The 90,625-nt window shown below is 65.7% G+C and carries 74 protein-coding genes, 1 tRNA gene, 1 other RNA gene and 2 pseudogenes (1 of these 78 only partly in view); 38 read left to right on the forward strand and 40 right to left on the reverse strand.

Annotated features, from left to right (window positions below):
- Positions 1–627, forward strand: partial view of an aldehyde dehydrogenase family protein gene (locus OQ789_RS11920; RefSeq protein WP_324685949.1) — the 3' portion only. Its footprint begins 855 nt before the window's first position; the window shows 627 of its 1,482 coding nt (coding positions 856–1,482); its start codon lies off the left edge, out of view; it ends in the stop codon at positions 625–627.
- A gap of 57 nt (positions 628–684) precedes the next feature.
- Here the strand turns inward: OQ789_RS11920 and OQ789_RS11925 are convergent, their stop codons facing one another.
- The 3 genes from OQ789_RS11925 to OQ789_RS11935 all read right to left on the reverse strand — a co-directional run bounded on the left by OQ789_RS11925 (position 685) and on the right by OQ789_RS11935 (position 3,733).
- Positions 685–1,440 carry a class II aldolase/adducin family protein gene (locus tag OQ789_RS11925; RefSeq protein ID WP_324685950.1) on the reverse strand — a complete coding sequence of 252 codons (756 nt, stop codon included), beginning with the start codon at positions 1,438–1,440 and terminating at the stop codon, positions 685–687.
- Positions 1,441–1,459: 19 nt separating this feature from the next.
- Complete coding sequence (locus OQ789_RS11930) at positions 1,460–2,650, reverse strand: amidohydrolase family protein (protein ID WP_324685952.1); 1,191 nt, start codon at positions 2,648–2,650, stop codon at positions 1,460–1,462.
- A gap of 204 nt (positions 2,651–2,854) precedes the next feature.
- A complete protein-coding gene (locus OQ789_RS11935) occupies positions 2,855–3,733 on the reverse strand; it encodes a mycofactocin-coupled SDR family oxidoreductase (RefSeq protein ID WP_324685954.1) in 879 nt (292 codons plus the stop codon).
- Positions 3,734–4,197: 464 nt separating this feature from the next.
- Between OQ789_RS11935 and OQ789_RS11940 the strand changes: the two genes are divergently transcribed.
- The gene (locus OQ789_RS11940; RefSeq protein WP_324685955.1) at positions 4,198–5,049 is read left to right on the forward strand and encodes a thiolase C-terminal domain-containing protein; all 852 of its coding nucleotides are present in this window, start codon (positions 4,198–4,200) and stop codon (positions 5,047–5,049) included.
- A complete protein-coding gene (locus OQ789_RS11945) occupies positions 5,046–5,468 on the forward strand; it encodes a Zn-ribbon domain-containing OB-fold protein (RefSeq protein WP_324685956.1) in 423 nt (140 codons plus the stop codon). Before OQ789_RS11940 ends, OQ789_RS11945 begins: the two co-directional genes overlap by 4 nt.
- Here the strand turns inward: OQ789_RS11945 and OQ789_RS11950 are convergent.
- On the reverse strand, positions 5,459–6,199 hold the full coding sequence (locus OQ789_RS11950) for an enoyl-CoA hydratase/isomerase family protein (RefSeq protein ID WP_324685957.1): 741 nt from the start codon (positions 6,197–6,199) through the stop codon (positions 5,459–5,461). The genes OQ789_RS11945 and OQ789_RS11950 overlap by 10 nt on opposite strands.
- A 107-nt stretch (positions 6,200–6,306) precedes the next feature.
- Between OQ789_RS11950 and OQ789_RS11955 the strand changes: the two genes are divergently transcribed.
- Positions 6,307–7,101 (forward strand): enoyl-CoA hydratase/isomerase family protein, encoded by a 795-nt coding sequence (locus OQ789_RS11955; protein ID WP_324685959.1) that lies wholly within the window; start codon positions 6,307–6,309, stop codon positions 7,099–7,101.
- A 216-nt stretch (positions 7,102–7,317) separates the two neighbouring features.
- Here the strand turns inward: OQ789_RS11955 and OQ789_RS11960 are convergent, their stop codons facing one another.
- The 4 genes from OQ789_RS11960 to OQ789_RS11975 all read right to left on the reverse strand — a co-directional run bounded on the left by OQ789_RS11960 (position 7,318) and on the right by OQ789_RS11975 (position 11,283).
- Positions 7,318–8,091: a FadR/GntR family transcriptional regulator gene (locus OQ789_RS11960; protein ID WP_324685961.1), complete on the reverse strand. Its 774-nt coding sequence runs from the start codon at positions 8,089–8,091 to the stop codon at positions 7,318–7,320.
- A gap of 214 nt (positions 8,092–8,305) precedes the next feature.
- Positions 8,306–8,521, reverse strand: coding sequence for a ferredoxin (locus OQ789_RS11965; protein ID WP_324685963.1), 216 nt, complete (start codon positions 8,519–8,521; stop codon positions 8,306–8,308).
- Complete coding sequence (locus OQ789_RS11970; protein ID WP_324685965.1) at positions 8,518–9,786, reverse strand: cytochrome P450; 1,269 nt, start codon at positions 9,784–9,786, stop codon at positions 8,518–8,520. The genes OQ789_RS11965 and OQ789_RS11970 overlap by 4 nt, the downstream gene beginning before the upstream one ends.
- Positions 9,787–9,843: 57 nt before the next feature.
- On the reverse strand, positions 9,844–11,283 hold the full coding sequence (locus tag OQ789_RS11975) for an aldehyde dehydrogenase family protein (RefSeq protein WP_324685967.1): 1,440 nt from the start codon (positions 11,281–11,283) through the stop codon (positions 9,844–9,846).
- Positions 11,284–11,401: 118 nt separating this feature from the next.
- Here OQ789_RS11975 and OQ789_RS11980 point away from each other — a divergent pair, with 118 nt between their 5' ends.
- A complete protein-coding gene (locus OQ789_RS11980; protein WP_324685969.1) occupies positions 11,402–12,268 on the forward strand; it encodes an SDR family NAD(P)-dependent oxidoreductase in 867 nt (288 codons plus the stop codon).
- A 24-nt stretch (positions 12,269–12,292) separates the two neighbouring features.
- Here the strand turns inward: OQ789_RS11980 and OQ789_RS11985 are convergent, their stop codons facing one another.
- The 5 genes from OQ789_RS11985 to OQ789_RS12005 are packed head-to-tail and all read right to left on the reverse strand — an operon-like array spanning position 12,293 to position 18,454.
- Positions 12,293–14,749 (reverse strand): CoA transferase, encoded by a 2,457-nt coding sequence (locus OQ789_RS11985; protein WP_324685971.1) that lies wholly within the window; start codon positions 14,747–14,749, stop codon positions 12,293–12,295.
- Positions 14,713–15,762: a hypothetical protein gene (locus OQ789_RS11990; RefSeq protein WP_324685973.1), complete on the reverse strand. Its 1,050-nt coding sequence runs from the start codon at positions 15,760–15,762 to the stop codon at positions 14,713–14,715. Before OQ789_RS11990 ends, OQ789_RS11985 begins: the two co-directional genes overlap by 37 nt.
- Positions 15,750–16,853, reverse strand: coding sequence for an amidohydrolase family protein (locus OQ789_RS11995; protein ID WP_324685975.1), 1,104 nt, complete (start codon positions 16,851–16,853; stop codon positions 15,750–15,752). Before OQ789_RS11995 ends, OQ789_RS11990 begins: the two co-directional genes overlap by 13 nt.
- A gap of 43 nt (positions 16,854–16,896) precedes the next feature.
- On the reverse strand, positions 16,897–18,039 hold the full coding sequence (locus OQ789_RS12000; protein ID WP_324685977.1) for a thiolase C-terminal domain-containing protein: 1,143 nt from the start codon (positions 18,037–18,039) through the stop codon (positions 16,897–16,899).
- Positions 18,032–18,454 carry a Zn-ribbon domain-containing OB-fold protein gene (locus OQ789_RS12005; protein WP_324685978.1) on the reverse strand — a complete coding sequence of 141 codons (423 nt, stop codon included), beginning with the start codon at positions 18,452–18,454 and terminating at the stop codon, positions 18,032–18,034. The genes OQ789_RS12000 and OQ789_RS12005 overlap by 8 nt, the downstream gene beginning before the upstream one ends.
- A gap of 136 nt (positions 18,455–18,590) precedes the next feature.
- Here OQ789_RS12005 and OQ789_RS12010 point away from each other — a divergent pair, with 136 nt between their 5' ends.
- From OQ789_RS12010 to OQ789_RS12025, 4 genes are all read left to right on the forward strand, one after another.
- Positions 18,591–19,256 carry a TetR/AcrR family transcriptional regulator gene (locus tag OQ789_RS12010; RefSeq protein WP_324685979.1) on the forward strand — a complete coding sequence of 222 codons (666 nt, stop codon included), beginning with the start codon at positions 18,591–18,593 and terminating at the stop codon, positions 19,254–19,256.
- Between the two features lie 482 nt (positions 19,257–19,738).
- Positions 19,739–21,349 carry an NAD(P)/FAD-dependent oxidoreductase gene (locus OQ789_RS12015; protein WP_324685980.1) on the forward strand — a complete coding sequence of 537 codons (1,611 nt, stop codon included), beginning with the start codon at positions 19,739–19,741 and terminating at the stop codon, positions 21,347–21,349.
- 310 nt (positions 21,350–21,659) lie between these two features.
- Positions 21,660–23,006 (forward strand): adenylate/guanylate cyclase domain-containing protein, encoded by a 1,347-nt coding sequence (locus tag OQ789_RS12020; RefSeq protein WP_420716103.1) that lies wholly within the window; start codon positions 21,660–21,662, stop codon positions 23,004–23,006.
- Positions 23,007–23,041: 35 nt separating this feature from the next.
- The gene (locus OQ789_RS12025; RefSeq protein ID WP_324686069.1) at positions 23,042–23,803 is read left to right on the forward strand and encodes an SDR family NAD(P)-dependent oxidoreductase; all 762 of its coding nucleotides are present in this window, start codon (positions 23,042–23,044) and stop codon (positions 23,801–23,803) included.
- Between the two features lie 3 nt (positions 23,804–23,806).
- On the opposite strand, the gene OQ789_RS12030 is transcribed toward OQ789_RS12025, so the two are convergent.
- Together OQ789_RS12030 and fadD8 are read right to left on the reverse strand one after the other, a co-directional pair.
- Positions 23,807–23,998, reverse strand: coding sequence for an alpha/beta fold hydrolase (locus tag OQ789_RS12030; protein ID WP_324685981.1), 192 nt, complete (start codon positions 23,996–23,998; stop codon positions 23,807–23,809).
- Between the two features lie 92 nt (positions 23,999–24,090).
- Complete coding sequence (gene fadD8, locus OQ789_RS12035; protein ID WP_324685983.1) at positions 24,091–25,701, reverse strand: fatty-acid--CoA ligase FadD8; 1,611 nt, start codon at positions 25,699–25,701, stop codon at positions 24,091–24,093.
- 236 nt (positions 25,702–25,937) lie between these two features.
- Between fadD8 and OQ789_RS12040 the strand changes: the two genes are divergently transcribed.
- From OQ789_RS12040 to OQ789_RS12055, 4 genes are all read left to right on the forward strand, one after another.
- Complete coding sequence (locus tag OQ789_RS12040) at positions 25,938–26,696, forward strand: glucose 1-dehydrogenase (RefSeq protein WP_324685984.1); 759 nt, start codon at positions 25,938–25,940, stop codon at positions 26,694–26,696.
- Positions 26,697–27,066: 370 nt separating this feature from the next.
- Positions 27,067–28,140, forward strand: coding sequence for a hypothetical protein (locus OQ789_RS12045; protein ID WP_324685985.1), 1,074 nt, complete (start codon positions 27,067–27,069; stop codon positions 28,138–28,140).
- Between the two features lie 154 nt (positions 28,141–28,294).
- A complete protein-coding gene (locus OQ789_RS12050; protein WP_324685986.1) occupies positions 28,295–30,271 on the forward strand; it encodes an NAD(P)/FAD-dependent oxidoreductase in 1,977 nt (658 codons plus the stop codon).
- A gap of 16 nt (positions 30,272–30,287) precedes the next feature.
- Positions 30,288–31,070 (forward strand): glucose 1-dehydrogenase, encoded by a 783-nt coding sequence (locus tag OQ789_RS12055; RefSeq protein WP_324685988.1) that lies wholly within the window; start codon positions 30,288–30,290, stop codon positions 31,068–31,070.
- A 694-nt stretch (positions 31,071–31,764) separates the two neighbouring features.
- On the opposite strand, the gene OQ789_RS12060 is transcribed toward OQ789_RS12055, so the two are convergent.
- Genes OQ789_RS12060 through OQ789_RS12070 form a run of 3 tightly spaced genes read right to left on the reverse strand, consistent with a single transcriptional unit; the run spans position 31,765 to position 34,575 of the window.
- Positions 31,765–32,967: a CoA transferase gene (locus OQ789_RS12060; protein ID WP_324685990.1), complete on the reverse strand. Its 1,203-nt coding sequence runs from the start codon at positions 32,965–32,967 to the stop codon at positions 31,765–31,767.
- 23 nt (positions 32,968–32,990) lie between these two features.
- Positions 32,991–33,740 carry a hypothetical protein gene (locus OQ789_RS12065; protein WP_324685992.1) on the reverse strand — a complete coding sequence of 250 codons (750 nt, stop codon included), beginning with the start codon at positions 33,738–33,740 and terminating at the stop codon, positions 32,991–32,993.
- A gap of 13 nt (positions 33,741–33,753) precedes the next feature.
- Entirely contained in the window at positions 33,754–34,575 is an 822-nt protein-coding gene (locus tag OQ789_RS12070) for an enoyl-CoA hydratase/isomerase family protein (RefSeq protein ID WP_324685995.1), read from the reverse strand.
- Between the two features lie 166 nt (positions 34,576–34,741).
- On the opposite strand from OQ789_RS12070, the pseudogene OQ789_RS12075 reads away from it, so the two are divergent.
- Positions 34,742–34,868 (forward strand): annotated as a pseudogene (locus tag OQ789_RS12075) (ATP-binding protein); the annotation flags it as partial.
- Positions 34,869–34,994 (forward strand): annotated as a pseudogene (locus tag OQ789_RS12080) (response regulator transcription factor); the annotation flags it as partial.
- On the opposite strand, the gene OQ789_RS12085 reads toward OQ789_RS12080, so the two are convergent.
- A complete protein-coding gene (locus tag OQ789_RS12085; protein ID WP_324685996.1) occupies positions 34,948–35,637 on the reverse strand; it encodes a GntR family transcriptional regulator in 690 nt (229 codons plus the stop codon). The pseudogene OQ789_RS12080 and the gene OQ789_RS12085 overlap by 47 nt on opposite strands.
- Before the next feature lie 67 nt (positions 35,638–35,704).
- Between OQ789_RS12085 and OQ789_RS12090 the strand changes: the two genes are divergently transcribed.
- Genes OQ789_RS12090 through OQ789_RS12100 form a run of 3 tightly spaced genes read left to right on the forward strand, consistent with a single transcriptional unit; the run spans position 35,705 to position 39,181 of the window.
- Positions 35,705–37,069 (forward strand): LLM class flavin-dependent oxidoreductase, encoded by a 1,365-nt coding sequence (locus OQ789_RS12090; RefSeq protein WP_324685997.1) that lies wholly within the window; start codon positions 35,705–35,707, stop codon positions 37,067–37,069.
- Positions 37,062–38,246, forward strand: coding sequence for a CoA transferase (locus tag OQ789_RS12095; RefSeq protein WP_324685999.1), 1,185 nt, complete (start codon positions 37,062–37,064; stop codon positions 38,244–38,246). Before OQ789_RS12090 ends, OQ789_RS12095 begins: the two co-directional genes overlap by 8 nt.
- 20 nt (positions 38,247–38,266) lie before the next feature.
- Positions 38,267–39,181: a CoA ester lyase gene (locus tag OQ789_RS12100; protein WP_324686000.1), complete on the forward strand. Its 915-nt coding sequence runs from the start codon at positions 38,267–38,269 to the stop codon at positions 39,179–39,181.
- A 52-nt stretch (positions 39,182–39,233) separates the two neighbouring features.
- On the opposite strand, the gene OQ789_RS12105 is transcribed toward OQ789_RS12100, so the two are convergent.
- Genes OQ789_RS12105 through prpD form a run of 4 tightly spaced genes read right to left on the reverse strand, consistent with a single transcriptional unit; the run spans position 39,234 to position 46,180 of the window.
- Positions 39,234–42,617: a pyruvate carboxylase gene (locus OQ789_RS12105; protein WP_324686001.1), complete on the reverse strand. Its 3,384-nt coding sequence runs from the start codon at positions 42,615–42,617 to the stop codon at positions 39,234–39,236.
- A 4-nt stretch (positions 42,618–42,621) separates the two neighbouring features.
- Positions 42,622–43,761, reverse strand: a complete 1,140-nt coding sequence (locus OQ789_RS12110) for a bifunctional 2-methylcitrate synthase/citrate synthase (protein ID WP_324686003.1) — start codon at positions 43,759–43,761, stop codon at positions 42,622–42,624.
- The gene (gene prpB, locus OQ789_RS12115) at positions 43,758–44,675 is read right to left on the reverse strand and encodes a methylisocitrate lyase (protein ID WP_324686005.1); all 918 of its coding nucleotides are present in this window, start codon (positions 44,673–44,675) and stop codon (positions 43,758–43,760) included. Before prpB ends, OQ789_RS12110 begins: the two co-directional genes overlap by 4 nt.
- Entirely contained in the window at positions 44,675–46,180 is a 1,506-nt protein-coding gene (gene prpD / locus OQ789_RS12120; RefSeq protein WP_324686006.1) for a 2-methylcitrate dehydratase PrpD, read from the reverse strand. Before prpD ends, prpB begins: the two co-directional genes overlap by 1 nt.
- A gap of 118 nt (positions 46,181–46,298) precedes the next feature.
- Between prpD and OQ789_RS12125 the strand changes: the two genes are divergently transcribed.
- Complete coding sequence (locus OQ789_RS12125) at positions 46,299–47,714, forward strand: short-chain fatty acyl-CoA regulator family protein (protein WP_324686007.1); 1,416 nt, start codon at positions 46,299–46,301, stop codon at positions 47,712–47,714.
- A gap of 72 nt (positions 47,715–47,786) precedes the next feature.
- Complete coding sequence (locus OQ789_RS12130) at positions 47,787–48,743, forward strand: D-2-hydroxyacid dehydrogenase family protein (RefSeq protein WP_324686009.1); 957 nt, start codon at positions 47,787–47,789, stop codon at positions 48,741–48,743.
- Here the strand turns inward: OQ789_RS12130 and OQ789_RS12135 are convergent.
- From OQ789_RS12135 to OQ789_RS12145, 3 genes are read right to left on the reverse strand one after another with little or no spacing between them, the layout of a single operon-like run.
- On the reverse strand, positions 48,738–49,355 hold the full coding sequence (locus tag OQ789_RS12135; RefSeq protein ID WP_324686010.1) for a helix-turn-helix domain-containing protein: 618 nt from the start codon (positions 49,353–49,355) through the stop codon (positions 48,738–48,740). The genes OQ789_RS12130 and OQ789_RS12135 overlap by 6 nt on opposite strands.
- A complete protein-coding gene (locus tag OQ789_RS12140) occupies positions 49,352–50,125 on the reverse strand; it encodes an SDR family NAD(P)-dependent oxidoreductase (protein WP_324686012.1) in 774 nt (257 codons plus the stop codon). Before OQ789_RS12140 ends, OQ789_RS12135 begins: the two co-directional genes overlap by 4 nt.
- A gap of 8 nt (positions 50,126–50,133) precedes the next feature.
- Positions 50,134–51,219 carry a dihydrodipicolinate reductase gene (locus OQ789_RS12145; RefSeq protein WP_324686014.1) on the reverse strand — a complete coding sequence of 362 codons (1,086 nt, stop codon included), beginning with the start codon at positions 51,217–51,219 and terminating at the stop codon, positions 50,134–50,136.
- Positions 51,220–51,333: 114 nt separating this feature from the next.
- Here OQ789_RS12145 and OQ789_RS12150 point away from each other — a divergent pair, with 114 nt between their 5' ends.
- From OQ789_RS12150 to OQ789_RS12170, 5 genes are all read left to right on the forward strand, one after another.
- On the forward strand, positions 51,334–52,191 hold the full coding sequence (locus tag OQ789_RS12150; protein WP_324686016.1) for an SDR family NAD(P)-dependent oxidoreductase: 858 nt from the start codon (positions 51,334–51,336) through the stop codon (positions 52,189–52,191).
- 129 nt (positions 52,192–52,320) lie between these two features.
- On the forward strand, positions 52,321–53,676 hold the full coding sequence (locus tag OQ789_RS12155) for a wax ester/triacylglycerol synthase family O-acyltransferase (protein ID WP_324686017.1): 1,356 nt from the start codon (positions 52,321–52,323) through the stop codon (positions 53,674–53,676).
- Between the two features lie 6 nt (positions 53,677–53,682).
- Positions 53,683–54,165 (forward strand): NUDIX domain-containing protein, encoded by a 483-nt coding sequence (locus OQ789_RS12160; RefSeq protein WP_324686019.1) that lies wholly within the window; start codon positions 53,683–53,685, stop codon positions 54,163–54,165.
- 35 nt (positions 54,166–54,200) lie between these two features.
- A complete protein-coding gene (locus OQ789_RS12165) occupies positions 54,201–55,460 on the forward strand; it encodes a cytochrome P450 (RefSeq protein WP_324686020.1) in 1,260 nt (419 codons plus the stop codon).
- Between the two features lie 93 nt (positions 55,461–55,553).
- Positions 55,554–55,844 carry a CDGP domain-containing protein gene (locus OQ789_RS12170; protein WP_324686071.1) on the forward strand — a complete coding sequence of 97 codons (291 nt, stop codon included), beginning with the start codon at positions 55,554–55,556 and terminating at the stop codon, positions 55,842–55,844.
- 16 nt (positions 55,845–55,860) lie between these two features.
- Here OQ789_RS12170 and OQ789_RS12175 read toward each other — a convergent pair whose 3' ends face one another.
- Positions 55,861–56,931: an ATP-dependent DNA ligase gene (locus OQ789_RS12175; RefSeq protein ID WP_324686022.1), complete on the reverse strand. Its 1,071-nt coding sequence runs from the start codon at positions 56,929–56,931 to the stop codon at positions 55,861–55,863.
- A gap of 26 nt (positions 56,932–56,957) precedes the next feature.
- Between OQ789_RS12175 and ligD the strand changes: the two genes are divergently transcribed.
- Together ligD and OQ789_RS12185 are read left to right on the forward strand one after the other, a co-directional pair.
- Complete coding sequence (gene ligD, locus OQ789_RS12180; RefSeq protein WP_324686024.1) at positions 56,958–57,974, forward strand: non-homologous end-joining DNA ligase; 1,017 nt, start codon at positions 56,958–56,960, stop codon at positions 57,972–57,974.
- A 14-nt stretch (positions 57,975–57,988) separates the two neighbouring features.
- Complete coding sequence (locus OQ789_RS12185) at positions 57,989–60,028, forward strand: glycoside hydrolase family 172 protein (protein ID WP_324686026.1); 2,040 nt, start codon at positions 57,989–57,991, stop codon at positions 60,026–60,028.
- On the opposite strand, the gene OQ789_RS12190 is transcribed toward OQ789_RS12185, so the two are convergent.
- Positions 59,969–60,799, reverse strand: a complete 831-nt coding sequence (locus OQ789_RS12190; RefSeq protein ID WP_324686028.1) for a rhomboid-like protein — start codon at positions 60,797–60,799, stop codon at positions 59,969–59,971. The genes OQ789_RS12185 and OQ789_RS12190 overlap by 60 nt on opposite strands.
- A gap of 347 nt (positions 60,800–61,146) precedes the next feature.
- On the opposite strand from OQ789_RS12190, the gene OQ789_RS12195 reads away from it, so the two are divergent.
- Both OQ789_RS12195 and OQ789_RS12200 read left to right on the forward strand, forming a co-directional pair.
- Positions 61,147–61,374 (forward strand): hypothetical protein, encoded by a 228-nt coding sequence (locus OQ789_RS12195; protein WP_324686030.1) that lies wholly within the window; start codon positions 61,147–61,149, stop codon positions 61,372–61,374.
- Positions 61,375–61,456: 82 nt separating this feature from the next.
- Positions 61,457–62,659 carry a cytochrome P450 gene (locus OQ789_RS12200; RefSeq protein ID WP_324686032.1) on the forward strand — a complete coding sequence of 401 codons (1,203 nt, stop codon included), beginning with the start codon at positions 61,457–61,459 and terminating at the stop codon, positions 62,657–62,659.
- Between the two features lie 6 nt (positions 62,660–62,665).
- Here the strand turns inward: OQ789_RS12200 and OQ789_RS12205 are convergent, their stop codons facing one another.
- Both OQ789_RS12205 and OQ789_RS12210 read right to left on the reverse strand, forming a co-directional pair.
- Entirely contained in the window at positions 62,666–63,403 is a 738-nt protein-coding gene (locus OQ789_RS12205; protein WP_324686033.1) for an alpha/beta fold hydrolase, read from the reverse strand.
- Positions 63,404–63,486: 83 nt separating this feature from the next.
- A complete protein-coding gene (locus OQ789_RS12210; protein ID WP_324686073.1) occupies positions 63,487–64,053 on the reverse strand; it encodes a helix-turn-helix domain-containing protein in 567 nt (188 codons plus the stop codon).
- 699 nt (positions 64,054–64,752) lie between these two features.
- Between OQ789_RS12210 and OQ789_RS12215 the strand changes: the two genes are divergently transcribed.
- Positions 64,753–65,139, forward strand: coding sequence for a PPOX class F420-dependent oxidoreductase (locus tag OQ789_RS12215; RefSeq protein WP_324686035.1), 387 nt, complete (start codon positions 64,753–64,755; stop codon positions 65,137–65,139).
- Between the two features lie 10 nt (positions 65,140–65,149).
- On the opposite strand, the gene OQ789_RS12220 is transcribed toward OQ789_RS12215, so the two are convergent.
- Genes OQ789_RS12220 through OQ789_RS12230 form a run of 3 tightly spaced genes read right to left on the reverse strand, consistent with a single transcriptional unit; the run spans position 65,150 to position 67,042 of the window.
- Complete coding sequence (locus OQ789_RS12220; protein ID WP_324686037.1) at positions 65,150–66,136, reverse strand: NAD-dependent epimerase/dehydratase family protein; 987 nt, start codon at positions 66,134–66,136, stop codon at positions 65,150–65,152.
- A 10-nt stretch (positions 66,137–66,146) separates the two neighbouring features.
- Entirely contained in the window at positions 66,147–66,869 is a 723-nt protein-coding gene (locus OQ789_RS12225) for a cutinase family protein (protein WP_324686039.1), read from the reverse strand.
- Positions 66,869–67,042 carry a CsbD family protein gene (locus OQ789_RS12230; protein ID WP_324686041.1) on the reverse strand — a complete coding sequence of 58 codons (174 nt, stop codon included), beginning with the start codon at positions 67,040–67,042 and terminating at the stop codon, positions 66,869–66,871. The genes OQ789_RS12225 and OQ789_RS12230 overlap by 1 nt, the downstream gene beginning before the upstream one ends.
- A 59-nt stretch (positions 67,043–67,101) precedes the next feature.
- Here OQ789_RS12230 and OQ789_RS12235 point away from each other — a divergent pair, with 59 nt between their 5' ends.
- Together OQ789_RS12235 and OQ789_RS12240 are read left to right on the forward strand one after the other, a co-directional pair.
- Positions 67,102–67,260: a hypothetical protein gene (locus OQ789_RS12235; RefSeq protein WP_324686079.1), complete on the forward strand. Its 159-nt coding sequence runs from the start codon at positions 67,102–67,104 to the stop codon at positions 67,258–67,260.
- Positions 67,261–67,299: 39 nt separating this feature from the next.
- A complete protein-coding gene (locus OQ789_RS12240; protein ID WP_324686044.1) occupies positions 67,300–68,601 on the forward strand; it encodes a serine hydrolase domain-containing protein in 1,302 nt (433 codons plus the stop codon).
- A 5-nt stretch (positions 68,602–68,606) separates the two neighbouring features.
- Here the strand turns inward: OQ789_RS12240 and OQ789_RS12245 are convergent, their stop codons facing one another.
- Positions 68,607–69,656 carry a dihydrodipicolinate reductase gene (locus tag OQ789_RS12245; RefSeq protein WP_324686046.1) on the reverse strand — a complete coding sequence of 350 codons (1,050 nt, stop codon included), beginning with the start codon at positions 69,654–69,656 and terminating at the stop codon, positions 68,607–68,609.
- 149 nt (positions 69,657–69,805) lie between these two features.
- Between OQ789_RS12245 and OQ789_RS12250 the strand changes: the two genes are divergently transcribed.
- Positions 69,806–70,186: a hypothetical protein gene (locus OQ789_RS12250; RefSeq protein WP_324686047.1), complete on the forward strand. Its 381-nt coding sequence runs from the start codon at positions 69,806–69,808 to the stop codon at positions 70,184–70,186.
- Positions 70,187–70,195: 9 nt separating this feature from the next.
- On the opposite strand, the gene OQ789_RS12255 is transcribed toward OQ789_RS12250, so the two are convergent.
- Positions 70,196–71,038, reverse strand: a complete 843-nt coding sequence (locus tag OQ789_RS12255; RefSeq protein WP_324686048.1) for a hypothetical protein — start codon at positions 71,036–71,038, stop codon at positions 70,196–70,198.
- Between the two features lie 89 nt (positions 71,039–71,127).
- Positions 71,128–71,216, reverse strand: a tRNA-Ser gene (locus tag OQ789_RS12260).
- A gap of 76 nt (positions 71,217–71,292) precedes the next feature.
- On the opposite strand from OQ789_RS12260, the gene ffs reads away from it, so the two are divergent.
- The 3 genes from ffs (at position 71,293) to OQ789_RS12275 (ending at position 74,807) form a co-directional block, all read left to right on the forward strand.
- An RNA gene (ffs, locus tag OQ789_RS12265) (signal recognition particle sRNA small type) lies at positions 71,293–71,389 on the forward strand.
- An 87-nt stretch (positions 71,390–71,476) separates the two neighbouring features.
- Positions 71,477–72,763 (forward strand): aminotransferase class I/II-fold pyridoxal phosphate-dependent enzyme, encoded by a 1,287-nt coding sequence (locus tag OQ789_RS12270; protein WP_324686075.1) that lies wholly within the window; start codon positions 71,477–71,479, stop codon positions 72,761–72,763.
- A gap of 127 nt (positions 72,764–72,890) precedes the next feature.
- Complete coding sequence (locus tag OQ789_RS12275; RefSeq protein WP_324686049.1) at positions 72,891–74,807, forward strand: DNA polymerase III subunits gamma/tau; 1,917 nt, start codon at positions 72,891–72,893, stop codon at positions 74,805–74,807.
- Positions 74,808–74,865: 58 nt separating this feature from the next.
- On the opposite strand, the gene OQ789_RS12280 is transcribed toward OQ789_RS12275, so the two are convergent.
- A complete protein-coding gene (locus tag OQ789_RS12280; protein ID WP_324686050.1) occupies positions 74,866–76,176 on the reverse strand; it encodes a class I SAM-dependent methyltransferase in 1,311 nt (436 codons plus the stop codon).
- The gene (locus tag OQ789_RS12285) at positions 76,173–77,564 is read right to left on the reverse strand and encodes an FAD-binding oxidoreductase (RefSeq protein ID WP_324686051.1); all 1,392 of its coding nucleotides are present in this window, start codon (positions 77,562–77,564) and stop codon (positions 76,173–76,175) included. Before OQ789_RS12285 ends, OQ789_RS12280 begins: the two co-directional genes overlap by 4 nt.
- 80 nt (positions 77,565–77,644) lie before the next feature.
- Between OQ789_RS12285 and OQ789_RS12290 the strand changes: the two genes are divergently transcribed.
- Together OQ789_RS12290 and OQ789_RS12295 are read left to right on the forward strand one after the other, a co-directional pair.
- Positions 77,645–78,082 (forward strand): SRPBCC family protein, encoded by a 438-nt coding sequence (locus OQ789_RS12290; protein WP_324686052.1) that lies wholly within the window; start codon positions 77,645–77,647, stop codon positions 78,080–78,082.
- Positions 78,083–78,214: 132 nt separating this feature from the next.
- Complete coding sequence (locus tag OQ789_RS12295; protein ID WP_324686053.1) at positions 78,215–79,948, forward strand: AMP-binding protein; 1,734 nt, start codon at positions 78,215–78,217, stop codon at positions 79,946–79,948.
- Here the strand turns inward: OQ789_RS12295 and OQ789_RS12300 are convergent.
- Together OQ789_RS12300 and OQ789_RS12305 are read right to left on the reverse strand one after the other, a co-directional pair.
- A complete protein-coding gene (locus OQ789_RS12300) occupies positions 79,945–80,727 on the reverse strand; it encodes a class I SAM-dependent methyltransferase (protein ID WP_324686077.1) in 783 nt (260 codons plus the stop codon). The two genes, OQ789_RS12295 and OQ789_RS12300, sit on opposite strands and share 4 nt — an antisense overlap.
- A 406-nt stretch (positions 80,728–81,133) precedes the next feature.
- On the reverse strand, positions 81,134–90,625 hold a 9,492-nt coding region (locus OQ789_RS12305; RefSeq protein WP_324686054.1), incomplete at its 5' end, for a non-ribosomal peptide synthetase.

The raw sequence follows: 90,625 nt of genomic DNA on the forward strand, positions 1-90,625 counted from the left end.
GGCATGGCCAGCTGCACCCACGGTGGTCAGTTCTGCGCCAACCAATCTCGCATCCTGGTGCCGCGCGCCAGACTCGAGGAGGCCACCGCACTTCTGGCCGAAGCGATGAAGAACGTGCCCTACGGCGACCCCACCGACCCGAACATGATGATGGGCCCGCAGATCAGCGCCAAGCAACGTCAGCGAGTGTTGGACTACATCGACATCGGCAAGTCGGAGGGCGCCGAGTTGGTGCTGGGTGGCGGTAAGCCCCCGCACCTGCCTAAGGGGTGGTTTGTCGAACCGACACTGTTCACCAACGTCGACAATGCAATGCGCATCGCCCAAGAGGAGATCTTCGGCCCGGTGTTGTGTGTGATTCCCTACGACGACGAGGATCATGCCGCAAAGATCGCCAACGACAGCCAATACGGTTTGTCCGGCGGTGTGGTGTCGGCGTCGCAGGATCGGGCATTCGAGTTCGCGCGCAAGCTGCGGACAGGCACCGTCGGGATCAATGGCGGTATCTTCTACGCCCCGGATGCGCCCTACGGGGGCTACAAGTCCAGCGGCATCGGCCGCCAGGGCGGCCCAGAGGGGTTCGACACCTACCTGGAGACCAAAACGGTGGCCTGGAACTTGAGCTGATCGGCCTCAACCGTTGCGCCCACACGCAAAACTGCTCGGGTGCAACGGTTTGCCGGATCAGCGGGCGTGCGGCTCGGTGGCATCAAGCAACGTCGGGTCCGCCCGCAGTTCGGCGCGGACCATTGCCTCCCAGAATCCGAGGAACCCGTTGCCGTCGGAGTTGCGGAACATTTCACTGAACCATGCCGGCAGGGGTGAGTCGAGCTCCGCGCCGGCCGCGCGGACGCACCATGCGTGACGACAACGCTGCTCGAGTGCGACCGCACGCTGGTGCACGGCTCGCACCGTGGACCCAAGCACGAAGACCCCGTGGCCGGCCAGCAGAGCCATGTCCGCGCTTCCCATCGACGCCACAGTGCTGCGCGCGGCCACGGCGTTGTCGACAGATCCAGCGTATTCGTCCACCAGAACGAGTTCGCCGCCGCCAAGGCTGGAGCTCTGGTCCAGCGCGGGTGGGATCTCGCGCATATCGCTCCACACTGTTCCCCAATGGGGGTGATTGTGCATCGCCACCCGTACGTCATCGCGGGCACGGTGCAATTCCAGGTGCAGCGGAATGCCCAGTGGTACTGGCCAATCACCCTCCACCACAGCGCCGTTGAGGTCGATCCGGATCACGTCGGATGGGCGCAGCTCATCCCAGGTCAGCAGCCAGGGGCTGCACAGTAGGGTCCCGTCACCGAGGCTGACGGTGATGTGCCCGGCGAGGTGGTCGTTGTAGCCTTCGCGCCACAGTGCGCGCGCCAGTAGAACGAGTTCTTCTCGGGGTGTCAGGTCCGGGATCAGCTTGTCGGCGGTAGGGGCGAAATGCATGGCTTCCTCATCGTCAAAGTCAGCGCGGCAGAACAACGTCGGGCAGCGGGCAACGGTAGAGCTTCGCGGCGTTGCCGCTGCACATCATCCGCAGCTCGTCGGTGGGTAGGTCGCCCCAATAGCGCTCGATGACCGCTTGGGTGTCGGGCCAGGTGCCGTCGCCGTGGGGATAGTCGGTTTCGATCATGATGTTCTCGACGCCGATGACGTGGCGTGCCGCGATCGTGGAGGGATCGTCGATGGTGCAGAACCAGAAGTTCCTGCGTAGCACCTCGGCCGGGCGCAGATCCCAGCCCAGCCCGTAGCCGGAGCGGTCCACGATGTTGTCCAGGCGGTCGATGAGCATTGGCACCCATCCGATGCCGCCCTCGCTCATGGCGATCTTGAGGGTCGGGAATTCCAACGGGTATCCGGACCACAGCCACTCGGCGCACGCGCCCAGCGAGAGTTGACCGAACATCGTGGCGCACAGTTGCAACATCGGTGAGCCAGCCGGGGCCGGATACCCGCCCGAGCTGCCGACGTGAAGCGAAATCACGGTGTCGGTGTCCACACACGCTTTGATGATCGGATCCCAGTGCGACCGGTCCCACAGGTTAGGTAGCCCGATGGCGTGGGGGCGCTCGGGCAATGTCACCGATGTGAATCCTCGCGCGGCATTGCGGTGGATCTCTCTGGCGGCCTCCGTAGGATCAGTGAGGTAGACCAGCGCGCACGGGATGATTCGCTGCGGATACTCCTGGAACCACTCGGTCCACAGCCAGTCGTTCCAGGCTCTGACCGCGGCCTTGCCGACCTCGATGTCCTTGGCGTGAGCGAATACCCGACCACAGAACCCGGTGATCATCGACGGGAAGTTGAGCATCGCCCAAATGCCACCGAGGTCCATGTCCGCGACCCGCGCATGCACGTCGTAACAGCCCGGACGCATCTGGTCGAACCGCAACGGTTCGAGCTTGACCGTTTCGGGTCGCCGCCCGGCAACCGCATTCATCCCGACCTGGGAATAGATCTCGCCCTCGAACTCCCACACTTCGGCCCCGTTGGGACCCGCGATGATGCGTGGAGCCCGGGACCGTAGGTCGGCCGGCATGTACGTGTCGAAGAGGTGCGGCGGTTCGACCACATGATCATCGACGGAAATGATCGTGTACCTGACCTCGCGCGGCGACGGGTCGGGCAGGAACAACTCCGAATCAAGTGCCGTCATCGTGGCAGCTCCTCCTGGTTTCAGCGGATCAAAATGACGCCGAATTCGCTTGCGAGAGAATGGCTCTGGATCGCTGCCAGCCAGCGACACCGGAAAGGCCGCGACGGTACACCCGCCGCGGAGACCGCCGGTCGTTGCGCGCTGGGCTGGGCGTCGATGCATCACGTCGTAGTACTGTTCCTCCGTGCTGAGGTTTTCACCGGCTCAGTGGCCGATGTTGGCTGTCGCCTCGCCGGCAGTCTGCTTGAGGATGGCGCCGCCGTCGACACGAATCTGCTGGCCCGTCACGAAGCGAGATTCGTTGGACGCCAACATCACTACTATGGCGGAGATGTCATGGGGTTCCACCCACGGTATCGGCATCGCCTGGAACGTGACGAAGGCAGGTTCGGCGTCTTCACGTGTCGGATTCTCCAGATCGGGGCGGAATCCAGCGTACATGTCGTCGTTGTGCAGGAGCCGGGTGTTGCAGTTGGTCGGATGCACGCAGTTGACGCGGATCATCCACGGCGCCAACTGCAGGGCCAGCTCCGTGGTGTATTCGATCAGCACCCGTTTGGCCCAGCCGTAACCCGCCGCGCCGGGACCCATCTTGGGGTTATCGGTGGTGTTGGGAATCATGGCCGCGGTCGACCCGGTCATGATGATCGACCCGTACTCCCGCAGGTGGGGGATCGCCAGACCCACTGTGTTGAGCACGCCGACCAGATCGACGTTCACGGCGTCGGTGAAGTCGTTGGGTTGCGGGTCGTCCATCGCCGTCGGGAAGATGCCGGCGTTGGCCACCACCACGTCGAGCTTTCCGAACTCCTGTAGTCCATCTTCCAGAGCGCGGCGCAGCTCGGACAGGTCGCGAACGTCGGCCTGGCGGCTGACGATCCGCTGCCCGGTTTCCTTCACCAACCGTTCCGTCTCGGCGAGGTCCTCCGGGGATGCCAGCTCGTAATTCACCGAGTCGATGTCATGGCAGATGTCGACTGCGATGATGTCGGCGCCCTCTTCGGCGAGGCGAACCGCGTGGCTGCGTCCCTGCCCTCGTCCCGCACCGGTGATGAATGCAACCCGACCATCACACCTGCCCATGAACCTCTCCTCGTTCGCCGTTATGCATCAATGTTATATATCTTTAGTATGGCTGTGAAGTCAGCTGCACGTTCCGGCTGGCCATACTTTTGCGATAATATGTATGATCGCAGGTCACGCAGCTGCGAGGGAGGTCGACGCTGACCGGACAGGGCCCCCCGACGCGAGATGCGTGCGCCATCGTCGGCGTCGGGCAGACGGAATACACCCGCGGAACCACCAAATCCAGCCTGGAGCTTCACCTTCAAGCCTCTCTGGCCGCCCTCGACGACGCCGGACTCTCTCCCGGTGACGTCGATGCCGTCATGCCCCACGATCTGGCAGGCCGCTGCGCCGAAGAGTTCATGATCAACCTGGGGCTATCTGATCTCGCCTACACCGCGGCATTTCGGACTGGCGGCGCAAGCTTTGGCTCAGCGGTCCAAAGCGCGTGTCTTGCAGTAGCCGCCGGGGTGGCGAAATGCGTGTTGCTACCTGCGGGCAGGCGCGGTTACACCGATCAGCGGGTGTCGACGCACGCCGCGGCCATGCCGCCCGCGCTTGCGACGATCGCGGAGTTCGAACGGCCCTACGGCAGCTTGGTCGCCGCGCAGTGGTTCGCTCAGGCCGCGATGCGGCACATGCACGAATTCGGCACGACCAGCGAGCAATTCGGGCGTATCGCCGTCGCGTGCCGTCGGCACGCCAACCTGAACCCGAACGCGATCATGGCCGCGCGCCCGATGACGCTTGCCGATCATGCCGCTTCCCCGCTGATCACCACACCGTTTCGGATGTTCGACTGTGCGCTGGAATCCGACGGCGCCGGCGCCATCGTGATCACCACCGCACAGCGCGCACCCGACCTCGCCAAGCCCCCGGTGTACATCGGCGGTTTCGGCGAGGGCCACGGCAACCCGCCGACCTCCATCACCCAGAAGCACGAGATGACGTTGATCGAGGGCATGGCCTCAGCCGGGCGGCGTGCGTTCGCGATGGCTGGTCTGGAGCCTGCCGATATTGACTGTGCACAGCTCTACGACGGCTTCACCTGGTTCGTGCTGGGCACGCTGGAGGCCCTCGGTTTTTGCGCCCGCGGCGAGGGCGGGCCGTTCGTGGAGGAAGGACACATCGAATTGGGCGGATCGTTGCCGGTGAACACGCACGGCGGGCTGCTGTCCGAAGCCCACGTCTCGGGCGTCAACCATTTCATCGAAGCGATTCGACAATTGCGCCGAGAAGTACCGGCGGAACGTCAGGTGCCCGGGTGTGAGACGGCCCTGGTCAGCAACGAGGGCGACATGCACGAAGGTGCCGTCGTGATTCTGCATCGATGACCGGCAACGGTGGGCGACCGTTTGTTGCCGCGTCGGCACTCAGCGAGGGATTCTGGGCAGCCGCCGCAGAGAACCGCCTGGTCGTGCAGCGCTGCGATGAGTGCGCCACCCTCCGGCACTACCCGCAATTTCTGTGTCCGCGGTGTCGCAGCGCGGCGTGGAACTGGGCCGAGATGTCCGGCAGAGGGGTGGTGTACTCGTTCACCGTCAGCCATCGCGCGTTCGCGCCAGCGTGGGCCGATCGCGTGCCCTATGTCATCGCCACCGTCGAACTCGACGAGGGCGTGCGCATGGTCAGCGATCTTCCGCCCGAGGATCTCGACGCCGTCGCGATCGGGCGGGCCGTCCAGGTGTTCTTCGACCACACCGGAGCGGTGAGTCTGCCGCGATTCCGGCTGGTCCGCGAGGATCAATCGTGAAGGGCCGCCGCCGCGGCGCGCATCGCGGCGGATCTGCCGATCTCCTGGCCGGCCCACATCGCGGCTTTGATCGCGGCCGCCATGCGCGGGTCTTGTGCGGCAATGCATTCGGCGATCCATTGTGCCCGCGCATGCAGCTCGGCGGGATCGACAACCTCACTGACCAAGCCGACCTGTCGCGCCCGGTCGGCGCTCAGATACTCGTGGCGCCCGATGAGCGCCAACCGACTCGCGACGGTGGCGGGTATCCGTCGGGTCAGACCGACTGCTTCCCAGGCGCTGGCCTGTCCGACGCTGACGTGCGGGTCGATGAATCGTGCGTTCGAGCTGGCGATCACGACGTCGGCGTCGACAACGAAGTGCAGCCCGCCACCGGCGCAGGTACCGTTGACCGCCGCCACCACCGGGGTGCGCACACCGAGGTGCCAACCCGTGATTTCCAGCCGTGCCTCCCGTGTTTGGCGGGTTGCGCGACGGAGGCTGTCGGGCTGACGGGCCAGGGCGCCCATGTCCAGCCCGGTGTGGAAGTGCTTGCCGGACCCGGTGACGACAATCGCGCGCACGTCGGGGTCGGCGTCGAGCCGACGCCACACCTGGGGCAGCGCCTGGAACATGGCCGCGTTGATCGCGTTGCCCGACGCCGGCCGATTGAAAATGAGCCATCCGACGCCCGCGCTGACTTCGACGCGCAGGCTGTCGTTGTCCGCGGGGGCCTCGTCGGCGGGGACCATCTGGTTCGCCTGTCCAAGTCTGGGATTCGTCCTACAACATATAAGATCTCTTTGCAACATATAAGATACGTAAAGAAACACCTGAAGTCGATAGGGGCGCCGTACGCGTGTACAGACATTTGATCGTCAAACGGGAGGGACCCGTTGGGTGGCTGATCAACAACCGCCCTGAGCGGCTCAACGCCATGAACAACGGGATGCGCGACGAACTGGCCGACGCCTGGCTCGAACTCGACCATGACCCCGCCGTGCGCGTGATCGTCCACACGGGGGAGGGCCGCGCGTTTCAGACGGGCGTCGACGTAGCAGAGATCGCCACCGACGGCGAGGGGATGCAGCGCTACGAGGGCCAGATGTTGGGCTTCACTACGCATTTCACGTCGTGGCACCAAAACGTCCGCAAGCCCGTGATTGCGGCCGTCAACGGCTTGTGTTGCGGAGGCGGGCTGCACTTCGTCGCCGACGCTGACATCGTCGTGGCCGCCTCGGACGCGCAGTTCTTCGACCCTCATGTGTCAGTCGGGCAAGTCAGCGCAGTCGAGGTGATCGGGTTGGCGCGCAAGATGCCGTTCGAGGCCGTGATGCGCATGGCGCTGCTCGGACGCTACGAGCGGATGAGCGCCCAACGCGCCTACGAGCTCGGGATGCTCAGCCAGGTCGTCGATCCGCCTGAGCGCCTGCGCGAGGAGGTGCAGGTACTCGCCGAGACGATCGCCAAGAACTCACCCACGGCGATGGTGGCCACGAAGAAGGCGCTGTGGGCAGCACTGGAATCGGGCCTGACCGACGCGTGCCGTGTCGGCGCGCAACATTTGATCGGGGTGTGGGGTCACCCCGATCAAGACGAGGGGCCACTCGCGTTCGTGGAGAAGCGCGAGGCGGCCTGGCAGGAATTGAATTAGGCGCTATCGGTCCTTCGAGTACAACGCCGCCGAGAAGGCGCTTCGGGCGTTGACGCGCACCGCGGCCCGGATGGGCACCGACCGGCGTGACGGTCAACGCCGTCTGTCCACAAGGCCGGAGCCGGGCCTACCGGCAGATGATGAACGTATGTCCCGACCTCGAGCGTATGGCTGCGGCGTCGGTGCCGACGGGTGCCCGACCTCGATGCCGCCGCGTCAGGAACCCGTGGGTGACAGCAGTTTGGTCTGCACTTGGGTGTCGCTGCTGGAGGTCAGTGTGCTGTTGCGGGTCGCGCTGAGGTGGGCCGCCGACAGTGCCATCGCGCGCTCGGCATCGCCGTTGTCGACCGCCTCGAGAATCTTCTCGTGATCGCGCAGCGCGCGTAGCCGCGTGCGCATGGCCATCGGAGCGTCAGCGTCGGTACCGTCCGGAGTCTCGGCTTCTCGCCACACCGAGGACTCGTGGGCTGACCAGATCGCTTCAAGGGCTCCGACCATCACGGTCATCGTGTCGCTGCCGCAATGAGCGACGATGGCCTCGTGGAACTTTCGGGCGTTGGTGTTGTACTCCTGCGGATCGTCGAAGTCGGCCTCCTGCACTTCGATCGCCGTCCGCAGCGCCGGCACCACCGTCTCGTGGCGGTCTTCGCGCCGTGCGCACATGCCGGCGCAGATCGGCTCGATCTGGGCGAGGGTGCCCGACACGTCGGCCATCGTCGTGCCACGGGCTTGCAGGATCATGCTGATGGTCTGCGCGACGCGCATCGGGGTCGGGAGATGGACAATCGCGCCGCCGACATTGCCGCGGCGCACCGAGATCAACCCCTCGGTCTCCAGGATGCGCATCGCTTCACGCATCGCGGGCAGGCTTACGCGAAACTCGGTGAAGATCTCTTGACGACCCAGCGCGTCACCCTCTTTGAGACGACCGCTGAGGATATCGTCACGCAGTCGGCCGGCGATCATCTCGGCCAGCCGCGGCTGCCGCATCTGTGGCGGTCTCGCGGCACCGTCCGTCATCGGGGTGGCCGCCCGCGCGCGGCCACTGACGACCCCTTCTGCCTTATCATTGATATGAATGCTAGCAGGTGGCGGCAGCCGACCGCGCAGTCCGGCCGGATCATGCGTCTTTCGTCGACGCAGCATCTACGGTGTTTTGCCGATGCGATCCGCGGTGTGTCGAAGGGTTTCGCGTTGGGAAAGCTCAGGGTCGGTCGCGCTGTACCAAGCTAAGAGCGCCGGTAGGACAGTCGTCGACGGCCGCACGCACCGCCTGCGGGTCCAGATCGACGTCACCGACGACTTCGACGTGACGTTTCTTGCCGAGGCGAAAGACTTCTGGTGCCGCGTAGACACACGCACCGGAAGCCATGCACCGCCCGGTGTCGACCTCCACGTAGGAGTCCGTACCGTCGCTCATGCCGATGTCCGAATCTTCATCGTGGTGATGCGGCGGGAGTTGAAGTGCATACGGTCGCGCTCGACGGCGCCCACCAGTTCGGCGGAATCACCGAAGCGCCGTTCGAATTCTTCGATCACGAGCTTGGTCTGCGCCTTGACGAGATTCAAACCGATGCATAGGTGCGGTCCTACGCCGAAGACCGGCGTACCGGCCTGGTTGCGGGTGATGTCGAATATCTCCGGATTCTGCCAGTGGGACTCGTCGTAGAGTGCGACGGCGACCAGCGGCATCACGAAGTCGCCCTTGGCGATCGGCTGTCCGCCGAACTCGAAGTCCTCGCGCGCGAAGCGCGGAATCCCACCGAACTTTCCCAGCGCCGACCACCGGAGGACTTCTAGCACCGTGTTCTCCATCAGCTCGGGGCGCTGCCGCAGCAGCTCCCGCTGCTCGGGATGGCTGAGCAGGGCATACAGGGCCACCGTGTGCAGGTCCACCGCAGTGTCCGCGCCAGCGGTCACCAACGACATGAGCACCGCGAGGATCTCGGTGTCGAGCAACTTGTCGCCGTCTATTTCTGCGCTGACGAGGTGGCCGATGAAGTCGTCGCCGGGCTGCCGATCTGCCCGCCGCTGCTGGATCAGGTCAAGCAGGTAGTTCAGGCCCGGCAGGGCGTCTGTCATAAAGGTCTCACGATCGGCGGCGTACATCGGGTTGGAGACGCGAACCAAGTTCCACGCCATCACCTCTTCGACCATGCTCTTCGCATCGTTGGGGATCCCGATCAAAGCCGAGATCGCCCGGATGGGGACCACCGTCGATATCGCGTCGGGGACGTTGAACTCGGTCGGATCCTCGATCGCGTCGAAGACGCCGCGGACGGCCTCACCGATGCGGTGTTCGATCTGGTCGGTGACACGGCGGGAGAACGCGGGCGCGGTGAGCCGGCGGATCCGCTGGTGGCGCTGACCGGACAGCGAGATCATCGAGAGCGCTTCGACGCGTTCGAACAGATTCAACTGATCGGCTGGTTTCGCGGGTGGCCCCTGCCACAGCCGCCAGTCGGTCATCGCGGTGGTGTAGCGGTCGTCGCGAAGCGCTTCGGTGACGAGGTCATGCGGCGAGATCATCCACGCGTTGATGTCGGTGTGGTAGGCGACTGGGAACTCGGTGAGCATGCGACGGAAGACTGGGACCGGATCGTCGACGAAGCTTTGGGAGTATGGGTCATAGATGGAAAAGTCGACTTCGGTTCGACTGGCCAACGTTTCGGGCTGCATTGCCATGGTTGCTCCTCACACGCGCGAACGTGCTCGTCGGGCTGGATTATGCGCGCCACGCGGTCACACCGCGGCTCGATCCTTGTAGTAGATGACGGTTTTGAGCTCAGCGAACTCGTCGAGTCCGATCTGTCCCCCGACGCGACCGAGGCCGCTCGATTTGCAGCCCCCGAACGGTACGTCGGGTGCGACGTCGGCGTGGGCGTTGACCAGGACGGTGCCGGCCTGCAGCCGACGTGCCACTTGTTGCGCCGCTTGCACATCGCGGCTCCACACCGAGCCGGCCAGTCCGTAGTCGGTGTCGTTGGCGATGCGAATGGCCTCGTCGATGTCGGTGAACGGGACGATCGGCAGTGCAGGGCCGAACTGCTCTTCATCGAACAGGCGGGTGCCGGGGCCTGCTCCGGTGACGATGGTTGGGGGATAGTAGTAGCCCACCCCGGTCGGCGCCCCGCCGCTGTGCGCTTTTGCCCCGGCCAGCAGGGCTTCGTTGACCAGTTCGCATACACGGTCGAATTGCGGTCGGGTATTCAGGGGCGCGAAGGGTCCTCCCGGGACAACTTCGGTCGCGTTGGCCATCCGGGCCAAGTGCCCGACGATTTCGTCGTAGATCGATTCGTGGACAATCACCCGTTTGATGGCGGCACAACCCTGTCCGCTGAGCACGAAAGCATTTCCGAAGAGCAAGGGAGCGACCTCGGCCGGGTCGGCATCGGCCAACACGATCGCGGCGTCGTTGCCACCGAGTTCGGCGACCACGTGTTTGAGTGCAGCGCCCGCGCAGGCCGCGATCTGCTTGCCTGCGGCCACACTCCCGGTGAATGACACGATGCCGACCTTGGGGTGGGACACCAATGCCTCGCCGATGTCATCGCCGCCCGCGACGATGTTGAGCACGCCCGGCGGCAAAGCGGATTGCCACTTCTCGACCAGCCGCAGCGACGCCAACGGGGTGAACGGTGACGGTTTAGCCACCACAGTGTTGCCCATTTTCAGGGCAGCGCAGACCTCCCCCATCAAGATCAGCACCGGCGCGTTCCACGGCACGATGCACGCCGCCACTCCGATCGGCTCGCGGACCACACTGACGTGTCTGACGTCGTCGTCCTGGATGATATCGATGGGGATGGGTGCGTCGGCCATGTACGACACGTAGTCGCGGCCCATCAGCGGGTGGTATGCCGCGAGCGGGTCGCCCTTTTCCAGGATCGACAGGGCGGCGAGTTCGGGGAGGCACGCCTCGATCATGTCCGCCATCTTGTGCATCGCCGCCCGCCGCGCCTCCGGGTCGGCCGCCCATCCCGGCAGCGCTCGAACTGCGGCCGCAACTGCTCGGTCGACGAGCGCTTGGTCTGCGGCCGGCGCTTGGGCGAACACCTCACCAGTGGCGGGGTTCACCACGTCGAAAGTGGCGCCGCCGCGCACCACCTCGCCGTCGATGACGTGACCGATACTCTCCAGCAACGCCGTCAACTCTTCGCCCTCGAGCGTGTTCTCGACCATCGATCACGACCCTCCTAGGTTGGCTCGCCGCAAGCATAGCGTTTACTATGTCCGCTGTTCTAGGCTGATCTTTTCAGCTCGGTCGAAGTGGGCGACGAGTCAACGAGGAGAACGACGCATGGAGCAATTCGAGGGCAGGGTTGCCGTGATCACCGGCGCCGGCAGCGGCATTGGCCTGGCGGTCAGCCGCGCCTTCGGCAAAGCCGGCGCCAAGGTGGTGATGGCCGACGTGATCGAGGAGCGACTGACCGAGTCCGCGGCGGCACTGACCGACGAAGGCCTTACCGTGCATCCCGTAGTGACCGATGTGGCCGACTTCGACGCGGTGCAGCGCCTTGCCGACGAGGCCTATGACAGGTTCGGCGAGGTGCACGTCGTGCACCTCAATGCCGGGGTCGGTGTGCCTGCGTTCTACTCCGACACCCCTCCGGAGCTGTGGAACCAAATCATCGGCGTCAACCTGTTCGGTGTTGTGTGGGGGATTCTGGCGTTCCTGCCGCGCATGAGCGCCAGTGACATCGATGCCGGCATCATTGTGGCCACGAGTTCGGGTGCCGGCGCCGAGGGGACCAACTGCATGACGCCTGGATACTCCGCCACGAAAATCGCCGTGCTGTCGTTGATGGAGTCATTGTTCGGGACGCTGCGCGACCAGAAGTCCAAGATCCGCGCGGCGGTGTTGATGCCGCCGCTGACCGACACCAAGCTCGCCGGCGACTTCCCCGGGGCGATGCAGTTCGTCGAGGACCTGGTCAAGAATCAGCAAGGCATTCCGACGGCGCTGGTGGGACCGGAGCCCGTTGCCCAGATGCTTCTGGACGGAATTCGCACCAACCGCTTCTTCATTCGCGTTGATACGCAGCGGGACAAGCAATTCTTCGGTGGGTCCCAACCCGTGGAGCAGTTCGCCTGGGCCGAGCAGATGATCCGCGGTCGCGCCGAGGCGATGCTGAGCGACGGCGATCCGTCCAGCTACGCCTATTGACCTACGAGTGCGGGCGATTCACGCTCAGGTCAGCGCGGTGTCACCGACAATCCCGGCCTCGACCAGCTTGTCCACCTCGTCGCTCAGATAGCCGAGCTCCAGCAGGATCGCCCTGCTGTCCTCGCCGGGCCAGATCGGTCCGCGCTTGAGCACACCTGGGGTATCGGATAATTGGAAGATCAGCCCGCTGACTGTCATCTGCCCGACCGTGCGATGTTGGAACGTCGCAGTGGTCTGTCGTCTCTCGGCGGCCCGATCGGCGAAGGTTCTCAACACCCAGTCCGGATCGGATATCTCGACCGGCACGCCGGCGGCGTTGAGCCGTTCGAACCAGTCGTGTGCTGAGCCATCGGCGAAGACGGCGGCGAGCAGCGAGGCGAGTTCTGCGTCGTGTTCACGACGTGCCTGCGTAGTGGCGAACAGCGGATCCGTCGCCAATTCGGTGTGGCCGATCGCGGTGGCGAGTGCGGCGAACTGCGGTTCGGTCACCGCGGCCAGGCACAGCCAACCACCGGCGGTGGGGTAGAGCCGGTATAGGGCAGACCAACCGTAGAGCTCGGCATCGACGCACGGCCGGTCGGCGGCCAGCCCACCGTCGGGACTGATCCAGGAGGTCGAGGCGTTTAGCAGCTGTGCATAGAGGATCGAGGTGCGGACGAGCTGGCCCTCGCCGGTGCGGTCGCGGTCGTACAGCGCCTGGATCATGCCGAGCGCGGAGAGGAATCCGTTGCCGGTATCCCCCATCGAGGTGCACGACCAGTGCGGCCGTCCGCCGTTGTCCATGCCGCCGTCCAGCCATGTGGTGCCCGCCAGTGCCGCGCCGGTCTGGTCATTGCCGGGGTGCTGCTGTCGCGGCCCCTGTTCGTGACCAAGGGTGTGGCAGTAGATCAGTCGCGGGTTGATCTGCCGCAACGACTCGTAGTCCACGCCCAGCCGGATCGCGGCGTCGGAGCGCATGTTGTGCTGCACGATGTCCGCCCGTTCGACCAGTTTGAGCAGGATCTCCTTCGCCTCGGGCGCCTTGAGGTCCAATGCGATTGACTCCTTGTCGCGGTTGCAACTCATCGCGATGTGATTGCTGAACCACCACTCGTCGTACATCGTGTTGACCTTGATCACCCGGGCTCCCAGCTGGGCCAGCAACTGGGTTCCCCACGGACCCGCGACGGCCAGACCGAGATCGATAACGGTGACCCCGTCCAACGGCGCCTGCAGAGGTGCGCCGTCCGATGCGGTTTCGACCGCAGATGTTCCCGCGGCGATCAGTGCATCAGCTTCTGCCCGCACCGCGTCGGTGTCGGCACCGCGCACAGGTGCGCCGGTCGGGGTCGTGAATGGGTGACGTTGCAGTTCAACAACTCGCCCGACCTGTCGTATGACACCCACCTGCGGGTCCTCGACGTCCACCACGCACCCGTCGGCCAACAGCAGTGGGTCAAGAAGTGCCTCCTCTGGGGAGCGCACCGTCTGAACCGGCACTCCGACCTGCGCGGCCAGGTCGGTCCATTGTTGCGCGGTGTGCTTGGCGACGGCCTCAGCCATCAGCGGGTCATACATGTGCAGCAGCACCATGTCCTCAGCCATTGGGCTGATTCGCAGATCAGAGTCCTTGGGCGGCACCAAGTCCGATGTCAACTGCATCCCCGACTCGGCGGCGGCGAGCACGAAGCCCGGCAGCGGTACCCAATGGTGCGTCCAGCGGTTATCGGACGTGCGGAAAAAGCCTTTGGGCGCCCGTGGATCGCCGACCCACGTCGCGAACATCGGCGTATCGGGCCGCTCGACTTTGGCCCATCCCCCTAGGGTTCCGACCAGAACGCCGTGCAGCAGCGACGTGTCGACTCGCTGCCCGCGTCCGGTCAGGCCACGCGCACGGATCGCGACGTTGATGGCCACGATCGCGACATAGGCGGCGCCGATGCTGGGCCAGGGCACACCGGTGAACAGCGGTCCGTCCCGATCGGGGCCCACCCATTGACCGTCGGGCAGTTCGATGCCGGGCAGCATTCCGTCGGTGCCTGCCAGGCGTCCCATTGTGCTGCCGACGGTGCCACGCACCTCCCACTGCAGGCCGGTGCGGGCGGCGACCAAAGCGTCGTACCCGGGACGCTGGGTGTCTGGCCCCTCTTCGCCGTAGGGAGTAATCGAGGAGTAGATCAGCCGTGGGTTGATCACGCGCAGGCTGGCGTAGTCAACGCCCAGCTTTTCTGCGGTGCCGGGTCCGTAGCTCTCGATCAGCACGTCGGCGGTGCGCACCAGCGCGTGCAGCCGTTGGCGGTCGGTGTCGCCGGTGAGGTCGAGGACCGCGCTGCGCTTACCGCGGTTCCAGACGCGGTAGCCCGAGAAGTCGGCGAGTGCGTCGGGATGTGGGGACTCGATCCTGGTCACGGCGGCACCATGATCAGCCAGCAGCATTGCGGCCATCGGCCCGGTTATCCCGGTGCTCAGGTCGAGGACGGTGACGGAGTCGAGTACGCCCATGACACCTTTCCTTCTTCGAAGGGCTTGTTTTGAGTGCCCGAAGTGGTGCGATATTCGGCTCTGTCGTGCCGATGAATACAGCTGGCCCAGTGGAGGATTCGTTCCCACAGCACTGCCCGGCCCGGCGCGGAGTTGTGGTTGTGGCCTGCGCCGTCCAGGACGTAGGTGGTGATGTCTGTGGCGGACGGGAACGCCGCGGGAAGTTGGCGCAGGTCAGTGACGAGGTCACGTGACCCCGCACCGAGGAAGAGCGGGACGTCGATCGCTGCCGCGTACACCGACGTGGTTCCGGGGATCATCGCCGCCGTGGCGACCACGGCGAGCAATGCTGTTCGGGCAGCGCCCAGCGCGTCGTGCACCGACGATGGTCGCCGCGTCGCCGCTGACGCCTGCTCCAGGTAGGGCAGCGGCAGCTCGAACTGCTCGCGCGCCGCAGCGACGAGTTCGGCATCTGCGGCGGCGGAGCCCGTCAGCGCGACCGCTGCCGGGCACAGCACCGCAGGCAAACCGTTAAGACCCCAGCCGAGCAGGCACAAGCCGTGGTAGCTGTGGTGGTTGGCCTGTTGGCGCACCAAGAGGTCGGCGCCCGCCGAATGCCCGACCCCGATTACCACCGCGGGGCGCACCGCGTCGATCGCGCCGAGGTTGCCTGCGCGGAGCAGAGCCAGCACTCGGGTGACTACTCCGCTGTGCACCGCGGCGATGCGGCCAGGGGTGAGCAGCCACGCGTCGTCGGGGACGTCGCTCTCGCCGACGCCGGGATGGTCGACGAGCACCACGACCACGCCGCGGTGCGCCGCGAATTGCGCGAAGCTGTAACCCGTTGCTGCCAGATCGAAGTACGCCCGACTCATGGCACCGCCGGCGAAACAAGCCAGCACGATCGGATCCGTGGGTGGGGTAGCGGGCGCGACGATTTCGGCCGCAACGGTGCGGCAGCCGGGCGGAGCCACGTCGGTGACGTCGACGCGGACCGTTTCCCGGACGACGGTAGCGGTGTTCAGAGATTCCATACGCGGGAGGCGTTACCGCTTAGCAGCAGCTGCTGCTCGGGTTCGGTGCCGTCCTTCACAGTGCGCTCGGCGATCTCACGCGAGTTCGGAAACGACGTCACCGGGTGCGGGTAGTCCGAGGACCACATCAAGTTCTCGACACCGAGGATGTTGCGCGCATGCTCGAGGACATAGGGCTCGTCGATATAGGTCAAGAACACTTGGCGGCGGAAGTATTCGCTCGGCAGCTGCTTGAGGCCGGGGAAGTCGTAGCCCTGGCGCGACATCATGTCGTCCACGCCTGCCAGCCACCACGCGACCCAGCCGACACCGGGTTCGACGAAAACGAATTTGAGTTCCGGAAACCGCTCAAACAGTCCGGTCAGTAAAACCTGACCCAAAGCCTCGGCCGTGGACAGCGCGACCATCGGCACGAAGATGCCCTTCTCCGGGGTGGGGTCCCGTCGGGCGACAGTCTCGAGTTGGGTGTTCAACCCGATGTGGCAGCACACCGGCAGCCCGGCGTCGGATATCGCGTGCCACAGCGGGTAGTAGCGGTCGTCCCAGTAGTCGGGCAGGCCGAGTTCGGCCGGAAAGACTGGAAGCTGCAATGATTTGATGCCCGCACTGGCGGCCCACCGAACTTCGTCGACTGCGACGTCTATATCGTGCAGCGGGATCTGCGCCGAGACGATCAGTCGCCCAGGGTCGGGGGAGGCGAATTCGAGCAACGCGCTGTTGAACGCCCGGGTCGCCTCCCGCCACCCTTCCTTGATGTCATAGAGATACCGAAAGGCACTCACCTCGCAGTAGGTGGCCGAGGCGGCCACGCCGTCGCGGTCCATGTCCTGCAGCCGCGACACCGCATCGGTGTGGCCGGACGGAAGCTCCCGGCTGGCATGGCTTGCGAGGTTGTTGCTGCTAGGGCCGTGCAGCCCGTGCTGTTCTCGCCACTTGACGTTGACGTCGGTGCTCAGCAGCGGACCCATGCTCGCCGCGAAGCGCATCAGCGCGTCGTCGTAGTGCCCGTGAAACTTCGGATCCAGAAACGACTTGACCTTGTCGTGACCGATGTCAACGTGGTCATCAGCGGATACCAGGCTGGTGATCATGGTGTGGATTCCTCTCGTGGGTATCGAACGGGCAGTGGATGTTTCAGCCACCGTTGCCGAGGATCGCCGCGCTTTGACCGGAGCAGACCAGGACACGAGCAGCGCCCGGTACCTGGTTGGCGGCCGTGCCCCGGATCTGGCGGACGGCTTCGAGAATGTTGTTCACGCCGTGGATGTACGCCTCACCGAGCAACCCGCCATGGGTGTTGACCGGTAGCCGTCCGTGCAGGCGGATCTGGCCGTCGGCGATGAAGTCCCGGGCCTCACCGGGGCCCACGAAGCCGAACGCCTCCAGGGTCATGAACACGACTGGACTGAAGTTCTCGTAGATCATCGCTACGTCGATATCGGCCGGCTGGTAGCCGGTGGCCTCCCACAGCTGCCGCGCGGTGTAGGCCGCGTGGTCGAAACCGCCGAGTTCGTCCGTGTAGTAGTTGAAGAGCGTGTCACCGCCGTTGAGGTAGCCGGAGGTCGCGTTATCGATCGTCACCAACGGTTTGCGCAGACGTTTGGCGCGATCGGTCGCCGTGACGACAAGTGCCACGCCGCCGTCGCTCTCCTGGCAGCAGTCCAGCAGCCGCACAATGGGCTCGACGATCCAGCGTGAGGCCTGGTGATCGGCGAGGGTGATCGGCCGCTGGTAAAACCACGCCGCAGGGTTGGTCGCGGCATACTCTCGGGCGATCACCGTGTAGCGGCCGAAGTCCTCGTTGGTCAGCCCATATGTGGTCATGTAGCGCTGGAACCACAGCGCATACCACTTGGCTGGAGTGTCCAGGCCGTATGGGAGGTGCCAGTTCATCATCGGCATGACCGCCGCGGATTGTGGCCGGCCGAAACGCCGCCCCGAGCGCTCATTGAAGGCCCGGTAGACGACTACAACGTCCGCGGCGCCGGAAACGACCGCCGCCGCCGCGTGTTGCAGCGTTGCCGCCGAGCCGCCACCGCCGTGGGGTGTGCGCGACAACCACCGCACGTTGGCGATGCCGAGTCCGCGCATCAGGTCGAACTCGTCGTTGTCGTCTTGGACGAAGGTGGTCAGCCCGTCGACATCGGCGGCTGTCAGACCGGCGTCGTCAAGAGCCGACCGCACCGCCTCGCATGCCAGCTGTAGTTCGCTGCGCCCCGATTTCTTGGAGAACTCGGTTTGCCCGATACCCGCGATCGCCGCGCCCGTTCTAGCCATCGCCATGGGATCCTCCTGCCGGCGTCGGGCGGAACTGCGGAAGTCGTACACCCTGCACGTCGGCGAAGGTGACCTGCACATCCAGCCCGACGGCGACCTCGGCCGCGTCGATCTCGACGAGGTTACTGACGATGCGGACGCCCTCGGGGAGGTCGATCACGGCGACGATGCGCCCGTCGTCGTCGGTTGCGTCGGGCCCCTTTGAGACGATCCAGCTGAGCACCGTGCCGGTACCCGCCGATTCGCGCAACCGCCACTGACCGCACCCGCACTTCGGGCATAAGGGCGTGGGTGGATGTTGGATACGACCGCATTCGCCGCAGCACCGCAGCAGGAGGGTGTCGTTGGCGACCCCGGTCCAAAAATATTGATCGTCGGCAGTGGGCTGGGGCGGGATGACACTGAATTGGGCCATCGCGCCCTCCTGCCGCCGCCGTGGCATAGTAGTTACTATGTCACTGGGTCACGCTAGCGCAGGCGACATAGCAGATGCAACGCTCGCTCACCCGTCGGAGTCGGTGCTCGATTGCGCGCTTCGTACACTGCACGACATGCAATCCGAGCCGGGGGCGCGCGACGGCGACACCCGCCGACGCGTCCTTGACGCGGCCGTCGCCTGCATCCTGGAGAAGGGTCTCTACCGCGCCAGTTCAAACGCCATCGCTGAGCGTGCGGCCCTGACGTGGGGCGCGATACAGCACTACTACGGCACGCGCGAGGCGCTGATGCTAGCCGTCCTCGAAGACGCCAACCGGCGCTTTGACCAGCACCTCAAGGCGACATCAGTGGTCGGGGCGACTCTTGAGGACCGAATCACCGCGTTGTCAGACATTCTCGACCGCCATTACGGCACCCCCGAGTACCTCGCCATGACACAACTGGTGCTTAACCTCACACACGACCCGAACACCGCACAGCGAGCAAACGCGGCGCTCGCCGAGGCGAGTGAAAGCGCAAGTCCGGAGTTGCAGCGTCTTATCGACGAGGTCCTCGCCGGCACCGGGCTCGATCAGGCCGACGTCGGCGACGTGTTGTTTCACGGCTTGCGCGGTCTGGCACTGAGCCAAACCATGGTGGAGGGCACCGCCGTCGGGGTGGACAAGACCGTGCCGGCAACGCGCGCTCGGCACATGGTGCGGGCGCTGACACTGTTGTTGACCGAACGCGCCACCGCAGCGCCAGCCGGCGCGGATCCGGCTCGAACGGCTGCAACCTAGCGATGGCGGGGTCCGCCGCCACTTCGTTGACCCGTCCGAAACCAGATCCGGCATTCCGCACGGACGCCATACGCTCTTGTGCTGATGAGTGATCTGGGCAGCGAGAGATCGCGAGTGGCAGCACTACAACAGAATGCCACTGCGCGACGCTTTGAGATCTACTAGACGTAATCGTCGCAGCGCCTGGTCCCCAAGCAGACTTATCATACATATTATTGAGGTTGTACAGTCAGTAGTTGATGAGGAGTTCGCTCGGTCCGTAGGGGTATTTGATGACGCTCGAGCCACGCATTCTGGAGCTTGTCGGCGGCGTCGACTTCGACGTCGACGAGGTCCGGGATCGCTATCGACGCGAGCGTGAGAAGCGATTACGGCCCGACGGTCTCGGCCAGTTCGCCCAAGGCGCACGGGAACTCGTAGATGACGACCCCTACACACCCCGCATAGCGCGGCCATCGGTGCATAACGACGTCGACGTCGTTGTGCTGGGCGGCGGGTTCGGCGGCCTGTTGGCCGGCGCACGTTTGCGCGAGGAAGGCTTCCGGGGTATCCGCATCGTCGAGCTCGGTGGTGATTTCGGCGGCGTCTGGTACTGGAACCGGTATCCGGGCTGTCAGTGCGACGTGGAGTCCTACATCTACTTGCCCCTGCTCGAGGAAACCGGCTACGTCCCCTCCGAGCGTTACGTCTCGGCAACCGAGATCCAAAGCTATTGCGAGCGCATCGCCTACGCTTACGACCTCTATAGCGACGCCCTGTTGTCGACGCGGTTGACCGGACTGCAATGGGATGACAGTGTCGGGCGCTGGCACGTGAGCACAGATCGCGCCGATCATTTCACGGCCCAATATGTCGTGATGGCCAACGGGCCGATCAATGTGCCGAAGCTGCCTCGGATCGCAGGTATCGAGTTGTTCGCCGGGCATAGTTTTCACACCGGCCGGTGGGACTTCGGGTACACCGGTGGTGACAACGCGGGCGCATTGGCCGGGCTGCGTGACAAGCGAGTGGCAATCATCGGCACCGGCGCCAGTGCTGTACAAGCGATTCCACACCTGGGCGAGTGGGCAGGCCACCTTTACGTGTTCCAGCGCACGCCCACGATGGCGGGGCCGCGCCACAACTTTCCGACCGATAGTCGATGGTTCTTGACGCAGCCAGCAGGTTGGCACGAACGGCGGCGCGACAACTTCACTGCATGGTCGATCGGCGCCGACCCTGGCGACGATCTCGTCGACGACCGACTGACGGCCATCTTCAAGCGCGTCCTGACTCCCGAAGTGGTCAGGGTGTCGCGGGCGCTCGGGCGTCGATTGACTCCCGCGGAAACCTCTGAATTGCTTGAGCTACAGAGCTTTTCCCTCGGGGAGGAGCTTCGCCGCGAGATCGACTCGGTTGTCGAGGATCCCGCGACCGCTGCGGCACTCAAGCCGTGGTACCGCATGCTGTGCAAACGGCCGTGTCCTTTCGACGGATACCTGGAAACTTTCAACCGGCCGAACGTCACGCTGGTCGACACCGACGGGCGTGGCGTCGACCGGATCACCCGACAGGGCGCGGTGTTCAACGACACCGAATACCCGGTGGACTGCCTGATCTTTGCCTCCGGCTTCGAGATCGGGACGTCGATCACTAGTCGCATCGGATGCGATGCCGTGGGGACCGATGGGCTTCTGCTCAGTGAGCGGTGGGCCGACGGCCCTCACACGATGCACGGCTTCCTCACCCGTGGATTCCCCAACCTTCTGTTCATGGGCACGACCCAAACAGCGCACCATGCCAACGTCACCCACATGCTCGACGAGCAAGCCCGCCACATCACCCACCTGCTGAGCGAAGTTCGGCATCGCGGGGCGCACGTTCTTGAGGCCACCGATGCCGGCGAAGCGGCCTGGCGGGCCGAGATGCAGCGCAGCGCATCGTCGACACGCTTTGACGCCGAATGCACGCCGGGGTACTACAACAGCGAGGGTGATCTGGACAATCCGTGGGGGATCGTCGCGAACCGCTACGGCGCTGGGCCCGTGCGGTTCTGGGAGATGCTGAAATCGTGGCGCGCCGAAGGAACGCTGGAAGGTATCGAGCTGCGATGACTGTGCCGCAGAAACTGCAGCTGACACTTCCGCAGCTAAGCATGCCGGTCCTGGCCTGGGCACCCGATGGCGAGCGCCTTGCGTTGTGTGTGAACGGTTTTCCCGGTACCTCCTGTGCCACGTCTATTTCCGATGGCGACCTTCGCGGTCGTGGCAACGTCGGCGATCACCGGGCCTAACCGGGGTGTGCATGGGCGGCTTGGGAGCCCGGTACGCACTGGGCATGACGATCGCCTACCTCAGCGCGGCGATCGAGATCCTCGCCGTGGTGGGAACGTTGGCGACCCAGCCGGTAGATGCAGCACGAACGTTGACCGCGCCGGTCAACCTCGCCACGATCGCGGTGCTCGTCGCCGGCGGTGCGATCGCCGCAGGGCTCGGGGGATATCTCAACATCGCCCCGACACTGCGTTGGTATCTGCCGGCACACCGACCCGATGCGGCGCAGCAGCGGGCGGCCGTGCATATCGTGCGGCGCCAATTCATCATCCTCTCGGCGACGTGGGGGGCAAGCGGATTGGTCCTGGTGGCTCTGAACTACCGGACGGGCGTGGCGGCCAGCGTTCTCATCGTGTTGTCGGTGTTTTTCGCCTCGACTGCGAGTGCGGCGTCGAGCCTGCTGTTCGCCCAGCGCATTCTCCGGCCCGTCGTGGCGGCCATTGCCGATGTCGACGCGCAACAGCGTTTCCCGGGGGTGATGCCGCGGCTGGTGATCTTGTGGACGGTGGTCGGTGCGATGCCGAGCGTCGTGACGGTGGTGCTCATCGTGTGCAGGTTCAACGGGTGGGGCATTGCTCGGCACGCCTCGGTCGAAGCGCCGCTGGCGGTCATCGCTGTTGTCGCCTTGCTGGTGGGGATTCCCGCGCTTATCCTGGTCGCGCGGTCGATTGCCGACCCCATCAGTGAGGTCGTCAATGCGATGGCACGAGTGCAGTTCGGCGAGTTGAATGCACAGGTGGCACTATCGGAGCGATCTGAGATCGGTTGGCTGCAAAGCGGATTCAACGAGATGGTCGGTGGGCTGCGGGAGCGCGAAAGGATTCGCGATCTTTTCGGCCGGCATGTCGGCACCGCGGTCGCGGCGTTGGCCGTTGAGAGCGGGATGCCGTCAAAGGGTGAAGTCGCCGAAGTCGCGGTCCTGTTCATCGACCTGGTGAACTCGACAGCGCTCGCCGCGCGGCACCCGCCCGAACAGGTCGCAGAACTGCTGAACGATTTCTTTCGCATCGTCGTGGCGGTGGTCGAAGACCAAGACGGGCTTGTCAATAAGTTTCAAGGGGATGCCGCGCTCGCCGTATTCGGTGTGCCCGACACGATCGAGCATCCCGCAGTCCGTGCACTGACCGCGGCCCGCAGGCTGGCACAGAAGCTGCGGGATCTGTCGGGAGTGGATTTCGGCATCGGAGTGTCGGCGGGCCCGGTGTTCGCGGGCTACATCGGTGCCGAAAACCGCTATGAATACACGGTGATTGGTGATGCCGTCAATGAAGCAGCCCGGCTTGCCGATGAAGCGAAGCTAACGCCCGCCCGCACACTGTGCTCTCTGGCCACTGTTACGGATTCGGGCGACGAAGAGGGACACCGGTGGGTGTCGGCTGGCTCGACACTTCTGCGAGGGCGATCCGAAATCACCCACATGCTGGCACCGCAGAACTGACGGGCAGCACGAGACGGTCAAGGAAAGGGATCAGTGTGAATAACAGAACTGCTGTCGTGATCGGCGGCGCAACCGGTATCGGCTGGGCTACAGCCAACGCCCTCGCCGCCGACGGGTGCACCGTGCTCATCGCCGGCCGTGATGGCGAGCGCGCGCGCCGCCAAGCCGCCGAACTCGGTGAAGGTCATCGCGGCGCTCAGGTCGATGTCGTCGACGAAGCCTCCGTGCAACGTCTGTTCGACTCAGTCGACCGCCTCGACTATGCGGTCAACTGTGCGGGTTTCGGCCTGATGGGCTCAGTCGTGGACATGCCTGCAGAGCAGTTCCGCGACGTGGTCGACGTCTGTCTCAACGGCGCCTTCATCGTGCTTAAGCACGCCGGGCGCACTGTGGTCGATGGCGGTTCACTGGTGTCGGTCACCTCTATCAATGCGCGTCAGCCCGCCACCGGGATGAGCGCCTATTGTGCGGCCAAGGCCGGGGTGGTGATGCTGACCCAGGTCGCCGCGCTGGAGCTGGGTCCGCGCGGTGTGCGGGTTAACGCCGTCTCACCCGGGCTGGTGCCCACGGCAATGACCGAGGCGGTCACCGCGGTGCCCACGATCGCCAACGATTACCTCGCGAACACGGCGCTGGGCAGACTCGGGACGCCTGAGGACATCGCCAGCGCCATCCGTTTCCTGTGCTCCGATCAATCAGCGTGGATGACCGGCGAAGTGCTCGACCTCAACGGCGGTGCGCACCTGAAGCGTTACCCCGACATGCTCGCATACATGACCGGTGCGGCGAGTCTCTAGAACTCAGTAGCCGTATGCGATCGACACCAGCGACCGAATCGCATCACTTACCTGGGCGGGCCGCTCGAGCAGCGACGGCACACCGCTGGCGCCGTGGCCACGCTGGTAGTAGGCGATCACCCGGAAACGACCGCTGAGGTCTCGGATCTGCTCACGCCACACTCCGATGCAGCCGCCGAAACCGCGCACGAGCATCGCCGGCCGTCGTCGGGACCGAACGTCGCCACGGACGACGGTGTGCCATCGGCCGATGCGATCCGTATCGAGCGGCCACGGCGGATGGTCATTTAGCCCACCTGCCGGTCGGTACCCTCCCAGAACGAAGCGCGGACCGCCTTCTTATCGGGCTTGCCCAGGCCGGTCAGCGGGAGCGCATCGACGATGACCACACGTTTGGGAGATTGCATCGAACCTTTGCGTTCCTTGACTGTGCGTTGTATTTCGGCCGTCAGGGCGGCGATGGCATCGTCGTCATGGGGCCCATCCGGGCGCAGCACCACGACCGCGGTGACCGCCTCGCCCCACTTTTCGTCGGGTGCCCCGACGACGCACACCTGGGCGATCGACGGATGCTCTGCGACAACGTCCTCGACCTCGCGCGGGAACACGTTGAAGCCACCGGTGACGATCATGTCCTTGACACGGTCCACGATGTAATAGAAGCCCTCCTCGTCTTCGCGCGCCATGTCGCCGGTGTGCAACCAACCGTCGCGAAACGTCTCTGCTGTCGCGTCGGGCATATTCAGGTAGCCACCCGCCAGAAGCGGTCCGCTGACGCAGATCTCGCCGATCTCGCCACGGGACACCGCGTTGCCGTCGTGGTCGAGAAGTGCCGTGCGGGCGAACAGCGTGGGACGTCCGCACGAGGTGAGCCGCTTGTCATCATGTTCGCCCCGGGCCAGGTAGGTGATCGCCATCGGCGCTTCGGTCTGGCCGTAGTTCTGGGCAAAGATGGGGCCGAAGCGGTCGATAGCTTCCTTGAGCCGGACCGGATTGATCGCCGACGCCCCGTAATACACCGTTTCCAACGAGGACAGGTCACGGGTGTGTGAGTCTGGGTGATCCATCAACATGTACAGCATCGCAGGCACCAAAAACGTTGCGGTGATTCGCTGTTCCTCGATCGTCTTGAGGATCTCGGCGGGGTCGAAAGTCGCCATCACATGCATCTGGCCGCCCTTGATGACGGTGGGCAGGAAGTATGCGGCGCCCGCGTGGGACAGCGGTGTGATCATCAAGAATTTCGGGTTCTCCGGCCATTCCCACTCGGCGAGCTGAATCTGGGCCATCGTGGTGGCGGCCTCACAGGTCATCATCACGCCCTTGGGCTTACCGGTGGTCCCGCCGGTGTAGGCGAGACCGGTCACGTGCTCGGGCGGCAATTCGGCGGCGGTCAAGGGTCGCGGCTCGTATTTATCGGCCTCGGCGTTGAGATCGACTGCGGCAACGCCCGCGTCGGTCAGCTCCGGCGGCACTGGGCCGATCGTCAGGATCTGTTTGAGGCCGTCAACCCCCTCAACGAGTTTGGCCGCGCGCGGAATGAACATCGGATTGGGATCGATGATCAGCGACGTTGCGCCCGCATCGGCAAGGACGTACGCGTGATCCTCCAACGATCCAAGAGGGTGCAACGCAGTGCGCCGGTATCCCTGAGTCTGGCCGGCACCGATGATCATCAGGACCTCGGGGCGATTCAACGCCAGCAGCCCGGCCGTGGCGCCGGTGCCTGCACCGAGGGCGTCAAACGCTTGGATGTACTGGGTGATGCGGGCGGCCATCTGCCCGCCGGTAAGCGTGGTGTCACCCAGATAGAGCACGGGCCTGTCCCTGTGACGGGCAAGGGCGTTGGCGAGCAGGTGGCCCGAGTGCAGGGGGTGGCGCAGCAGTTCGTCGCTCATGCCGGCCATCCTAGCCGTTGATTTTACACATCAACAAATATGTATGACGACTGTCGTGATCGCACTGTGCGGAAGAAGGCGCGAATGCTTCTCCCGTGGTGCGCATGCGTGGACCCATGGTAAGACATGATTTGACATCATGTCCATTGTGTCTAACCAGCCGACTGCCGCCTTTGGGTCGTAACCGACGGCGGGCGCATCGAGGCGATGGGAGCGTCGTGAAGCAGCCTCATGAATTGTTCGACCTGACCAACCGGGTAGCCCTGGTCACCGGCTCGACGAAGGGGTTGGGCCGGGCGATGGCGCAGGCATTCGCGCTCGCCGGTGCGTCGGTGGTGATCAGCAGCCGCGATCAGGAACGTTGCACGGCCGTGGCGACCGACATTCATGAGCAGACAGGCGCGGCGACGGTCGGCGTCGCATGGCACGCGTCTGACTGGGAAGCCGCGCCCGCCATCGTGGAGCGCATCGTCGATGCGTTCGGCACGGTGGATGTGCTGGTGAACAACGCGGGCATCAACCCCGCCTCGCAAAGCGCTGCGGCGGTGTCGCTGGAGTTGTGGCGCAAAGTTTTCAGCGTCGACTTGGAGGGACCTCTGCGGATGAGCCAATGCGTTGCACCGGTCATGCGGGAACGCGGCGGTGGCAGCATCATCAACATCGGATCGATGGCCGCGTACGCCGCCCACTCGCAGTCGGTTGCCTACGGCGCCGCTAAGGCGGCCTTGCGAAGTCTGACAGTGACGATGGCGCATGAATTCGCGGCGTGGGGCATCAGGGTCAATCTGCTAAGTCCTGGCCCGTTCGCCACGGAAATGGTGGCCGGTGCCGAACGCCACCAGCCAGGATTCCTTGAGATGCTCGCCCGCAGCAATCCGCAGAAGCGGGTTGCCACTCTGGACGAGATCGTCGGTCCTGCCTTGTATCTGGCGAGCGACGCCGCCTCCTTCGTCACCGGAGACGACATCACTGTCAGCGGCGGCATGCGCAAGTAGAACAGCACGGCCTTGCTCAACGCGCGTGCGAAGGAGCTGATCAGATCAGGCCATACACTTTGTCCTCAGTGCACGGCGCTGGTTTGAGAACGTGCTGAAAGCTGGCCGCATTGCGGCCAGGTGTTGACGATCGGAATGAATCTGGTGATCGGAAACGGCGCTAAGTCGCCTCGTGCGCAGCTGATGAAAAGCATCGACCTCGAGCTTCTAACCGCGGAACGGATTCGACGGTCGAGGGCACTACTAGACACACTTGTCACAATGTATGCTCTTGCGCGAGCATGGAGGTCACCCCTTGGAAACGTGCACCGCTGAATTCGCTCGGCTGTCGGCGCCTTTGCACGGAGTCCGGTGCGACGGAAATCCGTTCTTGACGCTGGCCAATCCGCTGTCGTTGGCGAACTGGACTCTGCCGGTGATCGAGTTGCTGATGGTGGCAGGAGCCATCGGTTGCCTCGTCCACGCCGTGCGGTGGTACAGACAGAACGGGGACGCCTCGAACGTCGTAATCTGGATCAGCAGTGTCGTCGGTCTTCTGCTCATTGAACCGATGGCGTACTTTCCGCAGTGGTTCGGCCTTGAGAAAACGATGGGGCTCACCTTCGTACACAACCAGTTCTCGGTGCAGTTCATGTTCGATCGCCTACCCCTGTACATCATCGCCATGTATCCGGTCTTCGCGTACCTTTCCTACGTGCTCGTGCAACGTGCAGGCATATTCGCCAAGTACAACACCGTAATCGGTGCGGCCAGTGTCGCTTTCGCGTTCCACTGCCTGTTCGAAGTCATCGATACCATTGGCGCTCAATGGCGTTGGTGGGCCTGGAACACCGAGTTGCCGACCTCGGTCCCCGCACTCGGAGTCGTCCCCTATTTGAACATCCAGGTTTTCACGATCTGCTTACCATTCGGGCTGGTCGCAGTCACTCGGGTGGTCTCGACGGCTCGATGGCCGGGCGCCGGGCGGATATTGCGCGATGTGGTCATCGTAAGCATCCTGCTGTGGCCGGTGATTTTGCTGGCCTCGGCACCTGCGTCGATTGTTCACGCGCTGGGCGGTTCGATTCTTGTTGCACGGGCTGTCTCGCTGTGGGTCTACATTGTGATCGTCGCTGCAGTGGGCATATACACGTTCGTCGGCGCCTACCGTGCCCGCCGCGAGGACCCAGACATCGTGCCCGCCGGAGTCGCGCATGACTATTTTCCGCTGATCTACGGGCTGATATATCTCGGTTGCGGCGCACTCTTCTGGGCCCTTGGGCTCGGGGACTACCTCGGCGCCCGAAACGGGCTAACGGTCGGGGGAGCACCTATCGGATCCCTGCCGTATGCCGTACTCGCCTTTATTGGAACGGCGCTGGTGTTGGCGCTCGCCTACGCGCGCACTACTGGTTCGGCGAGCAACGAAGCCGGAGCGTCGCGTAACTCGACCGTCAGCGCCTGATCGCCGCCTCGACGGTTGAGGCGGGCCCCGGGCGGCCGGCCCGCTCGATTGTCCGGCCATGGCGTCTGCGCCTGGCTGATTCCCGTATCGGCGAAACGCGCGATGCCTATTTAGATACTGGCCATACATACGACAAAACATGTATGGTGCACTGATGACGCAATCGCACACCGCTCCGACCGTGGCCTCGGAGCAGGGCGAACTGAGGCGGCTGACAGGGCTGCCCTTCAACGACTCCGATGAAGTCATCCGCGCCGCGATCGAAGAGGCCAGTGTGCCAGCGCTTTTGATGTCGATGGTCCACATGACCGGCGATATGGGGCTGCTTGAGGAGCTGCCTGGTCCCTTCATGCTGCTCGCGATGGACAAACAGGGCGCCATGAGCGAAGCCGATAAGGAAACGGTCCGTGCCCGTGCGTTCGACGTGATTCGTCAGTATCGCGACCGCGGGTGTCCGGTGCCGTTTGCGCCTGACGAGACACAGATGCGCTCAATGCTGAATACGATCACGGTCAGCGACGTCGCCGATGAGTACATCGATTACATCGCCGCCGATCTGCGATTCAGCAGCGCTGACCAGGCAGGCCCGGTGCTGACGTCAACTACTGACCAGCGCAATGCCTTCCCCGTCGTCGTGGTGGGCTGTGGCGAAGCGGGCATCCTGGCCGGCATAAAGCTAAAGCAAGCGGGCATACCGTTCACCATCGTCGAGAAGCAGTCCGGGGCCGGCGGTACCTGGTTGACCAACCGCTACCCCGGGTGCCGGGTCGACATCTCAAATCACTACTACACCTACTCGTTCGAACCAACCGATCACTGGTCGCACTCATTCTCCGAACAACCCGAGATCCTGCGGTACCTCAACGAGGTGATGGACCGCTACGACATCAGATCCCATGTCCGATTCGACACTGAGGTGACCGCGGCGACCTGGAACGACGACACAGCCACGTGGCAAATCGAGATCGGTCGGGCCGACCGCGACGGCGACGGCGACACACTCACCGCACGCGCGCTCATCTGTGCGGTAGGGCTTTTCAGCAACTCGGTAATCCCACACATTGATGGCGCAAGCGATTTCGCAGGTCCGGCCTTCCATACCGCAGCCTGGGACGACTCCGTCGACCTGGCAGGAAAGCGAGTTGCCGTCATCGGAGCCGGCGCCAGCGGTTTTCAGCTCGTGCCCGCGATAGCGTCGATCGCCGAGCAGGTCGACGTTTATCAGCGCACCGCTCAGTGGATGGCCCCCAATGTGGGCTACCACGATCCAATTGGTGCAGGGGAGAAATGGGCGCTGCGCCATTTGCCCTACTACGCGCGGTGGCAGAGATTCATATCGTGGTGGCCGATCACCGATGCTGCGCACGACATGGTCATCATCGACCCCGAGTGGGATAACGGCGGGCTGTCGTGCAGCGAACCCAACAATCTCGTGCGCGAACTGTGGATCGCGTGGATGCAGGCTTTCACCAATGATGAAGCGTTGCTGGAGAAGATCACTCCGGACTATCCACCGATGGGCAAACGCACACTGCAGGACAACGGAACCTGGATAGTGACCCTACAACGTGACGACGTCGAACTGATCCGCGATCGCATCACCGGCATCACCCAAACGGGTGTGACAACTGCCGATGGCACACACCGGCCGGCGGATGTGCTGGTGTGGGCCACTGGATTTGACGTCAACCATCAACTGGGACCGATCAATGTGTGCGGATTGGGCGGCCGCGAACTCAACGACGTCTGGGGTGACGCCGCATACGCATACCTCGGCATCACGGTGCCCGAGTTCCCCAACTTCTTCACCATGTACGGTCCAGGCACCAATGCCGCCAACGGCGCCAGCATCATCTACAACTCCGAATGCCAAATGCGTTACATCATGGGATGTATCGATCTGATACTCGCCGGTGATGGTCGCTCCCTCATGCCGAAAGCTGACGTGTGCGACGACTACAACCGGCGGAGCATCGAAAAGTTGCAAACGATGGTGTACACCCATCCGGCGGTCAACAGTTACTACAAGAACTCCGCCGGGACCGTTCCCAGCCTGTACGCCTGGCGCATCGTCGACTATTGGAATTGGACGAATCGTCCGAACCCGCAGGATTTCGAGTTAAGACCGTGATGGACAGGAGGCAAGGATGACCGGACGTTTGGACGGCAAGGTTGCGTTGGTTAGTGGCGGGGCACGCGGAATGGGCGCCTCGCATGCCCGAGCGCTCGTGGCCGAGGGTGCCCGGGTGGTCCTCGGCGATATTCTCGATCACGAGGGCGAACTGGTAGCAAAGGATCTCGGTGATCCCGCGCGATTCGTCCACTTGGATGTCACCGAAACCGAGGACTGGGAGTCTGCGGTAGGGACCGCCATCACGACTTATGGTGGTCTCGATATCCTGGTCAACAACGCTGGCATTCTCAATATCGGCGCTATAGAGGACTACGAAATCTCGGAGTGGCATCGCATCCTCGACGTCAACTTGACGGGGGTTTTCCTGGGGATTCGAGCCGCCGTGAAGCCCATGAAGGAAGCGGGCCGCGGGTCGATCATCAATATCTCGTCGATCGAGGGGATGGCGGGCTCGATAGCCTCACACGGATACACCGCCACCAAGTTCGCGGTTCGCGGCCTGACCAAGTCGATAGCTCTGGAGTTGGGCCCCAGCGGAATTCGCGTCAACTCCATTCATCCGGGCCTCATCAAGACACCGATGACAGAGTGGATACCTGAAGATATCTTCCAAACGGCGCTGGGCCGGGCAGCCGAGCCCAGAGAGGTCTCGAATCTTGTGGTGTACCTGGCCAGTGATGAGTCCAGTTACTCCACGGGCTCGGAGTTCGTCGTCGACGGCGGTTGTACTGCTGGGCTGGGACACAAGGACTTCTCGACCGTCGACGTCGGTGAGCAGCCCGACTGGGTGACATAGCCACTGAGACCATCAGTGGCCGCCCAGCGGCCCGATTAGCGTTGGCGCGGGCGGCTTTTCGACGCGTTGGCCTCATCGATTGGAAATGAGGTGTGCACCGGATTGGTTGTGTGTGCCACCCCATTCGCGGCAGTCGAGCCTCTCAGCGAGAAAGGCAACAACCAGTCGGCTTCTCAGACCTGAAGGTCACGTCGCATGTTGCGCATTGCGGCGTTGGCGTCCGGTGCCAGCACGTCAGCCCCAGAACCGAACGCGCGGCCGGCTAGTGGTCACACCTGATGGCGTCGTACAACCACCAAAGATCGGCGGTCGCGAAATTTTCGTACCAGGAGCGACTTGGCGCTTCGATGTCCAGGTCGATTCTGATTGCGACGGTTCGACGCGAGTCGGCGCACGCCGCAGCGGCGCCGATCACTTCGGGTAGCCGCGACTCGTCGTCGACACAGTAATGCTGGGTACCGAAACCCGCGTCGGGCGTCGATGATTCACGCGACCGGCGCAGTGGATACACCATCAGCGTCTGCTGATGCCACGCCGCGCCCCGCCGGTGATGCAAGGAGTTCGTGGGCCTGCGCGAGCACTGGTGAAAGATACCGCGGAGCTGCTAGTGACACTGGCAGACCACTAACCGCTTCGCCGTACACCCCCCTCACGCCCGCGGCGCGGAGCAAGCGGGTGATTCGGCGCCGGATCGTCAGCAGATCACCCCGTCGGCGCGCATGGCCTGGATTTCGACGTCGGTCAGATGCAGCAGATCGCGGAGCACCTCGTCGGTGTGCTCGCCGAGGCTGGGCGGGCGGCGATCCGGCGGGGGTTCGTCATCTTCGAAGCGCATCGGGTTGCCCGGCACCAAGTAGGTACCGCCGTCTCCGCGGTCGAAGGGGACCAGCATGTCGCGCATCGCGACGTGGGGATCCTCGATGACGTCGTGCGCATCGTTGCACGGGCCGGCGGCGATTCCTGCGGCGGCGAGTTCCTGTGCCACCGCAAGTTTGGGGCGCGTGGCCGACCACGCTTCGACCGCCGGGCGGATGATGTCCTCGCGGTGGGTGACCCATCCCTGTCGGGTGGCCAACCGCGGGTCGTCCAACCACTCCGGGTGCCCGATGATCCGCGCCAGTCGCTCGAATTGATGCTCCCGGCTGATCTGGATCACGACGTCACCGTCTGCGGCGGCGAACGCTGAGATAATGGAGCCCGGTGCGCGCTGCGTTTCACCCAGGGACGCCATCGCGACCGGCACGTCGGCGAGGGCGATCATCGAGTCGTACATCGCGACGTCGACGTGCTCGCCCTGTCCGGTGAGGTCGCGTCGCCGAAGCGCGGCAAGCGTGCCCAGCGCGGCGAACATCGCCGAGCCGATATCGCCCACGCCGCCCATGGGGTTGATGATCGGGGGCTGGCCGGGTTGACGGGCCCACTGATAGACCCCCGACATGGCTTCGGCGATGCCGGCGTATGCCGGCCAGTCCCGATAGGGCGAGTCGGTGGTGTTTCCGAAGCCGCTGACCGACACGTAGATCAGTCGCGGGTTCACTGCGAGGAGGTCGCGATACCCCAGTCCCAGCCGGTCCATGGCGCCGGCTTTCGAGTTCTGCAGGAAGACATCGCATTTCGCTACGAGACTGTGCACCAGGTCGGGTCGGCGCTTGATGTCGATGCCGACGCTCTTCTTGTTCAGATTGTTGCGAATGTAGGTGGCACCGACGGGCCGTCCATCCGGGCCGGTGATCGTCGGCACCGAGGCGCGGCCAGATTCGCCGGTGGTGGGCTCGATCTTGATGACCTCGGCGCCGAGTCGGGCCAGCAGTTGGGTGGCCCAGGGCCCGGCGATCATCTGCTCGGCAGCAACGACCCGGATGCCTTCCAGCGCCCCGGGCCTGGGTGGATTGGTCATGGCTCCCCTATCGAGTCATCGGTTCAGTGTTCCCGGTACCCCGGTTCACGGTCACTGACGTGTGGCTGGCGCCCGGTCCGAAAGGGGCACAGCGGGGCATCGACCATCAGGAAGCGGTGAAACCCTTCGGTTTTCGGGTTGCCTTCTTGGCGCCAGGTGCGCAGCGCGCCCGCGCCGCATTCATCTTTCTCCAGGGCGGCCCACTGCTCCCAAGTCGGGACGGCCCACAACACGAAGGCTTCAGCACGGTTGACCATGGCGGTCTCCCAGGCCCCGACGAGCTGCCAACCGTGCCGTGCGTAGAGCGGTTGGCCGACCTGTGCGACATCGTCGAGGTACGCGGTCGCGCTGCCCTGCGGCAGGGTGATCTGCTCGTGGGCGAACACCTCGGCGTGCACTCCCGCAGCGCACAGTTGCTCGATGGTCGACGTCCAAGGGGCGGGTAGCAGGATGCGGTCTTCACCACTGCTTCGGTAGGAGGCCGCCTCCGACCACCACTTGGCGAGTTTGGGGTCCTGCAATGTCGGATGGCTGAACTCGTGGCGAAACGACGACGCGAGTCCGTCGAAGCCGTCCTCTTCCCACATGTTCACGACCTGCGGCCAGCGGCGGGTCGTGCCCACCACGCCCCATACGCCGTAGCAGAGCTGATTGCGTTCGGCTTGCGCCATCGGGCTCCAGTTGGCGGTCATGTGGTGCATGTACCGCGCCCGGTTATGCCCGATGATGTCGATGAACTCGTGGATGTAGACCTTGGAATTGGTGTCACTCATGTCGTCGGGAGTATCAGTAGTTCTGCCATCTCGGTTTGGCGAGCACCCCGCGGAAGCTTGGCCGGCGCTTCTCTTTGAACGCGGCGACTCCCTCGAGGATGTCGTGGTTGGCCAGGGTGCGGTTGGCCAGCGACGCATATTCCTGGGCCAATACATGTTCCCGGTAGGTCCGGTCCATCCCGTCGATAACCAGTCGCTTGGAGAACCGCAGCCCCGACGGTGGTCCTTGGAGAATGCGGGTTACCAGATCTGCGGCGAAGGTGGCGAGATTGTCGTGCGGTTCGACGTAGCTGACCAACCCAAGATCGAGGGCTTCCGCTGCGTCGATCGGGGTGGCCAGGTAGATGAGCTCAAGTGCTTTGGCAACACCCACGATTCGCGGCAACAGATACCCGACGGCGTCGTTGGCGGTCAGTCCGATCCTGGTGAACGACGTGGCGAACCGCGCTCGCTCCGACGCGATGCGCAGGTCGCAGCACAGCGCCAGACCCAAGCCACCGCCGGCGGCGACACCATTGATCACGCCGATAAGTGGCTTGGACAGCTCGAGCAGGGGGACGAAGAGGTTCTTGTCCGCAGTGAAGGGCGGTAACTGGCCTCCGCCTGCGGACAGATCGGCCTGTGCCAAGTCAGCTCCGGCGCAGAACGCGTCGCCGGTGCCGGTGAGCACCACCCCGCGAACCTCGTCGTCGTGTTCTGCGGCCGCGCAGAGTTGGCCGATGTGATTCATATGGTCGGGGGTGAGGGCATTGCGGCGCTCAGGGCGATCGATTCTGATCGTCAACGCGCCGCCGCTCATGGTCGTGGCGATGCCGTCCATCGGCTCAAGGTTCACGTCGACCCCTCTCACAGCGGTATCGGCTGCTACGTCTGGCGCCGGACGAAGCACGACATGACCATACACCTATAACTATTCGTATGACCAGGCCTTCGATCGTCGGGCATGCACGCGTTCAACCGCCACCCTGCCTGCACTTTGAGTCCGATTGGGCAAGTCCCGCAACGTGGTCCTGCTCGGGCCGCCCGGCACCAGCAGGACCCACCTGGCCATCGGGTCGGCCATCAAAGCCGGCTCAGACCGGGCATCGCATCGCGTTCGCCACCGCCGTGGACGGGGTCGCTCGCCTCAAGGACATCGCTTCGCGATTGTTCGTCTCACCCAAGACGGTGCAAGCCCACCTGACGCACGTCTATACGAAGCTCGGGCTTACGTCGCGCGTTCAGCTGGTTCAGGAGGCGGCTCGTCGGACGTGACCGAGCGCCGCTCGAGCCAGTCGGCCAGCGAACGCCCGGCGTCCAGGACGTGGCGTTCGGCGATGGTGCGCGCCCGCTCAACGTCTTTGTCGCCGAGCGCATCAAGTAGCTCCTGGTGTTCGTCGAGTGAATGCTTCTCGTGCCCGGGGAACAGGGTGAGGAAGTTGCTCGGCACCACCCGGGCGACCTGCCTGATCTGAGTCAGGAGTCGGGGCGAGTGCGCGGCGCGGTGGATCATCTGGTGGAAGTGCCAGTTGGCCTCGCCAATGCTGTCGTCGCCCGACCGCGCGACGACGTCGGCGGCGAGCGCGCGCAGCGTCTCGAGCTCTTGTGGCTCGATCCGCGCGGCGGCCCATGCCGCGGCCTGCCCGGTCAACACGCCGAGGATGGTGAAGCTATCCATGACGTCGTCCGGGCTGATGCCGAGAACCGTCACGCCGCTGCGCGGGGCGACTTGGACCAGCCCTTCGAAGGACAGCTCTAGCAGCGCCTCTCGCACCGGTGTTCGGCTGGTCGCGAATTCCGCGGTGATGGCATCGAGGTCGACCCGCGATCCGGCGGGCAGGGCGCCGGTGAGAATCCGGTCGCGCAACTCGCGGGCGGCGCGCTCGCGGACGGTTCCGGAAATGTCGATCCCTGCCACCTGCGCAGAATACCAAACGGCAAACCTTACGTTTGATATCTGAAATATCAGATGTTACGTTTCAAACATGCGCACCGACAAGATGGCCCTCGTCGCCTTCATGCAGGCCGGCAGCACTTCTGTCTACGCGGGCTCTTGGCGGCATCCCGCGACCGAGCACCGGTATCTGGACGCGTCCTACTACGCCAAGATCGGTCGCCTGCTCGAAGAGGGGTGCTTCGACCTGATGTTTTTCGACGATCGCCTGGCGATGCCGGGGGTGTACGGCGGCTCGGTCGACGAAGCCGTCCACTACGGCGCCCGGCCGGTCAAACTGGACCTCAGCGTGATCCTCGGGGTGCTCGCCCAGGCCACCTCGAAGATTGGGTTGGGCGCCACCTACTCGACCACCTATTACCAGCCGTTCCACGTTGCCCGCACCTTCGCCTCGCTGGATCACCTCTCCGGCGGCCGCGCGGCCTGGAACGTGGTCACGTCGGTCAACGACAGCGAGGCGCAGAACTTCGGCGTCGACGCGCACCTCGGCCACGACGAACGCTACGACCGCGCCGACGAATTCATGGACGTGGTCACCGGTCTGTGGGACACCTGGGAGGACGACGCCATCCTGCACGACCGGGTGTCCGGTCAGTACGCGGATCCGGCCAAGGTGCACGAGCTCGGGCACGTCGGCCAGTTCTTCTCCGCGCGCGGACCTTTGACGGTGCCGCGCACCCCGCAGGGTCGGACGGTCATCATTCAGGCCGGATCGTCGGGGCGTGGACGCGAATTCGCCTCGAAGTGGGCCGAATTGATCTTTACGGGTGATCCGGGCATTGAGGTTGCGCGCAGTCACTACGCCGATCAAAAGGAGCGGATCGCCGACGCAGGCCGCGATCCCGCCGCGGTTCGCATCTGCCCCATGGCCTACGCTGTCGTCGGCGAGTCGGAAGCCCATGCCAAGGAGCGCGAAGCCATGTTCCTCAACGATCTGGTGCACCCCATGGCATCCCTGACGCTGTTGTCGGAATTGATGAATTATGACTTCGCCCAACACGATCTCGACGACCCGGTGACCGACGAGCTACTGGCCTCGGTCTCTGGTATCCGCGGATTGGTGCAGAACCTGCGTACCCACATCGGCGGGGACACGGTGACGCTGCGCGACCTCGCCAACCATCGCGCCACCCTGCTGCAGGGGCCCCGGTTCGTGGGAACGGGTGCACAGGTGGCCGACCAGATGGCGGACTGGTTCGAAGCAGGTTCCTGTGACGGATTCGTCTTGGCCGCAACGCATCTGCCTGGAGCCTTCGAAGACGTGGTGCGGATGGTGGTCCCGGAACTGCAACGCCGGGGCCTGTTCCGCACCGAGTACGAATCATCGACTCTGCGGGGACACCTTGGGCTGCAACGCCCTTCGAACGCGCGGGCGGTCGCCGGTGCACATGCTTGACGGTGTGCGGGTGCTCGACATCGCCACCTTGGCCGCGGCCCCGCTGGTGGCGACCTACCTGGGCGAGTTCGGCGCCGACGTCATCAAAGTCGAGGACCCACGCAATGGTGACCCGATCCGCGGGTGGGGCAACCAGCGTGACGGTGTCGGGCTGATGTGGAAGTCATTGTCGCGCAACAAGCGATCGGTCACGCTGAACCTGCGCTGCGCCGAAGGACAGGAGCTGGTACGCCGCCTGGTGGAACACGCCGACGTCGTCATCTTCAATACCCGTCCCCAGACCTTACGCAAGTGGGGTTTGGACTACGAGAGCCTGCGCGAAGTCAACGACCGGATCGTGATGCTGCACATCACGGGCTACGGGTTGACCGGGCCCAAGAGCGAGCGCCCGGGGTTCGGCACGCTGGGGGAGGCGATGAGCGGATTCGCCCACATCACCGGCCAGGCCGGCGGCCCGCCCACGCTGCCGCCGTTCATGCTTGCCGACGGTGTGGCGTCGCTGAATGCCGCTTACGCGGTGATGATGGCGCTCTATCACCGCGACGTGCACGGTGGGCCGGGACAGCTGATCGATGTCAATCTGATCGACCCGCTGGCGCGCCTGCTCGAGCAGACGCTACTGGGTTATGACCAATTGGGATTGGCGCCCGAGCGGTCCGGCAACCGGTGGGACATCTCGGCGCCGCGCAACACCTATCGCACCGCCGACGACAAGTGGCTGGCCATGTCGGGAAGCTCGCCGGCGCTGGCGCTGCGGGTGTTCCGCGCGATAGGCCGCGACGACCTGGTGACGGACCCCGACTTCTCCGATCCGCAGCGGCGGCTTGCCAGGGCCCGCGAGGTCGACGCCGTCGTCGCCGATTGGGTTGCCACGAAGCCGCTTTCGGAGGCGATGGACGTCTTCGATGCCCACGAGGTGGCCGCGGCCCCGGTCTATGACATTGGCGACCTGGTCGCCGACGAGCAGCTGGCGCATCGCGAGGTGTTCATCTCCGTCGACGATCCACAGCTCGGGGCGATGAAGGTACAGGCACCCGTCCCGCGATTCTCGTCGGCGTCCGGCACGGTCGGCCATCTCGGGCCGTGCCTCGGCGAACACAATGCCGAAGTCTACGGCGAGCTACTCGGTTTGACTACCAACAACATTGACGAACTACACGCCCGCGGCGTGCTGTGACAGAAGGAAATTCTTCAAACGTGGCCGATCTTCTCCGTCGTTCCGAGTTGGCGGTGCCCGCATGCAACGACAACATGTTCGAGAAGGGCGCCCGGTCCGGCGCAGATCTCGTGTTCCTCGACCTCGAGGATGCGACCCCTGCCGGCGTCAAAGTGGAATCGCGCGCCAAGGTGATCTCCGCGCTCAACGACATCGACTGGGGGCACACCGCCCGCGCGATCCGGATCAACGGCCTGGACACCCAGTGGTGCCACGACGACGTCGTCGAAGTGGTGACCAAGGCCGGCGCAAACCTGGACACGATCATCATCCCAAAGGCCCTGCGGGCCCGCGACGTCTGGTGGGTGGACGTCCTGCTCACCCAGCTGGAGGCGAAACTCGGCCTGGAGAAACACATTCGGCTCGAAGTCCTCATCGAGGAGGTGGAAGGCCTGGCCAACGCCGAGGAGATCGCGGCGGCCAGCCCCCGCCTGGACGCCCTGATCTTCGGGGTGGGGGACTTCTCGCTGTCTCAGGGCGCGCGGGTGGACACCAACTTCGCCCCGCTTGGTGAATATCCCGGCGAATTCTGGGCTTACGCGCGCAACAAGGTGATCGTGGCGGCACGTATCGCCGGTATCGACGCGATCGACGCGCCGTATCCCGACTACCGGGACCTCGCGGGGTACGAGCGCGACGCTCGGCGTGCGTCGTTGCTCGGCTACACCGGCAAGTGGGCCATCCACCCCGATCAGGTGCCCGTCGCCAACCAGGTCTATGCCCCGACCGCCGACGAAATCGCCCGGGCCGAAGCCAATGTCGCCGCCTACCGCGACGCCGAGGCCAAGGGCCGCGGCGCGGTGGGCGTGAACGGGGTGCTGGTAGACGCGGCGCATGTCAAACAGGCGCAGCAGACCCTGGCGCGCGCGGCGTTGATCAACGGCGATCGCCGCTAGGTCCGATGGCGGCGACCCGCTTCGCCCGGCTGCGCCGCGCTCGCGATCGCCGCTAGCCGATCACGACCAGCAGGTCGCCACCCTCGACCTGTGCGGTCTGTGTCACCGCCACCCGCTCGACCTTCCCGGCCTTCGGTGTGGTGACGGCGGCCTCCATCTTCATCGCTTCGATCGTCGCAATCGTCTGACCGGCTTCCACCTCGTCGCCGGCCTCCGCGGTCACCGTGACGACGCCGGCGAAGGGGGCGGCGATGTGATCCGGGTTGGCGCGGTCGGCCTTTTCGGCGGCGGGCACGTCGGTGGCGATGCTGCGGTCGCGCACCAGGACGGGACGCAGCTGCCCGTTGAGGATGCACATCACCGTGCGCATCCCGCGTTCGTCGGCGTCCGAAATGGCCTCCAGGCCGATGAGCAGCTCCACACCCCGCTCCAGTTCGACCCGGTGCTCGTCGCCCTGGCGTAATCCGTAGAAGAACTGGTTGGCGCTGAGGCTGGAGGTGTCGCCGTATGCCTCGCGGTGGTCCTCGAGTTCCTTCGTCGGCCCGGGGAACAGCAGCCGATTCAGCGCGGCCTGCCGGACTGCACCCGGCCCGATCAACGCCTTTTCGTCCTCGGGCGACAAGTCTTGCTCCGGCTTCGCCGGGCCCCGGCCGTGTAATGCCTTGGTGCGTAATGGCTCTGGCCAGCCCCCCGGCGGGTCGCCGAGTTCCCCGCGCAGGAAGCCGATCACCGAGTCCGGGATGTCGTAGCGCGACGGGTCGTCGGCGAAGTCCTGCGCGGTGATACCGGCTCCTACCAGCGCCAGCGCCAGATCCCCGACCACCTTGCTGGACGGGGTGACCTTGACCAGGTGCCCGAGGATGGAATCGGCTCCGGCGTAGGCGTCTTCGATCTCCTCGAACCTGTCACCAAACCCCAGCGCGATGGCCTGCTGCCGCAGATTCGACAATTGCCCGCCGGGGATTTCGTGGCGGTACACCCGCCCGGTCGGAGCGAGCAGCCCAGATTCGAACGGCGCGTATACTTTTCGTAGCGACTCCCAATACGGTTCCAAATCGCAGACCGCCTGCAGCGACAACCCGGTCTCGTAAGCGGAGTGGTCGGCGGCGGCCACGATCGACGAGAGTGCGGGCTGGCTAGTGGTTCCCGCCAGCGGGGCCGCGGCGCCGTCGACGGCGTCGGCTCCGGCGTGCCACGCCGCCACATATGTCGCAAGCTGCCCGCCGGGAGTGTCGTGGGTGTGCACGTGTACCGGTAAATCGAACCGTGACTTGAGCGCCGAAACCAGCGTCGTGGCGGCGGGGGCGCGCAGCAGTCCGGCCATGTCCTTGATCGCCAGCACATGCGCGCCCGCGTCGACGATCTGCTCGGCCAGCTTCAGGTAGTAGTCGAGCGTGTATAGCTTTTCGGCCGGGTCACTCAGATCACCGGTGTACGACATCGCCACTTCGGCTATGGCGGTGCCGGTTTCGCGAACCGCGTCGATTGCGGGGCGCATCGAGTCGACGTTGTTGAGAGCATCGAAGATTCGGAAGATGTCGATGCCGGTGGTTGTCGCCTCCTCGACAAAGGCCGTCGTGACCGTCTCCGGATAGGGCGTGTAGCCGACGGTGTTTCGGCCCCGCAGCAACATCTGCAGGCAGATGTTGGGCATCGCCTCCCGCAGCGCGGCCAGTCGCTCCCACGGGTCTTCCTTCAAGAACCGCAGCGCCACATCGTAAGTCGCGCCGCCCCAGCATTCCACCGACAACAGCTGTGGCATCATCCGGGCGATGTAGGGCGCCACCTTGATCAGGCCGCTGGTGCGGACCCTGGTGGCGAGCAGCGACTGGTGCGCATCGCGGAACGTAGTGTCGGTGACGCCGACGGCGCGCGACTCGCGCAGCCAGGCCGCGAATCCTTCCGGCCCGAGTTCGGTCAGACGCTGCTTGGATCCCGCCGGCGGCTCGGCAGACAGGTCGATGTCGGGCAGCTTGTCGTGCGGATACACCGTCGACGGGCGTTCGCCGTGCGGCTTGTTGACGGTGACGTCGGCCAGGTAGTTGAGGATCTTGGTGCCACGGTCGGCCGAGCTGCGCGCGGTCAGCAGGTGTGGCCGGTCCTCGATGAACGATGTGGTGATGCGGCCGGCTTGAAAATCGGGGTCGTCCAAGACGGCTTGCAGGAACGGGATATTCGTCGAGACACCGCGGATCCGGAATTCCGCGACCGCCCGTCGCGCCCGGCGCACAGCCGTCGCAAAATCACGGCCCCGACACGTCAGCTTGATCAGCATCGAGTCGAAATGGGCGCTGATCTCCGCGCCCAGCATCGTGCCGCCGTCCAGCCGGACTCCCGCACCACCCGGACTGCGATAGGCGGTGATCCTGCCGGTGTCCGGGCGGAAACCGTTCGCCGGGTCCTCGGTGGTGATCCGGCACTGCAACGCCGCGCCGCGGGGGATGATCGAATCCTGGCTCAAGCCAATCTCTTCCAGGGTCTGACCTGAGGCGATCCGCAGCTGGGCCGACACCAGGTCGACGTCGGTGATCTCCTCGGTGACCGTGTGTTCCACCTGGATCCGCGGGTTCATCTCGATGAACACATGATTGCCGCGTTCGTCGAGCAAGAACTCCACCGTGCCGGCGCACGTGTACCCGATGCTCCGCGTGAACGCCACCGCGTCCGCGCAGATCCGCTCGCGCAGTTGCGGATCCAGGTTTGGCGCCGGCGCGACTTCGATCACCTTCTGGTGCCGCCGCTGCACACTGCAATCCCGCTCATAAAGGTGGATCACGTTGCCGTGGTTGTCGGCCAGCACCTGGACCTCGATGTGCCGCGGATTGATCACCGCCTGTTCGAGAAACACCGATGCGTCCCCGAACGCGGACTCGGCCTCCCGGCTGGCGGCCTCGATCGCCTCGTGCAGTGAGGCGGCGTCGGCCACCCGGCGCATCCCCCTGCCGCCACCGCCGGCGACCGCCTTGACGAAGAGCGGAAACGTCATCGACTCGGCGGCCGTCAGCAGCTCGTCGACCGATGTCGACGGCGCCGAGGACGCCAGCACCGGAAGACCCGCGTCGCGCGCCGCCGCGATCGCCCGTGACTTGTTGCCCGTGAGTTCGAGCACGTCGGCATTCGGTCCGACGAAGGTGATGCCCGCCGCCGCGCACGCCGCCGCCAGATCCGGGTTCTCCGACAGGAAGCCATAGCCGGGGTAGATCGAGTCCGCTCCGCAGGCCAGCGCCGTCTCGACGAGGTCGTCGACCGACAGGTAGGCGCGGACCGGATGGCCCTCTTCACCGATCTGATAGGACTCGTCGGCCTTCAACCGGTGTACGGAGTTGCGGTCCTCGTAGGGATAGACCGCCACGGTCGCGATTTCCAGTTCGTAGGCTGCGCGGAACGCTCGGACCGCGATCTCTCCACGATTGGCGACCAGTACTTTCGCGAACATCGCTTTACGATAGCGCGCGTTGTGGAGGTCCGACGTACTCGCTGAGCGGGCGGATCAAGGCGTTGGAAGCGGTCTGCTCGATGATGTGTGCCGTCCACCCGGTGATCCGGCTCATCACGAATATCGGTGTGAACATACCGATGTCGAAGCCCATCAGGTGATAGGCGGGCCCGGTCGGGAAGTCCAGGTTCGGCTTGATGCCGTTGGCCTCGGCCATCCTCTTCTCCAGGACCTCGTAGATGTCGAGCCACTTCTGGCCGTCGCGGACGGCGGCGACACGCTTGAGCGCCTCCTTCATGGTGGGCACCCGGGAGTCGCCGTTCTTGTACACCCGGTGGCCGAAGCCCATGATCTTCTCTTTGCGAGTGATCTTGCCCTGCAACCATTCTGTCGCGTGCCGGGCATTGCCGATCTCGATCATGTCGTGCATGACGGCCTCGTTGGCGCCACCGTGCAGCGGGCCCTTCAGCGCACCGATTCCGGCCACGACCGCGCTGTAGATGTCCGACTGGGTGGAGGTGACCACCCTCGCGGCGAACGTCGAGGCGTTGAAGCTGTGCTCGGCGTACAAGACCATGGACTGATCGAAGGCGTCCACGACCACCTGCTCGGGAACATCTCCGAAGCACATGTGCAGGAAGTTCTGCGCGTAGTTCATGTGGCTGTGCGGGGCGATGGGCGCCAGGCCGCGACGCCGGCGCATGTCGGCGGCGACGATCGTGGGCAGCACCGCATACATGCGCAGGGCCTTCGCGTAGTTGGCCGCCTCGCCGTGGTCGTCCTCGTCGGGGTCTTCGGCGCCCATGGAGCTGATCAGGGTGCGCACCACGTCCATCGGGTGGCAGCTGGTCGGCAGCTTGTGCAGTAGATCAAGCGTGGACCGGTTCAGCCGGCGCGCGGCGCGCTCCCGCTGCGTGAACATCGCCAACTGTTGGTCGTTGGGCAGCTCTCCGTGCCACAGCAGGTAGGCAACCTCTTCAAAGCTGCGCTGGGTGGCGAGGTCCTGAACTGCGTAACCGCGGTAGGTCAGGGAGTTGGTCTCCGGGACGACCTTGGAGATGGCGGTGGTGTCGACGACGACGCCGGCCAGCCCCTTAAAAATTTTGGGAGCAGATGCCCGCTTTTCGTCGATGTTGCTGCTCATGGCGTTACTCCTTCGAGTGCGAAATTGTAGATGTCGGTGTCAAATTGGTTGTAGTCGGAATAACGGAGCAGCTCGTAGAGCCGGCTGCGGTGCTGCATCCGCTCCACAAGGCCGGATTGCGTTCCGGTGTCGGCGATTTCACGCAGGCCGAGCTCGACGGCGTGCATGGCCAGCCGCAGCGTGGTGACCGGGTAGATCACCACGTTGTAGCCGATATCCGACAGCTGCCGGGCGCTCAACAGCTCCGACTTGCCGAACTCGGTCATGTTGGCCAGCAACGGCGTATCCACCGCGGCTCGGAACCGCTCGAAATCGGCTGGGGTGTGCAGGGCTTCGGTGAAGATCAGATCGGCACCCGCATCGGCGTAGGCCTTGGCCCGATCGATCGCCGCGGGGATCCCCTCGATGCCCGCGGCGTCGGTGCGGGCGCAGATGATGAAGTTCGGGTCCCGGCGGGCGGATACGGCTGCCCGCAGGCGTTTGACCATCTCGCTCGCGGGTACCACGGCCTTCCCGTCGAGGTGCCCGCAGCGCTTGGGGTTCTCCTGGTCCTCCAGGTGGCAGCCGGCCAGACCGGCGTCCTCCAAGACGGTCACCGTGCGGGCGGCGCTCATCGGTTCACCGAAGCCGGTGTCGGCGTCGATCAGGGTGGGCAGGTCGGTCACACTCGCGATCTGGGCGCCTCGCCCGCTGACTTCGGTGAGGGTCGTCAGGCCGATGTCGGGCAGGCCGAGGTCGGCCGACAGCACCGCCCCCGACACGTACACCCCGTCGAATCCGAGCTCGGCGACCAGCTTGGCCACCAGCGGCGAAAAGGCGCCCGGAAACCGTTGCAGCCGACCGCTTTCCAACGAACCGCGGAAGCCCGCCCGCTTCTGCGCCGCGGGAACGACGCCCCCGATCAGGCCGCTCATCAGAAGATCCCCGGCGGAATCGTCGGCGCCGTCTCGAGCACCGGCGCTGCAGCCGTGACATTGAGTGCGCCCAGGGCGCCCGCCTGCAGGTCCGGAAGGGCTTCGACCGCAGCCAGGAACCGATGCTGTTCGGTCTCGGTGATGACGCCCTCGGCCAGCTCGGTGAACTTACCGACGTACTGTTTGCGCTCAAAGGGCCTGGCGCCCAAGGGGTGTGCATCGGCGACGGCGATCTCGTCGACGATGACTTCACCGTTTTTGAGCGTGACCTCCGCGCGCGCGCCGAACGCCTTCTCCGCGGGATCCAAGGAGTGGTAGCGGCGGGTCCATTCGGGATCTTCGCGCGTGGAGATCTTGTGCCAGAGCTCGATCGTGTCGGGGCGGTGCGCCCGCTGCGGCGCGTAGGACCGCTCGTGATGCCAGGTGCCGTCCTGCAGCGCGACCGCGAAGATATACATCACCGAGTGGTCCAGCGTCTCGCGGGAGGCGTCCGGGTCCATCTTCTGCGGATCGCCCGCTCCGGTACCGATCACGTAATGGGTGTGATGGCTGGTGTGCAGCACGATCGTCGCGATCTGACTCAGGTCGCCGATCTGTTCGCGCATCCGGCGGGCCAGGTCGATCAGGGCCTGGCTCTGGTATTCGGCGGAGTGCTCCTTGGTGTAGGTGTCGAGGATCGCCCGCTTCGGTTCCCCCGGTTCGGGCAGCGGCACCTGATAGGTGTGCTCGGGACCCGACAGCAGCCACGCGATCACCCCGTCCTCGCCCTCCCAGATGGGAGCGGGGGCACCCTCGCCGCGCATGGCGCGGTCGACGGCTTCGATGGCGACCTTGCCGGCCCACGCGGGGGCGTACGCCTTCCAACTGGAGATCAGGCCCTTGCGCGATTGCCGGGTGGACGTCGTCAGGTGCAGCGCCTGGCCGATGGCCTGGTAAATCGTCTCCTTGTCCAGCCGCAACATGGTGCCCAGGCCGGCAGCCACCGAGGGGCCGAGGTGCGCGACGTGGTCGATCTTGTGCTCGTGCAAGCAGATTCCCTTGACCAGGTCGACCTGGATTTCGTAACCGGTCGTGATGCCGCGGATCAGGTCGGCCCCGCTGATCCCGAGGTGCTGGGCCACGGCGACCAGAGGGGGGATGTTGTCGCCCGGATGGGAGTATTCGGCGGCCAGAAACGTGTCGTGGTAGTCCAATTCGCGCACCGCGACACCATTGGCCCAGGCCGCCCATTCCGGCGAGTAGTCGCCGCCGACGCCGAAGACCTTCGCGCCCTTGAACGAATTCGGGTGCGCGAGCGCCTGCGCTCGAGCAGCGGTGACCGGGCGGCGAATCAACGAGGCGGCCGAGACCGAGGCGTTGTCGATGATCCGGTTGATCACCATCGCCTCGGTCTCTGCGGGCACGGCGACGGGGTCGGCCGCGACCTCGGCGATCTTCCACGCCAGGTGCTCGGCACGGGGAAAGTCCTCGGCGCTGCGCCGGGGACGGACGTTATGTATGCGCATATGCCACACAGTACGCATACCCGGAAGAGGGGTAAATCCCCTGTAAAAGCGTAATTTTGTGTCCTGATCCGCAAGATTTTGCGAATCTTGCGAAAAGGGTCGGAGTACCGTGTGACGGGTGGCGAAGACGTTCGCCGGCGCACGGCTGCGGCGGTTGCGTGAGGAGCAGGGGCTGACCCAGGTGGCGCTGGCGCGCGTCCTGGGGCTGTCCACCAGTTACGTCAACCAGCTCGAGAATGATCAGCGTCCGATCACGGTTCCGGTGTTGCTCACCTTGACCGAGCGCTTCGACTTGCCGACGCACTACTTCGCGCCCGAATCCGACGCCCGCTTGATTTCGGATCTGCGGGAGGTTTTGGCCGACACGTCTGCCACGGCGGCCCAAGTCGAGGAGCTGGTCGCCCGGATGCCGGCGGTGGGTCAGACGCTGGTCAACCTGCATCGGCGGGTGCACGACACGACCGCCGACCTCGAGGCGCTGCACAGCCGCGCCAATCTCGATACGTCGGGGATGTCCCAGCAGCCCATGCCGTTCGAAGAGGTCCGTGACTTCTTCTATGACCGCAAGAACTACATCGGTGAGTTGGACGCCGCGGCCGAGGATCTGTTCAACGGGAACAACCTGCGCATCGGCGGTCTCGACGGTCAGCTCGCGGAGTTGCTCGCCGACAAACTCAGCGTCACAGTGGTGATCGACGACGGCCAAACGTTAGGTCCCAATTCCAAGCGCCTGTTTGCGCCCGAATCGAAAACCCTGTACCTGGCCCGGTGGCTGCACCCCGGCCAGCGTGCGTTTCAACTCGCCACCCAGATCGCCCTGCTGACCCAGAGCCGGCTGATCACCGGAATCATCGCCGGCGACGATCAGCTCAGCGACGACGCGCGCGGCGTCGCCCGCATCGGCCTGGCCAACTATTTCGCCGGCGCCCTGCTGTTGCCCTACCTGAGGTTCCTCGAAGCCGCCGAGAGAGTCCGTTACGACATCGACCAGCTGGCAAGGCGATTCGAGGTGGGGTTCGAAACCATCTGTCACCGGTTGTCCACCCTGCAGCGCCCTAATGCCCGAGGCGTCCCCTTCATCTTCGTCCGCACTGACAGCGCGGGGAACATCTCGAAACGCCAGTCCGCCACGGCATTTCACTTCTCGCGCGTCGGGGGGAACTGCCCGTTGTGGGTTGTGCACCACGCGTTTTCGCGGCCCGACCAGTTCTTGACGCAGGTTGCGCAGATGCCCGACGGACGCACCTACTTCTGGATCGCCAGGACCACCACCACGGAGCCGAGCCGTTACCTCGGCCCGGACAAGAGCTTCGCCATCGGACTGGGATGCGACGTCGCCCACGCCGAGAAACTGATCTACTCCGTCGGCATCGATCTGGCCGACGCCGAGCCCATCGTGCCGATCGGCGCCGGCTGCAAGATCTGCGACCGACCCGCTTGCCCGCAACGCGCGTTTCCGTACCTTGGTCACCCGGTTTTTGTCGACCCGCACAGCAGTACCGATCTGCCTTACCCGCCAGCGATCACGACCTGAGCGCCGTCGCGGTCTTGACGACGCCCGCGACGCAATGGTCGAGTGAGTCATGCACTGGAGTGGGGAGACGGCATGCCGAAGGTAGCGATTCTCGACGACTACGCCGGCGTCGCGCTGCAGGTCGCCGACTGGTCGCCGGTGCAAAAGCGGGCCGAGCTAACCGTTTTCGACCGGCACCTTTCCGAGGACGAGGCTGTCGACGTGCTGAGGCCCTTCGATGTGCTCTGCACCCTGCGCGAGCGGATGGCGTTTCCGCGCACGCTGCTCGAGCGGCTGCCGAACCTGAAGCTGATCACCATCGTCGGGCGGAGCCTGCCGAACCTGGACCTGGCCGCCGCCGGTGAGCACGGGATCGTGGTCGCCCATTCGGATTTCGCCCATCCCCGATTTCGGTCACTTCGCGATGCCACACCGGAATTCGCCTGGGGGCTGATGATCGCGACGGTGCGCCATCTCGCCCACGAGCACGCCATCATGCGTGACGGCGGTTGGCAGACCAGCGTGGGGACGACGCTGTCCGGCAAGACACTCGGAGTTCTCGGCCTGGGCAGGATCGGCAGACGCATGGCGGGATACGCCACCGCGTTCGGCATGGATGTCATTGCGTGGAGCCAGAATCTGACCGAGGAGGCCGCCGCGAGCGCGGGCGCACGCCGGGTCGATAAGGCCACGCTGTTTGCCTCGTCGGACGTGGTCTCCATTCATCTGGTGCTGTCGGAGCGCACCCATGGGCTGGTCGGCGAAGCCGAGCTGGCACTGATGAAGCCGCACGCCTACTTGATCAACACCTCGCGGGGCCCGATCGTCGACGAGGCGGCCCTGGTGGCCGCGCTGACAGCCGGGCGCATCGCCGGAGCCGGGCTGGACGTTTTCGACATCGAGCCACTGCCGAAAGACCATCGGCTGCGCGGACTTCCGAACGTCACGCTGTCTCCCCACCTCGGGTACGTCACGCGCGAAATGCTGGGCGCCTTCTATTCCGACACGGTGGAATCCGTCGTGGCCTGGCTGGACGGGCGGGCGTCATGAGGTCCGCGACCGTTTCCAGTGGGGACTCTTGATCGCATCAAGCGCCTCGGTGACGTATCGGTCCAACGGCAACGGGTTCCCGGACTGTCGCACCCATTGCTGGAACGCGAAATCCGCTGCGGCGAACGCGAGGTGGACCAGCAGGCCGGGACGGCTGTCGGCCCCCGGGTCGACCCCCATCCGTTCCGCGATCAGCTTGGTCGCCCGCTCCTTATCGGCCGGCCGGTGCACCGTGACCTTGTCCAGCAGGCCGGGAACCACCAGCAGGGCTTCGCGCCATTCCTCCGTGTCGGCCTGCTCGAATGACCGGGTCCGCGTGATGATGGCGTTTATCAGCGCGGTGTCGGGTGACTCCCCGGCGGGCCGGCCTTCGAGCAGATTGACGATCGCGGCGCCACCGTAGCGCACGGGTGCGAGGAGAAGCTCTTCCTTCGCCGGCACGTGCCGAAAGAACGTGCGTGGCGAAACACCTGCGGCCGTGGCGATTTCCTCGGTGGTCACCGCGTCGTATCCGTGCTCGACGAACAGGCGGAACGCCGCACGCCGGATATCGGCGCGGATCTGGTCGCGCTGCCGGTCGCGCAGCGATGCCGGCCTGGCCGGACGGGTCATCGGAAGCAGCCGATCCCGCCGTCGACGTGAATGGTCTGTCCGGTGATGAAGGTGGCGTCGCTGCCGAGTAAGAACGACACCAGCGCGCCCACGTCGGTGCGCACGTCTCCGATCCGCTTCATCGGAACCCGACCAAGTGCCTTCTCATATTCCTTGGGCGCGAACGACTTCCAGAACTTGACGCCGTCCGATTCGGCGAACGGGCAGATGACGTTGACGCGGATGTTGTCGCGCCCCCATTCCAGCGCGGCCACCTTCGACAGCCCGCGGATGCCTTCCTTGGCGGCGGCATAGCCGCCCCACTTGGGTTCGCCGCCGGTGCCGGTCCCCGAACCGAGGTTGACGATCGACCCGCCCCCGGCCTCGACCATCACTGGGTGTACGGCCTGCATCAGCAGGAACGTCGCGCGGGGGCCCACCTCGTGGCCGAGGGCCAGGTCTTCGGTGGTGATGTCGACGAACGACTTGGGCTCGTTGGTGGCAATGGCGTTGTTGACCAGGCCATGGACCGTGCCGAAGGCGTCGACGGCCGCGGACGCGATCCGCTGCGCGCTGTCCGGGTCGCGCAGGTCGGCGACCAGCATCTCGGCCCGGCCGAGTTCGTTCAGCTCGGTGGTGGCCGCGTTCAGCTTCTCGTCCTGGATGTCGACCAGCAGCACCTCCGCACCGCGTTCGAGCAGCGCCGCGGCGACGCCCCTACCGACGCCTTGGGCGGCGCCCGTGACGATCGCGACGTGCCCGCGCATCGAATCGGGATGCCAATAGCTCATCTGGCGCGTCATGGCCTGCGCGCGGCGAGGCCAGGAGCCGGACGCCCGGCGAATAACGGCAAGTCGAGGTAGGTCTTGATGCCCGGCTCGGCGGCGCAGACGTCGGGAATGGCGTTGACACAGTGGTTGGCGGTGACCACGATGCCCGGATTCCTCACCAGGCCTTCGGCGATCGTATCCGGTTGCAGCCCTTTGAAGGTCAGGCTCACGTCGGGGTCGCCGGTGATCTCCACCTCGAAGCGTTCCCCCTGCTCGCCGAAATTCCAGGCCGGGTCCAGATTCTCCTCGCCCATCAGCCAGTTGACGGCCGCGGTGATGACCGGCTCGCCGTCGACCGTCGCCTGCCAGCGGAACCGGCGTGCGGCCACGGCACCGACGGTGATCGGGAAGGGCTCGTAGTCGATGTCGGCGGTCGCCACCGCGACGTCCTGGATGGTCCTGATGTCGGGATCGATACGAAATCCCATGTGCTCGGCGATCATTCGCACCGACTGCTTGAAGCCCGCCTCGAGCAGGCCGGCCATCGGCCCCTGGGTGGCTTCCTCGGGGGTCCCGCCGAATCCCATGATGTGACGCACCACGTCCGGTGCGTTGTAGGTGCGGATGTCGGAGAACTCCTCGGCGCGCACATGCGTGATGGCCGACGACAGCGAGGACACCATGAGCGGGAACCGCTCCGTGATGCCGCCGGGATGGATGCCCGAACCATGCAGCGTCACACCGCTTTCCGTCGCGGCATCGGCGACGGCCCGGTGGCGCTTGTTGCTCGGATCGGGGTAGACCCATCCCACGGGTGTGACCACGTTCTTGCCGGACCGCAGCAGCGCGATCACCTCGTCGTCGCTGGGTATCAGCGGGCTGTACACCACGCAGTCGGCGTCCAGCGCCAGTATCTCGTCGACGCTGCTGGTTGCGGTGACGCCGAGCTCGTGTGTCCCGATGATCCGGCCGACGTCGACGCCATCCTTGGCCGCGCTGTGCACCCAACACCCCACCAGCTCCAGCTGAGGGTGATTGATGACGCACTCGATCGCCGCTTTGCCCACGCCCCCGGTGGCCCACTGGATGACACGAAGCTTGGACGGGCTACTCATCATTGACCTCCCGGAGGGGACGCTGCGCGGCCTTTACACATCGGCGAACAAGATGGCAGGCTATGACTTACTGACAGTGACTGTCAACAAACGTTGTGGGGAGAGGATCGATCGATGGGCGTCCTCGACGGCAAGATCGCGATCGTCACCGGCACCAGCCGCGGTGTGGGCGTGGGCATCGCGCACGAACTGCTGCGCGCCGGTGCGACCGTGGTCGGCTGCTCGCGGTCACGGCTCGACGCCATCCCCGGCATCGAACCGGAGTGGGCGGATCGCGCTTCCCACCGGGTGTGCGACCAGGGTGACCATCGCTCGATCGACGCCTTCGTCGCCGACGTCGTGGCCGCCCACGGCCGGCTAGACATCCTGGTGAACAATGCCGGCGGCACCGTTCCGGCGCCGCACGCCGAGAGCATTCCCCAACTGGTGCAACGCATTCAGGGCGCACCCGCCGATGATGACGACTACGCGCGCACCGCGCTGTTCCACGCGTTCGCCGTGCAGATGAATCTCATCAGCCCGCTGTGGTTCGCGATCCGCGCCTATCGGCAGATGCAGGCCCAGGACGGGGTCGGCTGCATCATCAACATCTCCAGCGGCGCAGGACATCCGGCGGGATCGCCCACCCTGGTGTCCTACGGGGCGGCCAAGAGCGGCCTCAACCACCTCACCCGGTCGCTGGCCGAGGAGTGGGGGCCCAAGGCGCGAGTCAACTGCATCGCGCTCGGGCCGACGATGACCGCGAACTTCCGCTCGTTCGTGCTGCCCAAGGACGATCCGACCGGCGAGAAGTACTTCGCCGCCGTCCCGTTGCACCGCGCCGGTGAGCCCGCCGAGGTGGGCCGGGTCTGTGTTTTCCTCGCCGGCGGGCAGGCCGACTTCGTCAACGGCACCACCATCGAATGCGACGGCGGCATGCTGCCCGGCGTGCTCTATGACGCGGGCCTGAAGACCATTACCGATCTGTTGTAGCGCACAACCCGCCCGACAACCGCTGGAAGCGCTTCTCGCCAAGCTTCGTGAGCGGTGGTTCGGCTTCGAGCCCAACCTCGTAATTCGGCTCTGACTACTTCGACCGCCCGCATAGCGTCTAATTAGTGGATGGAACTGATAAAGCCCACCGACGCGATCTTTCTCCTGGGAGAATCCCGCGAACATCCCATGCATGTCGGCGGCCTCCAGTTGTTCGAGCCCCCGCCGGGCGCCGGGCGCGGATTCGTTGGCGAGCTCTACAAGAGCCTGGCCGCCCAGCAAGATTTCCAGCCCACGTTCCGCAAGCATCCCGCCAGCTTGGTCGGCGGAATCGCGAACCTGGGCTGGTCCTATGACGACGACATCGACGTCAACTACCACGTCCGGCGCTCCGCGCTGCCGTCGCCGAGGCGGGTTCGCGAATTGCTCGAGCTCACCTCGCGCTGGCACAGCAGCCTGCTGGACCGTCACCGCCCGCTGTGGGAGACGCACATCATCGAGGGGCTCAAAGACGGCCGGTTCGCCGTCTACACCAAAATCCACCACGCGCTGATCGACGGTGTGTCCGCGCAGAAGCTGATGCAGCGTTCGATGTCGACCGATCCCGGGGAGACGGAGATTCGCGCGCCCTGGACCCTGGGTAAGCCCAAGCGCAGATCCAGCCCGTCGTCTCGATTGGGCGCATTGGCGCGCACGGCGGGATCCCTTGCGGCGCTTGCACCCTCGACGATAGGGCTGGCGCGTGCGGCGCTGTTCGAGCAGCAATTGACTCTGCCGTTCGGGGCGCCGAAGACGATGTTGAACGTCAAGATCGGCGGCGCCCGCCGGTGCGCCGCGCAGTCCTGGTCGTTGGACCGCATCAAGAACGTGAAGAAGGCGGCGGGAGTCACCGTGAACGACGTCGTCCTGGCGATGTGCTCGGGCGCCCTGCGCTATTACCTGCTCGAGCACGACGCGCTGCCGGACACACCGCTGATCGCCATGGTGCCGGTGAGCTTGCGCACCGAGGAAGAAGCCGACGCCGGCGGCAATCTGGTCGGCGCCATTCTCTGCAACCTCGCGACCGATACCGACGACCCGGCGAAGCGTCTGCAGACCATCAGCGAATCGATGCGCAGCAACAAGACGGTGTTCTCGCAGCTGCCGCGGATCCAGGCACTGGCGCTGTCGGCCATCAACACCTCGGCGGTGGCTCTGGCGGCGGTCCCGGGCTGGGTGGCATCGACGTCACCGCCGTTCAACATCATCATTTCGAACGTGCCGGGACCGACGCAGCCGATCTACTACGGGGGCGCCCGGCTCGACGGCAACTACCCGCTGTCTATCGCGCTGGACGGTCAGGCGCTGAACATCACCCTGGCCACCAACGCCGGCAATCTGGACTTCGGTCTGGTGGGCTGCCGGCGCAGCGTGCCGCACCTGCAACGCCTGCTCGCGCACCTGGAGTCCTCACTGAAGGATCTGGAACGCGCTGTGGGCGAATAAGGTTCAATGCCAAAACTGAGCGCGGGTGTGCTGCTGTACCGGATCCGCGGCAGCGTCGTCGAGGTCTTGGTCGCGCATCCGGGCGGGCCGTTCTGGGCTCGCAAGGACGACGGCGCATGGTCGATTCCGAAAGGCGAGTACACCGACGGGGAGGATCCCTGGGCGGCCGCGCAGCGCGAGTTCTCCGAGGAACTCGGGCTGCCGGTGCCGTCGGGGCCGCGCATCGACCTCGGCCGGCTGAAGCAATCCGGCGGCAAGGTGGTGACCGCCTTCGCCGTGCGCGGCGACCTCGACGTCACCGCCGCGCGCAGCAACACTTTCGAATTGGAGTGGCCGAAAGGGTCGGGCACGCTGCGCGAGTTCCCCGAAGTCGATCGGGTGGCCTGGTTCACGGTGGCCACCGCGCGGGTCAAATTGCTGAAAGGCCAGCACGGTTTCCTCGATCGCTTGCTGGCGGATCCGGGGTTGGCCGAGCTATCTGGCCATTGAGCAGGGCAGCGCCGGGGGAAAGGCACAATGTCAGGATGACGACCGCGCCCACCGAGTTCACGAAACCCGATGAATTGCTGGCGCGGCTGTTGGACCGGTCGGTTCGCAACGACCCCTACCCGCTGTTCGCGCAGTTTCGCGAGCGGGGCTCATTCTCCTTACCGGCGGGCAACCTCGCGGTGTTCTCGACCTACCGTGATTGCGACGACGCGTTGCGCCATCCGTCGTCGAGCAACGACAGAAACAAGTCGACGGCCGCGCGCGCACAGGTCGAGGCGCAGACCCGGCAGCTCATCGAAGCCGGCGCCGAGGTGCCCACGCAGACCCCGCCCGGCTTCTTGTTTCTGGACCCGCCCGACCACACGCGGCTGCGCAAACTGGTCAGCAAGGCATTCGCGCCGAAGGTGGTCAACGCGCTGCAGCCTGACATCGTCGCGCTGATACACGGGTTGCTCGACCGTATCGCCGAAAAGGGGCGGTTCGAAGTCGTCGAGGACCTCGCCTACCCGGTGCCGGTGGCGGTCATCTGCCGACTGCTCGGCGTACCCCTCGAGGACGAGCCGCAGTTCAGCCGGGTGTCCGCGCTGCTCGCGCAATCACTGGACCCGTTCGTCGCCTTCACCGGCTCGCCGTCGGACAACCTGAAGGAGCGGATGGACGCGGGAATGTGGTTGCGCGCCTACCTGCACGGGCTGATCGACCGGCGCCGCTCGCGGCCCGGCGATGATCTGATGTCCGGGCTGATCGCTGTGGAAGAGTCGGGCGACCAGCTGACCCAGGAGGAGATCGTCTCCACCTGCGTGCTGCTGCTGGTCGCGGGGCACGAGACCACGGTGAACCTGATCGGCAACGCGGTCCTGGCGATGCTGCGCCAGCCGTCGCAGTGGGCCGCCCTCGGCGCCGATCCCAATCGTGCCTCCGCCGTCATCGAGGAGACGCTGCGCTACGACCCGCCGGTGCAGATGATCGCCCGAACTGCCGGTGATGACATGACAATTGGGGACGTCGACGTGCCCCAGGGCGACATCATGATGTTGTTGACCGCCGCCGCCCAGCGCGATCCTGCCGAATACGATCGGCCCGATGTCTTCGACCCGGACCGGAGGGCGTTGCGGCACTTAGGGTTCGGCCGTGGTGCGCACTACTGCCTGGGTGCACCGCTGGCCCGGCTGGAGGCCGGTGTGGCCCTGTCGGCGGTGACGGCGCGTTTTCCGAGCGCCCGGTTGGACGGCGAGCCGCAGTACAAGGCCAATGTCACGCTGCGCGGGCTCTCGCAACTCATGGTCAGGGTCTAGTCCCGATCAAACGCGGGCAAACAGTGCGTTCGCGGTTGCGCACGCGGTAGCGTCGTTCCTAACGTGCCGGCGGTGGTGGGACGGGAGATGACCATGAAGCGGTGCATCGTCACAGGATTCGCTGCCTTGCTGTTGGCCGCACAGCTCATTGCCGCGGCGCCGCCGGCCGGGGCCGGCTGCCAGTACGGAGGACCCGTCCTCAGCAAGTGCGACGGTCCCGTCCAGCCCGACGGCACCTGGCAACGCTGCGTGACGGTCACCCGCCTGATTCTCAACGGCGCCAGTTCCTATCTGGTGCCCGAGAATCACTGCGATCAGATGGGTCCCGACCAACGCTCACCGGATGTCGCCTTCGCCGACCCGCCGACGCACATCGACGGCTGAACTCGGCGCCGCCGACCTAGCCCGAACCGAGTCCCGGCACGATGTCGCCGAGGCTGAAAGTCACCGGCTGCTCGAGCTGTTCATAGGTGCACGAGCGCGGTTCGCGGTCCGGACGCCACCGGTTGAACTGCGCGGTGTGACGAAACCGCCGGCCTTCCATATGGTCGTAGCGGACCTCGACCACCCGCGCGGGCCGCAGCGGCACGAACGACAAGTCCTTGCCCGCGTTCCAGCGCGAGAATTCGTTCTTGCGAGGCGTCCGGTCGCCGGCCTTATGCGCGGCCCAATTCCACGGGTGATCCTCGAAATCGGTGACGAGCGGCTGCAGTTCGTTGAACAGCCGCCGCCGCTCGGTCATGGGGAACGCGCCGATCACACCGACCGAGGCGAGCCGGCCGTCGTCGGAATACAGGCCCAGCAGCAACGAACCGATCGCGCCCGCACCGGATTTGTGCACCCGGTAGCCGGCGACCACGCAGTCGGCGGTCCGCTCGTGCTTGACCTTGAACATGATCCGCTTGTCCGGTTGGTAGGTGATGTCCAGCCCCTTGGCGATCACGCCGTCGAGGCCCGCGCCCTCGAACTCGTCGAACCAGCGCCGCGCGGTGTCCAGGTCGGTGGTCGCCGGTGTGACATGGATCGACGGCCCCGCCGCCGCCAATGCGTCGACCAGGGCGGCCCGCCGTTCGCTGAAGGGGCGTCGCGTGTAGTCGTCGTCGCCGAGGGCGAGCAGGTCGAACCCGATGAACGACGCCGGCGTGGTCTCGGCGAGCATCCGTACCCGCGAGTCGGCCGGGTGGATGCGTTGTTGGAGCGCCTCGAAATCGAGACCCTTGCCGGCGGCGATGACGATCTCGCCGTCGATCACGCAGCGTTGCGGCAGCTCGGCCCTGGCCGCGGCGACCAGCTCGGGAAAATAGCGCGTCATCGGCCGTTCGTTGCGGCTGCCCAGCTCGACCTGGTCGTGGTCGCGGAAACAGATCGACCTGAAGCCGTCCCACTTGGGTTCGTAAGACGCGTCGGGGGGAATCGAGCGAACCGACTTCGCCAGCATCGGCGACACCGGCGGCATGACGGGGAGGTCCATAGCCCGATTGTGCTGGAATCGACGGTATGGCTGCAGAAGAGGTCGATGTCGACGGCATTTCGGTGCGCCTGACCAATCCCGACAAGGTGTATTTCCCCAAACTGGGGTCGAAGGGCACCAAGCGGCACCTGGTGGACTACTACCGTGCCGTCGCGGGCGGTCCGATGCTCGACGCGCTGCGCGACCGGCCGACCCACCTGCAACGCTTCCCGGACGGCATCGACGGCGAGGAGATCTACCAGAAGCGGATCCCGCAGCACCATCCCGACTACCTGCGCACGTGCCGGGTGACGTTTCCGTCGGGGCGGACCGCCGACGCCCTGAAGGTGACCCACCCGGCGGCAATCGTGTGGGCCGCACAGATGGGCACGGTCACCCTGCACCCCTGGCAGGTGCGTTGCCCGGACGCCGACCATCCCGACGAACTGCGCATCGATCTGGACCCGCAGCCCGGCGTCGCCTTCGAGCAGGCACGCACCGTCGCGGTCGACGTGCTGCGGCCGCTGCTCGACGAGCTCGGTCTGGTGGGATACCCGAAGACCTCGGGTGGTCGTGGGATCCACATCTTTCTGCGGATCGCCACCGACTGGGATTTCGTCGAGGTGCGGCGTGCCGGCATCGCCCTGGCCCGCGAAGTCGAGCGCCGCGCGCCCGACGCCGTCACCACGTCGTGGTGGAAGGAAGAACGGGGCGAGCGCATCTTCATCGACTTCAACCAGAACGCCCGCGACCGCACCATGGCGTCGGCGTATTCGGTGCGACGCACCCCGATCGCGACGGTATCAATGCCATTGACGTGGCGAGAGCTGGCCGGCGCCGAGCCCGACGACTACACCATGGCCACCGTGCCCGATCTGGTGCGGGACCGCGAAGAACCTTGGGCGGCAATGGATGACGCGGGGCAATCGATCGCCGCCCTGCTGGAGATGGCCGAGGCCGACGAAGAGCGCGGCCTCGGTGACATGCCGTACCCGCCGAATTACCCGAAAATGCCGGGAGAGCCGAAACGCGTTCAGCCCAGCCGGGATCGAGATCTCAAATAGGGGGCCCGGTTGCTATGTCGGTGGCGGCGCGGATGTGTTCCGCGGCGTTTGCGTTGCTGCTGTTGGTGATTGCCGGTGGCGGGGCCGCGGGTGCGGAGCCGGCCGCACCGGATATCGACAGGTCCGGACGCTTGGTGGGCTGGGACACCTACCGCCGGTTGGACCGATTGCCCTATCTGGACCCGGGTTCGCAGACGCTGCAGGTGTCGAGCTTCGATCGCAGCGGCGGCGATTTCGACATCTCCACCGGCAACCGCAACGGCAGTGGCGGGTGCCTGGCGCCGGGAGGTGCCGGCTGCGTGATCGCGGAGGATCACGGCGCCGGCGAGATCGACTCGATCTGGCTGACCCGCGATGGCGGTAATCTTCGCGCACTCGGCAACATTCGCATCGAGCTGGACGGGCAGGCCGTCGTCGACACTCGAGTGCAGTCGTTGGTCGACGGCGAATTGGGCGCCCCGTTCGTGTGGCCTCTGGTGGCCAACGCCGTCCAATCGCCGGGAGGCGATTACATCAAGGTGCCGATGCCCTACCGGCGCTCGATGCGGGTCAGCGTCACATCCCATTTGGAGTACTACCACGTCGATTACCGCCAGTTCCCCGACGCCGACCGGATAACCACGTTCGCATCGTCCGATCGCGCGCTCGACGTGCTGAACATGCTCGCATCCGCCGGTGCGGGTGACCCCAAACCGGCGGCGGGCGGTGCCGCGCACAGCAATCGGGTCACCGACGTCCCCGCGGGCGCCGCGCAGACCATTGCCGAATCGGCTGGCCCGGCGACCATCTCGGCGCTGCGGCTGCAACTGCCCGAGCCGGCGGCCCGACAGTTGGGCGGATTGCGGCTGCGGATCGAGTTCGACGGCAAAACCACGGTCGACTCCCCGCTCGGGGAATTCTTCGGCGCCGGGCTCGGCGCGAACCCGGTGCGATCGCTGATGTTCGCGACCAGCACGGCACCCGACGGATCGGTGGGGTTAAATGCTTGGTGGCCAATGCCTTTCGTGCAGTCGGCAAGGGTCACGCTCGTCAACACCGGCGCCGGCCCGGTGGCGGGGATAGACAGCGACGTCGCCACCACACCCGACGCCGGGTGGGCGTCCGCGCTGAGCAGCGGCCGCGCCGGCTATTTCACCGCGCGCTCGCACGACGGGCCGACGACACCCGGCCAGGACTGGGTGTTCGCCGACGAACAGGGACGCGGCAAATTCGTCGGCGTCAGCCAGACCATCCACGGTGATCGAACTAGAACGGCGTTCAGCGACGAGGCCCCGTACTTCCTGGAAGGCGCCGAGCGGGTCTACACCGACGGAGCCGCATCCCCGCAGTGGTACGGGACCGGCACCGAGGACCTCTACGAGGGAGGCTGGTACTTCAAGAACGGCACCCACTTCAGCGACCCGCTCAACGGCCAACCCGATCAGCGCACCGCCACGGGCGGGTGTGCCGACTACTGCGTCGCCGTCTACCGGATCATGCTGGCCGACGCGATCGGCTATCACTCCGCGCTGCGATTCGGGATCGAGCACGGCAAGAGGAACATGGTCCAACCCGACTACGGCTCGACGGCATTCCTCTACACGCGGCCGGACCCCGGCATCAGCGGCGCCGACGACGTCAACCCCACTGATCCCGTAGATCGAGTTCTACACGGCTACAACGATTCCGACGCCACCGATCAGCTGCTGGTCAGTGAATACGAGGGCACCCGGGACACCCTGCCCGTCGCCGGCTCCGTCCGCACCACCCGGGGCGCGATCACGTTTCACGTCCAGATCGATCCGGACAACCGCGGAATTCTGCTGCGCCGCACGTCGGATCAAGCGGGCGGCTTCCAATCGGCCGACGTCGCGGTCGACGGCGTACCGGCGGGCAACTGGCTGCAGCCGCGCAGCAACACCGTGCACCGGTGGCTGGACGACACCTACCTGGTGCCGCGGTCGGTCACCGCGGGCAAGGCGCAGGTGACGATCAGCTTGACGCCCACCGCCGACTCACCGCCCTGGACCGCCGGCCGCTACCACGTCGACGCACTGACCGGGCCCGCGGACTGAGGAGCGATTGGCGACGAGTCCGATGAGCGCACCGGCCAACCCGCCGGCCGGTGCCAGCACCGAAGACCCGGCGAGCAGGAGATAGCCGAACGTGACACCGCCCAGGAGCAACGCCTGGTGCACGGGCGGCCACACCGCTGCCGAGCGCAACCGGGAGGACAACCCGATGCCGAGCAGCAGCGCGACCACGTGACCGATGGCGGTGAAGTCCGCACCTGCGGCCGCCACCACCGCGGTCCCCAGCCACCATCCCGCCCAGACCCCGCGCCAGCGCGCCGGGAGCGACGCCGTGAACGCGCCGAGCACACACATCGCGCCGTAACTGATCCCCACGTCGCTGGCGCGGGCAACCGAGACCGGCAGTATCCCCGTTTCGATGGTGGCGACCAGACCGACGGCGACGATCGCCGTGGCGCCGATGTGGCCCACGGCGAAGGTGAGGAGCAGCCCGCGGCCGCACCACATCAGTTCGCCCAAGGCCAGCAGGCAGACCAGCCCGGGCAGCCAGAAGAACAGATCGCCCCCTTCGTTGACGAATGCGCTCCCGATCAGGGTGCCCAGCTGCCCGCGCCCAAGGTTGTGGACGTTCGTGCTCATCCGGCTGACGGCGACCTCGTGTGCATGGGGGCCGAGCGCTGCGAGGACGAGAGAGATGACCAGCAGGATGGCCGCGTAGGTGGCCGTGACCCGGACCGACGCCGCGCGGGGCACCGCACGCAGCGGTGCCTGGGTCCAGCGCAGGGCGCCGTCGCGGATGGCGGCGGAGGTCATAGGTCCACCCTGCAGTGTCCGGCGGCCGATGTGCCTCGTGCTTAACGAGGCCTTCACACCCGTGCCGCAAATCTTCACAGAGTCGGGCTGAACCGTGATTTCTTTTTAAAGAGGGATGATCGCGGCTCGATGCAGAGATCGATCAGCCCGAAGCCCGTTCGCCGCTCTGCCATTCCCCGACCACACCATCACCTCGGGGCCGCCCCCACGGGGCGCCCACTGAAAAGCGCCTCGACGACGTCGAACTTCCCGCCCGCGAGCGCCTGCTGGCGATCTTCGACCTGCACGAATCGGACGTCGTGCGCGGCTGCCCGTTTCACAACGCAGCCGTCGAGTCGGCCGGTTCGTTGGCGACGACCGACGAAATCGTGCGGATCCACAAGCGGGAGTTCACTGACCGTCTCATCGCCGTCGCACGCGAGGCCGGCGCTGCCGACCCGCAGCTACTCGGCCGGCAGCTGGCTGTGCTGTTCGAGGGTGCCACCGCGATGGCGACGTCGCTAAACGACACCGCCCCCGCTGTCCATGCCCGCGCCGCCGCCGTGACGCTGATCGAGACCGCCATGCGGTCTTGACGGAGTCGTCGGGATGCTGCTAGACAGGGCCTGCGCCACGCTTTTGGGCGATCGCCCAAAAGTCGAGCGGTGGAGGATGTCAATGACCGTCACCAACGACACCGACGTCTACTACGACCCGTACGACGTCGACATCAACGCCAACCCCTATCCGACCTACGCGCGGCTGCGCGAAGAGGCGCCGCTCTACTACAACGAGCGCTACGACTTCTGGTCGCTGTCAAGGCATTCCGACGTCGAGCACGGCCTGTCCGACTGGCAGACCTTCTCCAACCGGCGAAGCGACATCCTCGAGCTGGTCCAATCGAAATTCGACATGCCCGGCGGCGTGATGATGTTTCAGGACCCGCCGGAACACTCGAGGCTGCGCGGGCTGATGTCGCGCGTGTTCACCCCGCGCCGGATGGCCGCCCTCGAAGACCAGATCCGCCAATACTGCGTGCGCTGCCTGGATCCGCTGGTCGGCTCCTCCGGCTTTGACATCATCGCCGAACTCGCCTCGATGATGCCGATGCGTGTCATCGGAATGCTGTTGGGAATACCGGAATCCGAACAGATTTCGGTGCGCGACGCCAATGACGCCAGCCTGCGGACCAAGCCGGGCACGCCGTTGAAGGTCGCCGACGCCGACTCCATCGCCGACGGCCGGATCTACGCGGACTATGTCGAATGGCGCTCCAAAAACCCGTCGGACGACCTGATGACTCAACTGCTCAACGTCGAATTTGACGACGAGAACGGGGTGCACCGCACGCTGACCCGCAAAGAGGTGCTGCACTACACGCAGGTGGTCGCCGGTGCGGGCAACGAAACCACCGGTCGGCTGATCGGGTGGCTGGCCAAGGTGCTCGCCGAGCACCCCGACCAACGTCGCGTGGTCTACGAGGACCGGTCACTGTTGACCCGTACCGTCGACGAGACGCTGCGATTCGAACCCACCGGCCCGCACGTCGCACGTTGGATGGCACAGGATTTCGAGTGCTACGGCACGACGGTCCCGGCCGGCAGCGCGATGCTGCTGTTGTTCGGCGCCGCCAATCGCGATCACCGCCGCTATACCGATCCGGACACCTACAACGTCCGTCGCGACAACATCTCGCACATCACGTTCGGGAAAGGCGTGCACTACTGCCTGGGCGCCAACTTGGCCCGCCTCGAGGGCCGCGTCGCGCTCGACGAGATGCTCAACCGGTGGCCCGAATGGGACATCGATTACGACACAGCGCAATTGGCGTCGACGTCGACCGTGCGCGGCTGGGAGCGGCTGCGGGTCGTGCTGCCCTGAGAACGGCTATGCATAGAGACGGCAGCGCCCGACGAGGATATCCGCGAGCCGCAGCGGCTCGCTGACCATCACCATGTGGCAAGTGTCGATTTCAACGAGTGTCTGTACACCGCCGAGGGCTTCGATGTTCCTTCGTTGGAGTTGGGGCGCGATCGCACGATCGTTTAACGTCAGAATCCAAGTGCGAGGAATGTCAGCAGGCATTCCTCGCCAAGACACATTCTCGGTGAGCATGCGGAGCGATTCTGGATAGAGCTTGGCGCGCATGAAGTGGCGTCGGCCGGACGGAACCCCGTTCAGGTACGCGAATCCCGCTAACGAGCTTGGTGTTTGACGCGGCACACCTCTCTTGGCAAAGCGTCGAGCGATTCTTGTAAGTAGCCACGGCAAGCTGTCCACGAGCGTCGCGCCTTCGGGCGGCAGGAATGAAGCGGCGAAGATCAGCTCGCGAACCCTGGCCGTTCCCAGCTTGCTCGCCATTCCTGGCAGCGTCATGCCGCCGATCGAGTGGCCAACGATGATGATGTCGGTCAGTCTTGCGCTTTCGACGTCGCCGACGAGTGAATCGACGCAGTCGGCGATCGACATCGTCCGCAAGTTCCCCGGTTTGCCCCGCCGTCCGGGCATGTCAAGGGCAAGCACGGTCAAGTCCGGTGCCAACCGATGGATCTCATGGATGGTGAGCTCCCAGGAATCGGCCGCGAGCCCGCCGCCGTGAACAAGAACCAAAGCGGGCAGTGCCATGACGGGCCTCCTTGAGCGCCCGCAGCCCTGAGCGCAGGATCGCATCGTAAAGCCGCAACGATGCGGCGCGCGTGAGATTCGAACTACTCCACGCCGCGCTCCCGGCGCGCTTTCGGCTCGGGCATCTCAAACCGGTCCAGGAGCCGGTTGGCCAAGGCGATGGTGGCGTCGTGGCCCCCCGAGGATCCCAGCCCTCCTTCCAAGATCAAGGTGCGGCCGACGGAGGCGATGACGACCGCGATGGCCGCGGGCGGGAACTCGGCGGTGTCGATGCCGTGTTCGCGGATGATGAAGTTCAGCGCGGTGATTTGTTGCTCGCGCCACCGGTCCGACCACGCGGCGATCTCCGCGCGAATCTCCTTGCGGTGGTTGGCAAGTCCCATGAACTCCAGCAGCAGCCGGGTGTCCTTGGGCTCGATGAGGGTATCCCAGAAGGCGTGCAAGGGCCGGTCCGACGCCAGCGCCTTTTGCTGGCGCTCCAGGTACACGGCCGCACCGCGGCGGAAGACGGCCAGATACAGGTCGTCCATTGTGGGGAAGTAGTAGTGCACCAGCGCCGATTTCACACCGGCCTTGGCGGCAACCCGGCGCGACGTGGCGGCCGCGTAGCCCTCTTCGAGCATGATCTGACTCGTCGCGGCCACCAGCATCTCACGCGTCGTCGAGTCACGCGCCCTGGGTCGTTCGGATGCCGTCACACTGTGGTCCTATCACACGGCCGGTTCGGCGACCATCTCCAAGAAGGCTGCGCCGGAATCCGGGATGCGGTTCTGCGTGAACACGTTGACGGCGTGGGAAACCAGGATCACCGAATCGCGGCGTTCGCTGTATCTGGTTCGCTTTCGCCATTGGCCGTCTCATTCCGCGAGAAACGGTCAGCCGCCGATTTGAGCGATCGCTCAAACATGGTAGTGACATGCTTGCACCCCGGTCGCGGTGGTCAAGGCTTACCGCCCCTGTAGGCGGGCTGCCACGGGCGCGAAGGATTCGATCTGCGACTGCTGCACCGTGACATAGTCGGCGCCCTGGGTGTCTCGGCGCGAATGCACACCTGAGCGGAATCAAGGCCACACGGGCACCTCGCGCTTGACCGCAGGCGAGACCGGGTGATGGGTATGTGAAGCAAATTTGTGCGGCTCAGGAAAACCGGCTTGTGCTGGCGTGACGACGGCGGTCGTCACCGGCGGCGGACCAGCTCTTCATCGACGGGGTGTGGACGACAGTTACACGGTGCCAATCGATTTCCACCGCGGTCGTGCGACCTGACGTACACCACGTCTATGTTTAATATTATTAACGATCGGGGAAATGCATGGACAGTCCTGTTCCCGAGGCGAAGGCAAACCCTCATGGCACCCGATTTCAAGGACGTCATCCAGTCTAAGTACCTGCTGTTGACGACGTTCACCAAGGATGGGCGTCCGAAGCCGACACCGATCTGGGGCGTGCCCGACGGTGACAAGCTGCTGGTGATCACCGACGACGGGTCGTGGAAAACCAAGCGAATCAAGAACACCCCGAGGGTGACGATCGCCAAGAGCGCGGCGCTGGGCACACCCAAGAGCGAAGAGGTCGAAGCCGTGGCCCGGGTGCTGCCGAAGTCCGAGACGCGGCGGGTGTACAACGCCGTCCTGAGGCGGTACTGGTACCACGCGCCGTGGTTCTACTTGCACTCGATCGTCCGCGGCGGCATCGACAAGGTGCACGTCGGCCTGGAGATCAAACCCGCCGGCTGACGACGCCGCGCTAACCGCTTTCCGCGCGAATCGCCTCGAAGGTGTCCGCGACGGTCTGCCGGGGATCTCGATAGGTGACGCCGAGTTCCCGTTCACTCGGGGAATCGTCGGACGCCGGCATCTGCGTGTAGTACTGCATTCCCGCGGAGGTGAACGGCGTGTCGAAGGGCAGGAATCGGTGCGCCCGGTCCAGCACCGCGCCGGCGACGCGCAGCGCGGTGTCCGGAATCGGCACGGCGACCATCGGCGTCCCGGCGACCTCGCCGAGCAGATTCGCCAGGTCGGCGGCGGGCACCCGATGACCGCCCGCCATATAGCGGCGTGGCCCGCGCCCCGGCTCGAGCAGCGCCGCGTGCAGCGCGGCCAGGTCGCGGACATCGACTATCAGCCACGCCGCGCTGCGCCCGGGAATCGCATGCATCTGCACCGCCGCCCGCACACCCTCGCCGGCCTCCCCGAACTGGTCGCCGACCGGCGGGCCCAGCACCATGCCCGGATAGGTGACGTTGACCGGTGCGCCCGCGTCCTGCAGGCCCCGGGCGTAGATCTCGACCTGCGCCTTGGACGTTCCGTATCCATCCGCCCCGCCCACCACCGGCAGGTCCGCCGTCAGCGTCTCAAGGCCCGGATGGAACAGGGCGGTAAAGCTGGACACGTGGACGATCGGGTCCAGGCCGAGCTCCACGGACTGACCCAGCACGTTCTGGGCGCCCTGCATGTTGGTGGCGAGCATGGCGGGCGTCTGGCGCGGGTCGGTGGCGACCAACGCGGCGCTGTGCACCACGGCGTCGCAGCCGCGCAAGGCCTCCCGCACCGCGACGCGGTCGGTGATGTCGGCGACGGCGAAGTCCGAGACGTCCACGCCCAGCTTGGCGACGGTGGTCTGCAGCTTGGCGGGGGTTCGGACCAGAAACCGCACGGAGTGGCCCGCATCGGAAATGGATTTGGCGGTCCAGCCGCCGACGAAACCTGTACCGCCCGTGATCAGAACCCGCATGGGCTCAAATCTATAGGTGGCTGGATGCGAAGCTGGCGGCCTGGCCCGTCATGCCGTTGATCGGATACGACGTGTGCGCGGCGAAGTCGTTGCCTCCGCCGTTGCCGCACACCGGATCGCCCTGTGCGCACAACTCGATCGTCTTGGGCTGATACAACGGCCCGATGGTCAGCGGCGGCGCGTTGTACTTCTGCAGGAACTCGCCCGACGGCGTTCCGAACAACGCCACGGCCGCGACATGCCGGGCGATGTCCGGCGGCATCGGCGGCGGCACCGCGGACGCGGGCACCCCCGGGGGCACCGCGGCCGACGTGGTGTAGCCCGCCACCGCCGCGCCCTGCGAGTAGCCGCCGAGAATCTCGCGGGTGTTGGGACAATTCACCGCCATCGACTCGATGTGAGAGCTGGCGTCCCGAATGCCGTCGATGACGGTCAACGGGAAGTCGGGGCTCGAAAAGTCAGTGCTGGCAGGGTAATTCACTGGGTACACGGTCAACGACTTGCCGCCGACCTGGGCATGCAGCGCATCGATGAACGGCTGACCGATCCCGCCGACGCCAGGAGCTTCACCGGATCCCCGCGCGAAAACGACTTCGACGTCCGGACATGGCTCCGCCGCGGCGGACGGGACCGCCGCGCTCGGCACGAACGAACCGAACGCCGCCGCCGCCGACAGCGCGCCTATTGACAATCGGCGCGCCGGCGCGGCGGCCAAAACCTCGCGAACACCCATTACTTTTTGAAAGCGTCCTTGACCTTCTCGCCGGCGTCTTTCAAGGACGACTTCGCCTGATCGACGCGGCCCTCGTTCTTGGTGTCGTCGTCCCCGGTGGCGTTGCCGACGGCTTCCTTGGCCCGGCCCCCGAGGTCCTCGATCTTGTTCTTGATCTTGTCTTCAGCACTCATGGCGTGCTGACTACCCCGCAACGGGAGTCGGCGAAACCCCGCCCTGTCATCATGGACACGTGAGCGCCGCAATCGTGGTGGCAGTGGTGGCGGGGTTGATGCTGCTCGGCATCGGCATGGTGGTCAATCAGCTGCTGCGGCTGCGGCGCTATTTGAACGATTCACCCGCCGAAGAGGTTCGCCGCATCAAACCCGAACCACCCGAGCAGTCGGGCTGATAGCTTCAATTTCGTGAACGCTCGAGGCGTCGCGTCGCAGTGACACCGTCGACTCTGCTGGTTGCCGACGCCGGTCTGCCACGCGGTGTGTCCGGCGCTGCCGACCCGCGTTTCGCGGGTGCCATCAAGGTGTTCTCCCAACTGTTTCCCGGTCGCCGGTTCGGCGGGGGAGCGCTGAGCGTCTACGTCGACGGGGTACCCGTCGTGGACGTCTGGACCGGATGGTCGGACCGGGCCGGCACCCACCGCTGGACGGCGGACACCGGCGCCATGGTGTTCTCGGCGACAAAGGGCGTCGCGTCGACGGTGATCCACCGGCTCGCCGATCGCGGCCTGCTGTCCTACGACACACCCGTCGCCGAATACTGGCCCGAGTTCGCCGCCAACGGTAAGGCCGAGATCACCGTTCGCGATGTCCTGCGGCACCGCTCCGGATTGTCACACCTGCGCGGCGTCGGCAAGACCGAACTGATGGACCACCTGCTCATGGAGGAGCGGCTGGCGGCGGCGCCCGTCGACCACCTGCGCGGTGTGCAGGCCTACCACGCGCTCACCTACGGTTGGTTACTGTCCGGCCTGGCGCGGGCGGTGACCGGCAAGGGCATGCGCGAGCTGTTCCGCCAGGAGGTGGCCCGTCCGCTCAACACCGACGGGTTGCACTTGGGCCGCCCGCCGGAAGGCTCGCCGACCACGGCGGCCCAAATCCTGATACCGCAGGGCCGGCTGCGCGCCCCGGTGTTCAACTTCCTCGCACCTCGGGTGGCCGGTCTGCCGTTCTCCGGCGCGCTGGGCGCGATGTACTTCCCCGGCGTCGTCTCCCTGGTCAAGGGCGACACCCCGTTCCTGGACGGCGAGGTGCCCGCCGCCAACGGCGTGGTCACCGGCCGCGCGCTGGCCAAGATGTTCGGCGCGCTGGCCAACGACGGCCGCATCGACGGAAAGAAATTCCTGTCCGAGGACCTGGCGCACGGACTGGCCGGCCAGGCCGGGCGCAAGTGGCCCGACGCGAACATGGTGGTGCCCATGCCATTTCACCTGGGCTACCACGAGTCGCCGGTTCCCGGCCTGCTGCGCGGTTTCGGTCACGTCGGTCTTGGCGGAACGCTCGGCTGGGCCGATCCCGAGACCGGCAGCTCCTTCGGGTTCATCCACAATCGGCTGCTGACACCGCTGCTCTTCGACATGGGATCCTTTGCGGGCCTTGCCCGTCCGCTGCGCACCGCCATCGAGGCGGCCCGTGACCAGGGACCGCTCGCGGTGCCGCCGCTTGGCGCCCGCTACACGAAAACGACGCGGCGACGTGCCAATGTCCCCGACACCGCGGCGTCCGGCGAGGGCTAGTTGACCTACGCGTTTCCCCGCGGCAGCGTGAGCGGAAGATCGGCGTAGGTGGCGATTCCCGGCGCCGCGGCGACGACCGCGGCGATCCCGTTGATGGCGGGCACGGCCGTCATGATGTGGCCGAGGTCCATGAATTCCTCGAGCGTCGTCGCCTCGAAGTACGGCGGCGGCAGGAAGCCGACCTTGGTGGTGACCGTCGGCTGCCCGTCGACCTGGATGACCCAGCCGTCCTGCTCGATCTTCCAATCGGGTTCCAGCGTCGGTCCCTTCCGCCACCGGACGTTGAGGTCGATCAGCGTCTTGCCGTTGACGATGCCCTGCCAGCTGATGTAGGTGCCCGCGACGTGTCCGGCCGGAATGGTCCAGGATGCCATGACGAGATCCTCTGTGGTCTGGGCGAATTCGGCGACGCATTTCACCTCGTCGAGTTCGACGCCGAGCGCGTCGCCGACCAGCCGGACGGCCTCGCCGAAGATGGCGGTGCCCTTCGCGGCCATGGCCGGCAGGTCGGGGTGATCGATGGGCTGGCCGAAGCCGACGGGCTTCTCGGTCTCGGGTGAGTCATAGAAGGTGGTGTCGGCGGCCTCGTTGACGGTGATCTTGTCGATCCGGTTGCACACCATGGCCGATACGATGGCCAGCAGCTCGGCGAACCCCGGGCTGACGCCTGACCCGAAGATCGTCGAGCCCCCCTTCTCGCAGGCCTCCAGGATGCGGTCGCGGCCGGCGCCGAGGTTGTGTCCGGTGATGAACGAAGCCGTGGTCACCACGTTGACACCCGCGGACAGGATGCGGACCAGTTCGTCGACGTTGATCCACATCGGGTTGTAGACCACGCAGTCGGGCTTCAGAGCAAGCAGCTCGTCGATGTCGTTGGTGGCCGCGACGCCGAGCGGGGGGAGCCCGACGAGTTCGCCGGCGTCGCGCCCGGCCTTCTCGGGCGACCAGGCGTAACAGCCGACCAATTCCAGGGTGGGGTTGGTGACGATCGATTTCAGCGAGCTCTTGCCGACGTTTCCGGTGGTCCACTGCACGACGCGATAGGTGTTGGGCACTCGCTCAGCATAGGCAATGGCCGGGGTTCTTAGTAGGCCTAATAGGCAGATTCTTCCGCCGGCAGTTCGGCGGCATCCCGCTCCCGGGATCCTCGCGGGTCGAGCCGGTAGGCTGCGTCGATGTCGGAGCCGGCGAAGGGAGTAACGCGATGCTCAGCGTGAAATGGCTGGAAAAGCCTGAGGCCCATGACTTTCCGGCGGCCGCCGACTACCTCTCCATGCTTGCGGGCGCGCAGACCGTGAAGAAGGTGATCAAGAAGCTGAAATCCGGCACAGTGACGCACCGGAAGGCCAAAGACATCCTGCGGGCGGCGCAGCTGGGCCTGTTGCCGGTGGACAATCCCCACGTCGCCGCGGACCTGACCAAGATCGAAAAGGGTCTGCCGCTGTCCCCGATCCTGCTGGTGCGCGGCGACTTCATGACCGGGGTGGCGCTGCAGATCGCCGACGGCTACCACCGCGTCTGCGCGAGCTATCACACCGACGAGAACACACCCATCCCGGTGGTAATCGCGGTGGCCCGCCGCTGAGTGGGCGCTCTAGTCCTCGTCGACGTTTTCGTCCAAGGCCACGCCGGCCGGAGAATGCCTGCGCCGCATCCGGTGCGATCCCTTGCCGGTCGGACGGCGGTTGCGCAACTTGGCCTTCGACGCGTCGCCCGCGCCGTCGGTGTCGCCGGTGACCTCGGTGTCCTCGACGGGTGCCGCCTCGGTCGTCGGCTCCGGCGCGGTCTTGGACTCGACCGTTTCCGCGGTGGCTTCGCTCGGGGCCGCCGCGGGCTCAGCCTCGGCTTCCTCGGTCTCCCCGGCGTCTTCGGCCTCTGCCCGGTCCGTCGTGGCCTCGTCAGCCTCGTCGGCTTCTTCGGCCTCCTCGACCTCGTCGGCTTCGGTCTCGGGGCCTTTCTTGCGCCCACGACGCTTCTTCGGCTGTTTCGCCTTGATCGGTTTGGGCGGCGGCGGGGGCAGCTCGGCGACGAAGGAAAGGTAGAAGGCGAAAATGCCGAGCAGCGCGAGCGCGGCGGCCGCCCCGTAGATCGCGAACAACCACCGCCCGGCCGCGTCCAGGCTCAGCCAGATCTCGCTGATCGCCGTCCCGATGATCAGTACCCCGGCCAGCACGTGCGCCACGATCGACCAGATCCTCAGGGACAGGGCCAGCTGCGGCGTCCCCAACTCGGGCTTGCGGGTGCGCAGCAGGGTGAACACCACGGGCAGCGCCGCGAGCGCGATGAGCGCGCCCGTCACGATGCGCAGCGCCGTCCCCAACGTGTGCGCGGTCTCGCCCATCAACTCCGGCCAGCGGGGCAACACAAAGAAGAAGTAGAGGACACCGGCAGCGATCGAAAACAACGCGTGCCACGGGATGGCGACCTTGCGCCCCATGCCCCTCCTCGTGCCGATGAGTTCACGCCAGCCTAAAGGCGGCCGACCCGAATCAATACCAATTCGTACTTGTCCGCATGGCGGACCAATGGCGGAGGATGCGGGATTTGAACCCGCGAGGGCTGTTAACCCAACCCGCGTTCCAGGCGAGCGCCATAGGCCACTAGGCGAATCCTCCGTGGCCATGGTAACCGAGGGCCTGACGGCCCCCGCCAGTTGCTCGTCGTCGACTCCGGGACAGGTATTAGACTCGGCGCCGGACCCCGCGCGGCGTCTATCCTGTGAACTCCCCCAGGGCCGGAAGGCAGCAAGGGTCAATGGGCTCTGTCGGGTGCGCGGGGTCCCCTATATCCACCTCAGTGGCGATTCGCTTCGCCCGGCTCCACGGCGCTCGCGATCACCACTGGTTTCCAGCCTTCGACGGCGAAAGGGTTCATGGTGTCGCTGGAGTCCCTCACCCCGGCCGAGCTTGCGGCCGCCAACGCCCGTCACCAGCGGGATTACGCGGATCTGCAGGTCAAGAAGCTCGCCTTGGACCTGACCCGCGGCAAACCCGCTCCCGCTCAGCTGGACCTGTCCAACGACCTGCTCAGCCTGCCCGGTGACGACTACCGCGACAGCGAGGGCACCGACACCCGCAACTACGGTGGCCTGCACGGCCTGCCCGAGCTGCGGGCCATCTTCGGCGAACTGCTCGGCATCCCGGTGCAGAACCTGATCGCCGGCAACAACTCCAGCCTGGAACTGATGCACGACGTCGTCGCCTTCTCGATGCTGTACGGCGGCGTGGACTCGCAGCGGCCCTGGAAGGACGAAGCAAGCATCAAGTTCTTGTGCCCGGCGCCCGGCTACGACCGGCACTTCGCCATCACCGAAACGATGGGCATCGAGATGATTCCCGTCCCGATGCTGTCCGACGGGCCGGACGTCGACCTGATCGAAGAGCTGGTCGCGGCCGACCCGGCCATCAAGGGCATGTGGACGGTGCCGGTGTTCGGCAATCCCACCGGGGTCACCTACTCCTGGGACACGGTCCTGCGGCTCGTCCAGATGCGGACCGCGGCGCCCGACTTCCGGCTGTTCTGGGACAACGCATACGCGGTGCACACTCTGACACACGACTTCATCCGGCAGGTCGACGTGCTCGGGCTGGCGGCGGCGGCCGGCAACCCCCACCGGCCCTACGTGTTCGCCTCGACCTCGAAGATCACCTTCGCCGGCGCGGGCGTGAGCTTCCTGGGTGGATCGCTTGGCAACATCGCCTGGTACCTGCAATACGCGGGAAAGAAGTCGATCGGACCCGACAAGGTCAACCAGCTGCGGCACCTGCGCTTCTTCCGCGACGCCGACGGGGTGCGGTTGCACATGCTGCGGCACCAGCAGATCCTGGCGCCGAAGTTCGCTCTGGCCGCCGAGATCCTGGATCAGCGGCTGAGCGACTCCAAGATCGCCTCGTGGACCGACCCCAAGGGCGGCTACTTCATCAGCCTCGACGTGCTGCCCGGCACGGCGAAGCGGACCGTCGCGCTGGCCAAGGACGCCGGCATCGCGCTGACCGAGGCGGGGGCGTCGTTCCCGTACCGCAAAGATCCGCGGGACACCAACATCCGGATCGCGCCGACCTTCCCGGCGCTGCCGGACCTGCGCGACGCCGTCGACGGGCTGGCGACCTGCGCGCTGCTGGCCGCGTCGGAGTCGCTGCTCGCCTCGTCCACGTCGGTGTGAACTGAGCGCTGCAATCTGCACCTGAGCCACACCCCGGTGGCGGTGCTGGGTATCCGGACCGCCTGATCACCCGTTCGCCAACCCTCCGCGGCGCGCATCGTCGCACGGCGCCGGTAGCCTGCTGACCGTGGCTCTCTACCGCAAGTACCGGCCGGCAACCTTCGCCGAAGTGGTGGGGCAGGAGCACGTCACCGAGCCTCTGTCGATCGCGCTGGAAGCGGGCCGGATCAACCACGCGTACCTGTTCTCCGGGCCGCGCGGCTGCGGAAAGACCTCGTCCGCACGCATTCTGGCCCGGTCGCTGAACTGCGTCCATGGCCCGACGGCCACGCCGTGCGGGGTTTGCGACTCGTGCCAGGCGCTGGCGCCCAACGCGCCGGGCAGCATCGACGTGGTCGAGCTCGACGCCGCCAGCCACGGCGGCGTGGACGACACCCGTGAACTGCGCGATCGCGCGTTCTACGCGCCTGCCCAGTCGCGCTACCGGGTGTTCATCGTCGACGAGGCGCACATGGTGACCACCGCGGGGTTCAACGCGCTGCTCAAGATCGTCGAGGAGCCTCCCGAGCACCTCATCTTCATCTTCGCCACCACCGAACCGGAGAAGGTGCTGCCGACGATTCGGTCCCGCACCCATCACTACCCGTTCCGGCTGCTGCCGCCGAAGACCATGCGGGCGTTGATCGGGCGGATCTGCGAGCAGGAGGGTGTCGCCGTCGACGACGCCGTCTACCCGCTGGTGATCCGCGCCGGTGGCGGCTCGCCACGCGACACCCTGTCGGTGCTGGATCAGCTGGTGGCCGGTGCCGAGGGCGCCCATGTGACCTATCAGCGGGCGCTGGGCCTCCTCGGCGCCACCGACATGGCGCTGATCGACGAGGCCGTCGACGCCCTCGCCGCCGCCGATGCGGCGGCGCTGTTCGGTGCGGTGGAGTCGGTGATCGACGCCGGCCACGACCCGCGGCGCTTCGCCACCGACCTGCTCGAGCGGTTTCGCGACCTGATCCTGCTGCAGGCCGTACCGGATGCGGCCGGCCGCGGGGTGGTCGACGCGCCGGAGGACGTGCTGGAGCGGATGCGTGACCAGGCGACCCGGATCGGCCCGGCAACCCTGACCCGCTACGCCGAGGTGGTGCAGGCGGGTCTGGGGGAAATGCGCGGTGCGACGGCGCCGCGTCTGCTGCTGGAAGTCGTGTGTGCGCGGCTGCTGCTGCCCTCGGCCAGCGACACCGAATCGGCGCTGCTCCAACGGGTGGAGCGAATCGAGACCCGGCTGGATCTGTCCATCCCCGCCTCTGAAGTCCCCGCCGCGGTGCCTCGCAGCGTGCCTGCGGCGGCGCAACCCGAAACACCCGCCCGGTTCACGCGACGCTCTGCGACGGCCGCTGCCAAGGCCGAACCTCCTGCCGTCGCCAAGCCGGCTGCCGTCGCCGAAGCGGCTGCCGTCGCCGAGCCGGCTGCCGTCGCCGAAGCGGCTGCCGTCGCCAAGCCGGCTGCCGTCGCCGAAGCGGCTCCGGCGCCCGCGGTCTCCGAACCGGCGCCGGTGATCGAAACACCTTCTGCGCCAGGTGAACTCAACGCCGCCGCGGTGCGGACGATGTGGCCGACGGTGCGCGACAAGGTGCGCCAGCGCAGCCGCACCACCGAGGTGATGCTCGCGGGGGCGACCGTCCGTGCCATCGAGGGCAACACGCTGGTGCTGAGCCACGAATCAGCGCCGCTGGCCAAGCGGCTCTGCGAACAGCGCAACACCGACGTCATCGCCGAAGCGCTCAAAGACGCACTGGGCGTCGACTGGCGGGTGCGGTGCGAGGCCGGGGCACCGGTCGCGGCGCCGCCCACCGCCGGCGGGGGAGCCGGCCAGGCCGTTCGTGGCGTGGCCGAGCCCGCGCCCGACGTGGAATCCGCGCGGCGCGACGAAGAGGAGCACATGCTCGCCGAGGCCGGTCGCACCGACCCGTCGGCGCCGCGCCGCGACCCCGAAGAGGTCGCGCTCGAGCTGCTACAGAACGAGCTGGGCGCCCGCCGCATCGACGGCGGCTAGCGAGTTACCCGATGGCGCCGACCCGCTTCGCCCGGCTACGCCGCGTTCCCGATCGTCGCTAGGGCGTCCACCAGGGGCGCATCGGCAGATCGTCGTCGCCGCTCGCGTCGACCTTGGCCGCCAGCACATGATGCAACTGAAGGTTGTTCTGCTCGAACGCCACTCGCGAAGCCGCCATATACAGGCCCCACACCTTCGCGGTCGGCAAGCCCACCTCGGCGACCGCCACGTCCCAGTGCTCGACCAGGTTGTGGCACCAGTCGCGCAGCGTCATCGCATAGTGATGGCGGAGGTTCTCCGCGTGCAGCACCTCAAAGCCCACATCCTGGATCGCGGTGGTGATGCGGCCTGAGCCGGTCAGTTCGCCGTCGGGGAAGACGTAGCGATCCGTAAACCCGCCGGCGAACGAGGTCGAGGTGTTGTCGTGGCGGGTGATGCAGTGGTTGAGCAGCAGACCGCCGGTGCGCAGCTTCGACTTCAGGAACCCGAAGTAGGCGGGGTAATTCTTGACGCCGATGTGCTCGGTCAGCCCGATCGAGGACACGGCGTCGAACTGCTCCTCGCGGACGTCGCGGTAGTCGGAGTGCCGCACCTCGGCCAGCTTCGCGAGCCCTTCGTCCGCGATCGCCCGCCGCGCCCACTTCGCCTGCTCGGCCGACAGGGTCGCGCCGATCGCCCGTACGCCCCGGCGCGCGGCGTAGCGCACCATGCCTCCCCAGCCGCAGCCGACGTCGAGCAGGCGGTCGCCCGGCTGCAGTCGTAACTTTTCGAAGATCAGCCGGTACTTGTTCTGCTGGGCGTCTTCCAGCGTGGCGCCGGCCTCGGGATACACCGCGCAGGTGTACGTCATCGACGGACCCAGCACCAGCTCGTAGAAGGTGTTGGAGACGTCGTAGTGGTGGTGGATGGCCTCGGCGTCGCGGGTTTTGGTGTGGGTCAGCCCGTCCGCGATCCGCCGCCACCGGGGCGGCGTCTCCTGTGGTGGCGGCGCTACCGGCAGCAGCCGCTCGAAGCCCAGCGATCGGACCACGTTGGCCAGCACCCGCGCCGGCGGCCGCTTGAATTCCACCCGGTCGGTGAGGGTCTTGAGCAACCGGTAGGGATCACCCGGATGCACCCCGTACGCCTGCAGGTCGCCCGCCACGTAGGCGCGGGCCAGGCCGAGTTCGCCCGGTGCGGTGGCCAGGTAGGTGGCGCCGCGCGGGGTCCGAAGATCCAAACCCAGTTCGGCGTCCTCGCTTCCGGCGACGCTGCCGTCGTAGGCGGTGAACTTCAGCGGATGTCGCCCGGTCGCGGCGAACACCTCGAGGATCTCGGCCATGCTGAGTTTGCCGGTCGACGAGTGGTGGGGCTGCCTGGTTGTCGTCATCGCCGTTGTACCGCCTTTGCGTAGAGGTCGAGTAAACGAGAATCGGGGTCATAGGTCTTCTTGACGGTGTTGTAGGCCTCGCCGCCGTACAACTCGTCGAAGTCGTCGCGGGAGTAGAAGGAGTCGGAGTACAGCGACTTGTGCCCGTCGAGTTCACCGACCTTGGCTTCGATCATCCGGTTGGTCGCACCCTCGGTGGCGCCGGCCGGCACGGACGACCAGAAGCCGACGTTGACGTACGTGTGATCGGGGCGCATCGGATACAGCGGCCAGCCGTCGTGATCGCGCAAACGCAACGGGCACAACCAGATCGGCGTGATGGGGACGCTGCCTAGGAACCATTCCAGGAACTCGCAGGTCCGTTCGACCGGCACCTCGACGTCTTGCACCACCCTTTCCCTTGCCGGCCGTCCATTGCGCCTTTCGATGCGGTCGGAGACTCCGAAGCGGCGGTCCAGTGAGATCAGCTTCGAGTAGACGCTGCTGCGCCGGTAGCGGCGCGGCCACCAGCGCCGCAGCCGCGGGTTCTGCACGCCGAACGCCCGTGAGCACCAGAACCAATCGGTGTCCCAGCGCCAGAAGTAGTCATGCATGGTCAGCCGGTCGTCCTTGGTGGCTTCGACGCCCGGGCCATCGTGCCGGATGGACTGGTAGTAGATGTTCTGGCCGGTGTAGTCGCTGACCGGGCCGGGCGTGCTGGTCCGCCGGCCCACGCACAGATAGCTTTCGTCGGCGCCGAAGACCACCCCGTCCAGATAGTCGACCGGCGTCCCGCCCTGTCCGCCGGTGTCGATGACGCGTTCCATGGCCGCGATCAGATCGGGCAGCGAACGGAATCGAATATGCCGCAGCGCAACGAACGGCGCGACGGGTTCCAGCTCGATCCGAAGCCGGGTCGAATACCCAAGCGTCCCATAGGAATTCGGGAACGCACGGAACAGGTCCTGGTGCTGGGTGCGCGACGTGGTGAGCAATTCGCCGGCGCCGGTGAGGATGTCCATCTCCAGCACCGATTCATGCGGCAGACCGTTGCGGAACGACGACGACTCGATGCCCAGTCCACTGACCGCGCCGCCGAGGGTGATGGTCTTGAGCTGCGGGACGACCAGCGGCGACAGACCGTACGGCAGCGTCGCGGCCACCAGGTCCTCATACGTGCACATGCCGGCCACGTCGGCGGTGCGCGCGTCGGGATCCACGCTCAGGACGGCGGTCAACCCGGACGTGTCGAGACCCGGTGCATCGCGACTGGTGCGGGCGCGGAACAGATTTGACGTCGGCTTGGCCAACCGGACGGCGGACGTCACGGGGATGGAGCGATAGCTTGCCAGCATCCGGTCGACGCCAGACGCATAGGCCGAGAGTGCAGATCCAGGGACAGGCACCACATATACCCTAGTCTTCGACAACAGCCCGTGCACCCGACATGAGGGATAGCAGCGGGAAATCAGCATTGAGGAGGGCCATCTTGGGACAGGTGAGCGCTGAGAGCACCATCTTGATCAACGCGGAGCCCGCGGCAACCCTTGCCGCCGTCGCCGACTATCAGACCGTCCGTCCGAAAATTCTCTCCCCGCAGTACAGCGACTACCAGGTGCTGCAGGGTGGGCAGGGGCCGGGCACGGTCGCCAAGTGGAGGCTGCAGGCCACCAAGTCGCGGGTGCGCGACGTGCAGGTCGACGTCGACCTGGCCGGGCACACCGTGATCGAGAAGGACGCGAACTCGTCCATGGTGATCAACTGGACGGTGGCCCCCGCGGGACCCGGCTCCAGCGTCACCGTGAAGACCACCTGGACCGGTGCGGGCGGGGTGAAGGGCTTCTTCGAGAAGACTTTTGCGCCCTTGGGGCTGAAGAGGATTCAAGGCGAAGTGCTGGCGAACCTGAAGAAAGAGCTGGAGAGCTAGAAAGGGTTGGCCAACTCAGTCAAACGGGGAAGTGCCGAACCGTTGTCGCGTTTCGCGGTCTGGCCGCGATGCGACCGCGATTTGCCCTAAGCTCGGTGCATTGTCGCCGTTCAGCAGGCGAGGGGCTTGCCTATGATCGACTCTCCCCTTCGCGTCGCCCTGCGCGAGCACGCGAGTTTGCAGCCGGATCAAACGGCGTTCACATTTCTCGATTACGAAGAAGATTGGGATGGTGTTGCCAAGACCCTGACATGGGCGCAGTTGTATCGGCGCTCGCTGAACATCGCACGGGAACTACAAGGGTGCGGGTCGACCGGTGACCGGGCTGTGATATTGGCGCCGCAAGGGCTCGACTATATCGTTGCATTTCTCGGAACCCTGGAAGCTGGACGCATCGCGGTTCCGCTTTCGGTTCCAGCGGTTGCTGTTCACGACGAGCGTGTGACGGCGGTGCTGCGGGATGCGTCACCTTCTGTCATTCTCACGACATCCGCGGTGGTAAAGGACGTCGTTCCTTATGCGCGGCCAATTGCAGACAATCCCGCTCCCTCGATCATCGAAGTCGATTCGCTGGGCGAATCCCTGAAAGGATCCTGCCCACGGCCAGATAGCCGACCGGACGTTGCGTATCTGCAGTACACGTCCGGGTCGACCCGGATGCCGGCGGGGGTGATGGTCTCGAACGGCAATCTGTCGGCCAATTGGGAGCAGATTGTGTCGGGATATCTTCCCGATTACCGGATGCCACATTCCGCGGTGTCGTGGCTGCCGTTTTATCACGACATGGGTTTGATGCTGGGTCTGTGCGCCGGGATTCTGGGTGGTTGGCCGACGGTGATCATGAGTCCGATAGCGTTCTTGCAGCGGCCTGCGCGCTGGATGCAATTGCTGGCACGCAATCCGCAAGTGTTGTCCGCGGCCCCGAATTTCGCTTTCGAACTCGCGGCAGCACGAACATCCGACGACGATATGGCCGGGCTCGACCTCGGGGATGTGCTGTACATCCTGAGCGGTGCCGAGCGGGTAAACCCGCTGACGATCAGGCGCTTCACCCGGCGGTTCGCACGTTCCAACCTTCCCGAGTCGGTGATACGCCCCTCATATGGCCTTGCCGAGGCAACCTTGTTCGTAGCCACCCACCCGCCGGGCCTGCCGCCCGATTTCGTCCATTTCGAGCACGAGAAGTTAGCGGCCGGCCAGGCGAAACGATGTGAGGGCGGTACGCCATTGGCCAGTTACGGCACGCCGCAGTCGCCGACCGTGCGGATCGTCGATCCGGAGACCGCGACCGAGAAGCCGGCGGGAATGATCGGTGAGATCTGGGTGCACGGTGACAACGTCAGTCGCGGCTACTGGCACAGACCAGTCGAGACGCAGCAGACCTTCGCCGCGACGATTACCGCCCCTTCGCCCGGTACACCCGAAGATCGTTGGTTGAGGACCGGAGACCTCGGTTTCGTCTCCGAAGATGAGCTGTTCATCGTCGGCCGCATCAAGGACCTTTTGATTGTGCGCGGGCGCAACCACTATCCCGACGACATCGAGGCAACCGTCCAGGAGATATCGGGGGGCCGGGCCGCAGCCATAGCTGTCACGGACGAACCCACAGAAACGCTCGTCGTGATCCTCGAATTCAAACAGCGAGGCCAGGCCGAGCCGGACGTCGCCGAAAACCTGCGCGATATCAAGGAAGCGGTCACCACGGCGATATCCAATGCGCACGGCCTGAGCGTTCGGGACGTGGTACTGGTAGCCCCGGGCTCGATACCCATCACAACAAGCGGGAAAGTCAGGCGACAATCCTGTGTGCAGCTTTATCAAAATGGTGGATTTAAACGTGTGGAGGTTGAGAAATTCGAGACCTAGCGATCGCCAGTTTGCCGAGCCCGACTGGCAACCGCGACAGTCGGGCCCATCCCTAGCTTGGGGAATTCGATCGCAATCGCCGGGTCGGCATGATGGGCGAGCGCACTTATCGCCGACGGGCTGTAGGCGCGTAGCTGGCTGATAACCCCGTCGTGTGCCACCGGGATGATCCCGGTGAACGGCAGCACCGCCGCCAACACCAGTGCGTGAAGCGGTGCCGGCGGCCTGCGGAGGTCGATGATCAACAGCTTGCGCGCGGCCCGGGTCCCTTCGGCGAACACCTGGGCCGCCATTGCAGGGGGCAGGTGGTGTAACGACATCGCAAACACCGCGAGGTCGTAATCCCCGTTTGGGGCGTCGATTGCGGTCGCGTCCATCTCCCGCACCGTGGCGCGCGGGTGACTGCCGAGGTCGCCGGCGGCGACGGTGGCAACGAATGCTTGGTCGATGTCGGAGACTGTCACATGAGCGGTGGGGTGAAGGTCGAGCAGTTTGCTCGACAGGCCACCGAGGCCGGCCCCGAGTTCGAGGATCTTTGGTGAGGGCACATCGGCCACCTCAGCAAGCGCTATCCTGGCCAACTTCTCGTGAGCACCCATGAAGCGGCGCCGTCCGGCGCGATCGAGTGAGCGGACGACCTTGTGCTTCCGGTCGTCGACGTCGTCGCGGTCAAGGTATTCCAGCCGCTCGGTCTGCAACCGACGGTCCAGCCAGGAGGCGTCCGGACCGCCTCGGGGCATCCTGACAATGTCGAGGGCGCCGCTCTCCACGTAGACCATCATGGACTATTGCGACGGTCATCGACCGCGTTTTGCCCAATCCGTTTTGCTGCCGCCATGTCTCACCGGCATCGTCGTACGGCGTGAGACCTGACGGACTGCCGCGCGCCACGGCAACAATACGCCACCATCACCATCGATTTCCCGAAGGATAAATGCACCTCGCCGACGCCGAGCCGGCGATGTTCTCGTGCAATCGATCCGGGAAGGGGTGTATCCCGTTACGGCCAAGAGCATTTGGCAAGGAAATGAAAAGATGGATGACGCGGTCGTGGAAGTGACGGAAGACACTGGCACTCGATGCCGCAACGTATCGCTCAAACGATCGACTGACTATATGGCCGTGTCGGCGCGGAAGACTTTGGACACCAACGGAGTTCCGGCGACGACGTGAATGACGAACGGGCTAGAGCAGTCCAAGCAGTTGCAAGTCGGTGGCGTATTTGATGATGATCGGCGCCGTGACGTGCGGGATATCATTCGCGCCGATTTCTGCTTCGTGCACCGCGGCGCGGAACCGGTCGGTCGGCGCGAAGGACCCGCGGCTCGGATCGAGGGGCTGCAACTGGGTGGAGTTGCGCAACAGCAACAGCTGCAGCACCGAATTCCGACGCTGTTGATCCGGCAGGGCGCGCAGCCCGGCCTCGAATCGCTGCAACCACTCCCGGAAATCGTCGATGCGCTGGATCGGGTAGCCGGCCTCGATGAGCCAGTCGACATACTCGTCGGGTCCGACGCCGTCGTCGTGCGGGTTCATCACGTGGTAGGTCGCAAATCCGTTGGCCATCCGGCCACCCAGTGTGGCGATCGCCTCGGCGACGAACTCGACGGGCAGGCCGTCGAAGTGTGTGCGTTGCCGAGCGCCGTCGGCGTCGAGTTGGAAGAACGAACGGGGTGCGAGGCCGGTGGCCAGGACGCTCAATATCATCCGGGTCACTGTGTCGGATACCTTGAGCTGGCCCGCGTACGTGGTGTCGGCCAGGATCATGCCGGAGCGAAACACCGCGACCGGCAAGCCGCACAGGTCGTGGGCCTCGCGTAGGAGCACCTCGCCAGCCCATTTGCTGTTGCCGTAGCCGTTGGCCAGGCTTGCGTCGATTACGCGGGTGGGGCTGACAACCCGGATATCGGCATCCTCGGTGAACGCCGACCGCCCGATCTGGCGGCCGACGTCTGAAGTCGACACATAGGTGTAGGCCTTGATCCTGGTTGTGAGTGCCAGCCGGATCAGTTCGGCGGTACCCACGACGTTGGGCCCGAACAACTCTCGGTAGGAAAGCACGGCGTTGACCATGGCCGCGGGATCGACGATCAAATCGACGGTGTCGGCCAGCCTCTGCCAGGTCTGCGGCTCCAGTCCAAGGTTGGCTGCGGCCTTGTCGCCGGCGATGACTTCGAGGTGGTCGGCGGCCAAGTCCTGGAAGTGGGACAGCAGGCCGGGGTCACCAGTGTCGAAGATGTTCTCCAGGCGGCGCCGCGCCTCATCGTCGGACTCGGCTCGCACCAGGCAGATCAGCCTGCCGCCGACGAGTTGCATCCGCTCGAGCCATTGCAGGGCCAGGTAGCGCCCGAGGAAACCGGTGGCCCCGGTCAGCAGGACCGTCCGCACCTGGGTTCGAGCCCGGGGCAGCGTCGGCGCCGTTGTCAGCGTCGGTGCGTCGATGAATTTATCCAGTGTGAGATCGCTCGCGTGCACCTCGCTGGTATCGGCGCCGTGCACGCTCGCAAAGAATTGATCGCAGATCGGGTGCACGGCCGAAATCACTTCCAGCAGCTTGCCTTCGCGATCAAACACTTGGCGCAGACTACTGACGGACGGTGCATCGACGATCATACGCACCGCCACGTTGCAATCCAGGGATTGATTGATGGCGGCGACTAGGCGCATCGCCGTCAGCGAGTCCCCGCCGAGGTCGAAGAACGAATCGTCGACCCCGACCCGCTCCAAACCGAGCACCTCGGCGTAGATGTCGGCCAAGATTTCTTCGACCGCGTCGTCGGGGCCGCGGTACACGCCACCCTGGTATTCGGGTGGCGGCAGGGCGCGCCTGTCGAGTTTGCCGTTGACCGTCAACGGCAGCGCCGGTACCACCACCACGGCGGCAGGGACCATGTAGGCCGGGAGCCGCTCGGCAAGCTGCGCACGCACCGCGGCACTGTCCACTGCCGCGGTGACCGACTCGGTGACGTAGCCGACCAAACGCTTGTCGCCGGGTCGGTCTTCGCGGGCGATCACCACCGCCTGCTCTACCCCGTCCACGCCGGCCAGTTGCGCCTGAATCTCGCCGAGTTCGATGCGATAACCGCGTATCTTGACCTGCTCATCGGCGCGCCCGACATACTGCAGCTGGCCATCGGCGCCCCAGCGCACCAGATCCCCGGTGCGATACATCCGCGCTCCTGCTCGGCCGAACGGGCATGCCACAAACCGCGAGGCGGTCAGCCCGGCCCGGCGCACATACCCACACGCGACGCCGCGGCCGGCCACATATAGTTCGCCGATCACCCCGACCGGCACCGGGCGCAGCCAGCCGTCCAACACGAACAACGCCGCCCCCGGCACCGGCGCACCGATCGGCACGACCGCCGACCCCGCCGGTCCGGCCTTTAAGGGGGCACTGATCGTCGCGTACACCGTGGTCTCGGTGGGGCCGTAGCCGTTGAGCATCATCCGCCCGGGTGCCCATCGATCCACCACCTCACCCGGGCAGGCCTCAGCGGCGATCATCAACGTCGCCGATCCCAGACCTTCGGGCGAGAGCGCCGCCACCGCCGAGGGGGTTTGACTTAAGACGCTGACCTTTTCGGCAACGAGTAGTGCGTGGAAGTCGTCCGGTGAGCCCGCCACCGACTCGGGCACTACCACCAGGCGTCCGCCGTGCAGCAGCGCGCCCCACATCTCCCAGACCGAATAGTCAAAGGCGTAGGAGTGGCACTGCGTCCACGCCTGTTCCGGCGCCGGTTGCAGGCCGACGTCGAGCGAGTCGAACAGCCGGGTGACGTTGTGGTGGCTGACGGCAACACCTTTCGGCACGCCGGTGGTGCCTGAGGTGTAGATGACGTGGGCGACGTCATCGGGACTCGGCGTCGGCAGGCCCGTATCTGGGTAGGTATCGATGCGCGGGTCCTCGCTATCGATGACGGGTAGGCCGCACTCGGGTAGCCGGTCGGCCAGCCCGGTGGTGGTCACCGCGGCGATCGGTGCGGCGTCAGCCATCATGAACTCGATTCGGGCCGGCGGGTGCGCGGGGTCGATCGGCAAATAGGCGGCCCCGGCTTTCAGCGTTGCCAGGATCGCGACGATCGCGTCGGCACACCGGTTGAACAGCAGCGCCACACACCGGCCGGGGCCCGCGCCCTGGCCGATCAGCAAGTGTGCCAACCGATTCGATGCCTCATCAACCTCGCGGTACGTCAGTGAGCGGCCGTCGAAGGTCACCGCCACCGCTTCGGGCGTGCGCGCCACCTGCACGGCGAATAAAGCCGGAATCGACACCGGCGCCGGTGCTGGCCGGCTCAACACCGCGCGGTTGCCGATCGCATCGAGGTGGGCGTGCTCATCTGCATCCAGCACATCCATCGCCGCCAATCGTGCCGTTGGGTCGGCGACCATGCTCGCCAGCACGCGCTGCAACCGCGCGGTGAGCGTTTCGATGCCGGCCGAGTCGAATACGTCGGCGTCGAATTCGATGCGAAGGCCCAGTTCCTCGCCCGGCAGCACTTGCAGCGTCAGGGGGTAGTGGGTGGATTCGCGGGTGGCGATGCCGGTGATGGCCAACTCACGGATATCCAAGGACGCGGCGGCGTCGACCGGGTAGTTCTCGTAGACGAACAGGGTGTCGAAGAGTTGGTTGTGGCCGGTGGCGCGGTGGATCTCGGTGAGCGCGACGTGTTGGTGTTCCAGAGTGTGGTTGTGGTGGTTCCGTAGTTGGTCGATCAATTCGGTGGTGGTGGTGGCCGGTGTGATGGTCGCGCGTACCGGCACCGTGTTGATCAACAGACCGACGATCATTTCGGCGCCCGGCACCTCGGCCGGCCGGCCGGAGACCGCGGTGCCGAAGGCGACGTCTTGGTGGCCGGTCAGCCCCATCAGCAGCCGCGCCCACGCGGCCTGCAACACCGTGTTGACGGTGGTGTGACATGAGCGCGCCAACTCGACCAGTGCCCTGGTGGTCTGCTCGGTCACCCGAGCCGAGATCGCGCCGCGTGGCCCCAGCCCTGACCGGCCCGGCGGGGCTACGAGGGTGGGGGTGTCGAAGCCGGTCAGCACTTCGCTCCAGGCTGTGCGCGCGGCCTCGAGGTCTCGATCGGCGAGCCAGGTGACAAACCGGCGGTACGGCGTGGCCGCGGGCAGCCGCTGTCCGCAATAGTCGGCGAAGATATCGCCCAGCAGGATCGGCAGCGACCAGCCATCGAGCACGATGTGGTGATTGGTCAGCACAATCCGGTACCGCTCCTCGGCGGTGCGGATCAAAGCCACTCGAAAGGCCGGGGGATTGGCGAGGTCGCACACTGCTGCGCGGTCGGCCGCGCACGCCCGCTGGATCCGCTCCTCGGAGTCCAGTTCGAGGTATTGCCACTCCACCATCGGGTCGGCCGGGATGATCTGGACCGGCTCGTCGAACCGTTCGCAGAACTGGGCGGCCAGGTTGGGATGGCGGTTGATCATGGTCTGCACGGCGGCGCGCAGGCGCTGCGGATCCAGCGGGCCGGTGACGCTGATGTCCAACTGCATCGCATACAAGTCGGCGTGGCTGCCGGTCATGCCGGCGTGAAAGAGCAGTCCCCGCTGCACGGGCGTCAGCGGCAAGATGTCGGCGACCCGGTGCTGTTGGTGCAGCTCGTCGATCTGGCGTTGGCTCAGCCGGGCGGGGACGATATCAGAGGGGGTCAGTCCGCCGCCGCCGTGTTTGACATGCGCGCAGATGCCGGCCAGGGCGTCGAACCACAGCCGGCTGAGTCTGTCGATCTGGGCGTCGTCCAACGCTGAGCGGGCCCATGTCCAGTTGGCATGCAGACGCGGGCCGGCCTCGGAGTCGACGGTGCCCGCGTTGAGTTCCAGGGCGTGTCCCAGCGGCATCGGAGCGGTGGCGGCCGCGACAACCGACACGGCGTCCTGGCTGACCCGCCACAGCTCGTCGGAGAGTTCGGCGGTTGCCGTGCCCATCCGGCCCAGATAGTTGAATCCGATCGTCGGGTCGGCACCCGTCAGTTCGATGTCCGTATTCAGGTAGCGCAGCAGCCCATAGGTCAGGCCGTCGGGCACGGCACGCAATTGTTCCTTGGCGTCCTTGATCACCGCACCCAGCGCCGCTTCGCCGGCCACCACTTGCGTCCAGCGCAGCGCGGCGCCCGCCCCCCCGACGTTCAACGCCACCGGGTACTTGGTGGTGAACCAGCCCACGGTGCGCGACACGTCGACGTCGGAGTACAGGTCGTCACGGCGGCCATGGCCCTCGACGTCGACGCCGATCGGCACCCCGCCCCGGGCGCCCGAGCATTCGGCCCAGGCCAACCCGAATGCGATCAGCAGTATGTCGTTTATCCCCGTGTGGAACGCCGCGGGTACCTCGCCGAGCAGTAGGCGGGTCGTCTCGACATCCAGTGCTGCCGTCAGATGCCCAGCGCTGGCATAGGTATCCAGTTCGGGTTGTACTGCCGGCAATGCGGCCGGCGTCGCCAACACTTTTCGCCAGCTGCCGGCCAGGCCGATGACTGCGGCGGTGTGGGCGTATTCGTTGAGCAGCGATGCCCACCGGGCAAATGAGGTCCCGACTGTGGGCAGGACGATCGATTGCCCGTTGTGGTGCTGGGCCCACGCGATGTTGAGGTCCTCCAACAGGATTCGCCAAGAAACCGCGTCGATGGCCAGGTGGTGAATGATCAGCGCCAACTGGCCGGTGCCGGTCGCCCACAGCGCGCTGAGGATAACCCCGGCGGCCGGGTTCAACCGCGACCGGGCCTCTGACAGTACGTCGTCGGATAGCGCGTCGACGGTGAGCAGGCAGGCATCGGCGTCGATCGAACCCGGATCGGGCACCTGAAGTGAGCGGCCGCCGGTGTCGTCGGCACGCAGCCGCAACATGGCGTGCCGGTCCAGCAGCGCCTGAAGAATGATCACCACGTCGGCCTCGGTGACCCCGGCCGGTGCTTGCACCACCATCGCCTGGTTGAACTGGTCGATAGGGCCGTCCACGGTATGTAGCCACCGCATGATCGGCGTGGCCACCACAGCCCCCACACCCTCATCGACGGGGCCGGTGTGATCGCCGGCCACCACGACAACTCGGGCGAGCCGGGCCACAGTCTGCTCGACGAAGATGTCGCGCGGCCGACATGTCAGTCCGGCCGCCCGGGCCTGGGCTACCACCTGCATCGACAGAATGCTGTCCCCGCCCAGGTCGAAGAACGACTCCTCGACCCCTACCCCGTCCAGCCCCAGCACCTGGGCGTAGATGCCGGCCAGGACCTCCTCGACCGCGTTGGTCGGGGCGCGGTACTGATCGACATCCCGGTACACCGGTGCCGGCAGGGCGCGGGTATCGAGTTTGTTGCTGACCGTCAACGGCAACGCGTCGAGAACCACTACCGCGGCGGGAACCATATAGGCCGGGATCCGCTCAGCCAGCTGCGCACGTGCCTCGGCCGGGTCCGCTGTTCCGGTGATGTAGCCGACCAGGCGTTTGTCGGCGAGACGGTCCTCGCGAGCGACGACTACCGCCTGCTCCACACCGTCCAGGCCGGCCAGTGCGGCCTGGATCTCACCGAGCTCAATGCGGTACCCGCGAATTTTGACCTGATCATCGGCGCGTCCGTGGTAGTGCAGCTGACCATCGGGACCCCACCGCACCAGATCACCGGTGCGATACATCCGTGTCCCGGGTCCGCCGAAGGGGCAGGGCACAAACCGTGACGCGGTCAGCCCGGCCCGTCGCACATAACCGACAGCCACGCCGCGGCCTGCCACATACAATTCGCCGACCACCCCGGGCGGCACCGGGCGCAGCCATTCGTCGAGAATGAATCCCGCCGCGGTGGACACCGGCGTCCCGATCGGCGCCGCACCCGACCCCGTGGGCCCAGCCTTTAATGGCGCGCTCATCGACGCGTATACCGTGGCCTCGGTCGGGCCATAGGCGTTGATCATCACCCGACCCGGTGCCCACTGATTCACCAACTCGGCAGGGCAGGCCTCGCCCCCGAGCAGCAACGCCACCGAATCCAAGCCCTGCGGTGCGAGTGCCGCCACCGCGGAGGGGGTTTGGGTGAGCACGTTGACCTGCTCGCTGACCAACAAGGCGCGAAAATCCTCTGGTGAGGCCGTTATCTCCTCGGGTACAACGACCAGGCACCCACCGCCGAGCAGCGCAGCCCAGATCTCCCATACCGAGAAGTCGAAGGCATAAGAGTGGCATTGAGTCCACACCTGTGCGCCGGGTAGATGTGGGGGCGGTGACTGCGCCAAGTGGGTCAGGTTGTGGTGGCTGATGGCCACGCCTTTGGGGACCCCGGTAGTGCCCGATGTGTAGATGAGGTAAGCGATGTCGTCTGGCGCTGGCGCTGGCGCTGGCGCCGGCAATGACGTGCCGGGTTGGCTGTCCGCAGCGGGATCGTCAACGTCGATGACCAGTAGGTCGAACTGCTCCAGCCGCGACCGCAGGCCCGCGCTGGTGATGGCGGCGACCGGCCCGGCATCGGTGATCATGAACTTGACCCGGGCATCGGGCAGCCCGGGGTCGATCGCCAGATAGGCCGCGCAGGACTTGAGCACCGCCAGCATTGCGACGACCGCCGCCGCGGACCGCTCCAACAGCAGTGCCACACACGAACCCGACCGAACACCGTCAGCCGCCAGCAGGTGTGCCAGCCGGTTCGCCGCCTCGTCGAGTTCGCGGTACGTCTTTGAGCGGCCGCCGTCGCGGATCGCGACGGCCTGCGCGGAGCGGGCTACATGGCATGCGAGCAACTCCGGAACCGACACCGGCGCCGGTGCGGGCCCGCCCAATACCGCCCGGTTGCCGAGTTCATCGATCCGGGCGTGCTCGGCGGCGTCCAGCACATCCACCGACGACAGCCGCCGCTCCGGATTGGCGGTCATCGCCACCAATACGCGTTCGAACCTCTCGATGAGCGCGCCCACGGTTGCCATGTCGAAAACATCGGTGCGAAATTCCACCGCCCCGCCGATCCCGGCGGGCTCTCCGGCCGCGGTGAACCGTTCGGTCAGGGAAAACGCCAGATCCGTGCGCGCCGTGTGGGTGTTTACTTGCATCTGGGTGACCTGCAGATCGCCCAACATCAATGCGGCGGCGGGGTCGTTATCGTCCTGCCCGGGAAGATTCTGCCAGGCCAACATCACCTGGACGAGCGGGTGATGGGTCAGCGATCGGGCGGGGTTGAGCCGCTCGACGAGCACCTCGAAGGGCACGTCTTGGCGGTCGTAGGCGGCCAGGCTGCGCCGGCGCACTTGGCCAAGCAGTTCGGCGAAGCTGGGATCGCCGGCCAGATCGACCCGCAAGACCAGGGTGTTGACGAAAAACCCGACCAGCTCATCGAGTGCCGGATCGCCTCGCCCGGCGATCGGGAACCCCACTGCCACATCAGAACTCGCACTCAGCCGGGAGAGTAGCACCGCCAATGCGGCCTGCAGCACCATAAAGCTGGTCGCGTTGTGCTCACCGGCCACCTTGCGGACTTGTTGCTGCAGCTCTGCGGGCCAGTCCACGGCTGCCGTGGAGCCGCGCTGATCAGCCACCGGCGGATAGGGTCGATCGGTCGGCAAGTGCAGGTGCTCGGGGATCCCGGCCAGGGCTTCCTGCCAATAGGCCAGCTGGCCGGCGATGAGGCTGTGCGGGTCGTCCAGATCACCAAACTGTTCGCGCTGCCACAACGCGTAATCGATGTACTGCACCGGCAATTCAGCCCAGCCCGGGGCCTGCCCCGCGCGCCGGCTGACATACGCCATACCCAGATCACGCACAAGCGGGGTGATCGACCAGCCGTCGGCGGCGATATGGTGCACCACGCCCACCAACACGTGTTCGTCATCGGAGACGCGGAAAAGCTTTGCCCGCAGCGGGATCTGGGTTGTCAGGTCAAACGTGTGACGCGCCGCCTGTTCGATGGCCTCCCCCAGCCGGCTTGCCGACCATGCGGCGGCGTCGACGAGTTCCCACCCGAAATCCGCCCGCTCGGCGGCAACGACCTGCTGCTGGGGTATGCCCCTGGGGGCCGCAATTAGTGTGCGCAGGCTCTCATGACGGCCCACCACATCGGCCAGCGCCGCAACCAGCGCGTCGACATCAAGACGCCCGCGCAAGCGAAAAGCCATCGGCATGTTGTAAACCGCTGAGGGCCCTTGCAACTGGTCGAGGAACCACAGCCTGTTCTGGGCAAACGACAATGGCACGATCGAGGGCCGCTCGACGGCTCCCAACGGCTTACGCCGGCCCCGCTGCCCGCGGATGTGGGGCGTCAGCTTGCCGATCGTCGGGAAGTCGAACACGGTGTGCACTTCCAGGTCGGCTTCCAGGCCGGCGTTGATCGCGGCGACCAGGCGCATCGCGGACAGCGAATCCCCGCCGAGGTCGAAGAAGGAGTCGTCGGCGCCGACTCGCTGTAGTCCGAGGGTGTGGGCGTAGATGGTGGCCAGGATTTCTTCGGTGGGGTTGGTCGGGGCGCGGTAGTGGTCGGCCGCTTGGTATTCGGGTGCCGGTAGGGCGCGGGTGTCGAGTTTGCCGTTGACCGTTAGCGGCAGGGTCGGCAACGTCACGATCGCCGCGGGCACCATGTAGGCGGGCAGCCGCTGGGCCAGTGCGGCGCGTGCGGTGGTCGGGTCGGCGGTGCCGGTGAGGTAGCCGACCAGTCTTTTGTCGCCGGGCCGGTCTTCGCGGGCGAT

This window comes from Mycobacterium sp. 94-17 (assembly GCF_035617725.1).
Taxonomy (GTDB): domain Bacteria; phylum Actinomycetota; class Actinomycetes; order Mycobacteriales; family Mycobacteriaceae; genus Mycobacterium.

Excerpts from the sequence above, each read along its gene's own strand:
- OQ789_RS11925 (WP_324685950.1), bottom strand. The coding sequence starts at position 1,440 with ATGCATTTCGCCCCTACCGCCGACAAGCTGATCCCGGACCTGACACCC.
- OQ789_RS11930 (WP_324685952.1), bottom strand. The coding sequence starts at position 2,650 with ATGACGGCACTTGATTCGGAGTTGTTCCTGCCCGACCCGTCGCCGCGC.
- OQ789_RS11935 (WP_324685954.1), bottom strand. The coding sequence starts at position 3,733 with ATGGGCAGGTGTGATGGTCGGGTTGCATTCATCACCGGTGCGGGACGA.
- OQ789_RS11945 (WP_324685956.1), top strand. The coding sequence starts at position 5,046 with ATGACCGGCAACGGTGGGCGACCGTTTGTTGCCGCGTCGGCACTCAGC.
- OQ789_RS11950 (WP_324685957.1), bottom strand. The coding sequence starts at position 6,199 with ATGGTCCCCGCCGACGAGGCCCCCGCGGACAACGACAGCCTGCGCGTC.
- OQ789_RS11960 (WP_324685961.1), bottom strand. The coding sequence starts at position 8,091 with ATGCGGCAGCCGCGGCTGGCCGAGATGATCGCCGGCCGACTGCGTGAC.
- OQ789_RS11965 (WP_324685963.1), bottom strand. The coding sequence starts at position 8,521 with ATGAGCGACGGTACGGACTCCTACGTGGAGGTCGACACCGGGCGGTGC.
- OQ789_RS11970 (WP_324685965.1), bottom strand. The coding sequence starts at position 9,786 with ATGGCAATGCAGCCCGAAACGTTGGCCAGTCGAACCGAAGTCGACTTT.
- OQ789_RS11975 (WP_324685967.1), bottom strand. The coding sequence starts at position 11,283 with ATGGTCGAGAACACGCTCGAGGGCGAAGAGTTGACGGCGTTGCTGGAG.
- OQ789_RS11980 (WP_324685969.1), top strand. The coding sequence starts at position 11,402 with ATGGAGCAATTCGAGGGCAGGGTTGCCGTGATCACCGGCGCCGGCAGC.
- OQ789_RS11985 (WP_324685971.1), bottom strand. The coding sequence starts at position 14,749 with ATGGGCGTACTCGACTCCGTCACCGTCCTCGACCTGAGCACCGGGATA.
- OQ789_RS11990 (WP_324685973.1), bottom strand. The coding sequence starts at position 15,762 with ATGGAATCTCTGAACACCGCTACCGTCGTCCGGGAAACGGTCCGCGTC.
- OQ789_RS11995 (WP_324685975.1), bottom strand. The coding sequence starts at position 16,853 with ATGATCACCAGCCTGGTATCCGCTGATGACCACGTTGACATCGGTCAC.
- OQ789_RS12000 (WP_324685977.1), bottom strand. The coding sequence starts at position 18,039 with ATGGCTAGAACGGGCGCGGCGATCGCGGGTATCGGGCAAACCGAGTTC.
- OQ789_RS12005 (WP_324685978.1), bottom strand. The coding sequence starts at position 18,454 with ATGGCCCAATTCAGTGTCATCCCGCCCCAGCCCACTGCCGACGATCAA.
- OQ789_RS12010 (WP_324685979.1), top strand. The coding sequence starts at position 18,591 with ATGCAATCCGAGCCGGGGGCGCGCGACGGCGACACCCGCCGACGCGTC.
- OQ789_RS12030 (WP_324685981.1), bottom strand. The coding sequence starts at position 23,998 with ATGCTCGTGCGCGGTTTCGGCGGCTGCATCGGAGTGTGGCGTGAGCAG.
- fadD8 (WP_324685983.1), bottom strand. The coding sequence starts at position 25,701 with ATGAGCGACGAACTGCTGCGCCACCCCCTGCACTCGGGCCACCTGCTC.
- OQ789_RS12050 (WP_324685986.1), top strand. The coding sequence starts at position 28,295 with ATGACGCAATCGCACACCGCTCCGACCGTGGCCTCGGAGCAGGGCGAA.
- OQ789_RS12055 (WP_324685988.1), top strand. The coding sequence starts at position 30,288 with ATGACCGGACGTTTGGACGGCAAGGTTGCGTTGGTTAGTGGCGGGGCA.
- OQ789_RS12060 (WP_324685990.1), bottom strand. The coding sequence starts at position 32,967 with ATGACCAATCCACCCAGGCCCGGGGCGCTGGAAGGCATCCGGGTCGTT.
- OQ789_RS12065 (WP_324685992.1), bottom strand. The coding sequence starts at position 33,740 with ATGAGTGACACCAATTCCAAGGTCTACATCCACGAGTTCATCGACATC.
- OQ789_RS12090 (WP_324685997.1), top strand. The coding sequence starts at position 35,705 with ATGCGCACCGACAAGATGGCCCTCGTCGCCTTCATGCAGGCCGGCAGC.
- OQ789_RS12095 (WP_324685999.1), top strand. The coding sequence starts at position 37,062 with ATGCTTGACGGTGTGCGGGTGCTCGACATCGCCACCTTGGCCGCGGCC.
- OQ789_RS12105 (WP_324686001.1), bottom strand. The coding sequence starts at position 42,617 with ATGTTCGCGAAAGTACTGGTCGCCAATCGTGGAGAGATCGCGGTCCGA.
- OQ789_RS12110 (WP_324686003.1), bottom strand. The coding sequence starts at position 43,761 with ATGAGCAGCAACATCGACGAAAAGCGGGCATCTGCTCCCAAAATTTTT.
- prpB (WP_324686005.1), bottom strand. The coding sequence starts at position 44,675 with ATGAGCGGCCTGATCGGGGGCGTCGTTCCCGCGGCGCAGAAGCGGGCG.
- prpD (WP_324686006.1), bottom strand. The coding sequence starts at position 46,180 with ATGCGCATACATAACGTCCGTCCCCGGCGCAGCGCCGAGGACTTTCCC.
- OQ789_RS12130 (WP_324686009.1), top strand. The coding sequence starts at position 47,787 with ATGCCGAAGGTAGCGATTCTCGACGACTACGCCGGCGTCGCGCTGCAG.
- OQ789_RS12135 (WP_324686010.1), bottom strand. The coding sequence starts at position 49,355 with ATGACCCGTCCGGCCAGGCCGGCATCGCTGCGCGACCGGCAGCGCGAC.
- OQ789_RS12140 (WP_324686012.1), bottom strand. The coding sequence starts at position 50,125 with ATGAGCTATTGGCATCCCGATTCGATGCGCGGGCACGTCGCGATCGTC.
- OQ789_RS12145 (WP_324686014.1), bottom strand. The coding sequence starts at position 51,219 with ATGAGTAGCCCGTCCAAGCTTCGTGTCATCCAGTGGGCCACCGGGGGC.
- OQ789_RS12150 (WP_324686016.1), top strand. The coding sequence starts at position 51,334 with ATGGGCGTCCTCGACGGCAAGATCGCGATCGTCACCGGCACCAGCCGC.
- OQ789_RS12155 (WP_324686017.1), top strand. The coding sequence starts at position 52,321 with ATGGAACTGATAAAGCCCACCGACGCGATCTTTCTCCTGGGAGAATCC.
- OQ789_RS12160 (WP_324686019.1), top strand. The coding sequence starts at position 53,683 with ATGCCAAAACTGAGCGCGGGTGTGCTGCTGTACCGGATCCGCGGCAGC.
- OQ789_RS12165 (WP_324686020.1), top strand. The coding sequence starts at position 54,201 with ATGACGACCGCGCCCACCGAGTTCACGAAACCCGATGAATTGCTGGCG.
- OQ789_RS12170 (WP_324686071.1), top strand. The coding sequence starts at position 55,554 with ATGAAGCGGTGCATCGTCACAGGATTCGCTGCCTTGCTGTTGGCCGCA.
- OQ789_RS12175 (WP_324686022.1), bottom strand. The coding sequence starts at position 56,931 with ATGGACCTCCCCGTCATGCCGCCGGTGTCGCCGATGCTGGCGAAGTCG.
- ligD (WP_324686024.1), top strand. The coding sequence starts at position 56,958 with ATGGCTGCAGAAGAGGTCGATGTCGACGGCATTTCGGTGCGCCTGACC.
- OQ789_RS12185 (WP_324686026.1), top strand. The coding sequence starts at position 57,989 with ATGTCGGTGGCGGCGCGGATGTGTTCCGCGGCGTTTGCGTTGCTGCTG.
- OQ789_RS12190 (WP_324686028.1), bottom strand. The coding sequence starts at position 60,799 with ATGACCTCCGCCGCCATCCGCGACGGCGCCCTGCGCTGGACCCAGGCA.
- OQ789_RS12200 (WP_324686032.1), top strand. The coding sequence starts at position 61,457 with ATGACCGTCACCAACGACACCGACGTCTACTACGACCCGTACGACGTC.
- OQ789_RS12205 (WP_324686033.1), bottom strand. The coding sequence starts at position 63,403 with ATGGCACTGCCCGCTTTGGTTCTTGTTCACGGCGGCGGGCTCGCGGCC.
- OQ789_RS12210 (WP_324686073.1), bottom strand. The coding sequence starts at position 64,053 with ATGCTGGTGGCCGCGACGAGTCAGATCATGCTCGAAGAGGGCTACGCG.
- OQ789_RS12215 (WP_324686035.1), top strand. The coding sequence starts at position 64,753 with ATGGCACCCGATTTCAAGGACGTCATCCAGTCTAAGTACCTGCTGTTG.
- OQ789_RS12220 (WP_324686037.1), bottom strand. The coding sequence starts at position 66,136 with ATGCGGGTTCTGATCACGGGCGGTACAGGTTTCGTCGGCGGCTGGACC.
- OQ789_RS12225 (WP_324686039.1), bottom strand. The coding sequence starts at position 66,869 with ATGGGTGTTCGCGAGGTTTTGGCCGCCGCGCCGGCGCGCCGATTGTCA.
- OQ789_RS12230 (WP_324686041.1), bottom strand. The coding sequence starts at position 67,042 with ATGAGTGCTGAAGACAAGATCAAGAACAAGATCGAGGACCTCGGGGGC.
- OQ789_RS12250 (WP_324686047.1), top strand. The coding sequence starts at position 69,806 with ATGCTCAGCGTGAAATGGCTGGAAAAGCCTGAGGCCCATGACTTTCCG.
- OQ789_RS12255 (WP_324686048.1), bottom strand. The coding sequence starts at position 71,038 with ATGGGGCGCAAGGTCGCCATCCCGTGGCACGCGTTGTTTTCGATCGCT.
- OQ789_RS12280 (WP_324686050.1), bottom strand. The coding sequence starts at position 76,176 with ATGACGACAACCAGGCAGCCCCACCACTCGTCGACCGGCAAACTCAGC.
- OQ789_RS12295 (WP_324686053.1), top strand. The coding sequence starts at position 78,215 with ATGATCGACTCTCCCCTTCGCGTCGCCCTGCGCGAGCACGCGAGTTTG.
- OQ789_RS12300 (WP_324686077.1), bottom strand. The coding sequence starts at position 80,727 with ATGGTCTACGTGGAGAGCGGCGCCCTCGACATTGTCAGGATGCCCCGA.